General features: G+C 46.6%; 112 protein-coding genes and 1 pseudogene (2 of these 113 only partly in view). 39 read left to right on the top strand and 74 right to left on the bottom strand.

All coding sequences use genetic code 11. The features are described 5' to 3' along the window. Positions 1-269, top strand: the 3' portion of a protein-coding gene (locus AB0763_RS16145) for a PLP-dependent aminotransferase family protein (protein ID WP_306099477.1). 1,216 nt of this gene lie to the left of the window's left edge; 269 of the gene's 1,485 nt are visible here — the last part of the coding sequence; the start codon falls outside the window, past its left edge; it ends in the stop codon at positions 267-269. 450 nt (positions 270-719) lie between these two features. Beyond that, on the top strand, positions 720-1,664 hold the full coding sequence (ylqF, locus tag AB0763_RS16140) for a ribosome biogenesis GTPase YlqF (protein WP_306099476.1): 945 nt from the start codon (positions 720-722) through the stop codon (positions 1,662-1,664). 208 nt (positions 1,665-1,872) lie between these two features. Here ylqF and AB0763_RS16135 read toward each other — a convergent pair whose 3' ends face one another. Next, on the bottom strand, positions 1,873-2,376 hold the full coding sequence (locus AB0763_RS16135) for a GNAT family N-acetyltransferase (protein WP_306099475.1): 504 nt from the start codon (positions 2,374-2,376) through the stop codon (positions 1,873-1,875). A gap of 185 nt (positions 2,377-2,561) precedes the next feature. Here AB0763_RS16135 and AB0763_RS16130 point away from each other — a divergent pair, with 185 nt between their 5' ends. The 3 genes from AB0763_RS16130 (at position 2,562) to AB0763_RS16120 (ending at position 5,153) form a co-directional block, all read left to right on the top strand. Beyond that, positions 2,562-4,181, top strand: coding sequence for a VRR-NUC domain-containing protein (locus AB0763_RS16130; RefSeq protein ID WP_306099474.1), 1,620 nt, complete (start codon positions 2,562-2,564; stop codon positions 4,179-4,181). Positions 4,182-4,348: 167 nt separating this feature from the next. Continuing rightward, entirely contained in the window at positions 4,349-4,531 is a 183-nt protein-coding gene (locus AB0763_RS16125; protein WP_306099473.1) for a hypothetical protein, read from the top strand. Positions 4,532-4,697: 166 nt separating this feature from the next. Next, on the top strand, positions 4,698-5,153 hold the full coding sequence (locus AB0763_RS16120) for a methylglyoxal synthase (RefSeq protein ID WP_306099472.1): 456 nt from the start codon (positions 4,698-4,700) through the stop codon (positions 5,151-5,153). A 125-nt stretch (positions 5,154-5,278) separates the two neighbouring features. On the opposite strand, the gene helD is transcribed toward AB0763_RS16120, so the two are convergent. After that, on the bottom strand, positions 5,279-7,348 hold the full coding sequence (gene helD, locus AB0763_RS16115) for a DNA helicase IV (RefSeq protein WP_306099471.1): 2,070 nt from the start codon (positions 7,346-7,348) through the stop codon (positions 5,279-5,281). A 184-nt stretch (positions 7,349-7,532) separates the two neighbouring features. On the opposite strand from helD, the gene yccS reads away from it, so the two are divergent. The 4 genes from yccS (at position 7,533) to cueR (ending at position 11,290) form a co-directional block, all read left to right on the top strand. Further along, entirely contained in the window at positions 7,533-9,710 is a 2,178-nt protein-coding gene (gene yccS / locus AB0763_RS16110) for a YccS family putative transporter (protein ID WP_306099470.1), read from the top strand. Positions 9,711-9,743: 33 nt separating this feature from the next. Next, positions 9,744-10,094, top strand: a complete 351-nt coding sequence (locus tag AB0763_RS16105) for a hypothetical protein (RefSeq protein WP_306099469.1) — start codon at positions 9,744-9,746, stop codon at positions 10,092-10,094. Between the two features lie 357 nt (positions 10,095-10,451). Next, complete coding sequence (locus tag AB0763_RS16100) at positions 10,452-10,712, top strand: hypothetical protein (RefSeq protein WP_306099468.1); 261 nt, start codon at positions 10,452-10,454, stop codon at positions 10,710-10,712. Between the two features lie 173 nt (positions 10,713-10,885). Next, positions 10,886-11,290, top strand: a complete 405-nt coding sequence (gene cueR / locus AB0763_RS16095; protein WP_306099467.1) for a Cu(I)-responsive transcriptional regulator — start codon at positions 10,886-10,888, stop codon at positions 11,288-11,290. Between the two features lie 20 nt (positions 11,291-11,310). Here cueR and AB0763_RS16090 read toward each other — a convergent pair whose 3' ends face one another. Next, positions 11,311-11,952: a TetR family transcriptional regulator C-terminal domain-containing protein gene (locus AB0763_RS16090; protein WP_306099466.1), complete on the bottom strand. Its 642-nt coding sequence runs from the start codon at positions 11,950-11,952 to the stop codon at positions 11,311-11,313. 410 nt (positions 11,953-12,362) lie between these two features. On the opposite strand from AB0763_RS16090, the gene xdhA reads away from it, so the two are divergent. From xdhA to guaD, 6 genes are read left to right on the top strand one after another with little or no spacing between them, the layout of a single operon-like run. Beyond that, on the top strand, positions 12,363-13,772 hold the full coding sequence (gene xdhA, locus AB0763_RS16085; protein WP_306099465.1) for a xanthine dehydrogenase small subunit: 1,410 nt from the start codon (positions 12,363-12,365) through the stop codon (positions 13,770-13,772). Beyond that, entirely contained in the window at positions 13,765-16,143 is a 2,379-nt protein-coding gene (gene xdhB, locus AB0763_RS16080) for a xanthine dehydrogenase molybdopterin binding subunit (RefSeq protein WP_306099464.1), read from the top strand. Before xdhA ends, xdhB begins: the two co-directional genes overlap by 8 nt. Next, positions 16,121-17,041 carry a xanthine dehydrogenase accessory protein XdhC gene (gene xdhC, locus AB0763_RS16075; protein ID WP_306099463.1) on the top strand — a complete coding sequence of 307 codons (921 nt, stop codon included), beginning with the start codon at positions 16,121-16,123 and terminating at the stop codon, positions 17,039-17,041. The genes xdhB and xdhC overlap by 23 nt, the downstream gene beginning before the upstream one ends. After that, the gene (locus tag AB0763_RS16070; RefSeq protein ID WP_306099462.1) at positions 17,038-17,514 is read left to right on the top strand and encodes a 2-oxo-4-hydroxy-4-carboxy-5-ureidoimidazoline decarboxylase; all 477 of its coding nucleotides are present in this window, start codon (positions 17,038-17,040) and stop codon (positions 17,512-17,514) included. The genes xdhC and AB0763_RS16070 overlap by 4 nt, the downstream gene beginning before the upstream one ends. Beyond that, on the top strand, positions 17,511-17,828 hold the full coding sequence (gene uraH, locus AB0763_RS16065; RefSeq protein ID WP_306099461.1) for a hydroxyisourate hydrolase: 318 nt from the start codon (positions 17,511-17,513) through the stop codon (positions 17,826-17,828). Before AB0763_RS16070 ends, uraH begins: the two co-directional genes overlap by 4 nt. A 2-nt stretch (positions 17,829-17,830) precedes the next feature. Then, positions 17,831-19,168 (top strand): guanine deaminase, encoded by a 1,338-nt coding sequence (gene guaD, locus AB0763_RS16060; RefSeq protein ID WP_306099460.1) that lies wholly within the window; start codon positions 17,831-17,833, stop codon positions 19,166-19,168. A 369-nt stretch (positions 19,169-19,537) separates the two neighbouring features. Here the strand turns inward: guaD and AB0763_RS16055 are convergent, their stop codons facing one another. Further along, positions 19,538-19,996: an HPP family protein gene (locus tag AB0763_RS16055; protein ID WP_306099459.1), complete on the bottom strand. Its 459-nt coding sequence runs from the start codon at positions 19,994-19,996 to the stop codon at positions 19,538-19,540. A 101-nt stretch (positions 19,997-20,097) separates the two neighbouring features. Here AB0763_RS16055 and AB0763_RS16050 point away from each other — a divergent pair, with 101 nt between their 5' ends. Further along, a complete protein-coding gene (locus AB0763_RS16050) occupies positions 20,098-20,649 on the top strand; it encodes a TetR/AcrR family transcriptional regulator (protein WP_306099458.1) in 552 nt (183 codons plus the stop codon). Between the two features lie 375 nt (positions 20,650-21,024). Here AB0763_RS16050 and AB0763_RS16045 read toward each other — a convergent pair whose 3' ends face one another. The 5 genes from AB0763_RS16045 to AB0763_RS16025 form a co-directional block, all read right to left on the bottom strand. Beyond that, on the bottom strand, positions 21,025-21,375 hold the full coding sequence (locus AB0763_RS16045; RefSeq protein ID WP_306099457.1) for a hypothetical protein: 351 nt from the start codon (positions 21,373-21,375) through the stop codon (positions 21,025-21,027). 28 nt (positions 21,376-21,403) lie between these two features. After that, positions 21,404-21,667: a DDE-type integrase/transposase/recombinase gene (locus AB0763_RS16040; protein ID WP_368644146.1), complete on the bottom strand. Its 264-nt coding sequence runs from the start codon at positions 21,665-21,667 to the stop codon at positions 21,404-21,406. Between the two features lie 27 nt (positions 21,668-21,694). Next, positions 21,695-21,874, bottom strand: coding sequence for an IS3 family transposase (locus tag AB0763_RS16035; RefSeq protein WP_306099456.1), 180 nt, complete (start codon positions 21,872-21,874; stop codon positions 21,695-21,697). A gap of 326 nt (positions 21,875-22,200) precedes the next feature. Then, a complete protein-coding gene (locus AB0763_RS16030; RefSeq protein WP_306099455.1) occupies positions 22,201-22,698 on the bottom strand; it encodes a hypothetical protein in 498 nt (165 codons plus the stop codon). 318 nt (positions 22,699-23,016) lie between these two features. Further along, positions 23,017-23,349 (bottom strand): YnfA family protein, encoded by a 333-nt coding sequence (locus tag AB0763_RS16025; RefSeq protein WP_306099454.1) that lies wholly within the window; start codon positions 23,347-23,349, stop codon positions 23,017-23,019. Positions 23,350-23,776: 427 nt separating this feature from the next. Between AB0763_RS16025 and trpS the strand changes: the two genes are divergently transcribed. Then, the gene (gene trpS, locus AB0763_RS16020; RefSeq protein WP_306099453.1) at positions 23,777-24,799 is read left to right on the top strand and encodes a tryptophan--tRNA ligase; all 1,023 of its coding nucleotides are present in this window, start codon (positions 23,777-23,779) and stop codon (positions 24,797-24,799) included. A 293-nt stretch (positions 24,800-25,092) separates the two neighbouring features. Beyond that, positions 25,093-25,374 (top strand): EF-hand domain-containing protein, encoded by a 282-nt coding sequence (locus tag AB0763_RS16015; protein WP_306099452.1) that lies wholly within the window; start codon positions 25,093-25,095, stop codon positions 25,372-25,374. Between the two features lie 106 nt (positions 25,375-25,480). On the opposite strand, the gene AB0763_RS16010 is transcribed toward AB0763_RS16015, so the two are convergent. The 11 genes from AB0763_RS16010 to AB0763_RS15960 form a co-directional block, all read right to left on the bottom strand. After that, the gene (locus AB0763_RS16010; protein WP_306099451.1) at positions 25,481-26,725 is read right to left on the bottom strand and encodes an allantoate amidohydrolase; all 1,245 of its coding nucleotides are present in this window, start codon (positions 26,723-26,725) and stop codon (positions 25,481-25,483) included. 9 nt (positions 26,726-26,734) lie between these two features. Further along, positions 26,735-27,964, bottom strand: a complete 1,230-nt coding sequence (locus AB0763_RS16005) for an alanine--glyoxylate aminotransferase family protein (RefSeq protein WP_306099450.1) — start codon at positions 27,962-27,964, stop codon at positions 26,735-26,737. Continuing rightward, positions 27,957-29,528 carry a gamma-glutamyltransferase family protein gene (locus AB0763_RS16000; protein ID WP_306099449.1) on the bottom strand — a complete coding sequence of 524 codons (1,572 nt, stop codon included), beginning with the start codon at positions 29,526-29,528 and terminating at the stop codon, positions 27,957-27,959. Before AB0763_RS16000 ends, AB0763_RS16005 begins: the two co-directional genes overlap by 8 nt. After that, a complete protein-coding gene (locus tag AB0763_RS15995) occupies positions 29,525-30,709 on the bottom strand; it encodes an amidase family protein (protein ID WP_306099448.1) in 1,185 nt (394 codons plus the stop codon). Before AB0763_RS15995 ends, AB0763_RS16000 begins: the two co-directional genes overlap by 4 nt. 32 nt (positions 30,710-30,741) lie before the next feature. Beyond that, on the bottom strand, positions 30,742-31,740 hold the full coding sequence (locus AB0763_RS15990; RefSeq protein WP_306099447.1) for a bile acid:sodium symporter family protein: 999 nt from the start codon (positions 31,738-31,740) through the stop codon (positions 30,742-30,744). Between the two features lie 95 nt (positions 31,741-31,835). Further along, positions 31,836-32,654 carry a MurR/RpiR family transcriptional regulator gene (locus AB0763_RS15985; protein WP_306099446.1) on the bottom strand — a complete coding sequence of 273 codons (819 nt, stop codon included), beginning with the start codon at positions 32,652-32,654 and terminating at the stop codon, positions 31,836-31,838. A gap of 14 nt (positions 32,655-32,668) precedes the next feature. After that, positions 32,669-33,397 (bottom strand): amino acid ABC transporter ATP-binding protein, encoded by a 729-nt coding sequence (locus tag AB0763_RS15980; RefSeq protein WP_306099445.1) that lies wholly within the window; start codon positions 33,395-33,397, stop codon positions 32,669-32,671. Further along, positions 33,384-34,034: an amino acid ABC transporter permease gene (locus AB0763_RS15975; RefSeq protein WP_306099444.1), complete on the bottom strand. Its 651-nt coding sequence runs from the start codon at positions 34,032-34,034 to the stop codon at positions 33,384-33,386. The genes AB0763_RS15980 and AB0763_RS15975 overlap by 14 nt, the downstream gene beginning before the upstream one ends. A gap of 12 nt (positions 34,035-34,046) precedes the next feature. Next, positions 34,047-34,715 (bottom strand): amino acid ABC transporter permease, encoded by a 669-nt coding sequence (locus AB0763_RS15970; RefSeq protein WP_306099443.1) that lies wholly within the window; start codon positions 34,713-34,715, stop codon positions 34,047-34,049. A 10-nt stretch (positions 34,716-34,725) separates the two neighbouring features. Beyond that, positions 34,726-35,517: a transporter substrate-binding domain-containing protein gene (locus AB0763_RS15965; protein WP_306099442.1), complete on the bottom strand. Its 792-nt coding sequence runs from the start codon at positions 35,515-35,517 to the stop codon at positions 34,726-34,728. 206 nt (positions 35,518-35,723) lie between these two features. After that, positions 35,724-37,175 (bottom strand): NCS1 family nucleobase:cation symporter-1, encoded by a 1,452-nt coding sequence (locus tag AB0763_RS15960; protein ID WP_306099441.1) that lies wholly within the window; start codon positions 37,173-37,175, stop codon positions 35,724-35,726. A 304-nt stretch (positions 37,176-37,479) separates the two neighbouring features. On the opposite strand from AB0763_RS15960, the gene AB0763_RS15955 reads away from it, so the two are divergent. From AB0763_RS15955 to AB0763_RS15940, 4 genes are all read left to right on the top strand, one after another. Beyond that, complete coding sequence (locus tag AB0763_RS15955; RefSeq protein ID WP_306099440.1) at positions 37,480-38,151, top strand: GntR family transcriptional regulator; 672 nt, start codon at positions 37,480-37,482, stop codon at positions 38,149-38,151. An 8-nt stretch (positions 38,152-38,159) separates the two neighbouring features. Continuing rightward, complete coding sequence (locus AB0763_RS15950; RefSeq protein WP_306099439.1) at positions 38,160-38,891, top strand: aspartate/glutamate racemase family protein; 732 nt, start codon at positions 38,160-38,162, stop codon at positions 38,889-38,891. 70 nt (positions 38,892-38,961) lie between these two features. Continuing rightward, complete coding sequence (puuE, locus tag AB0763_RS15945; protein WP_306099438.1) at positions 38,962-39,891, top strand: allantoinase PuuE; 930 nt, start codon at positions 38,962-38,964, stop codon at positions 39,889-39,891. Positions 39,892-40,214: 323 nt separating this feature from the next. Then, the gene (locus AB0763_RS15940) at positions 40,215-41,612 is read left to right on the top strand and encodes a nucleobase:cation symporter-2 family protein (protein WP_306099437.1); all 1,398 of its coding nucleotides are present in this window, start codon (positions 40,215-40,217) and stop codon (positions 41,610-41,612) included. 168 nt (positions 41,613-41,780) lie between these two features. Here AB0763_RS15940 and AB0763_RS15935 read toward each other — a convergent pair whose 3' ends face one another. The 5 genes from AB0763_RS15935 to AB0763_RS15915 form a co-directional block, all read right to left on the bottom strand. Beyond that, positions 41,781-42,536 carry an ABC transporter ATP-binding protein gene (locus AB0763_RS15935; RefSeq protein ID WP_306099436.1) on the bottom strand — a complete coding sequence of 252 codons (756 nt, stop codon included), beginning with the start codon at positions 42,534-42,536 and terminating at the stop codon, positions 41,781-41,783. Positions 42,537-42,543: 7 nt separating this feature from the next. After that, complete coding sequence (locus AB0763_RS15930) at positions 42,544-43,491, bottom strand: iron chelate uptake ABC transporter family permease subunit (protein ID WP_306099435.1); 948 nt, start codon at positions 43,489-43,491, stop codon at positions 42,544-42,546. After that, complete coding sequence (locus tag AB0763_RS15925) at positions 43,481-44,428, bottom strand: ABC transporter permease (RefSeq protein ID WP_306099434.1); 948 nt, start codon at positions 44,426-44,428, stop codon at positions 43,481-43,483. Before AB0763_RS15925 ends, AB0763_RS15930 begins: the two co-directional genes overlap by 11 nt. A gap of 9 nt (positions 44,429-44,437) precedes the next feature. Continuing rightward, positions 44,438-45,355, bottom strand: coding sequence for a siderophore ABC transporter substrate-binding protein (locus tag AB0763_RS15920; RefSeq protein ID WP_306099433.1), 918 nt, complete (start codon positions 45,353-45,355; stop codon positions 44,438-44,440). Positions 45,356-45,499: 144 nt separating this feature from the next. Beyond that, complete coding sequence (locus AB0763_RS15915; protein WP_306099432.1) at positions 45,500-46,660, bottom strand: GGDEF domain-containing protein; 1,161 nt, start codon at positions 46,658-46,660, stop codon at positions 45,500-45,502. A gap of 154 nt (positions 46,661-46,814) precedes the next feature. Here AB0763_RS15915 and AB0763_RS15910 point away from each other — a divergent pair, with 154 nt between their 5' ends. Both AB0763_RS15910 and AB0763_RS15905 read left to right on the top strand, forming a co-directional pair. Next, on the top strand, positions 46,815-47,483 hold the full coding sequence (locus AB0763_RS15910) for a recombinase family protein (RefSeq protein WP_306099431.1): 669 nt from the start codon (positions 46,815-46,817) through the stop codon (positions 47,481-47,483). 2 nt (positions 47,484-47,485) lie between these two features. Then, the gene (locus AB0763_RS15905; protein ID WP_306099430.1) at positions 47,486-48,697 is read left to right on the top strand and encodes a multidrug effflux MFS transporter; all 1,212 of its coding nucleotides are present in this window, start codon (positions 47,486-47,488) and stop codon (positions 48,695-48,697) included. On the opposite strand, the gene idi is transcribed toward AB0763_RS15905, so the two are convergent. From idi to urtA, 14 genes are all read right to left on the bottom strand, one after another. After that, positions 48,698-49,249, bottom strand: coding sequence for an isopentenyl-diphosphate Delta-isomerase (gene idi, locus AB0763_RS15900; protein WP_306099429.1), 552 nt, complete (start codon positions 49,247-49,249; stop codon positions 48,698-48,700). It lies immediately after the preceding gene. 180 nt (positions 49,250-49,429) lie between these two features. After that, positions 49,430-49,960, bottom strand: a complete 531-nt coding sequence (locus AB0763_RS15895; RefSeq protein WP_306099428.1) for a HupE/UreJ family protein — start codon at positions 49,958-49,960, stop codon at positions 49,430-49,432. Continuing rightward, on the bottom strand, positions 49,957-50,613 hold the full coding sequence (ureG, locus tag AB0763_RS15890; RefSeq protein ID WP_306099427.1) for an urease accessory protein UreG: 657 nt from the start codon (positions 50,611-50,613) through the stop codon (positions 49,957-49,959). The genes AB0763_RS15895 and ureG overlap by 4 nt, the downstream gene beginning before the upstream one ends. A gap of 1 nt (position 50,614) precedes the next feature. Further along, entirely contained in the window at positions 50,615-51,277 is a 663-nt protein-coding gene (locus AB0763_RS15885) for an urease accessory protein UreF (RefSeq protein ID WP_306099426.1), read from the bottom strand. After that, positions 51,274-51,753, bottom strand: a complete 480-nt coding sequence (gene ureE / locus AB0763_RS15880) for an urease accessory protein UreE (RefSeq protein WP_306099425.1) — start codon at positions 51,751-51,753, stop codon at positions 51,274-51,276. The genes AB0763_RS15885 and ureE overlap by 4 nt, the downstream gene beginning before the upstream one ends. A gap of 26 nt (positions 51,754-51,779) precedes the next feature. After that, positions 51,780-53,486, bottom strand: a complete 1,707-nt coding sequence (gene ureC, locus AB0763_RS15875) for an urease subunit alpha (protein WP_306099424.1) — start codon at positions 53,484-53,486, stop codon at positions 51,780-51,782. Between the two features lie 24 nt (positions 53,487-53,510). Beyond that, positions 53,511-53,816: an urease subunit beta gene (locus tag AB0763_RS15870; RefSeq protein WP_306099423.1), complete on the bottom strand. Its 306-nt coding sequence runs from the start codon at positions 53,814-53,816 to the stop codon at positions 53,511-53,513. Between the two features lie 9 nt (positions 53,817-53,825). Then, positions 53,826-54,128, bottom strand: a complete 303-nt coding sequence (locus AB0763_RS15865; protein ID WP_306099422.1) for an urease subunit gamma — start codon at positions 54,126-54,128, stop codon at positions 53,826-53,828. A gap of 35 nt (positions 54,129-54,163) precedes the next feature. Beyond that, on the bottom strand, positions 54,164-55,021 hold the full coding sequence (locus AB0763_RS15860) for an urease accessory protein UreD (protein ID WP_306099421.1): 858 nt from the start codon (positions 55,019-55,021) through the stop codon (positions 54,164-54,166). A gap of 4 nt (positions 55,022-55,025) precedes the next feature. Further along, positions 55,026-55,721 carry an urea ABC transporter ATP-binding subunit UrtE gene (gene urtE, locus AB0763_RS15855; protein ID WP_306099420.1) on the bottom strand — a complete coding sequence of 232 codons (696 nt, stop codon included), beginning with the start codon at positions 55,719-55,721 and terminating at the stop codon, positions 55,026-55,028. Further along, entirely contained in the window at positions 55,718-56,554 is an 837-nt protein-coding gene (urtD, locus tag AB0763_RS15850) for an urea ABC transporter ATP-binding protein UrtD (RefSeq protein WP_306099419.1), read from the bottom strand. The genes urtE and urtD overlap by 4 nt, the downstream gene beginning before the upstream one ends. Beyond that, complete coding sequence (gene urtC, locus AB0763_RS15845) at positions 56,551-57,636, bottom strand: urea ABC transporter permease subunit UrtC (RefSeq protein ID WP_306099542.1); 1,086 nt, start codon at positions 57,634-57,636, stop codon at positions 56,551-56,553. The genes urtD and urtC overlap by 4 nt, the downstream gene beginning before the upstream one ends. Positions 57,637-57,638: 2 nt before the next feature. Then, entirely contained in the window at positions 57,639-59,291 is a 1,653-nt protein-coding gene (urtB, locus tag AB0763_RS15840; RefSeq protein WP_306099418.1) for an urea ABC transporter permease subunit UrtB, read from the bottom strand. Between the two features lie 178 nt (positions 59,292-59,469). Beyond that, a complete protein-coding gene (gene urtA, locus AB0763_RS15835; protein WP_306099417.1) occupies positions 59,470-60,744 on the bottom strand; it encodes an urea ABC transporter substrate-binding protein in 1,275 nt (424 codons plus the stop codon). Positions 60,745-61,002: 258 nt separating this feature from the next. Here urtA and AB0763_RS15830 point away from each other — a divergent pair, with 258 nt between their 5' ends. Both AB0763_RS15830 and AB0763_RS15825 read left to right on the top strand, forming a co-directional pair. After that, on the top strand, positions 61,003-64,383 hold the full coding sequence (locus AB0763_RS15830) for an ATP-binding protein (protein ID WP_306099416.1): 3,381 nt from the start codon (positions 61,003-61,005) through the stop codon (positions 64,381-64,383). Next, complete coding sequence (locus tag AB0763_RS15825) at positions 64,367-65,272, top strand: DNA-binding response regulator (protein WP_306099415.1); 906 nt, start codon at positions 64,367-64,369, stop codon at positions 65,270-65,272. The genes AB0763_RS15830 and AB0763_RS15825 overlap by 17 nt, the downstream gene beginning before the upstream one ends. A gap of 234 nt (positions 65,273-65,506) precedes the next feature. Here the strand turns inward: AB0763_RS15825 and AB0763_RS15820 are convergent, their stop codons facing one another. The 3 genes from AB0763_RS15820 to AB0763_RS15810 all read right to left on the bottom strand — a co-directional run bounded on the left by AB0763_RS15820 (position 65,507) and on the right by AB0763_RS15810 (position 68,380). After that, on the bottom strand, positions 65,507-65,788 hold the full coding sequence (locus AB0763_RS15820) for a pyrimidine/purine nucleoside phosphorylase (protein WP_306099414.1): 282 nt from the start codon (positions 65,786-65,788) through the stop codon (positions 65,507-65,509). A gap of 124 nt (positions 65,789-65,912) precedes the next feature. Then, positions 65,913-67,322: a DEAD/DEAH box helicase gene (locus AB0763_RS15815; protein WP_306099413.1), complete on the bottom strand. Its 1,410-nt coding sequence runs from the start codon at positions 67,320-67,322 to the stop codon at positions 65,913-65,915. Positions 67,323-67,480: 158 nt separating this feature from the next. Continuing rightward, positions 67,481-68,380 (bottom strand): AraC family transcriptional regulator, encoded by a 900-nt coding sequence (locus AB0763_RS15810; RefSeq protein WP_306099412.1) that lies wholly within the window; start codon positions 68,378-68,380, stop codon positions 67,481-67,483. 130 nt (positions 68,381-68,510) lie between these two features. On the opposite strand from AB0763_RS15810, the gene AB0763_RS15805 reads away from it, so the two are divergent. Both AB0763_RS15805 and AB0763_RS15800 read left to right on the top strand, forming a co-directional pair. Next, a complete protein-coding gene (locus AB0763_RS15805) occupies positions 68,511-69,047 on the top strand; it encodes a redoxin domain-containing protein (RefSeq protein WP_306099411.1) in 537 nt (178 codons plus the stop codon). Between the two features lie 255 nt (positions 69,048-69,302). Beyond that, the gene (locus AB0763_RS15800; RefSeq protein WP_306099410.1) at positions 69,303-69,761 is read left to right on the top strand and encodes a DUF302 domain-containing protein; all 459 of its coding nucleotides are present in this window, start codon (positions 69,303-69,305) and stop codon (positions 69,759-69,761) included. Positions 69,762-69,884: 123 nt separating this feature from the next. Here the strand turns inward: AB0763_RS15800 and AB0763_RS15795 are convergent, their stop codons facing one another. From AB0763_RS15795 to AB0763_RS15770, 6 genes are all read right to left on the bottom strand, one after another. Next, entirely contained in the window at positions 69,885-70,223 is a 339-nt protein-coding gene (locus AB0763_RS15795; protein WP_306099409.1) for an AzlD domain-containing protein, read from the bottom strand. Continuing rightward, complete coding sequence (locus tag AB0763_RS15790) at positions 70,220-70,924, bottom strand: AzlC family ABC transporter permease (RefSeq protein WP_306099408.1); 705 nt, start codon at positions 70,922-70,924, stop codon at positions 70,220-70,222. Before AB0763_RS15790 ends, AB0763_RS15795 begins: the two co-directional genes overlap by 4 nt. After that, the gene (locus AB0763_RS15785) at positions 70,921-71,454 is read right to left on the bottom strand and encodes a helix-turn-helix domain-containing protein (protein ID WP_306099407.1); all 534 of its coding nucleotides are present in this window, start codon (positions 71,452-71,454) and stop codon (positions 70,921-70,923) included. The genes AB0763_RS15790 and AB0763_RS15785 overlap by 4 nt, the downstream gene beginning before the upstream one ends. A 125-nt stretch (positions 71,455-71,579) precedes the next feature. Next, on the bottom strand, positions 71,580-73,175 hold the full coding sequence (gene ahpF, locus AB0763_RS15780; RefSeq protein ID WP_306099406.1) for an alkyl hydroperoxide reductase subunit F: 1,596 nt from the start codon (positions 73,173-73,175) through the stop codon (positions 71,580-71,582). Positions 73,176-73,341: 166 nt separating this feature from the next. After that, positions 73,342-73,899: an alkyl hydroperoxide reductase subunit C gene (gene ahpC, locus AB0763_RS15775; protein WP_306099405.1), complete on the bottom strand. Its 558-nt coding sequence runs from the start codon at positions 73,897-73,899 to the stop codon at positions 73,342-73,344. Positions 73,900-74,338: 439 nt separating this feature from the next. Further along, positions 74,339-75,748, bottom strand: coding sequence for a GGDEF domain-containing protein (locus AB0763_RS15770; protein WP_306099404.1), 1,410 nt, complete (start codon positions 75,746-75,748; stop codon positions 74,339-74,341). A 157-nt stretch (positions 75,749-75,905) separates the two neighbouring features. On the opposite strand from AB0763_RS15770, the gene AB0763_RS15765 reads away from it, so the two are divergent. Further along, positions 75,906-76,466 carry a DUF1285 domain-containing protein gene (locus tag AB0763_RS15765; RefSeq protein ID WP_306099403.1) on the top strand — a complete coding sequence of 187 codons (561 nt, stop codon included), beginning with the start codon at positions 75,906-75,908 and terminating at the stop codon, positions 76,464-76,466. Positions 76,467-76,616: 150 nt separating this feature from the next. Then, positions 76,617-77,087: an arsenate reductase ArsC gene (locus AB0763_RS15760; protein WP_306099402.1), complete on the top strand. Its 471-nt coding sequence runs from the start codon at positions 76,617-76,619 to the stop codon at positions 77,085-77,087. Between the two features lie 253 nt (positions 77,088-77,340). On the opposite strand, the gene eamB is transcribed toward AB0763_RS15760, so the two are convergent. Next, complete coding sequence (gene eamB / locus AB0763_RS15755) at positions 77,341-77,925, bottom strand: cysteine/O-acetylserine transporter (protein ID WP_306099401.1); 585 nt, start codon at positions 77,923-77,925, stop codon at positions 77,341-77,343. Positions 77,926-78,036: 111 nt separating this feature from the next. On the opposite strand from eamB, the gene AB0763_RS15750 reads away from it, so the two are divergent. Continuing rightward, on the top strand, positions 78,037-78,936 hold the full coding sequence (locus AB0763_RS15750; protein ID WP_306099400.1) for a LysR family transcriptional regulator: 900 nt from the start codon (positions 78,037-78,039) through the stop codon (positions 78,934-78,936). Between the two features lie 105 nt (positions 78,937-79,041). Here the strand turns inward: AB0763_RS15750 and AB0763_RS15745 are convergent, their stop codons facing one another. Continuing rightward, the gene (locus AB0763_RS15745) at positions 79,042-80,646 is read right to left on the bottom strand and encodes an isocitrate lyase (protein WP_306099399.1); all 1,605 of its coding nucleotides are present in this window, start codon (positions 80,644-80,646) and stop codon (positions 79,042-79,044) included. Positions 80,647-80,707: 61 nt separating this feature from the next. After that, entirely contained in the window at positions 80,708-82,870 is a 2,163-nt protein-coding gene (locus AB0763_RS15740; RefSeq protein WP_306099398.1) for a malate synthase G, read from the bottom strand. Between the two features lie 128 nt (positions 82,871-82,998). Between AB0763_RS15740 and AB0763_RS15735 the strand changes: the two genes are divergently transcribed. Further along, on the top strand, positions 82,999-84,525 hold the full coding sequence (locus AB0763_RS15735) for a DUF3612 domain-containing protein (RefSeq protein ID WP_306099397.1): 1,527 nt from the start codon (positions 82,999-83,001) through the stop codon (positions 84,523-84,525). A gap of 187 nt (positions 84,526-84,712) precedes the next feature. Here AB0763_RS15735 and AB0763_RS15730 read toward each other — a convergent pair whose 3' ends face one another. From AB0763_RS15730 to AB0763_RS15720, 3 genes are all read right to left on the bottom strand, one after another. Continuing rightward, positions 84,713-85,267, bottom strand: a complete 555-nt coding sequence (locus AB0763_RS15730; RefSeq protein WP_306099396.1) for a TetR/AcrR family transcriptional regulator — start codon at positions 85,265-85,267, stop codon at positions 84,713-84,715. Between the two features lie 5 nt (positions 85,268-85,272). Continuing rightward, positions 85,273-85,617, bottom strand: coding sequence for a multidrug efflux SMR transporter (locus AB0763_RS15725; RefSeq protein ID WP_306099395.1), 345 nt, complete (start codon positions 85,615-85,617; stop codon positions 85,273-85,275). 286 nt (positions 85,618-85,903) lie between these two features. Beyond that, on the bottom strand, positions 85,904-86,179 hold the full coding sequence (locus AB0763_RS15720; RefSeq protein ID WP_306099394.1) for a putative quinol monooxygenase: 276 nt from the start codon (positions 86,177-86,179) through the stop codon (positions 85,904-85,906). A gap of 549 nt (positions 86,180-86,728) precedes the next feature. Between AB0763_RS15720 and AB0763_RS15715 the strand changes: the two genes are divergently transcribed. From AB0763_RS15715 to AB0763_RS15705, 3 genes are all read left to right on the top strand, one after another. After that, positions 86,729-87,313: an NAD(P)H-dependent oxidoreductase gene (locus AB0763_RS15715; protein WP_306099393.1), complete on the top strand. Its 585-nt coding sequence runs from the start codon at positions 86,729-86,731 to the stop codon at positions 87,311-87,313. Between the two features lie 10 nt (positions 87,314-87,323). Further along, a complete protein-coding gene (locus AB0763_RS15710) occupies positions 87,324-87,890 on the top strand; it encodes a carboxymuconolactone decarboxylase family protein (protein WP_306099392.1) in 567 nt (188 codons plus the stop codon). A 296-nt stretch (positions 87,891-88,186) separates the two neighbouring features. Next, positions 88,187-88,726, top strand: a complete 540-nt coding sequence (locus AB0763_RS15705) for a peroxiredoxin family protein (RefSeq protein ID WP_306099391.1) — start codon at positions 88,187-88,189, stop codon at positions 88,724-88,726. Positions 88,727-88,805: 79 nt separating this feature from the next. Here AB0763_RS15705 and AB0763_RS15700 read toward each other — a convergent pair whose 3' ends face one another. The 3 genes from AB0763_RS15700 to AB0763_RS15690 form a co-directional block, all read right to left on the bottom strand. Beyond that, entirely contained in the window at positions 88,806-89,171 is a 366-nt protein-coding gene (locus tag AB0763_RS15700; RefSeq protein WP_306099390.1) for a helix-turn-helix domain-containing protein, read from the bottom strand. A gap of 750 nt (positions 89,172-89,921) precedes the next feature. Beyond that, entirely contained in the window at positions 89,922-90,662 is a 741-nt protein-coding gene (locus AB0763_RS15695) for a hypothetical protein (RefSeq protein WP_306099389.1), read from the bottom strand. Positions 90,663-90,775: 113 nt separating this feature from the next. Next, on the bottom strand, positions 90,776-91,375 hold the full coding sequence (locus tag AB0763_RS15690; RefSeq protein WP_306099388.1) for a hypothetical protein: 600 nt from the start codon (positions 91,373-91,375) through the stop codon (positions 90,776-90,778). Positions 91,376-92,535: 1,160 nt separating this feature from the next. On the opposite strand from AB0763_RS15690, the gene AB0763_RS15685 reads away from it, so the two are divergent. Beyond that, positions 92,536-95,304, top strand: coding sequence for an AAA family ATPase (locus AB0763_RS15685; RefSeq protein ID WP_306099387.1), 2,769 nt, complete (start codon positions 92,536-92,538; stop codon positions 95,302-95,304). Positions 95,305-95,625: 321 nt separating this feature from the next. On the opposite strand, the gene AB0763_RS15680 is transcribed toward AB0763_RS15685, so the two are convergent. Next, positions 95,626-96,819: an acetate/propionate family kinase gene (locus AB0763_RS15680; protein WP_306099372.1), complete on the bottom strand. Its 1,194-nt coding sequence runs from the start codon at positions 96,817-96,819 to the stop codon at positions 95,626-95,628. Between the two features lie 269 nt (positions 96,820-97,088). Next, on the bottom strand, positions 97,089-98,942 hold the full coding sequence (locus AB0763_RS15675; protein WP_306099371.1) for a DEAD/DEAH box helicase: 1,854 nt from the start codon (positions 98,940-98,942) through the stop codon (positions 97,089-97,091). Between the two features lie 571 nt (positions 98,943-99,513). On the opposite strand from AB0763_RS15675, the gene AB0763_RS15670 reads away from it, so the two are divergent. Further along, positions 99,514-100,200 carry a hypothetical protein gene (locus tag AB0763_RS15670; protein WP_306099370.1) on the top strand — a complete coding sequence of 229 codons (687 nt, stop codon included), beginning with the start codon at positions 99,514-99,516 and terminating at the stop codon, positions 100,198-100,200. Between the two features lie 183 nt (positions 100,201-100,383). Here the strand turns inward: AB0763_RS15670 and ribB are convergent. From ribB to AB0763_RS15620, 10 genes and pseudogenes are all read right to left on the bottom strand, one after another. Then, positions 100,384-100,980, bottom strand: a pseudogene (gene ribB / locus AB0763_RS15665) (3,4-dihydroxy-2-butanone-4-phosphate synthase); the annotation flags it as partial. 61 nt (positions 100,981-101,041) lie between these two features. Next, positions 101,042-102,535 carry an NCS1 family nucleobase:cation symporter-1 gene (locus tag AB0763_RS15660; protein WP_306099369.1) on the bottom strand — a complete coding sequence of 498 codons (1,494 nt, stop codon included), beginning with the start codon at positions 102,533-102,535 and terminating at the stop codon, positions 101,042-101,044. Between the two features lie 206 nt (positions 102,536-102,741). Further along, positions 102,742-103,296 carry a flavin reductase gene (locus AB0763_RS15655; RefSeq protein ID WP_306099368.1) on the bottom strand — a complete coding sequence of 185 codons (555 nt, stop codon included), beginning with the start codon at positions 103,294-103,296 and terminating at the stop codon, positions 102,742-102,744. After that, on the bottom strand, positions 103,289-103,867 hold the full coding sequence (locus AB0763_RS15650) for a malonic semialdehyde reductase (protein ID WP_368644145.1): 579 nt from the start codon (positions 103,865-103,867) through the stop codon (positions 103,289-103,291). The genes AB0763_RS15655 and AB0763_RS15650 overlap by 8 nt, the downstream gene beginning before the upstream one ends. Before the next feature lie 23 nt (positions 103,868-103,890). Further along, positions 103,891-104,676, bottom strand: coding sequence for a pyrimidine utilization protein D (gene rutD / locus AB0763_RS15645; protein WP_306099366.1), 786 nt, complete (start codon positions 104,674-104,676; stop codon positions 103,891-103,893). Positions 104,677-104,691: 15 nt separating this feature from the next. After that, entirely contained in the window at positions 104,692-105,081 is a 390-nt protein-coding gene (rutC, locus tag AB0763_RS15640; protein WP_306099365.1) for a pyrimidine utilization protein C, read from the bottom strand. A 3-nt stretch (positions 105,082-105,084) separates the two neighbouring features. Next, positions 105,085-105,816 (bottom strand): pyrimidine utilization protein B, encoded by a 732-nt coding sequence (gene rutB / locus AB0763_RS15635; protein ID WP_306099364.1) that lies wholly within the window; start codon positions 105,814-105,816, stop codon positions 105,085-105,087. Next, positions 105,813-106,904 (bottom strand): pyrimidine utilization protein A, encoded by a 1,092-nt coding sequence (rutA, locus tag AB0763_RS15630; protein ID WP_306099363.1) that lies wholly within the window; start codon positions 106,902-106,904, stop codon positions 105,813-105,815. Before rutA ends, rutB begins: the two co-directional genes overlap by 4 nt. A gap of 223 nt (positions 106,905-107,127) precedes the next feature. Continuing rightward, on the bottom strand, positions 107,128-107,826 hold the full coding sequence (gene rutR / locus AB0763_RS15625) for an HTH-type transcriptional regulator RutR (protein WP_306099362.1): 699 nt from the start codon (positions 107,824-107,826) through the stop codon (positions 107,128-107,130). 154 nt (positions 107,827-107,980) lie between these two features. Further along, positions 107,981-108,907: a DMT family transporter gene (locus tag AB0763_RS15620; RefSeq protein ID WP_306099361.1), complete on the bottom strand. Its 927-nt coding sequence runs from the start codon at positions 108,905-108,907 to the stop codon at positions 107,981-107,983. Between the two features lie 74 nt (positions 108,908-108,981). On the opposite strand from AB0763_RS15620, the gene AB0763_RS15615 reads away from it, so the two are divergent. After that, positions 108,982-109,515, top strand: coding sequence for a TetR/AcrR family transcriptional regulator (locus AB0763_RS15615; protein ID WP_306099360.1), 534 nt, complete (start codon positions 108,982-108,984; stop codon positions 109,513-109,515). A gap of 61 nt (positions 109,516-109,576) precedes the next feature. Here AB0763_RS15615 and AB0763_RS15610 read toward each other — a convergent pair whose 3' ends face one another. The 4 genes from AB0763_RS15610 to AB0763_RS15595 form a co-directional block, all read right to left on the bottom strand. Then, the gene (locus tag AB0763_RS15610; protein ID WP_368644144.1) at positions 109,577-110,275 is read right to left on the bottom strand and encodes a pirin family protein; all 699 of its coding nucleotides are present in this window, start codon (positions 110,273-110,275) and stop codon (positions 109,577-109,579) included. Between the two features lie 7 nt (positions 110,276-110,282). Then, on the bottom strand, positions 110,283-110,729 hold the full coding sequence (locus tag AB0763_RS15605; protein ID WP_306099359.1) for a DoxX family protein: 447 nt from the start codon (positions 110,727-110,729) through the stop codon (positions 110,283-110,285). Positions 110,730-110,857: 128 nt separating this feature from the next. After that, positions 110,858-111,337, bottom strand: coding sequence for a GNAT family N-acetyltransferase (locus AB0763_RS15600; RefSeq protein WP_368644143.1), 480 nt, complete (start codon positions 111,335-111,337; stop codon positions 110,858-110,860). Between the two features lie 129 nt (positions 111,338-111,466). Further along, positions 111,467-113,008 carry a peptidoglycan-binding protein gene (locus AB0763_RS15595; protein ID WP_306099358.1) on the bottom strand — a complete coding sequence of 514 codons (1,542 nt, stop codon included), beginning with the start codon at positions 113,006-113,008 and terminating at the stop codon, positions 111,467-111,469. A 364-nt stretch (positions 113,009-113,372) separates the two neighbouring features. On the opposite strand from AB0763_RS15595, the gene lldD reads away from it, so the two are divergent. Further along, on the top strand, positions 113,373-114,503 hold the full coding sequence (gene lldD, locus AB0763_RS15590) for an FMN-dependent L-lactate dehydrogenase LldD (protein ID WP_306099357.1): 1,131 nt from the start codon (positions 113,373-113,375) through the stop codon (positions 114,501-114,503). 123 nt (positions 114,504-114,626) lie between these two features. Here the strand turns inward: lldD and arsJ are convergent, their stop codons facing one another. Then, on the bottom strand, positions 114,627-115,046 hold the 3' end of the coding sequence (gene arsJ, locus AB0763_RS15585; RefSeq protein ID WP_306099384.1) for an organoarsenical effux MFS transporter ArsJ. The gene runs 804 nt beyond the window's last position; 420 of the gene's 1,224 nt are visible here — the last part of the coding sequence; its start codon lies beyond the right edge, outside the window; the stop codon is at positions 114,627-114,629.

The following is a 115,046-nucleotide window of genomic DNA, read 5'->3' as shown; positions in this document are numbered from 1 at the left end:
TCCATCAATGTGAGATCCACTCAACACCGGGCAGTTTTTGCTTTTGGATTGGCTTACCCCATGGGATCACCGGTAAAAGTGTGATCGCAAAAGCAGCCGAACAAGGGATTTTGGTTGAGTCCGGCGACAGTTTATTTTTGCAAGATGATGCGCCGAAAAATTACATTCGCCTTGGGTTTTCCGCCATTAATAGCGCAAAGATATTAGAAGGCTTAGAAATTTTGGGTGAGATTGTTAAAGATAAGATTGCCCTAGCGAAAGAGGCATAATCTCGCTTTTTTCGGCTTCGGTTTATAACGGCTGACGTGTCACGTTTGGCCGTTACCCTGAAATAGAGCTTGATGACTCGTTACAGCGTGTTCAAGCTCCTTATTCTTGCAAGCAAATATCAACGCTGACGATGCCAATATTAAAAATAATTGTGAGGTTGATTTTTCGTCTTTTTCAGAGATGAGAGTAACCATAGAAAACGAAATCAGACGTTGGGCTAACCCTCATTCAATCACACCCAGCGCGACTCGTGAGTCTCCAATGCCATTTTTCAAACCGACTTAAATTTTCGTCCTACCCTTTTAAGTGTTAAAATCCTCGCAACAATGCGGTCATGGCTTCAAGTGACAGAATAACGGCTCTCGTTTGCTTATTTATTGGCGATTCTTTAAGTGCCCCACTTGAGCGGTTAGCCGCGTAACCATAAAAACAAAAGGCATATTTTTCAAATGGTTAACAACAATATTCAATGGTTTCCTGGTCACATGCACAAAGCGCGCAAAGAAATTGAGGAAGTGATCCCTCAAGTCGACGTCATCATTGAAGTCCTCGATGCCCGAATCCCATTTAGCAGCGAAAACCCGATGATCTCTGAGCTTCGCAAAGACAAACCAGTGGTCAAAGTCTTGAACAAACGCGACTTGGCCGACCCAGAGATGACCCAAGCGTGGATCGAGCACCTAGAAAAAGAACAAGGCGTTAAAGCCATTGCCATTACCACTCACGAACACAGTGAAGTTCAACAAATTCTCGACAAATGCCGTCAATTGGCACCACATCGTGAAGAAATCGGCAAAAACATTCGTACCATGATCATGGGGATTCCCAACGTGGGTAAATCCACCATCATCAACGCCCTGGCAGGACGCACCATTGCACAAACCGGCAACCAACCGGCGGTCACTCGCAGACAACAGCGGATCAATCTGCAAAACGGTATTGTCTTATCCGATACACCGGGAATGCTGTGGCCAAAAGTGGAAAACCCGCACAGTGGCTTTCGCCTGGCGGCCACCGGCGCTGTCAAAGATACGGCAATGGAATACGATGAAGTGGCGTTTTACACCGTTGAATACCTCGCCGCGCACTACCCAGAAAAACTGATTGAACGCTATCAACTCGACGAAGTGGCAGAGTCTGATCTTGAGATCATGGAAGACATCGGTCGCAAACGCGGGGCACTGCGCGCCGGTGGCCGGGTTGATTTACACAAGACCTCGGAAATCTTATTGCACGAACTGCGCAGCGGAACCCTTGGTAAAATCACCCTCGAAAAACCAGAAATGATCAGTGAAGAATTGATCGAAGCTGAGCGTGTGGCCGCGCAAAAGGCCGAAGAAAAAGCCAAACAAAAAGAAGAGCGCCGCAAGCGTTACCTAAAAAACAAACGCTAATTGAGCCATTGAGCGCTGCGCTTTCCTCATCGCGCAAAACAACAGAATGAAATGTGGCAGAATTAAGCAAGTAAAAAGATAAGAGAGAAAAAAGCGGCAGGGTATCACTGATACCGTGCCGCTTTTTATTTTCTCATATCCAATCAACGCAGTGCTTATTGTTCTGCGTCACACAAGGGGCGCGCTACAGCCGATTGTCATCGTGCAACTAAGACGCAATATGCCCACACAGCTCATCGACCGAATCCCAACTCACAATAATTTGCTCTTCGTCACTGCTGTCTATATCGGCTCCTAGCTCTTGATAGAACTTTAACGCCGCTTTGTAAGCCGAGGAAATTTTCAAATACACCCCGTTGCGATCAAAATGCTGCTTTTGCCAGATAGCGGCGCGTTTGACCAATTCACGCCCGATCCCTTGATGCTGTAAGCGCTCATCGACGTACAAGGCATCAATCAAACCGCCCCGCTCAAAGTCGTGATTGGCAAAAAGGCAAATCAAGCCAACTAGCTGCTCCTGTTGAGAAACTAAGATAACGTGCTGATTAAACGGCGGGTTGGTGAGTCGAGTTTGCCAAATTGCACACAATTCCTCGAATCGCTCTTTTGAAGCCTCGGCATCCAACGTCAAAGATTGACCGTAAATTTCACTGTTATTATGCAATTGCGCGACGGCTTCATAATCCTTATATTGCGCTAGAATAAATTCCATTTGGTAGTCCTTACCACTTTAAATATCTGTCTAAAACTTACACCATACTACCTTTTTACGCTTAAAAAGCAAAAAGTACCACCGTTAACCTGAATGACTATGCAGTAGTTTTGATCTTCATCAGGGTTTTCATTCATGATACTTTTAACCAACATGATTGACCCTTGTCGAATTTGAGCCATAGCATGACGGAAACTGCCCCGCCCCTTGCGGTGTACTACTATCGAGACAACTTTCAAACTCTCATTGAACACGCCCTGAGCTTTTCTCATTTATTGACGGAATGCGAAAAACAGTGGTTGGCAGACTACCAAACCCTAGCGATGCAAACTCAGTGTTTATTAGTCCGGATCTTATCTCGTAAAGGGCCTTATTATCGACAAGACAAGTTTCAATACCCCGAACTCGATGACATCGCAGCGCGCTTTGACGAATTACGAGCGCATGGGTTTATTGACTTCCCTGAAACATTGCCTTTCGCAGACATCGCCGACAAACTGACCAAAGGCGAATTGCAACCCCTGCTCAATGGCAATAAACACACCACCAAAAAAGCCTTGCTATCGCTGATTGAGCCGCAACACAACATCGATCAAACGCAGCTGCCATGTCCCTGCTTTTGCCTCCAGCAGGCTGAGATACTGCCGGTGCTGCTCGGGCTGTTTTTTGCCAATCACCGCCAAGACCTGTCGCAATTTGTTTTAAATGATCTCGGGGTACAGCGCTTTGAAGACTATCAATACACGGGTCAACACGCGTATTTTCATCACCGCTCTGAGCTCGATGCTCTCTTAACCATCAACCAAATTAAGCAAGATTGGTTTTGCAACCCCAATGCCGAGGTATCCACACTGCTCACTTGGTTACAAGCGGTCCCTGTCGCCGATTGTCACAAAGGGTTGCAACGAAAAAGCCAAGCCTTGATCAGCCAGTTGGCCCGCCAACTCGAAAGGCAGCAAGACGCCAAAGCCGCCATGCCGTGGTATCAACGCACTAACATGCCGCCCTCTCGTGAACGCCAAGCCCGCTTTTACCTGCAACAAGGCGAGTTCGACCAAGCCAAACGACTGCTCGATGAGATGCTGGCCACCCCTTTTGGCAAAAGAGAAACCATTACCGCCTACACCCTGCTCAAACAATGGCAAAAACGGGCTCAAGCAAGTGCCCTAGAGGGACAACCAAGGCAAGTTGCAACGGAAAACAGAGAAGACCTCGCCTTAAAACTGCAAGGCCAACGGGTTGAGCACGCCGTATGCCAACACTACCAGCAAGATGGTTGGCAATGCTTTTACAGCGAAAATCACTTTCTCAACGGCTTATTCGGGCTGGCGTTTTGGCACGTCATTTTCTCCCCAGTACCGTACGCCTTTATTCACCCTTTTCAATCTCGACCTTTAGATATGTATCACGATGATTTTTGCCAATCGCGACAACAAGCCATCCAACAAGTGTTTGAACACATCAAAACCCAAGGACTGACCGAGTGTCACGCCACCTACCAACAAAAATTCGCGATCCAAAACGACTGGGTACACTGGGGCGCCTTTGATCCACAGTGGATTGATCTAGCTGAACAGCACATTGAACGCTCAACATTGATTGGATTGTTTGAGTACCTACTGCAAGATTTGCGCGATCACAAAATAGGCATGCCCGATTTAATCGCGTTTAAAGACGGACAATTTCGCTGGGTCGAGGTCAAAGGCCCGGGGGATAAATTGCAACATCATCAGAAAGAGTGGCAAAAGACCATGACCCAATTGGGCATCGATTATTGCACCGCCTACGTCGAAGTGATCGATTAACAAAGTGATCGGTTAACAAAGTAAGCCAGTACAAAAAACCACCACATGGTCTATGATCAAATGGAAAGACTCGCCCCTTATACCTGTCACGGCGAAAAAGCGGTAACAACACCAAGGGGTACGCTAACGCATTACCAAAACTCACACCAAATACAATGGGAGGTTTTATGGGCATTCGCGAAAAAGTCGCCGCTTTGGAGCAACAAATTTACGTTGCGTACAGCGAAGGCGATTACCAAATGGTCAATCACTTAGAGCAACAAATCGAACGGTTACAAGGCTGGCAACACGATCACAGCGATGACCTACCACATCATTTTGTCGACCCTTGGCAAGACGATGAACGATAAGCCACCCCGACCTATCAAGCCAAGCCTCTCGCTTGGCTTTTTTTTTGCTGCCCCCCAACACTAAACCTTGTTTGTAGCGCAAAATTTTCACCAACAAATTCGATATTTCATGTACATAGTAAGGGATTTATGGTTTGCTATCAGCACTAAAATAAGGAACAGCCCTATGCAAAAAACCACTCGAACACTTGCCGAAAAAAAACACATTGCCCTAGTCGCTCACGACCATTGCAAAGCCGACTTATTGCGCTGGGTCAGTGAAAAAGCCGACCAACTTCGCCAACATACGTTATACGCCACTGGCACTACTGGGCATATGTTAAATGACAAAACGGGCCTTGAGATCCACAGTATGATCAGTGGCCCAATGGGCGGCGACCAACAAATCGGTGCGATGATCTCAGAAGGCAAATTGGACATGTTGATCTTCTTCTGGGACCCACTCAATGCCGTCCCACACGACCCAGATGTCAAAGCGCTGTTGCGGATTGCCAGTGTTTGGAACATTCCAATTGCCACCAACCGCGCAACTGCTAACTTTTTGTTTACCTCTGAACTTGTCAGCCAACAAGTTGAAATTGAAATCCCAGACTACCAAGCCTATTTGAACAGCCGTAAGTAATACCCCTTAAAACTAGGTATCACTGGGTATCGTTTGTAAAGCAACCTAATTAGCCCAAGTCTTCTGTACACCGTTAGGTTGCTCTCAACACGCTAGTCGCACGCGGTTTTGCCCATCAAGCAGCATTAACGCATTTGTGCAATCGGGTAATCCCCTTCAATTAACTCGCGCACAAACACCGAGCCCTGACCTTGATACGTAATCCAAACTTTTTCTTTAGCTCGCGTTAACGCCACGTAGAATAATCGCCGCTCTTCAGCGTATGGATAGGACTCGGCCCCAGCCGCCAAAGCTTGATTTAAGTGATACTGCTTCACTTTCGCTGGGAATTGTCCTTCATCAACGTTGAGTAAAATGACAAAATCCGCTTCTTTACCTTTACTGGCATGACACGTCATAAAGCTCAGCGACAAATTGGTGTAATAGCCTTGCCAGTCCGCCAGAGCATCGGGTTTGTGATAATGATTACGGCCCAGCAGCAACACCGTTTTTTTCGTGGTGGCCGACTGGTTGAGCTTATCTAAAATCGCCATGAGTTTGCTGGCATTGGCACACACCACCGCTTTTTGCTTGGTTTTTCTGGCGCTGTTGACTTCTTTGGGCAATTGGTCTGGGTTTTGCGCAATGAATTGATTGGCCACTTGACCAAGCTGACTGGGGTAGCGATACGTGGTATCGAGCTCGGCACAACTCGACATCGGGAAGCGCTTGGCAAAATCGGTCGTCAGTGTCACTTGCGCGCCGGTAAACTGATAAATCGATTGCCAATCGTCTCCCACTGCGTATAAGGAGGCCCTGCGCTGCTCATTGGCAAAACAAAGCGACTCAACAAGGGCCAAACGGTCTGGCGAGATATCTTGATATTCATCGACCAAAATATAGCGCCAAGGCGAGGTAAAGCTCTTTTTATTCACCACCGTGGTCGCTTTTGAGATCATGCTGGGAAAGTCGATCCACTGCTGGTCTTTTAACATGCTCTGCCAAGATTTATAACAAGGCCAAACTAAATTGAGTTCACTGATCAGCCGCTCTTCATCGGCGTGACCTTCTAGCTCAGCTTGCCACTCTTTTTTGCCCCAACCACAGCTGGCCAGATGCATCATTTGCTGATCAAGCCACTGAACTAATTTGGGATTCTCATATTGGCTTGCCAATTCATCATCGCCCTTTAAATAGGCAATGGGCCAACTCTGTAAGTGCTTTTGCCAACGTCTTAAACCCGCGGCATTGGTCGACCAATACTCTTTTAACCACTTTGAGCACCAAGCTCTTCTTTGTTCTTCATCACTCGATAACGGACACACTTGACAATCGTTTTGCCCATCTTGTGCCAAGATCTTCAGCCCCAACTGATGAAAGGTCGCGACGGTAATCGCACTGGCGGCTGCCCCGAGTTTTTTCTTGAGCCGCTCAGACATTTCTTGTGCCGCCTCGCGACCAAACGCCAACATTAAGATCTGATCACCACTGGCCAATGCCCCCGCGAGCAAATGCCCAACTTTGGCAATCAACACACTGGTTTTGCCACAGCCTGCACCAGCTAAAATCAAGTTATAATCGTCATTGAGCAAGACCGCTTTGCGCTGAGAAAGGTTCAGTGGCGCTGACTCAATTTGATCAAACAACGTCGACCACTCATCTAAACTGCTGTCGATCCAATGTTGGTTGCGAACGCTCAGTTGCTGGTCGGCTTGTTGTAGCCAAGGCGTTAACGCGCCAAAGCGGACCGGCATACGTTGCTTGGCTTCTTCGATCGACATCGGAATGTCTGCCAGAGCCTGACGCACTCGCTGCGCCCAGACATCCAGCGCTGAATGAGTCAAAAACGCAGGTTCTGCCAGCAGCGATTGCAACTCGGCTTCCCACTCAGGCAGACCTTGCATCAACGCTGTGCATTGATGATCATACCAGGCTTGATACGCCTCTAAGGCTTGGCGGGCAAAGGGCTTAACTTTGGCCCACGGCAATCCCTGAACACACCAGGCGTGTTGGCTGGTTCCTTCACGGTGGGCAAAAAAGGTCAAACTTCCCCACAGCAAGCCGCGTTTTACCGTGATCTCTCCATTCCAAACAGAAAAGGGGATCCGCTCTTCACAATAGCGCGAGATAAGGACAACGGCGTTTGACTCAAGCTTGACCTGATAATATTCATGTTGAGTAAAAAATTGGGCTTTGGGCGTGGCAACTAACTGCATCCGCGTGCTCTGGTATCCAAGTAACGAACAATAGGTAACATCTTGATTGTCTGGGTATGAATGTCAATATTTTAGCGATTATTTTGTCTGTTAATTGACTTGGCATATTGTGAACTGCGCCACATTTCTGTATTTTCTAGGACTACCCGTGATAATAGCCATGATTCATAAGGTTTTGCCTCCCATGTTGCAATCGCTGCGCCACCTTTGGTCCAATAAAACCATCAATTACTCTTTTATGATGTTGATCATTTTGCTCGGCGTCATTTTGCCTTGTTGGTATTATCAGTTAAATACTTGGGTCACCCCTTTGATCCTCGGCGTGATTGCCGCTGCCCTAGCTGAAAGCGACAGCTCGGGGACCGGACGGGTTACCTCTCTGCTGCTGACGTTTATTTGTTTTGCCACTGCGGCTTTCTCGGTTGAGTACTTGTTCGATAAGCCCCTGTGGTTTGCCATTGGCCTTTTTGTCTCCACCTTTGGCTTTATTATTCTCGGCGCGATTGGGCCACGCTACGCCAGCATCGCGTTTGGCTCGATACTTTTGGCCATCTATGCCATGCTCGGTACCCATGGTCCAGACGACATTTGGCTGCAACCCTTATTGCTTCTTAGTGGCAGCAGTTGGTATTACCTGATTTCCTCACTGTGGCGCCTGTTGTGGCCAACCCAACCAATCCAACAAAGTTTGGCGCATATCTTTGAACAAACCGCGCATTACTTTGAAATTAAAGCCGAGATGTTTCACCCCACCGATAACATGTCACCACAACCATTTCGAGTTGAAGAAGCCAAACGCAATGGCAATTTAGTCGCTGCGCTTAACGCCGGTAAATTGACTTTCCTCAACCGAGCGAAACACGGCCAAGTGACAGGCAGTGGTATGCGTTATCTCAATATCTACTTTCACATTCAAGATATTCACGAGCGGATCACCTCATCTCATTATCGCTATCAAGATCTCGCCAGTGATTTTAAACACAGTGATGTGCTGTTTAGAGTCAAGCATTTATTGCAAACTCAAGCTCAATGCTGCCGCGACATTGCCCACTCGCTCAAAGTGGGCAGTGCTTATCACCACAACGCCAAGTGCAGCGACGCCCTCAGTGCTTTGCAGCAATCTATCCAGCATTTGAACGATCAAAACAATCCTTCATGGCAGAGCTCACTACGCCAACTAGAGTACGTTTTTCAAAACTTAACCACCGTGGAAAGCTTGCTTAATAACATTCACAACCCAGATGTGCCCGATCTTGAAGACATCCAACTTAGCGACTCGACCCCGAAAAACGGACGCGAAGCCCTAAGTCGTATTCGCAGCCATCTCAACATCGACTCCTTGCTGTTTCGTCACGCACTGCGACTCGCCATCACTTTGACTCTGGGCTATGGCATTATCCAAGCGTTTGATCTCGACCGCGGTTACTGGATCTTGCTGACCACCTTATTTGTTTGCCAACCCAACTACAGCGCCACCAAACAAAAATTGGCCCAGCGTATTATCGGCACCATTGCCGGCCTGCTCATCGGTTGGTTATTACTGGTTATTTTTCCTTCCCAAGAAAGCCAAATGGCCTTTATTGTTGTAGCAGGTGTGTTATTTTTTGCCTTTAGAATCAACAACTACAGTTATGCCACTGGCTTTATCACCCTAATGGTATTGTTCTGCTTTAATCAGTTAGGACAAGGGTTTGCGGTGATCAGCCCACGTTTATTTGACACTTTAGTCGGCTGTGGATTGGCCGCGTTCGCCTTGTGGTATATCTTGCCCGACTGGCACTCGCGCAAAATTAATAAGGTGATGGCCGAAAGTGTTCATGCCAACTTACAATACTTAAGTCAGTCAATCAGCCAATATCGGATTGGTAAAAAAGACAACTTGGCCTACCGAGTCGCGCGCCGCGATGCCCACGACAAAGACGCCAATCTCGCAGCGGCCATCAATCATATGTTGGCAGAGCCAGGTAAATACCAAAAACACACTCAAGAGAGCTTTCGCTTTTTGTCACTCAATCACGCCATGTTGAGCTACATATCGACCCTAGGCGCTCACCGTAAGCGCATCAATAACGAGCGAGCACACACGTTAATATTCGACGCTTTTGACAGTATTTACCAACATTTAAACTACCTTGAACAGCAATTTGAACGCACCAGCCCCAACGAAATTGAACGGCTATCCAACTTGGATGAAAACGACATCGAACAGCGCCTGGCACAATGGCACGACGACGACTCGGCAACGGTGAAGCTGGTTTTGCAACAGCTGTCTTTGATTTATCACATGCTGCCAGAGATGCACGATCTCGCCAACCGTTTATCGGCAGCGCAGCACCTTGAACAATCCGCTGAAAGTGTATAAAATCTAAGCAAAGCAACACAAGTAAGGTGTCCTATGGCTATTTCCGGAATCGGTTCAGGGTATTCGATGTTACAGCAGTCTCAGCAGATGGCGTCGTCTGCGGCTGAGACGCTCGCGAATAATTCCAACAACCAAAAGCTCGACACCCCCTCTCAAGACCTAACGGCTTCAGGGCAGCAAAACCCCAATACCGCAACCAATCAGGTCCTTTCTGCTGAAGGTGACGCCAAGCAAGCGTCTTCCGATGGTCAAAATAAGCCGACTGTATCCAACCTAGACGCTTTGCTTACCTTAAACCAAGCGCAAAACTACAATGCCATTGGCGCGAAAGTGATCGAAAACAGCAACGAGCGCCTCGGTAACCTCATCGACATTCAAGCGTAAGAAAACGCCGGCTAAGCGCCATAAGTCACGTCAACCAATACCCCCCCCCTTTCTGTCTCTATCAACACGGCGTGTAAACTCGCATTGATGCCTTTCATCATCGATCAAAAAAAGTAAACGTTTGCGTAATCGCTAACCCTCACCAATTGCGCTTTTGCCACTTTTAAGGGCGTCTTTGCACTGATATAGTGCCAGCGTTCCATTCGAGGCAAGGAATCCCTCAAACTCTCACGATGAGAAGAATGGCAAAACCCGGTCGTCACCCCATACTGTTATGGGCTTCTTTACCAATAACACTGACCCTACATCGTGTTTTAAAAGAAACGACCCAAAAGTAACAAATTTGAGGGAAAAAGCATGGAAATCAATGCTATCGAAATGTTTGGTTATGTTGCGTCGGTTATGGTTGCACTGTCTTTAACCATGAAAGACATCGTACGCTTGCGTGTGTTAAACCTGATTGGCTGTGCGCTGTTTGCCAGTTACGGTCTGATGATCGACGCTTGGCCGGTTGCCGCCACCAATGGTTTTATCGCCGTCGTCAACGTCTACTACTTGACCAAGATGTGGCTAAATAAAAATCAAAAACAAGCTCCGCTGAGTAAAGCGCGCGCTTAATTTCATGGCAAAGCCGTGACTGAACGGCCAGTCAGCTGCACTTTTTTGTGCATAAAAGCCCTTTTAAAATCGCGACCATGCCGCCAGAGTGGGTATTCATGGTCGCGATTTTTGTTTATGATCGCGCGAGAGTCGTTTTGCACAACACGCCACTAAAACAGGGGATCATAGCGATGCTAATTAGTGAAGTTGCAGAAAAAACCGGATTATCCAGTAAATCCATTCGTCTTTACGAGCAAAAAAAGATCATCAGTGCCCCGCTTCGCAATGACGCGGGTTATCGCATTTACCAACACAAACACCTAGAGCAATTGCAGCTGATCGCCAATGCCAAAAAAATGGGCTTTGGTTTAGAGCAGTGCAAACAATTGATCACTTTAGCGGAAAACCCAGACAGAGCCAGTCGAGAAGTCAAACAGCACGCGATCGACAAGCTCAACCAAATCCGCGCGCAAATTGAGCAATGGCAAAGCATGGCGGATACGTTATCGTCTTGGGTTGAGCAATGCCCAGGGGATGATCAAAGCCAGTGCCCGATCATAGAAAGGATGGCCAGCGCACCAGTCGATAAAACGTGAACCTGTCACCTAAACACCGGCTAAGCTTGAGGCTTCAACCCGGCAATAATGGTTTCAACGACAAAACGCTCAGCCTGATAAAACTCATCATCTGTTAACGACTTACCTTTGATAAGCGAAATTTCCGCTTCGTAATCGGCATAAAATTGCGTGGTGCCCCAAATCATAAACAGCAAATACAAGGGCTCAACCGGTTTAATTTTGCCCTGCTCGACCCAGGCTTGAATGACATTGGCTTTTGATTGTGTCCACTCAATCACGGGCAATTCAATGTCGTTGCCAATGATGGGCGCGCCTTGAATGATTTCTTGGGCAAAAATCTTGGCCGCCTTAGGGTGCGAGCGGCTGTAACGCATTTTCGCCACGATGTATTCTTCTAAAATGGCAAACGGATCGTCTTTGGCTTCTTGCTCGGCAAAGCCTTCATTCCACATCGTGACAATGTCTTGTAAAATGGTTTTGTACAGGCCTGTTTTCGATTTGAAATAATAAAGCACATTGGCTTTAGGCAGGTTGACGCTGTCGGCGATCCCTTGGACCGATGTGCCTTTAAAACCATTTTTTACAAACTCATCCGTCGCGGCCAAGATGATTTTTTCTCGATTTCGACGGCGAATTTCACCCGCAGGTTTCGCACTTTTTTTCACCAATTCAATTTCCATGTGTGACCGGCACTCCTCAATCATTCACTGGTAGCATAACCAAAGCTCGTGGCATTGAGCAAACTTTATTGCTCAGCCTGTGCGATGGTCAATCACACTCACCGCCCATCAGCCCAAGCGCCAGTCTATACCAAAAATGCACCCTATTGATGCAATTGCACCAAAATATACCATAACAACAGCGTGTCGATGAGCATACTCATGCCAATTTGATGTCAGTAAAATTGGCAATTATCATTAATTAACAGACTGTTATAAATTTTCTCACAAAAAACTCGACCAAGTGGTCAAGTTTTTGCTTTAATATAACCTAAATAACGATTTGGTCAAATACCAAGCTAAGAAGACGCAGCTTCACCTTACTGGTGTGAGCCTAAGGAAAAGCGTCAAAATAACAAAGTGAGGATGTTATGCTTGAGCTCATGATTAACGATGAGATCGTAACGGTTGATTCGGCTCGTGCAGATACGATGTTACTGCCCTTTCTAAGAGAGCACTGCGATCTAACCGGCACCAAAGAAGGGTGTGCGAGTGGCGATTGCGGCGCCTGTACTGTGGTAATAGTAGAAAGCGACCCACAGCACGGCCTGGTTCACAAAAACATCAACGCCTGTATTACGCCCTTGTATGCGTTGCACGGCAAACAAGTGATCACCGTAGAATACCTGCGCCAGCCCAAACAGTTGCATCCCGTCCAACAAGCGGTGGTGGATGCACACGGCAGCCAATGTGGTTTCTGTACTCCTGGGTTTGTGATGTCTATGTATGCGCTATCTAAGCAGCCCGACACGGTAGAAAACCCGATCGGATACTTGGGGGGCAACTTGTGTCGTTGTACCGGTTATGGGCCACTCATCGAGGCAGCAAAAAAAATTCAGCAACACAGCGGCGACCCGATTGCCGAGCGTGAGCCACAAGTCAGTCAATGGATAGATTCCGTCTCTCAACTGCAAGCGTCTCATTATATTGCTCCGCAAGATCGTCTCCAACTGGCGAAAGCGCGTGCCCAATTACCCGATGCGCCCTTTATCGCAGGCGGTACCGACCTATCCCTGATCGTGACTCAACAATTACAAGACATTCCTGCACTGATTGATGTGAGCCAAGTCAAAGAGCTCAATACCCTAGAGCGCAACGAGAGCTATCTCACCCTGGGCGCGGCCGTCCCGTTATACAAAGTTCATCAAGCCATGAAATCGCTCTTTCCATCGACGGATGAACTGTTTGATCGCCTTGGCAGTTTGGCCATTCGTCACCGGGGGACACTCGGCGGCAGTTTAGCGCACGCTTCACCCATTGGCGATGTCGCGCCTTTGTTGATCAGCCTCAACGCCGAAATCACCTTGGATAATGGCCAGCAAAGACGTTCATTGGCGGTCGAAGATTTTATTACCGATTATCGTCAAACCGCACTGCGCGCGGATGAGTGGATTGAATCGATTGATATCCCCTATTTAAGCGCCAAAGACCGCCATGCTATGTATAAGATCAGCAAGCGTTTTGAAGACGATATTTCAACCTTGACGTTGGGGATTTTGATCCGCCCCGACACCAGTGGCACGATTCGAGAATGCCGTATTTCTGCCGGCGGGATCGCAGCCAAAACTCGTCGCTTAACTGAGATTGAATCGCTCTTTATCGGCCAGCGTCTCGAAAGGCCGCTCATCGACCAGGTTAAACAACAGATAGCCAGTGTGATCAATCCGCTCAGTGATGTTCGCGCCAGCGCCGATTATCGCATTAAAACCATGGCCAATTTATTTGAGCGCTTTTACTTAGAACAACAACAAATCGAGACTCGGGTGGTGCATTATGCGTAAGCTAACACAAATCAACGTAGGCCAACCGGCACTTTCTTCTAACGTGGTTGGCAAAAGCCGGCAACACGAGAGTGCCAGTAAACAAGTCTGTGGTGACGCGCCTTTTATTGATGACTACCCAACTCCCAAGGGCTGTCTTCACGCGGCGGTGATTGTGAGCACCATCGCCAAAGGTACCATCACATCCTTAGATCTAAGCGCGGTTTCGGCCAGTCCTGGCGTTGTCAAAGTGGTGGATCACACTGCCATTCCTGGCGAAAAAGACATCGGCCCCATTTTTAAAGGCGATCCTTTATTGGTGTTTGACAATGTGATTAAACACCACGGGCAACCTATCGCGTTCGTGCTGGCGAAAACCGAACGACAAGCATGGCAAGCGGCGCAAAAAGCGCAGATAGAATACGACGAAGAGAGCGCCAGTGTCGACTTTGCCTCTTCTGTGCATCTGCCGCCATTGTTGCCAGTACATACCATGGCAGAGCAAGCGCCATCGCAGTCCCCCTCTGAGAGCAACAGCAGTGAAACCCTCACTCTCGAAGGCGATATACACGTTGGTGGTCAGGAGCACTTTTACCTAGAAACTCAAGCCAGTTTGGCCGAAGTAGCGGAAGATGGTGGTATTTTCTTGCGCTGCTCGACGCAAAACCCAACCGAGATCCAAAAACTGGTCGCCGAAGTATTAGCGATTGATTTTAACCGCGTCACCATTGATATGCGCCGGATGGGCGGCGGCTTTGGCGGCAAAGAAAGCCAAGCGTCCCATTGGGCTTGCTTTGCTGCGTTAGGCGCGATTTTAACCGGAAAAGCGGTCAAAATCCGTTTACCGCGCCGCATCGATATGACGGCAACGGGCAAACGTCACCCCTTTTATAATCAGTACCAATTACGTACCGACAAAGATGGCATTATTCAACAAGCGGACATTCAGATCCACGGTTTGTGTGGGCACTCGCCTGATTTGTCCGATGCGATTGTCGACCGAGCCATGTTTCACGCCGACAACGCCTACTACCTAGGTCAGAGCCATATTCAAGGCCACCGCTTAAAAACCGATACCGTGTCACACACAGCGTTTCGCGGCTTTGGCGGCCCGCAAGGGATGGTGTTAATCGAAAAAGCCATGGAACAACTGGCGATAAAAACCGGACAAGATGCCTTGGATTTGCGGTTAAAGAACCTGTATCGACCTGGCAAGACCACCACGCCTTATGGTATGGAAGTAGATCAACACGACACGCTCAAGCAGGTGATGGAGGATCTGGCACAAAGCTGTGATTATCGCGCGCGACGTCAAGCGATCCGCGAGCACAATCGCAACCAACCGGTCGTGAAGCGCGGTTTAGCCCTGACCCCGGTTAAGTTTGGCATTTCCTTCACCGCTCAGCACCTCAACCAAGCAGGTGCCTTGATGCACGTCTATACGGATGGTTCGGTGCAGGTATCCCACGGCGGCACCGAAATGGGCCAAGGCCTGCATACCAAAATTCAACAAATTGTTGCTCACGCTTTGGGGATCGATTTTGACAAGGTCCTCGTTACCTCAACGCGAACCGACAAAGTGCCCAACACTTCGCCGACGGCGGCTTCATCCGGGACCGATTTAAACGGCATGGCTGCCTATAACGCGGCGATGATCATCAAAGAGCGGGTGATTGAATTTGCCAAAGCGCATTATCAGTCTGAGCAGGTGCACATTGAAGATGGCCTAGTGCATTGTGATGGGCAAGCCTTGCCTTGGGCAGAGGTAGTGCAAAAAGCCTATTTAGCGCGGGTTTCCCTCTCGACCACTGGGTTTTATAAAACGCCGAAGATTCACTACAACCGCCAAACCGGCAAAGGACGCCCGTTCTTTTATTTTGCCATTGGCGCTTGCTGCTCAGAAGTCAGCATTGACACGCTAACAGGAGAGATGAAAGTAGAACGCGTCGACATCTTGCACGATGTAGGACATTCACTCAACCCAGCGATTGATATCGGTCAGATTGAAGGCGGCTACATTCAAGGGTTAGGTTGGCTGACGACAGAGGAGTTGGTCTGGCACCCTGAATCGGGGCGCTTATTGTCTGACAGCCCAATGAACTACAAAATCCCATCGATTCACGATTATCCGAATCAGATGAACATTGCTCTATTTGATAAAGCCAACCCAGAGCACAGTATCTATCGCTCAAAAGCGATTGGAGAGCCTCCTTTTATGCATGCCATCAGTACTTGGTGCGCCATTTACGATGCGGTTGCAGCGGTTGCTGACCACAAGCAGCCACCAGTTTTGCACGCACCTGCAACAGGGGAAGCGATATTAATGGCCTGTGAATCATTGCGCCAACCATCACAAGAGGTAAAACGTCATGCCGATGCCACCCTCAAATAACGCCTTATCGATTGGCGATATCCCCAGCCCTTTTAGCTCGGGGCTCAATTGGTCTAAGGCTTGCGCACAACTCAATCAACAGGGTGAAGCGTTTTGTTTGGCGACCGTCGTGGCGGAAGTGGGCTCAGTGCCTCGCTCGGTAGGAGCCAAAATGGTGATCACAAGCAAAGCTCAATACGACACACTTGGTGGTGGTAACCTCGAGTTTCAGGTGATCCAAAAGGCGCGCGAACAGTTAAATAACGGCGAGCATTCGATGTCGATTGAACGCTTTTCACTTGCTGCCGATTTAGGTCAATGCTGTGGCGGTGGCGTGCAAGTATTAATGGAGTATCACCAATGCCAACACCTGCCCATCGCCGTATTTGGCGCAGGCCACGTAGGGCAAGCGTTGGCGGGGATTTTAGCCGCCATGCCGTGCCAATTAACAATCTATGACAATCGCCCGCAATGGCGCGAATCGTTGATCCAACAAGGGATATCAGCGCAAGGAGTTGACGACCTGAACCAATTGCTCAGCGACATGAGCCCACAAACGAAAATTGTAGTGATGACCCAAGATCACCAGCTCGATTATGACATTGTACAACAAGCGCTGGCGCTCAATAAATTTGACTATGTCGGTCTGATTGGCTCTGAAGGCAAAAATCAACGTTTCCGCTTCCGGTTACAAGAGCAATTAGCCACCCCTGATTTGCTCTCGCCGCTCGTCTGCCCCATCGGCCACCCCGATATCCATGGCAAATTGCCCATGCAAGTGGCCGTATCGGTGGCAGCAGAGCTTAATCAATGGATGACAACCACCGCCCCCCAACATCGCGATACTGCCAGCTCGAGCTGGAAAGAGGTTAATCAAGTGCGAAAAACATTGGCAAACACAAAGGTATTTTCACAATGACCATCCACATAGACCCATTACAATGGCCGCAATTGTGCAGCAGTGTGCGCTGGCAAACCCTGATGCAAGCACAAGCGCCATTTGAGAGTGAGTACGCCTTTAAGCAAGCCGCGTCGGCGTCTTTTGCCAAGCTCAATGAAAGCGATTGGTTAGAAGCCTTTGCCGGTCACCCGATGATTGGCGATATCGAAAGCCTGGCAAAGAAATACGGTCACGGCAAAGCGCTGAGTGAAAAAGAGCAAGCGCAGGTCTCAGGGGCCGAGCGCGAGGTACTCGAAAGTTTGCTGGTAGACAATCAAACCTACCGTGACAAATTTGGCTTTATTTTTATTATCTTTGCTTCAGACAAAACCGCAGAACAAATGCTAAAAGCCCTGCGCGACAGAATCAACAACCGCCGCGAGCAAGAATTAGAAAATGCATCACAAGAACAGATGAAAATCACGCTCAACCGCATGGAGGCCCTATTATGAGCAGTTTGAGTTGTCATATTCTCGACACCACCAACGGTTTACCAGCACAAGACGTGGTCATTCATTTACAGACTCTCGACGGTGCGCGTCTTGAGAGTCAAACCACCAATCAAGATGGCCGAGTGTCTTTTTCTCATCCGCTTGAAAAAGACGATTATTGCTTGCGTTTTGAAGTCAAGCCCTATTGTATCACCCACTTCAAACACGCTTTTTTCCCGTTTATCGATGTGAACTTTACCATCAGTGATGAAAGGCACTATCACATCCCATTACTCCTTTCTCCCTTTACGTTTTCAAGTTACCGAGGCAGTTAATCATGGCGTTAAGTCTACATCGCGGTGCCATTCTTCACTTTCCCACCGCCACTCATAACCCAGCCGACGATCACGTGTACCATGCCGATGGTGTGTTACTGATCGACGATGGCAAGATCCTCGCGCTGAGTTCAGCCGAGCAATTTTTTGCAGCAGACGAAAACCAGCACTGGCTCAATAGTCCTAATTATATCAAGCATCAAGGGCTCATTTTGCCCGGCATGATCGACAGTCACGTTCATTTCCCACAAATGGAAATCATCGCCAGTTACGGCAATCAATTGCTCGATTGGCTCAACCAGTACACCTTCCCTGCCGAATCTCAATTTGGTGATCAAGCCTACGCTAATCAACAAGCCGAGTTTTTTATTCAGCAGTTGTTTAAACACGGCACCACATCGGCCTGTGTTTATGCCACGATTCACCCTGAGTCCGTCAATGCGTTCTTCGAACAAGCTCAAGCTCACCACGCCTGTATGATCGCCGGTAAAGTGATGATGGATCGCCACTGCCCAGACAACCTGCGCGATGAAGCGCAGCAAAGCTATCATCAAAGTAAGGCGCTCATCGAACAATGGCACAAAACCGACCGGTTATTGTATGCCGTGACGCCAAGGTTTGCGCCCACCAGCACCCCTTTACAGTTACAACTGGCTGGTCAATTGGCTACCGAGCACCCCGATACCTTTATTCAAACCCACATCAGTGAAAACAAAGATGAAATTGCTTGGGTTGCCTCACTCTACCCAGAGAGCAAGGATTACCTCGACGTCTACCAACAAAATAACCTCGTGCGCGAGCGCTGTTTACTTGGTCACGGTATTCACTTGACTGAACGTGAGAAACAAGCGATTGCCGACACCGGTGCGAGCATCAGTTTTTGTCCGTCTTCTAACCTGTTTTTGGGCAGTGGTTTATTCCCGTATTTTGAAGCGAAAGAGAGGGGCATTCCTGTGTCGATTGCCAGTGATGTGGGCGGCGGAACCAGTTTGAGTTTGTTTGCCAATCAATCGGATGCGTATAAGATCTTGCAGTTACAAAATCAGAGCCTCAACCCATTTGAGTCGCTCTACCTTTGTACTCAAGGCGCAGCGGTGGCCATGGGACTGGAACACGATATCGGCAACTTAAACCAAGGAACGGCTGCCGACTTTATCGTTTTAGACACCCAAGGCAGTGACATGTTGTCGCAGCGTTTGCAAAAAACCACCACCTTAAGCGAGGCTCTGTTTGCGTATATTGTGCTTGGCGACGACCGCGCGATCGAAAAAACTTATGTCGCGGGTAAGCAGGTGTACCAATCAACGCTTACTGCTGACAATCGCACTGCGGTGAGTTAACCCATTTGCGGTTTACCTTGCGATAGCGACGGGCTTGCCGTTCATTCATAAGGCATAAAATAAAGGATCATTGGCACTGATTGATACATCCAACTCCCAATCCGCCAATGATCCTTCTCTTTTCTCGACCTTTAGCGGCGAGTTTTAACCATTATCACCAACCGACATTAAAGAAAACTGTGAGCGCGAAGCGTTTGGTCATTAGGTTTGTTTTTATCTTGTTGCCATGCTCCTACGTGGTAATGAAAAGATCTTGCTTTGTAAAGACACTCCACTCAAGTCTAAGCCGGCGAAAAACAATACAACACACTTAAATTAACACTGCTAAATGTCATAAGATCAAGCTCAAACCCCTTCTTCATTTCCTTGCTAGCATTCAGGCTTTAAGCTGTATCGTTGCGCTTTTTGAATAGCTTTACTCATCAAAACTATCACGACAGCTCCAACCAAAACTGGCGTAAATAAGAACGACCACCCATAACCAGACAACATAATTAAAATGGGATTCGCGCCCGCTGGTGGGTGTGTTGTTTTAGACAGCAACATACACGTAATGCCTAACCCGGTCGCCACAGATAAACTCAACGGTGTGACGCCGACATATTGGGAAAACACGATACCAATACTGGCAGTGATCAAATGACCCAAAATGACATTTTTGGGCTGAGCCAGGGGGCTACTTGGCAAACCAAAAACGAGCACCGCTGTCGCCCCAAACGGAGCCATAACCAAAGCTACACTTTCCATATTAGCCTCTGCCATCAAGAGAAGACCAAGAGTTATTGAAGCCCCTACTCCTGCGACTAAAGCAGACAAATAATGATTCATAAAAACCTCACAATCAAAAGTAGACCAATCTGTCTACACGCAATTGTAGACAGATTGGTCTACTTTTGTCAATATAGGTAAAACGGCTTTGAGGTATCTTTATGAGTAAGAAAAGGGATTTGCTATTAACAACCGCATTAGAGCTTTTTTACCGTCACGGTATTAACTCCATTGGAATTAATGAAGTAATCAAGGTTTCTGGTGTGGCGAAAAAAACGCTATACAGTCACTTCAACAGCAAAGAGGAACTGGTATTAAAGGCTTTAGAAAAAAGGCACTTTACTTTTATACAGTGGTTGCAAGCTAAGCTTGAAAACACAAACAATAATAGCGAGGTGATCGAAACACTGTTTTATTCTTTAAAAGATTGGTTTGATGGCAAGGAGCCTGAACTTGGGGATTTTAATGGATGTTTCTTTATCAATACTGCGGCAGAATTCCATGATACGAACAGTGAAATGTCTAACTATTGCCGTTTCCATAAAGCACAAGTACGCCAATTAATACAAAGCAAGCTAAGTGGAGATTCTGAGGAATTGCTCAATGCGATATGTCTGCTAAAAGAAGGGGCAATCACAACAACTTACATGACGGGCGTCAGTGATCATGTAATAGAAAGTAGCGTGAAGATCTTACATCGCCTTGAATGCTAAAACCTGACCAATATCTTAGGTCAGTAATAACTATAATTTGATATTTTTATTTATTGAATCAATCAAGCGCATTATATTTGCCGTGGCGCAAAAATAATAATCGCCATGCCAAGCAGCGCGACCGAGGCACCGATGATTTCACCCAGTTAGTCACAAAATCACTTGGCAATAATGGCGTATCGGCGCCTCACGTATACCTGTAGGTTGAGAGAATTACAAAGGGATCTGCTAATGCCTTATTAAGTAACCCGAACTACACTAGCTAACATCCCACATTTCTTATCAAGACCACACCCGACATAGACCAAAATCGCAGAGCGTTGAAGGTCTATTTGAATGGTTTGTATGGATCATCAGCACAGGGAGTGTTTGTTGTTATATACACAAAAACAATAAGCCAAAAAAATTTGATTTCTTACCATCAATTTCAATATAGCCAGGCTTGGGAATTATTTTTCCCGATGCAGTGGTTTTAATTAAATACTGCATCATGAAGGTTTTTCCTTTCTTAGACTTTGCATTAACTTCAACTATATCTTGTCCATCTTTTGTCTCAAACTTAGACCATTTTATTTCACTGTCGTACTTTAAAGAGAGAGTATCTTCAAATGATAGGTCAGAGCCATCACAGAAATTCGAGTTTTTAATTTGTGAAATAGAATCATTACCACATGAAGATAACATAAGTATTAAACTAACAATGGACATCAACTTTCCAATTCTCATTTTAACTTCCTAATTTTTTATATGATTTTTATTCTCGCCTTGAATCTTGGCTACCCTGATCGAAGTGTAAGTGAACCGCTGATTCTGGCTTTCTTTTCCAATAGATCATTGTAAGTGCTGAGAGAACAAGATATTCAATCATTCTCTCCGACATTGACCAACGCACAATTTTACGCGTATACCAACCCATCACCACCGACAAAAATAAGAAGCCATCATGGATGTGGATATACGTAATATCGCTGACCAACCACTGGTTAAGTATCTCAACCTCGAATTGACGATTAAGCACATTGGGTTTAGAAATGAATTCATACCCCTAGTAATCGACTTTGCGACGCTTGTAACCTCGTAATGCCTGAATCTTTGCACCTGTCATCTGTCTCAATACACGATCTCGACCACATTCAATATGCACCTCTTGTAAATCAGGGTGAAGATTGCGGTGGCCATGCAAACCACCGCTTTCTAACCAGAGTTGTTTAGTCTTTGTCAGCAAGTGGCAATCTTCAATCTGCCGTTTGCTGTGTGGGGCTTTAAGCCCAGCGTAATAACCACTGTGAAGCAGATTACATGGTCGGGCTCGGGCTATAACACACACATAGCTGTTTACATTGAACTCCTCAGTAGGGATAAGTTTTAGCTCACTTGCATCAAACCAAGGTTTTATCGCTCATTATGGCGTGTTTACTTTTACGGCATCAAAATCTTTAAAGTTTGTCATTACATACGACATAGGAATTCCATTTAACCATTTATATAAAATATTTTTACAAAAATGTAAATTTAAAGGCGAATTACACTTAAAAATTAACTTTTTAAAACCTAAAGTTTTGATATAAACCCCAAAGCAGAAAAACTCATTTCTTTCTTTTTTGATGCTATATTAATTTTACTAAAGTAACTATTTTGCCAATGCCAAAACTCTTTCTCGAAATATTTACCTATGTATTTCCCATCTACCTCACCGATCTCAACCATAAAGTTTAACTTTTTATAAAAGTGCTCAATTTTTGATATTTTTTGCCACTCTTCTTTGGACAAGTTATGATATAGATTATCCCAAGAAGGTGTTTCTTGTTCTTCTAAGGCTTTTCTAAGTGCTTGACCTGCCTCATTTCTTAGTTGTATATAATCTGGAGATGTATATTCTTGGATTAAGTCTAACGCCCTATTTTTTCTTTCTCTATTTGTTTCATGCATCACTATAAATAACGCAGACAACCCTGCACCAATTGCAGCACCTAACAAAGCTGCTCCAACACTGCCGGTTAAAGCCCCAATTATAGCTCCCCAAATACTTGTAAATGTAGTAAGTTCCATTAACTCTCCTTAATTTTACTAATAATTTAGTGGTAATATCTAAATAATAACCTCGATGTACTGATATAGCCTAATACTCCAATTATGTAAAAGTGCAAAAGATCATCACTGGTTGAAAGTCGTTTAATCTTCCCTGCTTTGCCTGTACTAGATTTAACTAAGTGGTCTGTCATAACCCGATATTTATCGGGTTATGCTCGCTATAACTTGATGAAAACTCCTCGCTCTCTGACAAAGGTCGACGATTTACCATTAAACGTCTCAACAACTGCTTGCCCTAAACATCTCCTAGACAAAACAAGAGACAAATAAACGCTTTTATGTAGTCCGTGGCGCAAAAATAATAATCGCCATACCAAGCAGCGCGACCGAGGCACCGATGATGTCCCACAATGTTGGCCGTATCCCATCAACGAACCACAGCCATAGTATGGCGACAAAAATATAAACGCCGCCATAAGCCGCATAAACCCGACCCGCAGCGGTTGGGTGCAGAGAAAGCAACCAAGCAAAGAGCGCCAAAGACACAGCAGCCGGCAGTAAAAGCCAAACCGACTTGCCCTCTTTTAACCAAAGATAAGGCAGATAACACCCGATTATCTCTGCCACTGCAGTAATAAAAAATAGCCCAAGTGTTTTTGCGTCTAACAACTCAACGTCCTCATTGTCTTTTTGGCCAACTTAGCACTGCATTGGACAATAGCACAAACATGCCCTATTGATATGATGTTCTTGAGCGATAAGAATGTTATCTTTATAGAGCAAATGAATCACCGCGAAAAAAAACATCGTCAATAAAAGAACGACTTGACCATGGCCATAATATTTGTGCTATCGTTGAGCTCCCAACCAACCAAAAGGACATAACAATGGAGAACTGGCATAATCTTAGTACACTGCTTGCTCGGCTCACCCTTGTTCCGCTTTTGGTGACAACACTCATCTCTACACCTTCATTCTTTTGGTGGCGCTCTTACTAGAGCGGCACAGGATCTTTGCATTCTTACGCTGCTGGAAGGTAGCTAAGACTGTGCTCTCATTATCTCCAGTAGCGATCGATTTATTAGGAGATAACACCATGAATACCAACCCAACTGCAGATACATCAGACATCATTTTAACCGGTGATAGAGCGACAGGCCCCTTACACCTTGGTCACTATATCGGCTCTTTAAAGCAGCGTGTCGCTTTGCAGCATGCTCACGACCAAACGATTCTGGTTGCAGACATGCAAGGCCTAACCGATAACGCCCACAACCCATCAAAGGTCTCCTCCAATATCATTAACGTAGTCGCCGATTATCTTGCGGTAGGCATCGACCCAAGTAAAACAACGATTTGCCTGCAGTCACAATTACCGGCATTGGCTGAGATAACCATGTATTACAGTAATCTTGTCACCATCGCGAGATTAGAGCGAAACCCTACCGTTAAAAGCGAGATACACAATAAAGGCTTTGAGCGTTCCATCCCCGCTGGCTTTTTGACTTACCCTATTTCTCAGGCAGCAGACATCACGGCTTTCAACGCCACTCTCGTTCCTGTTGGTGATGATCAATTACCCATGCTTGAACAAACCAATGAGATAGTAAGGAAAGTCAATTCACTCGCCGGAAAAGCCGTCCTCAACGAATGCCGCCCACTACTGAGCAAGGCATCACGCCTGCCGAGCACAGACGGTAAAAGTAAGATGTCGAAATCCATGGGTAATGCGATCAACCTAGGTGCTTCCCCTAAAGCAATCCGTGCGGCGGTGAAATCAATGTACACCGACCCAAATCACTTGAAAATTGAGGATCCTGGTTGTGTCGAAGGCAATGTTGTATTTACCTATCTTGATGCGTTTCATCCCGATTCAGATTACATCGCTCAATTAAAACGCCAATACCAAAACGGCGGTCTGGGGGATGGAACAACCAAGAAAATCTTAGAAGAATGTTTGCAAGAATTACTTCGACCAATCCGAGAGAAAAGAGCTGAACTACTCGCCGACAAAGCACAACTTATCGATGTATTGGCAAAAGGAAGCCAAGTATCTCGAGAAAAAACCCACAAGGTTCTGTTTGATATCAAAGAGGTTTTTGGACTGAATATCTTCTGAATAGTTCGGGCGTCGAGAGTCTCAAATCGAGCCATGTTTCTTGAAAAGCGAGACAGCAATAACCTTCAGGGGTCGGCGCCTCTCACACATCGCCGTATTGGTGACTGCGTATCTCCCTCGGCTGCCGACCCCATTTGACCGTCTACCACTATGTCACACTGTCTTTCACTATCGTTCAAAGCAAAAACCACCCGCGTGTAACAAAATGTAAAGCAACGTAAAAACGTGAACATTATTGTTATGAGTTGGACTAATCTAGCGTTATTCATTCAACAAGAGTTTAAGGATCACCCATGAAAAAAACACTGCTTTTGACCGTGTTAGCCACCGCATTTTGCGCGCCTGTATTTGCGGCAAGTAATAATCAAAACGGCCAGCCGCCCCGTCCGCCTTCCTTTTCAGACATCGACAGCAACGGTGACGGTGTGATCAGCAAAGATGAAGCCAAAGGCCCGTTAGCACACGACTTTGACCAAGCTGATACAAACGGCGATGGTGAATTAACCCAAACTGAGCTCGATACCTTTATGCAAAGCCACCAGCCACCGCAAGGCGGCCAAGGCCCAGCCAACTAATCACTCAGCGTCTCATTGAAGTGACGAACGATTAGCCTTAGGGAATGAAAAGAAAAAACGCACTCAAGGGTGCGTTTTTTTATGTCACAGGCAATCGAGTAAAGCATTAAACCTTGGCGATTGCGGGCAACTGAGCCAGTTTAATGGCTTCAATAAAACAGCCAAGCGCATCGGCCACATCACCGACATTCACGTTCTCATCAGGGTGATGACTAATACCTCTATCACAGCGGATGAACAACATGCCGATGTCAGTCAGCTTGGCGATGGCTAAACCGTCATGGCCGGCACCACTTGGCATGGTAGAAGGGAGCACACCAAGGTGGCGTTGTACCGCTTGTTTCCATAAAGTTTGCAAGGAATCAGAACAAGGCGCAGCACTGGCCTCATAAAGCAAATCATGATTTAAGCTCAAATGGCGATTCTGCGCTAATTGCTCAAGTTTGACGATCAAACTGTGGCAACACCCCTCAAGTTGAGCCTGAGATTGACTGCGAATATCCAATGTAAAAGATACCTCACCGGCAATCACATTCACCGCCCCACCTTGTACATGACATTTACCTACGGTCGCGACAATGTTGTGTTCGATGGCAAAGGCTTCTATCACACTGACCATTTCAGCAAAGCCGCACAACGCATCTTGGCGCAAGGCCATCGGCACCGTGCCTGCATGGCCGGCCATACCACGAACTTCAAATTGGTAACGCTTGGCACCCGCAATGGCACTGACCACGCCAACGGAAGATTGCTGTGCTTCAAGTACTGGTCCTTGCTCTATGTGCGCTTCCAAATAGCCGCCCACGTCTTCAGGTCGGTAAGCATCTGTCCCCGCTTTATTTGGATCCAACCCAAACGTCAACATGGCTTCTGCCATCGAGATTTGCTGACTATCGCGAATATCAAGCCATTTGGGATCAAAACACCCCGCCACTCCGCTTGAGCCAATCAAGGTAGTATTAAAACGCGTGCCTTCTTCGTCGGCAAAGGCAAGCACATCGACATCAAAAGGTAAATCTATATCTTTGAGCTGTGCCAATGCTTCGATCGCCAATAACACACCTAGTGTACCGTCATATTTACCGGCATTGGTGACAGTGTCACTATGAGAGCCGATCAATAAACGCTTTTGCGTCGGCTGAGAAGAGACTTTGCGACCGCGCACATTGCCGACCGAATCTTGCCACGCTTCTAACCCCGCTTCTTGCATCCAGGTCATCAGTTGCTGATTGGCGAGCGCGTGCTGCTCGGAAAGATACACCCGCTCAACACCACTAGACAGGCTGCTTATTTTGGCTAAGGTTTCTATTTGCTGCATGATCACTGCAGCGCGACTGTCCATTGTCGTCATTGCGTTCCCTTATTGATAAAATGCCATCGCGGCCACCACCGCTTGACCGGCGTTTACACGGGCTTTTTTCGCCAATAAAATCGACTCGAGCGCCGCCAATGTCGACAACACACATTCTTGCCTTGCGTTGTAACCCATAGTACCAATACGCCATATTTTGCCGTGTAGCGGACCAAACGAAGTGCCAATTTCAATGCCAAAGCGCAAAAGCAGCTCTTGGCGCACTTCATCGCCATTGACCTCTTTGGGAATATACACCCCGACCACGTTATTCATTTTGGTCGTTTGATCGCCAAACAGCTCCAGCCCCATCGCCTGTAAACCCGACGCCATAGCAAGACCCGCCTGCTTGTGGCGAGCAATTACATTGTCAGCGCCTTCTTCTAAAAACAAACGCGCACATTCACGCGCCGCGTACAACATGGTGGTCGCTTCGGTATGGTGGTTTAAACGCTCAGGGCCCCAGTAATCCATAATCATGGCTAAATCAAAATAGTTCGAGCGAATGATCTCGCCTTGGCCTTCACTGTGGTGATCGGCTTTGATCCCGGCTTCGATGTGTTTACGCTGGTTAATCACCTCAGCGCAGCGATCGCTCAGCGTGACAGGCGCACTGCCGGACGGCCCGCCCAAACACTTTTGCAAGCCTGCAGAAACGGCGTCTAAATGCCATTCATCGACCAATAACTCATTACCGGCAATCGACGCAGTGGCATCACAGTAAAACAGTACATCGTATTGCTGACACAATTCACCTAATTCCTTAAGCGGCTGATTCATGGTCGTCGATGTATCGCCCTGAACCGTCGCCAGCATCTTAGGTTTGAAGGACTTGATCGCCTCTTCAACTTGCTCAGGTTGGCATACTTCTCCCCATGGCACTTCAATGGTTTGAACTTTGGCGCCAATGCGCTGAGCAATTTCACACAATAAGTGACCAAAACGGCCTATCACAGGAATCAACACTTTGTCGCCTGGTTGCAGCACGGAGACCAGTACCGCTTCAATCCCAGAGCGCGCCGTACCATCCACCAATAAGGTTTGTTGATTGTCGGTAGCAAATACGCCGCGATACAAAGATTGTACTTGATTCATATAGCCGGTCATCACCGGATCGTATTGACCAATCAGCGCCGAAGACATGGCTTGATGCACTCGCGGATAGGCATTGATTGGCCCTGGCCCCATCAATAGGCGTTGCGGGGGGTTAAGGGTTTCAAATAAAGTATGCTTAGACATTTTGTTCTCCTAAATAGGTTGCGCCATCACTGCGCGGGTCGGTCGCGGCACTGGCTTGCCCTTGTGGCGATAACACAATCGCGCCAGCGTGACCCATGAGTTCGTTGTGATCGTCGACTTGGTCAAGTTCGTGGCCCCGTTGCGATAACTCGCGTTGATAACGGTCGAATAACCCTTGCTCAAGTCTGAGTGAGTGTGTGTCACTACCCCATGTACGGCCCAAGAGCCAACGCGGTGCAGAAATGGCTTCTTCCAATGAAAAATGTTGATACAGGTAACGGCTAAATAAGCACGCTTGGGTTTGCGGCTGGCCTTCACCGCCCATGGTGCCATAAACAATACGACGGCCATCGCGCAAATCCGCATAAGCGGGGTTTAAGGTGTGAAACGGTTTTTTATTGGCCGCCAACACATTGTGGTGATTTGGATCTAGTGAAAAGCTCTTACCGCGACAGTTCCACAATACCCCCGTGTCCCCTGCCACTACGCCAGAGCCAAACTCCCAATACACCGACTGAATAAAGCTCACCATCACGCCTTGCGTATCGCAAGCCCCCATCCAAATGGTATCGCCGGGTTTAGCCACATGTGGCCAAGCTAAGGCTTTATCGAGCTCAATGGCCTCAACACCTTGTGTAATCCGTTTGGGATCAAGCAGGCTTTGTGAGGTGACGGACATGGCATTTGGGTCAGTGATATAGCGATCGCGGGTCAGAAACGCCTGCTTGGTCGCTTCGACCAATAAATGGATGTGGTCGAGCTCGCCTTTCGCTTGCTGGGCCAATTGATCGTAAATCGCTAAAATCGTTAACGAAGCAACCCCTTGAGTCGGCGCCGGTAAGTTGTAGAGCTGACCTTGGCTGATTTCCACGCTTAACGGCTGACAATACTCGGCTTCAAAGGCGTGAAAATCGTCAAGCGTGAGCGGACTGCCTTGCGCTTGCAAGCCTTTGACCATTCGCTCAGCCAGGTCGCCGCGATAAAAATCGTCCAACCCGCGCTCCGCCAATTGTTGCAAGGTATTGGCCAAATTGGAGTTGGTCAAGATATCGCCAACTTGGAGCGCACGTCCACTGGGTAAATAATGGCGCTGAAAAGACGCCAGTTCCGATAGGCGTGAGTACGTTTTTTCACTGGCATTGACCAGGCTTTGCGTCACGTCAATACCTTGGCTAGCGGCTTCAATCGCCGGCGCAAATAGCTCGGCCAGTGATTGTGAACCCGGTAAGTAGTCGAGCGCTTTTTGCCAGCCCGACACCGTACCCGCCATGGTCAATGCCGCTGCGCCGCCGCTGTCTGGCAACTCTGATTGGCGCGCATAAGTCGCTAAATCAACGTTTTTACTGGCACGGCCACAAGCATCAATGGCCACAGGAGCTTGGCCTGGCTTAGAAATCAGCCAAAAACCATCGCCGCCTAAGCCATTCATGTGTGGGTATTGCACCGCGATCATCGCCGCGGCCGCCACCATGGCTTCACAGGCATTACCGCCGCGATCGAGAACCGCTTGCCCGGCTTGAGCGGCTTTAAAATGCGGTGCTGTAAACGCGCTTTGCATGGTCATATTCCCTTCTCCATCATACTCGCCAGCGCTAATAAGCCCGTTTCTTGATATTTATCGCCTAGTAAAGAGAAGCCGCAAGGCCCTTCCGCCAAACCGGCCAATGGAATGTGCAGCTGTGGCAAGCCAGACAAACCGGCAATACTGGTTAATCCCATCAAATACGAGCGATAGTTCGCCAGCTCTGCCGCTGGCATATCAAGAGGTGGCGGCCCTGATGGAGTGGTCGGTAACAGCCAAAAACACTGGTTATCTTGCAGTTGCGACATCAATAAACGAGAAAATTGTTGTTGCTTGGCCACCCCTTGCTGATACTGCTCTGCGCTGATTTCGAGTGCCCAAGTCGCGCGCTCGGCGATCGCCGGATCAAGCGATGTGATGTGCTTTTGTAACCACTCGCCATGCAGCTGTGCAATTTCGTAACCTTGTACGGTGCGAAACACATCACTAAGCTCCGCCAACTGGATGTGGTTCTCAGCGAGCCAATCTCCTTCGACCAAGGCCACCTGAGCATTAAGGCAATACTGCTGAATCGCCGCTAAACGGGGCTTGCTAAGCAGGGATAAGCATTGTTTATCCAGGTAAAGGTGAGTACAGGGCTTTGAATCCGCCGCTTTGGCCCCTAACCCATTCCACACCGTGGTCAAGGTCTCCAAGTTGGCGGCAAGGACCCCAGCGGTATCAAAACTTTTCGCTAATTCAAAGCAATGCGCTAAACTCAGTGCGCCCAGTGTCGGCCGCAAACCGAACAAGCCACAATAACTTGCCGGGACTCGCACCGACCCGCCCGTGTCGGTGCCCAGTGAAAAATCCACCTCACCTCTGGCCACCGCCACCGCACTGCCACTCGACGAACCGCCGGGGATACAGTGCGGCGCAGCGGGATTGACCGGCGTGCCATAGTGGCAATTCTGACCGTTTAGACTATAGGCCAACTCATCAGTTTGGACTCGACCCAAACATTCTGCGCCTAAACTCAAACAGCGTTCGATCAAAGGGGATGTGGCCACAGCCGGTAAATGGGTGGTAAGCCATGTCGGATTACCCGCGCCGGTTACAAAGCCTTCAACATCAAAAAGATCTTTAAAAACAAATTGATAACCGGTAAGAATTCCTTGTCCTGTCGGGCCTAAATACTGCGGCCCTTGAGCACAATAGACACTGGTGTCTTGTATTGTCATCATCGATTTCATCCTTGAACTCCTCACCTTGTTAATCAGGCTGTTGATTTCTCTGTTTCGCTTTGTTGTGACGCATAGCGATTGGCCAAAATGGCACAATAGAAAATCTGAATCGGGTGATAAAGCATAATGGGCAGTAAAATCATGCCTAAATTCGGATCACTGCCGAAAATCGCACTCGCCATCGGCACACCGGCGGCCAAGGTTTTTTTGGTACCACAGAAGACAGCCGCAACCTCATTCTCGCGTTCAAATCCGGTGCGGCGTGCCAACCACTGAATAAAGTGCACCATAATCAACAAGGTTACGGTGGCAATGGCGGCGGCTAACAGCAACATACCCACGGAGAACTCACTCCAAATGCCATTGGCAACCGAATCACAAAAGGCGTTATAGACAATCATTAAAATGACCACTTTATCAACTTTGTTGACGATCGCTTTGTGACGAGTAATAAAATCATTAAGCAGCGGACGCAACAATTGTCCCACTACCATCGGGATCAACAGCAACTTGGCGATACTGACGATCGAGGCCATCAAATTCATTTCAACGCCTTCGACACCCATGAAAAGTTGAATCAATAATGGGGTGACGAACACGCCTAATACACTGGAAAGCGACGCATTAAAAATTGCGCCAGGGACATTGCCTTTGCCAACACTGGTCATGGCAACCGACGAAGAGATGGTACTTGGCAAGGCAAATAGATAGCAAAAACCGAACGCCAACGCCGCTGGCATGGTCGCCAACATGGCGTCGCCAAACACCAGCCACAATACAGGATACAAACCATAAGTGGCGACTTGAATGAAGACGTGTAAACGCCAGTTGCTCATACCGGCTTTAATGGCACTCGGCGACAAGCCCAAACCATGCAGAAAGAAGACCAAGGCCACACCCAAACCGGTCACTTGATCCAGGTGCAATAACCCACCACTTTTGCCCACTGAGTCACTAAAGGTCGCCAACGCAATCGCGACCACCATCCCCACCAGGAACCATTCTTTTTTGAGCTTATTCATTATTGTCATTGATTGTCACTTCTCGTTTATAAAAATACTTCATTGTTGATACTACTTTGTTTTCTTTTGATAATCTGTAGTTAAAGTGGGATTTTTACTTATGGCTAGGATTCTAACTCATTGATCATTTGATAACTTTCACGGTTCGATGCCGTGACCTTTGCCGAGTCACTTTGATTTAATTGATACACCTGATTGACCAAGTGCGCCACCAAACTCATCGGCGCCGCATAACTGTCTAATGGCCCTTGGCTATTGAGCTCACACACCAAACAATGACGCACGTCTGAATGGTATTTTTGCCCGGATTGATCGGTAATTAAAATGCAATGAGTATGAGACAATGCCTGCATAAGCTGAGCAAACTGTGCCGTTCTGCGGCGAAATCCAAACACCACCACAACGTCATCAGACTGGATGTCGGCAATTTCTTCCCCTAAGGTTTGCCCTGGCGTTGGCAGTAACATCACCGAGCGCCGGCATTGCAACAACTGCTGACGACAATGAAGTGCTAAAACATAATTATTGCGAAAACCAATCACTTTTACTCGCTTTGCGTTGGCAATTCTTGTCACCGCTTGCGAAAAGTCTTCGCTGTTGATCGGGGTCGACAAACGTTCAATAGAAGCCAACTCATCTTGTAGGTATCCCTCTTCTATGGCTTGCGTGATCATAGGGGTACCCGACTCACGTTCGTGCAATAATTCATTACGCAGTGCCAAATGATCTTGATAACCTAACTTGCGAATAAAACGACTGATGCTGGTTTTAGACACCTGACACGCATCGGCAATTTCCGCGGTTGACAAGATCAAAACTTTTTCTGGATGAAACTGTAAGTAATCGGCAACTTTGCGATCACTTTCCGTCAATTTATCGTAAAAGCGCGTAATGCGTTGACTGAGTGAGTCAGATAACACCATTGGGTTTCCTCGCGTTAAATCACGGCAGACAAAAAGCTTTGCAGCTCAGGGGTTTTCGGTTGAGAAAACACCGCTTGGCTTTCACCGCTTTCCCAAACCTTGCCTTGGTTCATAAACACCACTCTATCCCCGACATCGCGAGCAAAGTTCATTTCGTGGGTGACCAAAATTAACGTCATGCCTTCTTGCTTGAGTTGCTCAAGCACTTTCAACACCTCGCCGACCAATTCCGGATCAAGCGCCGAGGTGATCTCGTCACACAACAAGACTTTGGGGTTCATTGCCAAAGAACGCGCAATCGCCACCCGCTGCTGCTGCCCGCCAGACAGGTTGCTGGGATAGGCGTCAAATTTATCTGCCAAACCCACTTTTTCCAGTAACGCTTTGGCCTGCTTTTGACATTCTGGCTCTGAGTGTTTTAACACCAACTTTGGCGCCAGCATGACATTTTCACCCACCGTCATATGGGGGAATAAATTAAAGCTTTGAAACACCATACCGACACTGCGACTGAGGATTCTCAGTTTGTAATCATCGTCTTCAACCGCTTGATTATCGACAATGATCGCCCCTTTTTGATACGCTTCTAAGCCGTTTAAACAACGCAGCAAGGTGCTTTTTCCCGAGCCACTGCGTCCGATGATCGACACCACCTCACCCGCTTCAATTTTAAGATCAATGCCTTTGAGAACGTGATGGTCGCCATAGTACTTATGGACTTGTTCAATACTAACGAGTGACATTGTTTTTCATCTCCAAATGACGAGCTAACACAGAAAGTGGAAAGCAGATTACAAAGTACAGTAACGCCACGAGGGCAAAGACTTTAAAAGGTTGAAAAGTGGCATTGTTAAGCATGGTGCCGGCTTTGGTCAGTTCGACAAAACCGATGATCGACGCCAACGCGGTGCCCTTGACGATTTGCACAGAAAAACCGACGGTTGGCGCAATGGCAATTTTCATCGCTTGTGGAAAGATAATGTAGCGCATGGTCTGTCCGTAGGTGAACCCCAGGGTACGACACGCTTCCCACTGTCCCTTTGGCAACGCCTCGATACACCCTCGCCAAATATCGTGGAAAAAAGCACTACTAAACAAGGTTAACGCCAAGATGGCCGCCGTCCATGCACTGACGTCGAGACCGACTAAAGACAAACCAAAAAATGCCAAAAACAATTGCATTAACAAAGGCGTGCCTTGAAAAATCTCAACATAAAGTTTAATGATTGGGGTAAATATTTTGTATTTGGTATTGCGTAATAAGGTTAAAATCACACCGAGCAAACCGCCGCCAATAAAGGCGATTAACGAGAGTAAAATCGTCCATCTTGCGGCTAACAATAACCCTTTTAAAATATCCCAATCGCTAAATTGCATCATAACTCAGACTTCCTATAACGAAGGGTTTTTAAATAATCGTTTCGCACTCAATGCAAACACTTGTCGCATTAAAATGGCCAAACACAAATAGATCGCCGCAGTCAGAATATAAGACTCAAAACTCAAAAAACTGCGTGATTGGACAAAGTTGGCTGCAAAGGTCAAATCTTCCACCGAAATCTGTGAAACCACCGCAGACCCGAGCATGACAATAATGCACTGGCTCACCAAGGCGGGGTAAACGCGTTGAAACGCCGGTGGCAATACAATACGCGTAAAAATTTGTACGTAAGTCAGCCCCAACGTTTTCCCCGCTTCCCATTGCCCTTTTGGGGTCGCATCAATTCCGGCGCGAATGATTTCTGCGCTGTAGGCACCGAGATTGATCACCATTGCGATCGCACCGGCCTGCCAAGCCGACAATTTGATGCCCAATGCAGGCAAACCAAAAAAGATAAAAAATAACTGGACGATAAAGGGGGTGTTGCGAATCACTTCGACGTAACAAGCACACAACCAGCGCCAGCCTCTCATGTGACTAATGCGACCGGCCGCACACACCGTGCCAAGGACTAAACCGAGTACAGTGGCAATCACGGTCAATACAACCGTGGTTTGCAAACCTGCCACAAAATGTGACAGGTAAGGCATCAGTCCTGCAAAATCAAGCTGATAACTCATTGCGCAACCCTTAAGCGCCTAGCTCAGCAGGAAACGGTGCTTTGAGCCATTTTTGTGAAAAGCCCTCTAACACATTGTCCTGTTTCGCTTTGAGGATCAGTTGATTGACTTTCTCCACTAGCGCCGTCTGCCCTTTGGCAACGCCCACGTAACACGGAGAGTTTTTCAACATAAATTTCGCTTCTGGCGCTTTATCTGGGTAGCGATTAGCAATTTCTGTCACCACGAGGTTACCAGTGGCGATCAAATCAACTTGGCCGGACAAAAACGACGATAACGTGGCGTTGTTATCTTCAAAGCGCTTGATCGTCACTTTATCCGACACCAACTTGCTCAGCTCAAGATCTTCGACTGAACCTCGTGTTACCCCCACCGTTTGACCGTCTAAATCAGCCGGCGCGTTGACCGCCAATCCCTTCTTACCAAAGACGCCAAGGAAAAACGGCGCATAAGCTTCGCTAAAATCAATCGCTTTTTCTCGCTCTGGGTTTTTACCCATGCTCGAAATCACCAAATCGACCTTGCCCGTTTGTAAATACGGAATGCGGTTAGCACTGGTCACCGGAATTAATTCGAGTTTGACGCCGAGCTCTTTAGCCAGGTAAGCCGCCATATCGATGTCGTAGCCTTGTGGTTTCAGATCGGTGCCAATCGAACCAAATGGTGGAAAGTCTTGTGGCACAGCCACTTTAATTACACCTTTGCTTTCGATAGTGTCTAATTGATCCGCTGACGCTTGCCCTGCGGTCAACACGCCCCAGGTTGTCATTGCCACGAGCGCCACTTTTTTCCATACGTTCATTGTTTATCTCCCTAAATTGAAACAATTGATACATCCACTGTATCAATAGCAACGAACGTGCCAGATCACACTTTTGACCAATTGGCATTAAAAACAGCAAGTTAAAAAACAATACCAATCGGAAAGAAACATTTGTAACACTATAGATACCATTATGGTGCAATTGAAACAAGCGTTGCACCATAATGATTTTGCCAAACGCCAATTTATAACGAGGTTTTACTCAACGTATTCGATTTGGGGTGGCGAAAAAAGCGCGCTGGTTTTTTCATCAACAACGGATACACCATGGCAGATACCCCACCGCCAATAAAGAGCGCGTAATTGGCAAAACCGCTGAGAAAGAAGGTGACATAGATGGCGAGTCCTCCGGACACCAACAAGGCATAAACCGCTTGCCAGTTGATACCATTTTGATACCAATAAGCGCCTTGTGACGATTCGGTATACAAAGCATCAACATCAATAACGCGTTTTTTGAGCCAGTAATAATCGACAATTAATATCCCGTACAAAGGCCCAATCATCGCCGCAAGCACGTCGACCGTGTAATGGATCACCTCCGGATTGCTAAACAAATTCCATGGCGTAAGTAAAACAGAGCCCACCGCCGCAATAAACCCGCCGGTCTTAAAGCTGATTTTTTGCGGAGACACGTTAGAAAAGTCAAACGCCGGCGCCACAAAGTTAGCGACAATATTGATCCCCACCGTAGCAAAAATAAACGTCAGTGCCCCCAATACGGTGATCATGCCTGAGTCCAAGCGCTTCACTGTCTCGACAGGGTCGGTGATCATTTCGCCAAACACCGGAATCGATGCCGAAACGATCAACACACTGAACAAAGAGAAAAGGACAAAGTTAAGGGGTAAGCCAAGCCAGTTGCCCACTTTGAGCTGCTTATAACTGACGCAATAGCGTGAAAAATCACTAAAGTTCAACGTCGGCCCTGCAAAGTAGCCGGCCACTAAAGCGGTGGCGATGATCATTTGCACGACCACTTGTGAGCCAGAGAGTTGGGTATCACTGAGGTTAAAGTGAATATTGTCCCAGCCGGCGAGTTGAATCATATACACACACAGTGCAAACATGGCCAAATAAATCGCTGGGCCTGACCAGTCAATCACTTTGCGGATCATATCCATGCCAAACATAAATACGATGGCTTGCAACACCCACATCGAACTAAATCCGACCCAACCTAAGTAAGAAAGGCCTAAAAACGTGCTGTCTTGCAAACTTTCTATCCCTGGAAAAAAGTACAACAGCAATATAATAAACGAGCTCGACGCCAAGTAAGTTTGAATCCCGTACCACACCACCGCGATCAAACCGCGGATCACCGCAGGAATGTTCGCGCCAAAAACACCAAAGGACATTCGGGCAATCACCGGGAAAGGCGCGCCGGCTTTTTGACCCGGCTCGCCCATCAAATTGGCAAAACACATCACAATCATGATCCCCGCCAGCAAGCTGATGAATACCTGAATGCCATTGAGACCCAGTGCAAATAAACTGGCGGCGAAGACGTAGCCCCCCACACTGTGCACATCGGACATCCAAAAAGCGAAAATGCTATACCACCCCCACTTTTGTTGTTTTTCTGGTTGTAAATCTTCATTCGACAGGCGTTTACTGACCGGTAGTGATGCTTTCATAATTAACCCTCCATGTTGTATACAATTTCAAATACAACATGCATGCCAATTATTTGTGATCTGAATTTACAAGGAGTTAGAGATATTGGCTGCGTATTCGGGATGGCTGTTGCGCTATTTTGGTACGTATGATGCGCTTAACTTGTGCAACATTTATCGTAAATCGTACACAATAGAGTGGGAACTTGTGTATTTCGTCACCTTTTTGCGGCCGATTCTGTGTGTCAGTGTCTCGTTTTTTACGCTAGGATTAATGGCACACAGTTTGCTTGTTAAATTGTATACAATTATCGAGGGTTTGTTTATGTCGAAAGATAAACAAATATATCAACGCATTTTAGATGCGATTGTTGAACGTCAATTGCCCCCAGGCGAGCGCTTGCCAGAAGATAAACTGGCCGAAGCCTTTGGCATCAGTCGCACAGGGGTGCGAAAAGTCTTGCATCGTTTGTCTTTAGAGCGCTTTGTCACCATTGAACCGAATAAAGGGGCGCACGTCAGCCGGCCAAGCAAACAAGAAGCCAGAGAAGTCTTTGCCAGTCGCGCATTGATTGAACCGCAATTGATGCCCGATGTGATTGAGCATTGGAACGCCAGTCATAGCCAACACTTTCGCACTTTAGTTCAGCAAGAAAGCCAAGCGGTTGAACACGGTCCTTTAAGCCGTTCAATTCAGCTAACGGCACAATTTCATTACGAGTTGGCGTTTATTGCTAAAAACACCGTGTTGGCCGAATTTATTGAGCAGCTTTGTTATCGCTCCTCGTTAGTCATTGCAGTTTATGGCAGTCAAGCGAGTGTCAGTTGCGATTGTGGGCATCACGATCAACTGCTTGACCTGCTCGACAGCAAAGACAGTGACGCTGCCGTTGCCTGGATGAAACGCCATATTGAGCATATTCAACACTCGCTCAACCTAGAGGAAAGTCAGGACAGTCAAATCGATTTCATGCGCTTGTTCGCTGAGCAAAAGTAGGATTAATAATGAAAATTCAACTCATCAACCCCAATACCACTGAGTCTATGACCTTGAGTATGGCCGACAGTGCTGAGCGTGTCGCCAATCCCGGGACGGACCTTATTCCGCGAACGCCAAAGCACGGGCCGAGCAGTATCGAGTGCGCGTTTGATGAAGCGTTAGCAACCGCCGCGGTGTTAGATGAAATTGCCCACGGCGAGCGCAACCAAGTGGACGGCCATATTATCGCCTGTTTTGGCGATCCTGGCATTGAGGCGGCAAAAGAAATCGCCACGGCGCCAGTGATTGGGATTGCTGGGGCGGCGTTTCAAATGGCGAGCTGCGTTTCTCATCGCTTTGCCGTGGTCACCACCATGAGTCGTACGGTGCCGATGACCGAAGCGCTGTTGTCTCATTATGGTGTTGCGCATCAATGTGCCACCATCATCGCCACCGACATTCCCGTACTGGATTTAGAGTGCCTGGCTGACAGCGCTTATCAAACCCTCAAACAAGCGTGTCAGGAGGCGATTCACACCCATCGCGCTGAAGCCATTGTCCTCGGTTGCGCCGGTATGGCACCGCTGGTCGCCCAATTGCAAAGCGAGCTGGGCGTACCGATCATCGACGGGGTAAGCGCTGCCGTAAAAATGGTTGAGTCTCTCGTCACACTGAATTTATCTACATCAAAAGCGGGCCAGTATCAACGCCCATATCCCAAATCATACCAAGGTCGATATCAACACTGGAACCAATGACAGCCACAGGCAACACAGTGACTATCACCCTGCCGACACATTGACTAATTTACTATCAAGGAAGACAAACATGACTGTTGAAAACCCACGTGATTACTTGGGCTACGCCGATAACCCACCCAAGGTACGCTGGCCAAATAACGCCAAAATTGCCGTACAATTTGTGCTAAATTATGAAGAAGGCGGTGAAAATTGTGTATTGCACGGCGATGCCCACTCAGAAACCTTTTTATCCGAAATCGCTGGGGCCGAGGCTTACCCTGAACGCCATATGAGCATGGAATCACTCTATGAATACGGCTCTCGCGTCGGCGTTTGGCGCATTTTAAATGAATTTAAAAAAAGACAGCATCCGTTAACCATTTTTGCTATTGCCACTGCATTACAGCGTAACCCAAAAGTGACTCAAGCCATCGTTGAGCAGCAGCATGATATTGTCTGCCACGGCTTAAAGTGGATTCATTATCAACACATGCCGATCGAGCAAGAGCGCCAGCATATGCAAGAGGCGATCGCTATCATTGAAGAACTGACCGGTAAAAAGCCCTCTGGCTGGTATACCGGGAGAGATTCCCCCAACACTCGTCAACTGGTGGCCGAGCATGATCACTTACTCTACGACAGCGATTATTATGGCGATGACCTGCCCTTTTGGACGCAAGTCGATGATGTGAACAACCCGGGCCACACTCGCCCCCACCTTGTGATTCCTTATACGCTAGACACCAATGACATGCGTTTTGCTTCCCCTTATGGGTTTAGTCATGGCGATGAGTTTTTTAACTATTTAAAAGACGCCTTTGACTGCTTGTACGAAGAAGGCCAAAGCGAGCCTAAGATGATGTCGATTGGCATGCATTGTCGCATTTTAGGCAAACCGGCACGCTTTATGGCGCTGAAACGCTTTTTAGATTACATCGACAGCAAACCCGACGTTTGGGTGGCCTCTCGTGAAGACATTGCCCAGCATTGGCTAGAGCATCACCCGTATTCGAAATAACGCCCTATAGCGCTTCTTAACCATACACCGATACCCCATGGATGATGTCCCTGGGGTATCGCCGTTTTAGAGGCGCGAATAACGGATATCGCCCTGGCGCATTCGCGTAAACCATAGTGCCCCACCTCGAGCCGACTTCGCCGCTGATTGGCCAAGTCATTCCCCATTGTTAAGCACGTTTGCACCAAAATACATCAATAGCTAACCAAGTGGTCAAGTTATTTCAATAAAACTGAGGCACTTAACGGTATTCACAAAGTGGCATAGCGTTTGCTTCTTTACAGATAAAAATGTCGACAATTTTGTATACAAGGAAGTTTACCATGTCATCGGATTTAATTTATGCGCTAGAGGATAAGCCCAAAGCAGGGGCAGCGCTTTACGCGGGTCTTCAACACGTTCTCGCCAGTTTTGTCGGAATTATCACTCCCACCTTAGTGATTGGCGGAGTACTCGGCCTTGCTGAACACTTGCCCTATTTGATCAGTATGGCCCTGATCGTCTCTGGGGTTGGCACGTTTATTCAAGCGCGGCGAATTGGGCCAATGGGATCGGGTATGATTTGTGTCCAAGGCACCAGTTTCGCCTTTTTAAGTGCGGTGCTTGGGGCCGGTTTTATCGCCAAACAACAAGGGGGTGGCCCCGATGAGATCTTAGCGCTGATTTTTGGCGTGTGTTTTTTCGGTGCCTTTATCGAAATGGTGTTGTCGCAATTTCTCGACAAACTGAAAAATGTCATTACGCCAATCGTCACCGGAATTGTCGTCACCACCATCGGTATTTCACTCATCAAGGTAGGCATGACCGACTTAGCCGGCGGTTTTAACGCCCCTGACTTTGGCGCGTGGCACAATGTGTTACTCGGCGGTGTTGTCTTGACCACCATCATCATTTTGAACCGCTCAGAACATTTAATGTTGCGCTTATCATCGATATTAATTGGCATGTTAGTGGGCTATGTTGTCGCGCTTTCGATGGGTATCGTCTCTTTTGACGCCCTCAACGATCAGCCGCTGATCAATGTGCCAATGCCTTTTAAATACGGTTTTGATTTTGATTGGTATGCCTTTTTCCCTATTGCCATTATTTACGCCATTACCGCCATCGAATCGACCGGCGATATTACGGCCAACTGCATTATTACCAAACAACCGGTGACTGGGCCGAGTTACTTTAAGCGCATTAAAGGCGGTATCTTAGCCGATGGCTTCAATTCTATGCTCGCAGCAGTGTTTAATACCTTTCCCAATACCACGTTTAGCCAAAACAACAGCGTAATCCAACTGACCGGTATCGCCAGTCGTTATGTCGGTTACTTTGTCGCTTTGTTACTGTGTGTATTGGGGTTGTTCCCTATGATTGGCGCGGTTCTCACTACGCTCCCCAAACCGGTGATCGGCGGGGCAACACTGGTGATGTTTGGTACGGTTGCAGCGGCGGGGATCAAGATCATTGCCAGCGAAGAATTAGATCGCAAAAACCTGCTGATTTTAGCCGTGTCTTTTGGCGTCGGCCTTGGCGTGATGATGGTTCCGGAAGTGCTGAGCTCACTGCCCAAAATTGCCCAAAGCGTTCTCGGCTCACCAGTAACCAGCGCGGGGATCACCGCCATTGTGATGACCCTTTTTATCGGCGTCAAAGAGCGTAAGTCCAATCCCGAGACAGAGCCCCAAACCGAGACTAGCCAGCCATTAACGGCAAGCTCAGTAAAGCAATCATGAACTCGCTCTAAACGAGGTCGTAAAGCCCGGTATGAGCCAAGGTAAAGTCCAAGGCTTTAGCTGGCACTGAGGTCTGGTCAGTAAGAAGAGCAAACAAAAGCGCACGGGGAATTCACCCATCGGTGCGCTTTTTGTCTATTTAGGCCTTGGTTAGGGACGCGATGTCGCTCAATAATAAGTGCACATCTTTTTGCCTTGCACTTCGACAATATTAAATGGCACTTCGTAAATTGACTCCAATACCTTAGCGTCAATGACTTCATCAACTTTGCCATCGGCCATCACAGCGCCGTTTTTTAACGCCACAATGTAATCAGAATAACTGGCGGCGAAATTAATATCATGAATGACAATGATCACCGCTTTACCCAAGTCGCGAGCCAGCGCTTGGATATTTTTCATGATGGTCAGTGAGTGTTTGATGTCGAGGTTATTTAATGGCTCATCGAGCAGAACATAATCGGTATCTTGCGCCAGTACCATCGCGATAAACGCCAATTGCCTCTGCCCCCCACTGAGCTCATCAAGATAACGGTTGGCCAAATCGGTCAGGCCAAGATACGCCATCGCCGTCGCCACTTTTTGGCGATCGTTAGCTTGTAATTTACCCTGTGAGTGGGGAAAACGGCCAAAGCTGACCAATTCCTCGACGGTGAAGCGCATGTTCATGCTATTGGATTGCTTGAGCACCGCCAATCGCTTGGCCAAAGACTGAGTCTGCCAATTCGCCAATTCGGTTTCATCGATATACACCCGCCCCTGATCGCGCTCGAGCAATCTGGCCATCATGCCAAGGACGGTACTTTTGCCCGCCCCATTTGGGCCGATAATCGATGTGACCTTGCCCTTCTCAAACTGAGTCGACACTTGTTCAACGACTGGCTTTTTGCCAAAGCGCTTACTGAGCTTTTCTAAAACAATCATACGATTCCTAATTAAACTTGTTCCGCAGCAGCATAGAAAGGAAGTACACACCACCGATAAAATTGATCACAACACTCAAGGTGGTAGAAAAATGAAACACCGATTCAATCAACCACTGCCCAAGCAGCAAACTGAATATGGCGGTGATCGAGCAGGCGATCAATAGACGTTGATGGCGATAACTTTGCAACATTTCTCGCGTCAGGTTCGTGACCAGTAAACCAAAAAACATGACTGGCCCCACCATGGCAGTCGATAACGCCACCAGCACCGAAGAGTAGATCAACATCTGCCGAGTGATTTTTCTCACATCGACCCCTAAACCAATCGCATTATCTTTGTCGAGCCATAAGATATCCAAGCGGCGGTGCTGGCGGTAAATCGCCCATGACATCACCACTAACAACGGCGTCGCCAACATAACCAAGTCGGTTTTAATATTAGAAAAGCTGGCGAACATTTTACTTTGTACCGTAGCAAAATCATTGGGGTCGAGAACTAAGGTCATAAACGAGGCCACATTGCTAAACAGCTGGCCCAATACCACCCCAATCAGTAATAAGACCATTAAATTGCCTTGCTGCTTAAAGTACAAACTAAACAACAACAACGAAAAGCCAGCCATCACCACCAACGTCAGGGTGAAATTGGCGAACGGATCCATGAGCCAAGGGCTAAGCACGCCCAAGGTAACCACGACCAAGACCTGAGTGAGCAGATAAAGGCCATCAAAGCCCATAATGCTCGGGGTTAAGATGCGGTTGTGGGTAATGGTTTGAAACACCAAAGACGATTGTGCCACCGCCACCGCAGCCAAGAGCATGGCCCAAAGCTTGGGAAAGCGCAACGACAAGAAAAATTGATAATTATCGGCATTGAGGCCATGACCTAACATCCAGGCCAGCAACAGCAACGACCCCAATGCCATGGCAATGATGATTGCGTTATCTCTCATGCAAATGCCCTTTGACAATCAGAACGAAAAACACGGCGCCACCGAGGATGCTGATCACCATTGAAATCGGCACTTCGTAAGGGAAAATCACCAAGCGACTGACGAGATCGCACGCCAACACCAACAAAGCGCCAGACAAAGCGGTGATGGGGATGTTTTTGCGCAAATTGTCGCCACAGAAATAGCGTACAAGGTTGGGGACAATCAGTCCCAAAAATGGCAATTCCCCGACGATCATCACGACACAGGCAGCCGACACCGACACCAAGACAATACCGACAAACACAACCTGGGTGTAATTCATCCCCAGGTTGACGGCAAAGTCTTTGCCCAAACCCACGGCAGCAATTCGCACCGCGTAAGCGTAACTGAATAACCCTAAAGGTATCGCCAAATACAAGAGCTCAAAATCCCCTTGCAGCAAGTTGGCAAAATTGGCCACGGCCCAGCTTTGCAGGTTTTGTAACGCATCAAAACGATAAGCGATAAACGTCGCCAATGAGGAAATAATATTGCCGTATATAATGCCGACAAGTGGAATGAAAACGGCATTTTTAAAGCGAATGCGCGCAATGACCGTCATGAACAACAAGGTGCCTAACAGTGCGGTGGCAAAGATGATCAACCAATGATCGCCATCGCCAAATAACACCAAGCTAATGACAAAACCCAACATGGCGGATTCGATCGTCCCAGAGGTCGACGGCGAGGCAAAGCGGTTTTGACTGATCTGTTGCATGATCAAACCGGCAATACTTAAGCACGCACCAGACAGTAAAATCGCCGTCAACCTCGGTATGCGACTTTGCCAAAACAGTTCCATCGCCAAAGGGTCAGCAGCGATGATATCTGCCAAGCTAAATTGGCTCACCCCAACAAACAAAGACACCCCACTCAATGCGAGTAAAACCAGCGTGAGGACAATCAAATTTGACATAATAATGCGTTACTTTTTAATGACTTGCTTCATATCATCAATCATAAGTTGAGTCGCGGTCATACCGGCAATAGACAAATACCAAGCATCGAGGTTAAGGGTAATAACGCGCTGGTTTTGGTAGGCTTTTGTTGTGCGCACGAGCGGATTATCGAAGTTTTCAGCCGTGTTGCTTTGGCCGTGATTAATGAGCTTATCGCGGTCGAGAATAAACAGAACTTGTGGGTCTTTATCGCGAATAAACTCAAAAGAAATCAAATCACCGTGATTTTTTTCTTTGATATTTTCTACCACTTCTTTAAACGCAAACTCTTGATAAATAGCCGAAAATCTTGAGTGAGCGCCAAAAGTAGTCACATTGCCACCCGACGACATCACCGTGAGCGCACGGAGTTGATGTGCTTGGTTATACGCGTGGATCTCGGCGATGGCTTGCTCGGTTTTTTCTATCTTTTGCGCGACTTGCTCTTGGCGGTCAAACAATTGAGCCATTTTTTGCCATTGCTGCTTGGTGCTTTTCCAATAGCCGAGTTGCGCGTCGAGTTGATAAAGGAAAGTCGGCGCGATCTGAGAAAGCTTATCATAATTGGCCGCACTTCTCGGGCCGATGATAATCAGATCGGGTTTGAGATTAAAAATGCTTTCGTAGTCAGGCTCAAAATAACTGCCAACGTTCGTGTATTGACTCTTGCTATAACGAGACAAGTAGCCAGGTAACGTGGAAGATTGAGAGACACCCACAGGCTCAATACCGAGGACATCGAGCACATCAAGCGGACCGGCCCCGATGACGACTACGCGTTTTGGTGTTTGCTCTAGGGTGACTTTACCCAAGGCATGTTCTAGGGTAATAGCCGATGCCGTCGCGTGAAAAAACACCGCCATCAGCAAAATAGCCATGGACTGAGTCAAACGTTGAAAAACCATTTCTTACCTTTAATGCGATTGATTATTATATTTGTTCGCAATATATAACTTGTCGTATCAAGGTGCAATGCTTTCATTCCCTGCGCGGATACTAGCGCCTGTCGACAGCCAAAGTAACGGCCATTATTTTATGCGAGCCACCTTTTAAGACAAAAGCGCAGAACGGTATTCCGTCACAGTGTTTCGCCCGCGCTTTTTGGAGCTATAGAGCGCTTTGTCCGCTTGTTTGAATACCTGATCCAATGGCTGACCAGTTGACCAGGTTGCGGCACCAATGCTAACAGTCACCGTGAGACGCCCTTGGTCGTGTTCAAATTTGGTCGCTTGGATTTGAGCCATAAAGTCTTCGATGATCGTTTCGATATGATGCTTTGGCGTGGGTTGACACAAGACGACAAACTCTTCTCCCCCGTAACGAGCGCACAGGGAAAAGTCATCAAAACATTGCTTTACTAGCAGGCCAATATATTCAAGTACCACGTCACCGACGTCGTGACCATAAGTGTCGTTGACTTTTTTAAAATGATCGACATCGATGACTAACACTTTGCGCTGCAGCAGAGGGTTGCCAAAGTTGAGGGCTTGTTCGGTAAAATAGCGACGATTGTACAAACCGGTTAATTCATCTTTGGTCGCTCGTTGATAGTGCCAATCGATTTCATCGTAAAAAAACAGCGCCAGCATACCGGCAAAGAGCAACAGGGTGATAATGTTTTGCACCCAAAATATCGACACTTGAAAATACGCCTCTTGTTTGCTGATCAATAAAATCAGCATCGGCACAGCAATCGCGAGCATAGAAATGATCAAACAAACCAAATAGATTTGCTCGCCCGCCTTTTGTCTGTTGCGGTGACTAAACCAAAACACTAAGTTAAACACCAAAATGACCTGATAACTGACCATGGCAATCTGAGAGCGCAGAGCTAGGGTATCTATCGCCGAGTGCAACAATGAATACTGTATCGCGCTGTACACGCAGGTGTGAAACAAGGCGATAAATAGTACCCCCTGAGTCACCTTGACATCAAACCAAGCCATCGAGACAAACAACAAGCAATAGCACGCCATTTGCAGCAGCGCATTATTAGACAACACCACCCATTCGATGGCCGCCCAATCACGACTTGCCGAAATGACAAAGCCCCATGAAAAGAAGAAAAAGAAAGCCATCAACCACAGCGACGCCTGCCTTTTGGAACCTTGCATTTTGGGTAGCAGGCAAAGTAAAAAAATCAATGCCATGATACAGCTGAGCAGGTTGTTCACTATCAGAGAAGTTTGCAGTAATTGACTGTCCATCATTGACACTTAGAATCCATTCGATAGAGTCATATTAAACGAGTAGCACTGACAAATGCGATCTTTTTCCACTTTTTATTCATTTTATTTGACTGTATTAACAAACTCAGTGGCGCACAAAGGCTCATTAGGTGTTGTTATTTAATTTATGAGCAGTATGATATGGCCAGCTTTCTCAAACGGTTGCTTTCCTATGTCTTATTTTGGCTACTTGCGTCGCTCTCCAAAAATCGCCGATGCCGACCAACGCATCCAGGCGATCAAACAACAGCAGCAACACGTCACCTTGTTTATTGAGCAAGGCGTACGTGGCAACGTGTCTTTGCATCACCGGCCGGCTTACCGTCAGCTCTTAGAGCAGATTAGCCCTGGCGATACACTGTACGTATGGTGGTTTAATGAATTTTATAGCCAAGTGGGCCACGGCTACGCCCCGCTGAAGCACTTGCTTGAGCGCGGGGTTCGCATCGTCTCTATCTTTTATCCCTTTGAACTGATGCCCAATGACGCCAAGAGTGACGCCATTCTCGACTTTATTCAAGGCCAGCACGTTGCCCAGCAGCACTCACGACTACAATGCGCTGAAGCCAGTCGCCAACAGCTCAAAAACCACCCAGAACAATGGCAAGCCAAGTACAAAGGTCGCCCCGCCAATAAAGAGAAGCACCAGTTGATCTTGCAGTTACTCGAGCAAGGTCTGACGTTACAAAACGTCGCAGAGCAAGCCAGAGTGAGTCTTTCTACAGTCAAACGAGTCAAAGCCAAAGGCAAGCCGAGTGGCCACTCTTACCGCAACCACACATCAACCACAACGAAAAAGGCATAAACATGGCAAATTCCTCAATGCGATGGGCACCGATTTTACTGGCTTGTCTCACCATCAGTATTGGCCAGTTCAGTATGGGGCTCGTGTTCCCCTCATTGCCGTGGATAGCGGAAGATTTTTCGGTCAGTATCGACAGTGCACAGTGGTTGATTTCCGCTTACTTACTGGGGTTTGGCCCCTCGCAATTTTTTTATGGCCCAATCTCTGACTCCCTTGGTCGCCGCCGGATTCTTTTGTCGGGATTAGTGTTAGCCATTTTGGGCTTGGTATTATTGTTAACCTTGAGCCACTCTTTTGTCGGCTTGGTGATTGGACGATTCGTACAAGGCTTAGGGACCGGTTGCTGTGCGGTACTCGCTCGCGCCTCGACCCGAGATCAGTTTTCCGGTGAGCAATTACCGCAAGCCTTGTCTTACATCACGATTGTCGCGTCCTTTAGTCCTATTATTGCTCCGGTGATCGGCGGTTTTATTAACCACGAATGGGGCTGGATGGCGGTGTTTATTAGCTTGTTGTCTTATATCGCTGTGATTTGGCTGTTACTGTGGTGGAAGTTTAATGAAACCCTCAGTGAGTTTAGACCCATTCCCTCGGTAAGCGTAATTACTCAACAGTATTACACCTTACTCAAATCGCGCTACTTTATCAGTTTTGCCAGTATCAGTTGGCTCAATTTTACCCTGGTGGTGACCACCATTTCATTGATGCCTTTTATTATGCAAGTGCAAATTGGCATGAGCTCGGCGCAATATTCACTGTGGGCACTGATCCCCGCATTTGGCTTGATGTCTGGCAGTTTTATGGTTAACCGTTTGGTCCGTCGCGTTGGGTTTCGTCCTCTGCTGACGCTATCACCTTGCATGCAATTGATTGGGGCGATGTGGTTGTTTTTCTCACCGCCCCAACCGCTTTTGATGATGATCGGTCAGTTTTTTATGGTGTTTGGCAATGGTTTGGCCCTACCTTGTTCCCAAACAATGTTGATGTCTCCGTTTAAACGCCACGCTGGCAGTGTCGCGGCGTTATCGGGGGGTGGGCAAATGATCATTTCTGCTTTGCTGAGTATGCTGCTCTTGCACATCGGTGTCACCAGTGCGCATGAGCTTGCCATGGTCATCGCTGTCTTTGCAGTGATTACTATGTTAAACGTGTATCGCGGTTTCAATACTCCGACACCGCAAGACGAGTTGATTCCCTCGCCGCCTAAGCGCTAATCAGGCAGAACAGTGAAATACACTGCCAGGTACTTGCGCTAATTGCCTCACTTGCTCCACCATCCAAGGACTGAAAGCCCACGGGGTGGCTTGAATGGCCAGTAGCAAGGATTTAGGCTCAACCCATTGGTATTGCATAACTTCATCGGGATTTAATACCAATGGCGCGCTGATAACAGCTTGATGAACTGGGCAAAATTCGTTTTCAACAATGCCAGAATCATCAACGGCGCGATAGTGGAAATCAGGCAACATGCACTCAACACGCGCCACTTTTGTACCGAGCTCTTGCTCTGCTCGACGTAAGATGGCTTGTTCGAAGGACTCATTCGGGCCAGGGTGACCGCAGACAGAATTGGTCCAAATACCAGGCCACGCCACTTTAGATAGCGCGCGTCGCGTTACCAAGAGCAATCCATCTTGGTTGGTAATGTAACAAGAAAACGCCAAGTGCCGCGGAGTTTGTTGATGATGAACAACCGCTTTGTCTTCTTGGCCTATGGGTTGATTGTCGTCGTCGAGTAACACGACGTATTCGCGGGGTAAGGACATGACAAAGTATCAGTAGTGATGAATTTGTCACAATCATAGCAGGTTATCACTCGCAGCGTAAGGTCGCTAGGTTACCGTCCCCGCCAGCGACCATACCAACAAACTCGCCTGTTTTTGCTCACCCACCCCTTAGTAGCGAAAGCGTTTCATTAGGGGCGGGCATGATGGACGGCGTACGTGTTAAACCGAAGCTTGAGTCAATCTAAGACGCATGACAACACGACCAATGACGCAACTCAATACCATGATCATCGCGCTAGCCAATACAATGCCAATCCCGAACAAGAAGGCCGACCCCTGTGCTTCTCCCCCTTGTACTAAGCCATGTACAAGACTAAACGCGACAATTCCTCCCATGGCGACAACGCTTTTCAACCCACCTTGCTTTAACATCCACAGGGCGATGGGAAAGCCAAACAATGAACTGATCACGACGATTTCTACTGACGTCGGCGCCGACCACTCGAGTCCAACAAGATAACCCGCAGTCATGGCCATGGCGATCAGCGACAATAGCTGACTGGCTTTTCTCAACGTAAACACGCTGACAAACAAACCGATTAATGCAAATGCCACTACGTGATCCCACCCGGTAAGAGTATGAAAAAAACCACCCGAGAAGCTCGCTTGCATGTGCGCGCCCGTGTGGGCATATCCGTGAGAGCTAACGCAAAAAAGCCCTAGGCCTATGCCTTTGATTAATCCTTTCATAGTGATACTCCTTGTTGTTGCGCCATTTCGACATCAATGCTTCGCGGCTCTAACATGCCGCGTTCGACAATAAAATCAATCACGGTTTGTAGACCATCGCCTCGTATTAAGTTCGTAAACACAAAGGGTTTATCACCACGCATTTTTTTCGCATCTCGGTCCATGACATCAAGTGACGCATTGACCATAGGGGCAAGGTCTGTTTTGTTAATGATCAGAAGATCAGACTTGGTTATTCCAGGGCCGCCTTTGCGTGGGATCTTATCGCCCGCACACACATCGATAACGTATAAGGTGAGATCGGAGAGCTCCGGGCTGAAGGTCGCACTTAAATTATCACCACCACTTTCCACCAAAACAAATTCCAAATTCGCATGACGATGTTGCAGCTCATCGATGGCGGCAAGGTTCATAGATGCGTCTTCTCTGATCGCCGTATGCGGACAGCCCCCGGTCTCAACCCCTAAGATTCGATCGGCTTCTAAGGCGTCATTGCGCAGTAAAAACTCAGCGTCTTCTTTGGTGTAAATATCGTTGGTGACCACCGCTAAGTCGTATTGCGATCGCATCGCCAAACACAACTGACGCAATAAGGCCGTTTTCCCCGAACCAACCGGACCGCCGACGCCGATACGTAAACATTGTGAACTCATATTAACTCCTAAATAGTCTTGAATACTGTGTTTCATGCCAAGCCGATGCCATTGAATAATTGGGTAACGTCAAACCAATGTTGTCATCTTGGACCAATACGCCTTTTTGCAATGCGTCTTCAATACAGGGCATCAACGCAATCAGCACACGTTGTGCCGCGGTCTGACCAAGGGGAATGGTTTTGCAGGCGACGGTTATTTGGTTTTCTAACCATGACCACAACCACCCCAGGATCATGTGCTCGGTCTTCACGCCATAATGACAGCACGCCTTGGCAAAAAGCGGTAAATAGGTGTTCGATTTGGCCTCACTTGGCAGCTCAAGGCCAAGGCTTAGTAGCAATCGGTGAAAAGTTTGACCAAGTAACTGCTCCTCTGTCACTAATTCGGCGGTATCTCGGTTGGCAAGTAATACCGCTTGCCAGTGATTTAACGCCGCCATGTCTTCTGCTTGCCATGCTTGATAACAACGAATGAGAATGGGGATCTCAAGGCTGACTTGTGCGTTGGTTAAAATCGGTGTCAGCCATGCCTGCAAGGACGTTTCGTCGTGTACCCAGCCTAGGTCGACAGCGGCTTCGAGCCCTTGGCTGTATGCGAAGGCACCGATCGGCAAACTGGGGCTGCTTAGGTGTAATAAAGAAAGTAGCGATTGCGCCTTCATCCGTGGTCATGCTCCTTTGTCGAGTGTTGATGCTGACCATGGCTGTGCCCACCGCTATGATAGGCACCCGATTCTGGATTAAACATCGCGAAATGATGATGACAGGTTAAACCGAGTAAACTGATCATGGTTTCGAGTACGTGATCTGGCTGAAAACGCAGCCACCGTTCACCAATCTCCATCGGCACATGACGATTGCCCAAGTGATAACACGCCTTGGCGAAAGTCAACCAATCTTCTGTCACCGCGGTGATCACCTTTTCTTCTTCGGCAACCACCTTGAACACTTTTCCACACTCGGTGAATAAACAATCTCCGTGTTGCAGTGTGTCCCCCCGGGTCAAAAAGACCCCCACGTCTAAACCGGATTGACTGCTTACTCTAAAGCGGCCGCGTTGACGCAGTTCATAAGCTAAAACTAATGAATCTGAGATATCACCATGATGGTGATCACTTCGACGAATAACTCGTAACATTGCTCAATTCCTTTGATTTTCTGGGCTCAAAATAGCGAATAACGCTGGGCTAATGGCAGCTCTGTCGCTGGATCACAGCTCAATACTTGCCCATCAGCACGGACTTCGTAAGTTTGTGGGTCAACGCTGATGGTCGGCATGTAATCGTTGTGAATCATGTCCTTCTTTGTCACCGTCCGGCAATGACGACAAGCAACGAGATCACGAGCCAAACCAAGGGCTTGTTTTAAGCCTTTTTCCACCGCGACTTGACTGGTGAAAGTCACCGATGTCGACGCAGGCGTTTGCCCATAGCCGCCAAACATAGGGCGGTAATGAACGGGTTGCGGCGTGGGAATCGAAGCATTGGCATCGCCCATTGGCGCAGCCGCAATCACGCCGCCTTTGATAATCAGCGAGGGTTTGATGCCAAAAAAGGCCGGCTTCCACAACACGATATCGGCGAGCTTTCCCACTTCCAGTGAGCCAACCACATGGCTAATTCCATGAGCAATGGCTGGGTTAATGGTGTATTTTGCGATATAGCGTTTGGCGCGATAATTATCCGCTTGGATGGCTTGGTCTTGTGGCAAAAACCCTCGTTGTACCTTCATCTTATGCGCGGTTTGCCAAGTTCTTGTGATCACTTCGCCGACTCGTCCCATGGCTTGTGAATCGGAGGCGATCATGGAAAAGGCACCAAGATCGTGCAAAATGTCTTCCGCAGCGATGGTTTCTTTGCGTATTCTCGAGTCGGCAAACGCCACATCTTCAGGGATATTCGGGTCGAGGTGGTGACAAACCATCAGCATGTCCAAATGCTCATCAACGGTATTGATGGTATAAGGACGCGTTGGGTTAGTGGACGAAGGCAAAACATGCGCCTCACCACAAGCAACGATAATATCGGGAGCATGACCGCCCCCTGCCCCTTCGGTGTGATAGGTGTGAATGGTTCGGCCTTTAAATGCCGCTAAAGTATCTTCAACAAAACCAGATTCATTTAAGGTATCAGTATGAATCGCCACTTGAATATCGTATTGCTCGGCAATCGATAAGCAATTGTCTATCGATGCCGGGGTCGTCCCCCAATCCTCGTGAAGTTTTAACCCGCACACTCCCGCTTCAACCTGCTCGGCCAAAGGCTCTGGCAGGCTTGCATTACCTTTGCCAAGAAAGCCAAAATTCATCGGCATCAAGTCCGTACTGCGAAGCATTTGTTTCATATTCCAGGCCCCCGGTGTGCATGTCGTAGCATTGGTGCCGGTTGCCGGCCCCGTCCCTCCACCGATCATGGTTGTGGTGCCAGCCATCAGCGCCTCTTCGATTTGCTGTGGGCAAATAAAGTGTATATGGGCATCCACAGCGCCTGCCGTTACAATGTGCCCTTCACCAGCAATGACCTCGGTACTGGCGCCAATGTTGATCGTCACTTGTGGTTGAATGTCTTTGTTGCCTGCTTTGCCAATCGCGGCAATATGGCCATCTTTGATCCCAATATCCGCTTTCACCACCCCCCAATGATCCAAAATAAGCGCATTGGTGATCACACAATCCATGACTTGGTCGCGGCACAATTGACCTTGCCCCATGCCATCGCGAATCACTTTGCCGCCACCAAACTTGACCTCCTCGCCATACACGGTGAAATCTTTCTCAACTTGAATAAATAACTCCGTGTCAGCAAGCCTCACTTTATCCCCAACCGTGGGACCATACATATCGGCATACGCCTGTCGTGATATTTCTACCATGGTATTCTCCTGCCCCTTAGTGGGTTATAACTTGCCCATAATGTCACCGCGAAAGCCGTAGATGGTTTGTTCACCCTCGATACCAACCAGTTCTACATGGCGAGTTTGACCGGGTTCGAAACGCACTGCGGTTCCCGCGGCAATGTTTAGGCGTTTGCCTTTGGCCTTTGAGCGTTCAAAATCCAGGGCTGGGTTGGTTTCAAAGAAATGATAATGACTGCCCACTTGAATGGGGCGATCGCCATGATTGACCACCGCGATAACTGTGATCTCTCGGTCAGCGTTGAGGGTAATAGGTACCTCGCTCAAAACATATTCACCAGGAATCATCCTTTTCTCCTATTGAATGGGGTTGTGAATCGTGACCAATTTAGTCCCGTCGGGAAACGTAGCTTCAACTTGTACTTCTTCAAGCAGCTCGGCAATTCCCTCCATCACTTGTTCCTTGGTCAAAAGATTGCGTCCTTCGCTCATCAGCATCGCCACGGATTTTCCATCGCGAGCGCCTTCCATGATTGCCGCAGAAATATAAGCCGTGGCTTCTGGATAATTTAGTTTTACCCCGCGAGCCAAACGGCGCTCGGCAACCAATGCCGCCGTGAACAGTAATAACTTATCTTTTTCTCTTGGCAATAATTCCATTTATTCATCCTCTGTCCTGATTGTCTTCATCGTCTCTATGTGTTCCAGATCCTTGGATAACACGCCGGCCTTTCAAGCAACAAGGGACGAAGAAATGCCCAACAAGCGCGTAAAAGACGTTGCGCTTCTTCACTGCAATCCCCAAGGTATCGCACTAACAACACGTTGAGCCGATAAGTAATACTCAACACCCCTTCTGATTCTGTGGCCATGTAGTCACGCAGCGGTGCCACCATCTTTTCACCATGCTCAAATCCAACCACGGTCAAGGTGCCAGAGACCAAATGGCCATGAAAACCGCTGGCGGCGGACAACAAAGGGTCGGTTGCCGACAGTACTTGTCGCTCAAGCAGTAAAGGGCGATGGTTTCGGTAAATAGAAAGTTTTTGTGAAATACTGCCAGATTTGAACGGAAGCTCACTTTTAGGCCGACCCAAACAAAAAACGTCAATGCCGATAAACTTGGCCTCGCCATGCAACTGGATGTTGGTGGTTAATTGACCTTGTGCGCCATCGAATACGATGGTTTCCATTGGTAACCATTCACATACGCCATTGTTTACTTCAATATCAACACTCTGTAACTGTTTGATATTTTTACTGTCAGCTTGATAAATTTTGCCCGCTGATGGCGTGGTCAATAAAGCGTGGCTACCTTGTTGACACCGAATGTCAATGTGTAAATCATCCCCAGACACCAAGCCGCCAGGTGGGTGCAACAAGTAAATGTGGCACACGTCTTGTTCTGGGTAAAATGGCCGCTGTACTCGAAGGGGTCCTTTAAACGCCATGTGTTTCATTTGCGTTTTATTGCCAGACTTTACCAAGTCCAATCTCAAATGAGCCGGCCAATGGCGCTCAATTTGGGTGGATAGATCACACATCATATTCATAGCGTTACACCGTAAGGTACTTTTTTACCAGCGCATCATTGAGGTCTTCAATCGCCCCAGTCGCCACTTGTCGGCCTCTATCGAGGATACAAAAGTGATCCGCCACTTTTCGCGCAAAGGGCAATTTTTGCTCGACCAGTAAAACGGTTAGCCCTCGTTCTTTGTTTAATCGACGTATAATGTCACCAATTTCCGCCACAACGTTCGGCTGTATCCCCTCTGTCGGTTCATCTAAAATCAATAACTTGGGGTTAATCACTAAGGCGCGACCGATCGCCAGTTGTTGCTGTTGCCCACCAGAGAGATCCCCGCCTCGGCGATGCAACATTTCTTTTAAAATAGGAAACAATTCAAAGATGAACTCTGGGACTTGCTTTTCACCATCCGATCTCATCGGCAACCCAATGCGCAGGTTTTCTTCCACGGTCAATAAGGGAAAAATTTGCCGTCCCTGCGGTACATACCCTACCCCCAACGGGGCGCGCTTTTCAGCCACCTGTTGAGTCAGATCCTGACCACAAAAGTTGATCTCGCCACTTTTGACAGATAGCAACCCCATGATGCATTGCAATAACGTTGTTTTTCCGACGCCGTTTCTGCCCATTAATACCGTGCACTTGCCTTCAGGAACCTGCATCTCTAAATCCCACAACGTATGGCTTTGACCATAAAATTGGTTCAATCCTTTCACCGTAATCATGATTCTTCTCCAAGATAGACTTCAACCACTTTGGGGTTACGCTGCACGTGATCCATACTGCCTTCCGCCAACACATGACCTTGGTGCAGTACGGTCACCTCTTTGGCCAGTGAGCGCACAAAGTCCATATCGTGCTCAACCAATAAGATGGTTCGCTCTCCTGCCAGCGAGGTTAATAACTCACCGGTTCGATCCATTTCTTGATGTGTCATGCCCGCCACTGGTTCATCAACCAGTAATAACTTGGGGTTTTGCATGAGCAACATGCCAATTTCTAACCATTGTTTTTGCCCATGAGAAAGCGCCCCCGCCAATAAAGAGCGTTGCTCATAAAGGCCGATTTGCTTTAAAACGTGATCGATGTAATCGAGTTGCTCGCTGTTTAATTTGGCCAACAAGGTTGAGAACACAGTTTTAGGGCCAGCCATGGCAAGTTCTAAATTGTGAAATACACTTTGCAATTCAAAGACCGTTGGCTTTTGAAACTTTCGACCTATGCCCGCTTGGGCGATCTCTGGCTCTGTCATTGTCAGCAAGTTAATGTTTTGCCCAAACCACGCACTGCCGGAATCAGGCCGTGTTTTGCCAGTGATGATATCCATCATGGTGGTTTTTCCCGCCCCATTGGGGCCAATGATGCAACGTAATTCCCCTTGTTTGATGTAGAGATTTAAATCATTGATAGCCTTAAAGCCGTCAAAAGCGACACTGATGCCTTCTAAATAAAGAAGGTGGCCATGACCGACATTGAGCAAGGGGCTCACGTCCGGCTGCATAAAATCATAGACACGGTGACGGTCAGCCAATGCTCGCGCTGCGTTGAATACACTCATAAGTTCACCTTTTTGCGTTTGAGTAACCCTGTCACGCCTTGCGGCAACAATAAGGTAACGAGAACAAACATTGCCCCTAGGCTAAACAGCCATACTTCGGGAAACGCGGCGGTTAAGTAGGTTTTGGCATAATTCACGGCAAGTGCGCCGACCACAGCACCATAAAGCGTCGCTCTTCCTCCTAATGCCACCCAAACCACTAACTCAATCGAGTTTAAGGGTGAGAATTCTGAGGGGTTAATAATACCGACTTGTGGCACGTACAAAGCACCTGCAATACCCGCAAGCACAGCAGAAAAAGTGAAAATAGCGAGCTTGATGTACTCCACTTTGTAGCCGGTAAATCGCGTGCGTGCTTCAGCATCGCGAACCGCCATCGCCACACGCCCTAGTCGGCTGACCACAATGAATCGACAGCACATATATCCGATGGCTAGCGCAAGGCCAGAAACAACAAATAATGCCAAACGTGTCGCGTCATCTTGTAAGTTAAAACCAAGGATATCTTTAAAGTCTGTTAAGCCATTATTGCCGCCAAACCCCATTTCATTGCGATAAAATGCCAGCAATAACGCGTAGGTTAACGCTTGAGTGATAATTGATAAGTAAACCCCTGTCACTCGTGAACGAAAAGCCAGCCAACCAAAACAAAACGCCAAAATTCCAGGTGCCAACACCACCATCAACATAGCAAACCAAAATTGATCAAACCCATGCCAAAACCAAGGCAATTCCTGCCAGTTCAAAAAGATCATAAAATCGGGTAACTCTGGATTGCCATACACACCTCGGTCGCCAATCTGGCGCATCAAGTACATGCCCATGGCATAACCACCTAATGCAAAAAATGCCGCGTGACCCAGGCTCAATATGCCTAAATATCCCCACACGAGATCCACGGCAACCGCGAGCAAGGCATAGGTCAAGTACTTACCGAGTAAAGTGATGGTATAAGTCGATACATGCAGAGCGGATCCTTCTGCGATAAACAGATTCAACATTGGGATCAGACTGAGAACTGCCACCAAGACGACTAAAAATAACTGTGTAGAGCGATCAAACAACCTAGGTTGGAATTCCATCATTAATCCTCCGCTGAACGACCCTTCTGAGGAAACAATCCTCTGGGTTTCTTTTGAATAAACAAAATGATAAAGACAAGCACGAGGATTTTAGCCAAAACGGCACCCGCCCAAGGTTCTAAAATCTTATTGGCGATACCCAAGGACATTCCTGCGACCAAAGTACCCCATAAATTGCCGACACCGCCAAACACCACCACCATAAATGAATCAATAATATAAGACTGACCAAGATTGGGACCGACATTGGTCAGTTGACTCAGAGCGACCCCAGCAATACCGGCAATCCCGGAACCCAGCCCAAACGTCATTGCATCGACGCGCTCTGATTTCACGCCCATGGCACGAGCCATATTTCGATTTTGCGATACCGCACGGACTTCAATGCCCAAGCGAGTGTATCTGAGCACCATAAACAACAGAGCAAAGACGCAGAGACAAAAAGCAATGATGTACACTCGATTGAGCGTCAAACTGAGCATGGGGTTTATCTCAATGACCCCTTGCATCCAATCTGGCGTTGAGACACTGCGATTCAATGGTGAGAAGATCGTTCTGACCATCTGTTGTAGAATCAGGCTGATGCCGAAGGTCGCTAATAAGGTTTCTAAAGGGCGGCCGTACAAAAAGCGAATCACGCTGCGCTCAATCAACACGCCGACACTTGCCGAGACAAGAAATGCCAAGGGTATCGAAATAAAAATGGACCAGCCGATGTGATTTGGCATTAACGTCTGAACAACGTAAGTGGTATACGCACCGAGCATGATCAATTCACCATGCGCCATATTAATCACCCCCATGACGCCAAAGGTAATGGCGAGGCCAATCGCGGCCAACACTAAGACCGATCCAAGACTGAGGCCAAAAAACAGGGTTTCAACAAAATCAGCGATGTTTTCACGCTGGGCGATCTGATGTAAGGCACGATCCGTGGCTTCGACGAAGGAGTGACTTGGCTCGGTGAGTAAAAATTGATTTAACGCATTTCTCGCCTCTGGTTGGTAGCTCGCCCCTAGTGTGTCAATCGCAGACCGTTGAGCGCTGGGCTCGGCTGACGTTTTGAGTTGATAAATCGCCAATGCCGTATCAAGGCTTTGCTGGACACCCGGGTGCGCCTCGGCGTCCCTTACTTGTTTTAAGCGTTGATAGGTTGGTTCATCTAACTCTCCCATCAACGCCGTCACCGCCTTTATCCGCGCTTGTGGGCTGGGCTGGCTAAGGCTGAGAACAGCGAGGTGTTTTTTTATCTCACCGCGTAACTGATTATTAATGCCTATTTTTTTGACTGTACGGCGGCTCACAGAGACAAATTGAGATGCCTCATCGCTAAACAGCGGGGCAATGACATACTGGCTGCCATTTTTTTCAACTAACTGAACCAGGTTTTGCTTTTTTTTGTCTAGGTAAAGATCGCCATTTAACAATAGATTCAGAATTGAGAATGCCTGCTCGCCACCTTGTTGACTCAGCCGGCTAATAGCAACACTGATTTGCTGATAATCGCGTGTTGCCAAACGCTCTAGCTCATCATTTATGCTCACCGATTGGGCAAAAATCGTCGCACTCCATGTGCTAAGAGCCACCAAGACAAGAAACCATGCCTTAATGCGAAGACAATGCCAGGTTAAAGACTTCTGTTGAGAACGTACCATTCAACAAACCTCTAATATAAAGATCAAAAATGGATAAAACACAGAATGGCTTTACCCCCAAAGAACTGCTTTCACCCCTATGACCCGCTCAGTCAGTTTAGGAACGAAAATGCTTTGACTCATCCATTGGCAATAAGCAAGTCGCTAGGTACTTCACGTGAAGTACCTAGCTTGCCAATTAAAAGTTTTGACCCGAACATTTACCGGTTTTGACGTTGTAGTTACCGCAAGAAAGCGGCTCACGCCAGTCAGCAATTAAGTCTTTTGAACCTGGAAGATAATCCGACCAAGCATCACCAGCGACTAATCCAGAGGTTTGCCAAACGGTTTCAAACTGGCCATCATCTTGGATTTCGCCGATTAACACCGGTTTGGTGATATGATGATTAGGCATCATGGCTGAGTAACCGCCAGTCAAATTGGGTACTGTCACCCCAATGAGTGCATCACCGACGACTTCAGGATTCGTCGTACCCGCTTTTTTCACTGCTTCTACCCACATATTGAAACCGATATACGTTGCCTCCATCGGATCATTGGTTACGCGCTCATCACTTTTGATGAATTTGTGCCATTGCTCGATAAACTCATCGTTTTGATCCGACTCAACGCTCATAAAGTAGTTCCACGCGGCAAGGTGTCCTTCCAGTGCTGACGTGTCCATGCCCGACAACTCTTCTTCACCGACCGAGAACGCCACCACTGGGATTTCATCGGCAGAAACGCCTTGGTTACCCAATTCTTTGTAGAAAGGAACATTCGCATCACCATTAATGGTGGATACGACGGCCGTTTTCTTGCCAGAAGAGCCAAACTTCTTAATATCAGAAACAATGGACTGCCAATCAGAATGACCAAACGGGGTGTAGTTCACCATGATGTCACTCTCAGCGACGCCTTTTTCTTTTAAATACGATTCAAGAATTTTGTTGGTGGTTCTTGGGTACACATAGTCGGTACCGGCTAACACCCATCGCTCAACCCCTTGTTCCAATAAATAATCAACGGCTGGAATCGCTTGCTGATTGGGCGCGGCACCAGTGTAAAAAACGTTTTTCGACGATTCTTCACCTTCGTATTGAACCGGGTAGAAAAGCAAGCTGTCTAGCTCTTCAAACACGGGCAAAACGGACTTACGAGATACCGATGTCCAACAACCAAAGACGGCATCAACCTTGTCTTTTGATATTAACTCTCGTGCTTTTTCGGCAAATAACGGCCAGTTTGAGGCGGGGTCAACCACCACGGCTTCCAGTTTTTTTCCGAGTAAGCCGCCTTTTTTATTCTGTTCATCGATCAACATCAGCATGGTGTCTTTTAACGTGGTCTCACTGATGGCCATGGTGCCAGATAAAGAGTGTAATACGCCCACTTTAATCGTATCTTCCGCCATGGCGTAATGACTGAGTAATGAGGCAGCTAACATTGAAGTCGCTAGAAAATTCCGTTTCATTCGTCTTCTTCCTTGTATGGATTTAATGGTTGAGTGTAAATATTCTGTCGAACGGCCTCCCGCCTCATTTGACTGGGAACTTCTACCGCGATGAACAAAACCAGTATTGATTAAGTCTTCAATGATGCCTATTCGCAGTTGATGCACTTCATCTACGTACAATTACGCATAGGTAACGACTATCTATCGCGCTATACTTATTGGTTTACACAGGATGTGTAGTTTTGACCTTGTTCGATCCCACTCTCAAGGAAGAGAATGAATAGATCCGCTAAAGTGCCCATCACCCGTCGACACTACAACAAATTAGTCGGCAATGAATTGCTCGAAGACTTTGCTTTGCGCTTCACCGCCAAACGGGCTCGTAAGTGGTCTTCCAGTTGGGTGGCCAATACTGCCCTTGGTATTGTCTCGTTTTTGGTGTTGGAGGCACTCGGGGGGACCATTACATTAAATTATGGGGTTACCAACTCACTATGGGCCATTTTTGCGGTCGCCTTAGTGGTGATTTTTTCTGGTATTCCCATCTGTTATTACGCCGCTAAATACGGTGTTGATGTTGATCTACTGAGCCGAGGCGCCGGATTTGGCTATATAGGCTCCACCATCGTCTCGCTCATTTATGCCTCTTTTACTTTTATTTTTTTCGCCTTAGAGGCGTCGATAATGTCGATGGCCATTGAGTTGTTATTTGGCATCCCTTTGAGCATTGCTTATATGCTCAGTGCGTTTATTGTGATTCCGATTGTCATTTTAGGGATCAGCAATATCGGTCGCTTTCAAATGTGGTCACAACCGATTTGGCTATTACTGCAACTGATCCCCCTTATCTATGTCTTCACCCATGAAGATGCCGATCTCAACACCTGGCTTAACTATTCAGGTGCTCAAGCAACAGGTACTCAGTTTGATTGGTTATTATTTGGGTCGGCTTCGGCGGTATTGCTTTCCATCGTGGCGCAAATCGGTGAGCAGGTCGATTTTTTGCGATTTCTACCGCCCAAAGAAAAAGTCGGTAAGGTCAAATGGTGGGCAGCGATGCTCACCGGCGGCCCAGGTTGGATGGTATTCGGAGCTTTGAAGTTGGTGTTAGGCAGCTTTCTTGCTTGGTTAGCGATTAGCCAAGGCGTGATACCTAGCCTTGCCGGTGACCCTGCCCATATGTACTTTACTGCTTTCACCTACTCTATTGACGACACGGGCATTGCGCTTTTTTTAGCGGGAATGTTTGTCATCATCTCGCAATTGAAAATCAACATTGCCAACGCCTACGCAGGCTCCCTAGCCTGGTCTAATTTTTTCTCTCGCATTACCCATCATCACCCTGGTCGTGTCGTTTGGATGATCTTTAATGTCCTCGTGGCATTGGTTTTAATGGAGTTAGGGGTTTATCAATTAATCGAAAAGACGTTACAAATTTATTCTGTGTTGGTGTTAGCGTGGATTGGTACGATTGTCGCCGATCTGATCATTAATAAACCCTTGGGGTTAAGCCCCAAAGGTATCGAGTTCAAACGCTCTCAGCTTTATGATATCAACCCGGTTGGTTTGGGCTCGATGGTGTTGTCCTCTGTCGTGGGGATCACCGCCCATTTGGATTGTTATGGTCCTTGGGTAAAAGCCTTTGCCTCCTACATTGCCTTTTTGTTGCCTTTTTTATTCGCGCCCATCATCGCTTGGCTAACCAAAGGGCGTTTTTACTTAGTCAAACCGCACCGCAACCCGTACCACAGTCAGGGCGAACACCAGTGCAGTGTCTGTGAGTTGACGTTTGAGCATGAAGACATGTCTTTCTGCCCCGCCTACGGAGGGCAAATTTGCTCTTTGTGCTGTACCCTCGATATTCGCTGCCGAGACATGTGCCGTCCCAAGGCGACATTCTCTGCTCAGATCAAATCGTTTTTATCGCCTATTTTTCCGTCACAATGGTTAAAACACTTATCCTCGACCGTCATCCAGTTTATCGTCGTGATGGTGATGGTCAGTCTCGCAATGGGCGCGATATTGACGATTGCTTATACCCAAGTCCCCAACCTTAGCCCTTATCATATGGAGACCCTATCAACGGGGCTACTCAAATCCTTTACCTTGTTGCTGATACCGATTGGCATCATCAGTTGGCTATTTGTATTGGCTAGAACCAGTAATCAAACGGCGTTACAAGAACTGCAGGCACACACCAATTTGCTGACACTTGAAATCAACGCGCACCAAAAAACGGCCCAAGAATTGGAGATCGCCAAACGCTCGGCAGAAACCGCCAATGACGCCAAAAGTCGCTATCTAGCCAGCTTGAGTCACGAGCTCAGAACGCCGCTTAATGTCCTATTAGGTTATGCACAATTGATGAGTAATGACCGTAAACTGGATGAACAAACACGACAATACGCCGATATATTAAAACGCAACGGTAAACACCTTTCCGATTTGATCGAAGGCCTACTTGAAATATCAAAAATTGAAGCCGGTCGTTTAGAGCTTCACCGCGAAGAGTTCAGCCTCCCTACGCTTCTCGAGCAGTTAGTGGAAATGTTTGCCATGCAAGCACAGCGCAAAGGACTGACATTTGAATTTAATTCAAGTAAAAACATCCCTCAATTTGTCTCGACCGACAAGCAGCGCTTGCGACAAATCCTAATCAATTTGTTAAATAATGCGGTCAAATACACCGAAAAGGGAACCATCTCCTTCAAGGTCACCTATCGCAATCAAGTGGTCGCTTTTCGTGTCCATGATACGGGTATTGGACTATCAAAAAGCGATATTAAGAAAATTTTCAAGCCGTTTGAGCGAGTCGAAAATGACAAAACTGCCCTCATTTCTGGCACCGGCCTTGGCTTGACCATTTCGAATGTCCTTGCAGAAATGATGGGCGGCGACATATCGTGTACCAGTCAACTTGGCCACGGCAGTAGTTTTGTTTTAAAACTCATGCTGCCTGAGGTCCGTGTTGGCAAGTTGGAACCGGACATGATCAACGACACCGTGATCGGATATCAAGGCGAACGCAAAACCCTTTTAGTCGTCGATGATATTAAAGACCAACGCGACCTAGTGAAAAGCCTACTGACTCCACTGGGGTTTGATATTGAACTGGCCGACAGTGCGCAGCAAGCCTTAGACATAATGAAAACACGCACAATCGATTTAATTATGTTGGATATTTTTATGCCTGTCGTCAACGGCTGGCAATTGGCGATTCAACTGAGAAAAGAACGCTACCTGCAACCCATCATTATGTTATCAGCCAATATTCAAGAATTTGAAACCCATGGGCATTTAAACGGCATACACGATGACTACCTGACCAAACCCGTGTCACTGCCATCACTGCTAGCCAAGCTTAACCGGTTGCTGGCAATTGATTGGCAATACGATATAAAAAGTGACCTTAATCCCGACAAGGTGATGGCTAAAACGGACAGCTTTTCACAACAAGTCCCCCCAGAAAACCGTTTACGAAAAATTCGCGAATACGCTGAAATCGGGTTTTTAGCCGGGATAAGTCAAGAACTCGATAAATTACCACAGCACACTTACTCTTCTTTTATCAAGACGTTAAGAGCCGATGTTGTAAGTTGTCATCTGAATAAAATCATCTCTGATGTGGATAGGTTAATTGATGAGCATTATTACTAATAATAATATTATCGTTCTGGTGGTCGATGATTCACCCGAGTCGCTAGGCATGCTCAATGCCACACTCAATCAAGCCGGCCTGACGGTATTGGTCGCACTGAGTGGATTGCAAGCATTAGCGATCACGAAAAAAGTACAACCCGATGTGGTTCTACTCGACGCCATCATGCCAGAAATGGATGGCTTTGATACCTGTGTCAAACTCAAAGAACAGTTGCCATCTACCCCGATCATCTTTATGACCGGGCTCAATGACTCCAAACATGTTATCCGAGGCTTTGAAAGCGGAGGTACCGATTATATCACCAAGCCGGTCAATCCAGATGAAGTCCTAGCGCGCATTCGAGTACACAGTCAAAGTGCCCGTTTAGCCAAATCCGCACAAGCGGCGTTGGACTACGCCGGTCAGTATATTTTTTGTGTGTCGAATAACGGTCACTTGGAGTGGGCCACCCCCCATGCACAAGAATTATTAGGGTCGTTAGGGGAAGATTCGTTACAAACGTGGCTGTTAATTCAACAAGATATTGCGTTGTGGTTAATGCAAGACCCACAGAAAAAACCGCTGATATTAAAACAATTTACGCCAAACCTAGAAGTGTCCTACACCGGGGATTACAACAGTATTCAATCACTGATTCGCATCACGACGCCGAAGAAACACAACCGTGAAGAAAGCTTACAACAGGCTTTTAAACTCACTAAACGTGAATCTGAAGTTCTTTACTGGTTATCTTACGGCAAAACCAACTGGGAAATTGCGCAAATTTTAACAATGAGTACGAGAACCGTGCACAAGCACTTAGAGCAAATATACAAAAAATTGCAAGTGGATAACCGCACGTCGGCAGTGAGTTTATCGGTTAGGGTGTTAGAGCACGATCATTAAACGATCAACGTGACTAATTTAGGTATTTCACGGTGGAGAAAGCGACGGTGATAAGTGAGATAGACGTAACACTTACCCTCTGAGGCCGTTGAGAGTAGCGTTTTGTTGCTGGCAGACTCATTACCAGTTCTTCTTCGCTTGTATAACCGTGCTATAGGTAAATAAAGGCGATGAAAAACCGTTACCTGAGACCAGTCATCTCCCCCACGGATGCAGGGGAAATGACCTTAGCGCTTATAGGTAGTCACACAAGTAGGCGCTGTCCACTTCGACTTGGACTAAAAATTTGTCATCGCCGGGGACTTCAAAAGACTGACCAGCCGAAAAGGTTTGCCAAGAGACACTGCCGGGCAATTTTACCGTCAGTTGCCCTTTGATAACGGTCATCTTTTCTGGTGCTTGTGTAGTAAAGGTGTATTCGCCTTTTGCCATCACACCCACACTAGACGTATCACCACTTGATACAAAGCCTAACGACTTCACTTGGCCTTCGAAGTAACTGTTTTCCTTAATCATACTGCTTCCTTGATTTTTACTAAAGGCTATTGATAGCCCAACAATTCAATAAATTCAAGTCTTGTGTTTTGCGAAGGGGAAAAATGAATTATCGGTCACAGATTCCCCCTTCTTTAATTAAGACTTAGCTGTTTTGAGGCTTAAATTGACGTTTTTCACCTTGTGGGCGACGGCGCTTCTGACCTTGATTGGGTTTGTCGGTACCATTGCCTTGCTCAGCAGGTTTACCCTGGCCCGAACGCGCTGAACCAGACGAGCGCGCCCCTGCAGGACGTGGGCGACGTTTGGCCGGCGCTTTGGCATCCGTACCTGGACGCGCTTGGTTATCGTGATGCTTTTTCGGTTTTTTCGGTTTTTTCGGCTTTATCGGGCGCGTGTCTAGCTTTGACTCGGGTACCACATTGGTCACCGCATACCCTTCTAAAGATAGGCGTGGCAACACTTTTTGAATCAAGCGCTCGATGCCAAACAAATCGTCCGCTTCTTGAGCGCAGACTAAAGAAATCGCTTTACCCGGCTCACCGGCACGCCCCGTACGGCCAATGCGGTGAACATAATCTTCGGCCACATTGGGCAATTCAAAGTTCACCACTTGAGGCAATTGCGGAATATCAATACCGCGCGCGGCTATGTCGGTCGCCACTAAGACTCTTAACTCACCGGATTTAAATTGCGCGAGTGCTTTGGTTCTTGCCCCTTGGCTTTTGTTGCCGTGAATGGCGGCGGCGGCCAATTGTTGCTCAGTTAAAAACGCGGCAAGGCGATTGGCACCGCGCTTGGTACGGGTAAAGACCAATACTTGCTGCCAGTTGCCATCAACAATTAATTTGGCCAACATCGGCGCTTTCTTTTTGACGTCAGCAGGGTAAACGGCCTGCTCAATCGTCACCGCGGTTGAATTAGCCGGTGTCACTGAAATTTCGACTGGCTGATTGACAAGTCCTTTGGCTAACTCGCGAATCTCATCAGAAAAAGTTGCAGAAAAAAGCAGGTTCTGACGCTTTTTCGGCAGCCATTGCAATACCTTTTTGATATCACGGATAAAGCCCATATCCAGCATGCGGTCGGCTTCATCGAGCACTAAACACTCGAGTTGATCAAATCGGATGGCGTTTTGCTGATACAAATCGATTAAACGACCCGGGGTGGCGACTAACACGTCTGCCCCTTTGCGCAATCGCTGCATTTGCGGGTTAATTTTAACGCCGCCGAAGACAACCGCAGAACTCAAAGACACATGTTTACTGTACTCGACCACGTTGTCATAAACCTGTGCCGCCAGTTCACGTGTCGGGGTTAAAATCAGGGTTCGCACTTGGTTGCTTTTGACTTTGTGACCCTGTGACAATTTTTCTAGGATCGGTAGCGTAAAGCCCGCGGTTTTACCAGTACCGGTTTGCGCCGCCGCCATCACATCTTTGCCCGATAAAATCGCGGGGATGGCTTGTTGTTGAATCGGCGATGGTGTTGAGTAACCTTTCTCATCAATAGCGCGAAGAATGGGCTGTGATAAGCCTAAGGTGTTAAAACTCATATATGTAATCTCGAGGTGATTGGCCACCGGAGCATAAAAACCACACCAGAGCCAGGAAATGAAAAGTTCGCCATTCTGCGCTTTTTCTTAACTAGGAGCAAGTGTATTTGCAATTAAGGCCCATCAAATCGCTCTTGGTTGTTATCCATTGCTCAATGCTATCGATGGTCGAGGCGACGAAGTTCACCTGGCCCCAATTGGAAAGTTTTCTTAAATTGACGAGCAAACGCCGCTTCTGAGCGATACCCAACGGCAGAGGCGACCTGGGCAACGGACTCACCATGGTGCAATTTATCCCAGGCACACAACATGCGCCACCAAGAGAGGTACTCCATCGGTGTTTGGCCACTGACTTGCTTAAACTGAGTGGCAAAACTGGTGCGCGACATATGGCAAGTTTTCGCCAACTGATCGACACTCCACGCTTGATCAAGTTGAGCGTGAATCGCCTTAACCGCCAGGCCGAGTTTTGGGTGAGAAAATAAAGCCACAATACCAATATCCATTTGCTCTTGTTCAAAATAGCTGCGAATCGCATGCAAAATCAATGACTCGACAAAGTGCGATAACAACACATCTGAGCCCAGTCGCTGAGTTTGAGTTTCAATTTGAATGAGCTGTAGTAATGGATCGATCCACGGTTGACTTTGAGGGTTGCGTTTAATCAGCAAATAGTCTGGCAAGCTGTCGATCAAGTTTTGGCTTTGGGCATTTTGATAGTCGAAATACCCACACAGCATGCCGGTCGAACCTTCAATGATCCCACCGTCAAAGTGACAGCGCTGCGCTTGCTCTGCACTGCCATGCAAAGGCGTGATCTTGTGCTCGGTTGCCCGTAAAAAAATAATAATGTCGCCTGCGTTAAGGGTATCAACGGCGATTTGGTTAATACTGAGATGACACTCACCGTGTGAAATGAGATGAAAAGAACGCGCTTCTTGTTTTTTGCCCACCCACCAATTACCGCAAAATTGGGCATTAACCGACAACTCCACTGACAGCTTGAGTTGTGAGAACAGCAAAGAGATAGGATCATTCATCATTGAACGATTGAGCATAATAAACGTACCTCAAGGCATAGCCTTGTCCATAAAGTGGCTTTACATTGAAAGGATAGCGTCGCAGGCACATCGATCATCGCTTTGCCTGCGACGCATTCAGCATCTCACAACCAATACGGAGAGAACAATGGGTTTTTCATCAAAGCTAGTACCAGGTACACCCTTTCCTACCCTTACTGCCAACACTTTGGAAGGCAGCATTGAACTCAACAAAGCGCACGGTGGCGCTGATTGGCAATTGTTGATTGTTTACCGCGGTCAACATTGCCCTTTGTGTACGCGTTATTTAAACCAATTAGAGACTTTCCAAGCCGCGTTAAATGACATTGGCGTGAGTATTACTGCAGTGTCAGCCGACAGCAAAGCGCAACTTGAAAGCCACCTAGAACAGCTTAATGTGACTTTCCCGATCGCTTATGGGTTAACGCTCGAGCAGATGGAAACCTTAGGGCTTTATGTGTCGATCCCACGTTCTGCACAAGAAACCGATCACAACTTTGCTGAGCCTGGTTTGTTTATCATTAATGAGCAAGGGCAAGTTCAAGCCGTCGATATCTCGAATGTGCCGTTCTTGCGCCCTGAACCTGAAGTGATTGTTCGCGGTATTACCTTTGTTCGCGGCCAAGACGGCTACCCTATTCGCGGTACGTTTCAAGGCGAGTAATCACGCCGGTAGGTAACTCACCTTTCTCGATAAAGTAGTGCCGCCGTTTCGCACTGCTTTATCGCCATCAGAGGGCGTGCCTTTTGAACACGGTCTCCAATCCACATGTCATTCTGATTTTCCCGCTCAGGTCGTTACGTCAACAATCTGTGATATCGACACAATTTTGACGCGACTGACCTATCTCTCGTAAACCATATTTGATTTAATTGCTTGGCTATGAATCGATTAACGCGGATTATCAAGGAAAGAAGAATGAAAATTATCCATTGGTTGGCTATTACCGGTCTTGCTGTCGTCACTTCCTTCAACGCAACGGCCCATGAAAATGGCTTGGTCTCAGTGAAAAGTCACTACGACGTCAATACCACGGTACAAAAGTTAGAGAGTGTCCTCACCAGTAAAGGCATGACTATCTTTGCGAAAGTTGATCATGCAGCAGGGGCCAAAGGCGTCAATATCGACCTAAGACCAACCCAAGTCGTCATTTTTGGTAACCCGAAAGTCGGATCACCACTCATGGTCTGCCAACAAAGCATGGCGATTGATTTACCGCAAAAAGCCTTGATCAGTGAAAATGAACAAGGTGAAGTATGGTTAACTTATAATGATCCTAAGTATCTAGCTAAAAGACACCATATAGAAGGCTGTGATGATACCTTAAATAAAGTCAGCCAAGCTTTGGCCAACTTTGCTAAGGCGGCAACGCACTAACCATGCCGTTGGCTAAAACCAGCTCAATCACCAATCAAAATAAAAGCTCACTCAAGCAGTGAGCTTTTTTAACGGTGAGAGTACATTCACCTCTGATTTGATGGCCTTAACTACTCTGCCTGTTTATCCCCCCAATAACACCACGACAGCATAGCAGACTACTCCCACTAATACCGGCAACGCCAATGAGCGAGAAAACCACCAAGTCAGCACCGTCGCAACACAACCAACGATAGCCGCAAACGCCAATAAGGTTGACGGGTGAGCCGGCACCAAAGACACCCCACACATGGCCGCAATCATGGTAGGTCCGAGGACTTGTAACCACAATGGCGTAGCTTGATTGGCTTTAGAGCTATTGGCTTTCAAACGACGGCGCATCCATACCATAGGTAAGCAGCGCAATAAAAACGTCCCCAAACAAATCATGGCGATCGCCATTGTCACCTCAGTGCTCATCATATCGGCTTCCTCATCGTGCATACATAAAACGTCAACCCACCTAACAAGGCCGCCAAAGGGATCGAAAGATTCGGTAACTCTGCCATTTTCAAGCCAATCGCTGCCAGCATAGTGATGATTAAGGTCGCTCCCCATTGCACAGAGGTAAACCTTGGTAATAACAAAACCAAAAATAAAGCCGGTAATGCAAAGGGCAAGACATCACTGACTACTGGCCAACGCGTCAGCAGAGAATCCCCGGTAATCGCCCCAACGGCGGTGCCAATCACCCAACTTAACCAGGCTAAAACCGCGGCACCAATAAACCATGGGTAACGCTCGTTCGCGTCTAACTGCGGTAAACGAGTCAAGGCTAATGCAAACACCTGATCAGTCAATCCATGCATCAGTACCCACCACCCTTTGCGATCATTTAAATAAGGCGCGAGATTGGGGCCATAAACCACATGACGCGCATTAATCAGCAAACTCATCACAATCACTAACCAGATTGGCGAGCCCGCCGCGATCATCGCGACCAATAAAAACTGAGAGGCCCCCGCGTAGAGAAACGTCGAGATAAGGATGGTTTCAAGTGGTGTTAATCCAGATTGAACCGAAATCAAACCAAAGGAAATCGCGATGGGTATATAGCCACCTAACAGCGGTAACGCGTCTTTGACCCCTTGTAGGCTGGTTGAAAGCGCTTGAGCAGGATTCATGTCACCGCTCCTTGCGCTTGATAAACAATCGTCACCATGAAATTTGCCCATTGCTCGCCAGTTTGGTAAAGGTGCGCTTGATCGGCCTTAAACTGGTAAGTTTGCCCTGCGCTAAGCGCACGTGCTTCGCCATTAGGGCCGACAATGACCTCGCCACTGATCACTAAAATCGATTCCATACACCCGGTAGAATGAGGCGCGGCTTGGCGAACGGTATGCGGGGCACAGCTCATCCAATACACATCGACATTGGGATCGTCGGTGCCCTGATCAATCAGTTTGACCTGCACCCCTTTGTCGCTGAGAGGAAAATCCAAGTGCGCCACTAAATGGCTAAACGGCACTTCTAACCTCATGGCTAAGCGCCAGATGGTGTCTAAGGTTGGATTGGCTTGGCCTTGTTCGAGTCGAGATAGATTCGATTTGGCGATACCGGCTTCTTTGGCCAATTGAGATAATGATATCTGCTTCTCCAACCGAAATCGTTGTAGGTTACGGCCGAGCAGCTCATAGTTGTGGTGATCCTTCATAAATTGTTCCATATAATGAACGTTCGATATATAGAACAACTTTTTACTTGCGCTGTCAAGATTCGAGAACAAAAAAAAGCCACTTCGACTGAAGTGGCCTTTGATTGATTAAGTTAGCAAAAATATTAAGCGGTTTGAGCTTCTGCTTTTGCCGGTGCTGGGTTGCGAATTAAGTAATCAAACGCACCAAGGCTTGCTTTTGCCCCTTCACCCATCGCAATAATAATTTGCTTGTATGGGACGGTGGTGACGTCACCGGCGGCAAATACCCCTTTCATGGAAGTGGCACCGTGCGCGTCGACTTCAACTTCGCCGCGAGGAGAAAGGTCAACACCAGAACCTTGTAGCCACTCGCTGTTTGGCACTAGGCCGATCTGAACGAAGATACCAGCAACATCAACCCATTTGGTTTCACCTGTGTTGCGGTCTGTGTATTCCAGACCCGTTACACGAGTGCCATCACCAAGGACTTGTGTGGTTTGCGCCATCTTAATAATTTCGATATTTGGCGTTGAGTTCGCTTTGTCGATCAACACTTGGTCTGCACGCAGTGTGTCAGCAAACTCAAGCACCGTTACATGTTCAACGATACCAGAGAGATCAATGGCCGCTTCAATACCTGAGTTACCACCACCGATAACCGCAGTGCGCTTGCCTTTGAACAATGGACCGTCACAGTGTGGGCAGTAAGCCACGCCTTTGTTGCGGTATTCTTGCTCACCTGGAACGTTCATTTCACGCCAGCGAGCACCAGTGCTGTTGATAACAGAGCGCGCTTTTAGTACCGCACCGCTTTCTAGTTCAACGTGAATGTAACCATCTTCTGTCTGTTCAGCGTCGGTAATTTTCGCCGCGCGTTGCTCAGTGATCACTTCCACACCGTATTCTTTCACGTGTTCTTCTAGGCTAGCAACCAGTTTTGGACCTGTGGTCGCTTTTACCGAAATGAAGTTTTCGATTGCCATAGTGTCCATCACCTGACCACCAAAACGCTCAGCCACGATACCGGTACGAATGCCTTTACGCGCAGCATAGATAGCGGCAGAAGAGCCAGCAGGGCCACCACCGACGACGAGCACGTCGAACGGCGCTTGTTGGTTAATGGCTGCGGCTTGTTTTTCCGCTGCGCCATCATCCACTTTATTCAAAATTTCAGCCAGTGACATACGGCCTTGACCAAACAACTCGCCATTGACGAAGATACTCGGTACCGCCATGATGTCTTTCTCTTTCACTTCGTCTTGGAACGCCGCACCGTCGATCATCGTTGTGGTGATCAATGGGTTGATTGCCGACATCATGTTAAAAGCTTGCACAACTTCAGGGCAGTTTTGGCAAGACAGTGAAATAAAGATTTCTACATTGAGTTTTTTGTCGAGTGCTGCAATTTGCGCAATCGTGTCTGCTTCGAGTTTAATCGGATGACCACCACTGTGCAGCAGTGCAAGCACAAGCGAGGTAAACTCATGACCCATAGGTAAACCGGCAAAACCAATCGCCGTGCCTTTTTCTGGGTTAACCACACGCATGATCGGCTTACGTGCACTGGCGTCATCACTACGGACCACTTCTATCTTGTCGCTCAAAGACGCGATATCTGTCGCTAATGACTCAAGCTTAGATGCCGTCTCGCTGTCGTCGAGGCTCAGCACAAGCTGTATATTTGTTTTTAGATTTTCTAGATAAGCTTTTAGCTGTTGTTTCATTGCTTGGTCTAACATAGTGATTCCTATTTAACTCATGGATCGAAGCATAAAAAGAGAGAACGACACTCATATCGCACTCAAGACACCAGAAAAACGATTAAAAATCGCACAAAAAGGCGTTTCTGGCGAATTAAAAAGCGCCTACTGTGAGGCGCTTACTTCAAACTATCTTAAAGACAGCTTAGATTTTGCCTACTAGGTCAAGAGAAGGTGCTAGTGTTTCTTCGCCTTCTTTCCATTTAGCTGGGCAAACTTCACCTGGGTGAGCGGCAACGTATTGCGCTGCTTTCACTTTGCGAAGTAGGTCTTCTGCATCACGGCCGATGCCTTCTGCAGTGATTTCCATCGCTTGGATGATGCCTTCTGGATCAACGAGGAAAGTTGCACGGTCAGCAAGACCTTGACCTTCACGCATTACATTGAAGTTGTTTGTGATAGTACCGCTTTGGTCACCAACCATGTAGTAGTTGATTTTGCCAATCGTTTCTGAGCTATCGTGCCATGCTTTGTGAGTAAAGTGAGTGTCAGTTGAAACTGAGTACACTTCAACACCACGTTTTTGCAATTCTTCGTATTTGTCAGCAACATCGCCAAGTTCAGTAGGACATACGAACGTGAAGTCTGCTGGGTAGAAGAAGAAAATCGCCCATTTACCTTTTACATCTTTCTCTGTAATTTCAACAAATTCGCCATTTTTATAAGCTGTTGCTGCAAATGGTTTGATTTCGGTATTGATCATGATTAACTCTCTCAATGTAGTAAGATTTGTACAAGGCGCTTCCCCGCGCCGTTGAAACTATAATGCCCCTTTCGCTGTAAAAGGAAAAATCGACATTCCCTATTATATTAATAGTATTCGCCTATCATAAAAACAAAATTATTAAATAATAACGATTTATTTGTTTTTTTAGCGCACTGTGGAACCAAAACAAAATACCCATAGTGTTAACCAATTCACAAAAAAACAAAAACAAAAAATTAACAACTAACCCCAAACAAAAACGCCTTGGTAACAATAGCCGAAGAAACTGTAATAAAATTACAACAAAACGGGCGTTTTTGTTTGTTTTTCATTCATCCTTGTCCCAGTCTGATTCTGTATGTGGGCGATGATAGCGCAGCAATCTCCTTAGTCACGCCTCACTGTCAAACAGGACCATACGAAGGTTTGTCGTGCGTTATCGCTCTTTACTGACACAGGTTTGGTTACGGCCTAAGGCTTTGGCTTGATACAAGGCTTGGTCGGCGCGGCGAATGACCTCTTTGACCGAGTCTTTTGCCGAAATGGTGGTGCAGCCAATCGAAATCGTGACTTGGTGATTGATCACCTGATGTTCTTGTTCAATGGCAATGTGAGTTTGAGCAAGAGAAAGGCGTATTTTCTCTGCCACTTTGTAACCAATATCGAGATTGGTAAGTGGCAATAGTAAGGCGAACTCCTCTCCGCCTAAACGAAATAAGGTGTCTGAGCCCCGAGTAACTGACTTCATTTGTTGACACACTTGCTGTAACACTTTATCGCCAGCCGGGTGACCAAAGCGATCATTAACCTGCTTAAAGTGGTCAATGTCAATGAGCAGCAGACAACAATCGGGCTTGTGCTTGTTGGCCAAGGTGAGATCAAAGATTTTTTCGAAATGAGCGCGGTTGTACACCCCGGTCAATGGGTCGGTGTAGGCGGCGGTGGTCAATTTTCTTTCCAACTGCCTGCGTTGTTTGTCCGCCCTTTCAAATAACAAACCACTAAAAAACAGTGAAAAACAGATATAGGTACAAATCGCCACCACGTACAAGGCAAAGCTTTTGTTGGCATTGTCTATCACCTGGACAAACAAATACCCACCAAACAAACAAAAGACAATCGCACAAATCAATTGCACTCGAATCATTTTGGCCGCAAACGTTGGCATCAAGAAGGCTTTTAGTACTCCTTTGTGGGCCGTGGTCAATAGGCTCGCGATACCTAACAAGAGACCCAGTAACGTTGTAGGCAAAGACATTTGTCCATGGAAGCTTTCAATAGAATAAATATAGCCGACGACAGACACAAAGGGTAAGAACAAAGCAAAAATGGCGGTTGCTTGAGCCAAAATCCACGAGCGGAAAAACAACAAGCCCAAAATAGAAAACGACAACCCCGCTTGAGAAAACGCGGTATTGGTGCCCATTTGCACACCGCTCGGTATTGAAAAGCCCAACGTTGAGGTTAGCGCCTCAACCAAGAGTGCGAACCAAGATTGCTCCCCTGTCGCCACCAACCGGATCGCCACCATCACCGAGACTAAAGTCACCAGCGCAAAAGACACCAGACGATGACGCCGCAAAAACAGCAACGACAATGCCAAAAGTAAAAAGTTGAGCGCGGTGATAGGGTGAGTGCCAGGCCCGCCGGATAACGGTTGGTATATTCTTATTAAATCAAAAGGATAAGAGAGTAAAATAAAGCTGCACAACGCAACCACAACCCACACAAGTCGGCGGCTTAGCAGTAAACTGGATGAAATGATTCGATAATGAGAATTTGGCATAGTAGGCCGTTTGTCTTGTTCAGAACGTCTGTATCGCGCAGACACAGCTAATTTTGCCATACTAAAGAGCCTTAACGTTCAATTCAACTCTAAACACTTTTCATTGGTTATTTTACCTGCTAACTTGCTTTTTATGACACTAAATTAACATTCAGCCATACCACTATGACAGTAACGAAAGACTGAAACCGCCTCAGTGACGGTTCAAGGAGTGAACATGAACAGCAATATTCTTCAAGGTTTGACCGAGCTTCCCTCGGGTAAGATCCCTATGTTAGAACAATGGCACCCTCCTTTTTGCGGTGATATTGATATTCAGATCAAAGCGAATGGCGATTGGGTTCACGAGGGTTGTGTCATTAAACGTATCGGCTTAATTCGCCTATTTAGCCAAGTGTTATGGACAGAAGGCAACGAGGTATTTTTAAAAACCCCCGCGGAAAAAGTCAGAATTCAAGTCGAGGACGCTCACTTTTTAGTCACCGATTGGCAGTGGGTCACCACCCCCAAAGGCGCAGCGGTTCAATTTACCACCCTAACAGGAGAGTCACCGACTTTAGGCATCGATTGTGACCTATGGCTAGCGGACTTTCACGGTGAGCAGCGACCTTACATCTCTATGCGCTTTGGAATGAAAGCCTTGTTACAGCGCTCGACCTTTTATTCGTTAGCCAACGAACTTATAGAGATAAAAACCGCCCAAGGTCAAGGCATGGGACTCTACAGTGCTGGACAACACTATTTGTTACTGCCCGATGAAGAAACCTTGAACGAGTGATCGCAATGCACAAAGCTCAAAAACCTCGAGCGCGTGCCAAAAGTGTAAAAAAATGATCATTGCGCTGAGAATTCACCCGACAAGTCGTTAAATTGACACATAAATCATCTACTTTATTGATGGACAAACGTCATTGAAACGAGGTGAATTATGAAAATTTTGTTTATCTGTCGCCATAACAGCAGCCGCAGTATTTTGGCTGAGGCCATTGCCAAACGCTATTTGCCTGCTCATTTTGAGGTTGCCAGTGGCGGCAGTCACCCCAAAGGGGAAATCAATCCGAAGCTCGCCGAATATTTATCTGATAATGGATTTGATATCAGTGAATTGCGCAGTACCTCTTGGGAAGAAAAATTGGCTTTTCATCCGGATCTCATTATTACTGTCTGTGATAGTATGCACAATGAAACCTGCCCAAATTGGCTGTCATCGGGTATTCGAGTGGCTTGGGATTTAGAATCTTTACCGGAGCACAACGAGTCGAAAAGTGAGTTTTACAGTCTTTGTGATAATTTTGTTGACCACTTAAAACAGCGTATCGAACGCTTGGCGAGTTTAAGCCTCCACTCGATGGATGCACAAGAGCTCAAAGAAAAAGCCCTGCAAGCCTCCTACCTTTAGGTCGCGACCAACGCGATATTGTACGACCTCGCTGACAAACGCATCGCAAAAGCGAACCAAACATTCGCTTTTGCGGGCTAAATTCGAGTCGACACTCAATAGTGACCCAGATTGATTCACCTCGTTTCAATCACAATGAGTCCAATGATCAACTTCCTCTAGCTGACCAATAACCGGCCTGTCACCAACACCTTCATGGTGGCCTTAATACGAACGCCTATCAGCAAAGTCAATAAAAACAAATGTGACCACGTCACATCAACAACTGGATAGCACAATAGAGCAAGGTTAACGCTAAGATTTTATTGATGACTTTGCCGTGTTGCTGAAACTGTGATTGCAAGAGTTTTCCGGCAATGGCCCAAGTCAAATTGCTCGCTAAGGCTATAAAAGCCAACAATAAACTTGCCGATAAGATCCACTTGATATCAGTGGTATAAGGCAATACAAAAGTCGAAATCGACGTGATGCCATATAAGATGATTTTTACGTTCACAAACTGCAAACCAAAACCAGCCAAGAAGGTTACCCTCTCCGAGCGCTCGGTAGCCGTGGTCAGATCACTGTTGGCAATTGTCCAAGCAAGCCACACGATATAGGCCGCCCCCACCCACGTAAGCCATGGCGTGATCACGGGCAGTAAGTTGACCATGTGATAAGTAAAAACACCGCACAACAGCATTAAAATAATATAGCCACAGAACATGCCCAAAATGACTTTAGTGGAATACTTAAAACCGCGCTGCGTGGCGATACTGAGCGATAAAATATTATTTGGGCCCGGTGTAAATGAAGTAATAATGACATAAGTAAAAAAGGCGGTAAAAATCGCACTCATCGCTGTCTCTCCTGTTTTTTGTGCACTATACTCACCTTCAATAAATTTAAAAATCAAATATATTAAAACTAATAATTTGAATTTCTCGAACTATTTGTTAGGAGTTGGAGGATGAACTTAAAGCGCTTTGTCACCTTTAAGACCATTGTTGAAGAAGGCTCATTTTTAAAAGCAGCGCAAAAGCTCTACTGCACGCAATCAACAGTAACATTTCAAATCAAACAGTTAGAACAAGATCTCTCATTACAATTGTTTGAAAAAATTGGTCGCAAAATGGTTCTAACCCAAGCGGGTAAAAAGATCCTACCTCATGTCTATGAGCTGACGCGGGTCATGGACAATATTGAAGGCACTGCGCAACAAGAAAATTCGGAGCCAAGCGGTGAATTAACCGTTTTGATCGCAGAAACACAACTGGCTTATAAAATGGCCAACGTGCTAAAAGCATTTCGTCAAAAAGCGCCTAAAGTCAAACTTTCCTTACAATCACAAAATTGCTATAAAATTCGCGATGAGTTAATTGCAGATAAAGCCGACTTAGGCGTGTTTTATCACGTTGGTAACGAAGAAGCCCTCAAAGTACATGAGTTTCGACCCGAGCCGATGGTATTGGTGACGTCGCCCCTGTTAAGTGACTTCAATGTCCAACAACCAGATCAGCATATCGAGGTCAGTTTTATCAGTAATGGGCCGCAATGCCTATTTCGTCAGAGCTTTGAGCGCATTATGCAAGAGCGCAATATTCACATCGATAACATGATTGAGCTCAGTAGTATCAATACCATCAAGCACTGTGTAGAAAGCGATATTGGTATTACTTACCTGCCTCGTTTTACGGTGGAAACCGAACTGCAAGCAGGATCGCTACAAGCGATAGAATTGACAGAAGCACCGCAAATGATTTATCCGCGTTGTGGCTACCATGCCGGCAAGTGTATGACGCCCGCCATGCAAGTGTTTATCGATTGCATGTACAGTGAGTACCAACATATTGACTCAACTCAGGGGTAAATCAAATTCATTGAGATGACCGAATTGAAATGCCCTATTGGTTGCTTTAAAAAAAGCGAGCTTAGCGCCCGCTTTTTAAAAGCCTAAAGTAATCGCTAGCGTCTATTACATCGCAGCAAACTGGTTCATGGTATTGTCCTTGCCTGACGCTTTTAAAGCATGAGTACCGGAGAAGTACTCTTTGTGATCATCACCAATATTCGAGCCCGACATATCTTGGTGTTTAACACAGGCAAGTCCCTGACGGATCTCTTGTCTTTGTACTTCCTCAACATAAGCCAGCATGCCCTTATCACCAAAGTACGCTTTGGCTAAATTATCTGTCGACAACGCCGCCGTGTGATAGGTCGGTAAGGTGATCAGGTGATGGAAAATACCCGCTTGCTGAGCTGCCTCTCGCTGGAAAGCACAAATGCGTTGATCCGCCTCCTGCGCCAATTCACTGTCATCGTACTGTGCCGACATCAATTGGTCTCTTTGATAATCCCCCATGTCACGCCCTTGTTCACTCCAAGCGTCAAACACTTGTTGTCTAAAGTTGAGTGTCCAGTTGAAAGACGGACTGTTGTTGTAGACCAATTTTGCATTCGGGATCACCTCGCGGATCCGATTGACCAAACTGGCAATTTGACCAATATGCGGCTTCTCGGTTTCAATCCACAGTAAATCTGCGCCATGTTGCAGTGAAGTGATACAATCGAGCACGACCCGATCGCCGCCCGTATTCGGCTTAAAACGCACTAACCCATTGGCAAGACGGGTTGGCTTAATCAAACGATCGCCTTGTTTCAGTAACATATCCCCAGACTGGATCTGGGTCAGGTCGGTCACTTCTTCGCCATCAATGAAGGCGTTGTATTGCTCAGCAAGATCGCCAGGTGCCTTTGATACTGGGATTTTCTGGGTTAAGCCCGCCCCCAAAGAATCGGTACGAGCAACAATGATCCCTTCTTCAACACCGAGCTCCATAAAGGCATAACGCACCGCATTGATTTTTGCCAAAAAGTCTTCATGAGGGACCGTCACCTTGCCATCTTGGTGGCCACACTGCTTGGCATCGGACACCTGATTCTCAATTTGAATACAACAAGCGCCGGCTTCGATCATCTTTTTGGCGAGTAAATAGGTGGCTTCTTCATTGCCAAAGCCCGCATCAATATCAGCGATAATGGGCACAACGTGACTCTCGAATTGATCAATTTTTTCACGCGCCGCCTGCGCTTTCAGTTCATCGCCTGCGGATTTCGCCTCATCTAAATCCTTAAACAAATGTTGCAATTCGCGAGCGTCGGCTTGCTTTAAGAAAGTGTAAAGCTCTTCGATAAGTTCGGGGACCGAGGTTTTCTCGTGCATGGATTGGTCGGGCAAGGGGCCAAACTCAGAGCGCATCGCCGCCACCATCCAACCCGAGAGATACAGGTACCGGCTGCGGGTACTGCCAAAGTGCTTCTTAATTGAAATCATTTTTTGCTGACCAATAAATCCGTGCCAACAGCCAAGCGATTGGGTGTAATGGGTTGGATCCTTATCGTAATTTGCCATATCTTCACGCATGATTTTCGCGGTGAACTTAGCAATATCTAACCCGGTTTTGAAGCGATTTTGCAACTGAACACGCGCAATGTATTCTGGGTTAATCGCAGTCCAGTTTTGGCCTTGGCGGCGAATGATCTCAGCGGCGTTTTGAATCGTTTGATTGTAGGTTGTCATAGTGGTTATCCTTTTTATATAAGTGGCCTAGGCCTTGTAGGTACAGAGAATAAATTTTGGTTTATCTCGCTTGTTTCGCCAGTCTTCTGTGCGCGTGTAGCAGGGGTTCTGTGTAACCATTTTCTTGCTCTACCCCCTTAAAAATCAGGTCGTGTGCGGCTCGAAACGCACGGTTTTCATCGATGTTATTGGACATCGTCAAATAACCTTCGGTGTCTGTGTTTTGCTCGTCAACCACTTTGGCCATGCGTACCATCGCCCTTTCAACTTGCTGCTGAGTGCACACGCCATGCAACAACCAATTCGCCAAGTGCTGGCTTGAAATACGCAAGGTCGCACGGTCTTCCATCAGGGCAACATGGTTGATATCCGGTACTTTCGAGCAACCGATCCCGGCATCAATCCAGCGCACGACATAGCCTAAAATCCCTTGCACGTTATTGTCGATTTCGCGGTCTATTTGTTCTTGTGAGAGGCTATCGCGCTCTGACATCACGGCAATCTTAAGTAAATCTTGTAAGAGGGTCGGCGGCCGCTGTTTGATTCTTTGCTGCTCGGCAAAGACATCGATACTGTGATAATGCAGCGCGTGCAGCGTTGCGGCGGTGGGGGATGGGACCCAAGCGGTATTGGCTCCAGATAGAGGATGAGCCTGCTTTTGTGCCATCATCGCAGCCATCTCATCTGGCATGGCCCACATTCCTTTGCCGATTTGGGCTTTACCGGATAACCCGCATTGCAAGCCAATGTCCACATTGCGATTTTCATAGGCGGCAATCCACGCTTGCTTCTTGAGGGCTTCTTTCGGTAAAAAAGCACCGCAATGCATACTGGTGTGGATCTCATCGCCGGTGCGGTCGAGAAACCCAGTGTTGATAAAGACCACTCGGTGTTTGGCCGCTCGGATACACGCTTTTAAGTTCAAACTGGTGCGCCGCTCTTCATCCATAATGCCGATTTTGATGGTATTTTCAGCCAGGCCGAGCATGTGCTCAACGCGTGAGAACAATTGACAACTAAATGCCACCTCGTCGGGCCCGTGCATTTTGGGCTTTACAATATAGATACTGCCAGTTCGGCTGTTGGTCAGTGCGGTTTGGTTTTGCAAATCTAACATCGCGATCAAACTGGTGACCACCGCATCGACGATACCCTCTGGCACACAATCTCCTTGCGTGTCGTGGATCAAATCCGTTTCCATCAGGTGGCCAACATTGCGAATTAACATTAAAGATCGCCCTGGCAAAACATAAGGCTGACCGTCTAAATCGGTATACTCACGGTCCTTTTGCAATCGACGCGTCATCGCTTTGCCTTGCTTGTCGAACTGAGCGGTTAGCGTCCCCTGCATCAAGCCGAGCCAGTTGCGATAGATCTCTAATTTGTCTTGGGCATCCACTGCCGCGACCGAATCTTCACAATCCATAATGGTGCTGAGCGCCGACTCAATCACGATGTCGTTTATGCCAGCACGATCCCTCGAACCATTAACGCCACTGGCATCGAATTGTATCTCAACATGTAAACCATGGTTTTTCAGAACCAAGGACTCGGGCTGACAATGACGGCCGTTAAACGCCACCAGTTGCTTGGGTGATTTAAGGCCTGATTTTGAGCCATCGCTGAAAAAAGCCAACAAGTGATGGTAGTAAAGCACATAACTTGTCACGTCTTGATGAGATCCATTATGTAAAGGAAACACTTGATCTAAAAACGCCTTGCTTTGCTCAACCACGCGATCTTTGCGATGATTGATATCGTGTTTGTCCGCTTCTTGGTGGCTGAGCGCGTCGGTTCCATATAAGGCATCGTAAAGGCTGCCCCAACGCGCGTTCGCCGCATTTAACGCAAAGCGCGCGTTTTTCAGCGGCACCACCAGTTGGGGGCCAGCGAGGGTGGCAATTTCAGCATCCACATGCTGGGTTTCAATCTCAAAATCGTCACCTTCATCGACCAAATAACCAATATCCTGTAAAAATGCTTGGTAAGCTTGTGGGTCGGTGGGTTGCCCTGAGTGGGTTTGATGCCAGTCATCAATCTGCTGCTGCAGGCGAGTACGCGTTGCCAGCAGTTGACGGTTGACCGGTGAAAGGTCCGCCAATAAACATTCAAAATCACGCCAAAAGGTGTCTGAGTTAAGTTCTAGTAAGGGCAAGACTTCGTCATTGATAAAGTGAAAGAACCCTTGATTGATTTTGATATTTTTAAGTAGGGGCATGTTCATTTCAGATATCCTTTTGCGTATTTTTATTGTTGAGGTCAAAAAGCAATCACTTGTCGCTTGATTTTTAGTCTATTTGAAAATAGTTTGAAATTTCACAATAAAAATTACACAGTGTGAATTTTACAAAAATGAAGAATAAAAATACCCTATCGCGCAAAACCCACTTTTTGGGCACCAAAATTCGCAACCTCAGAAAACGCAATCGCCTCACCATGGAAGACTTGTCGGCGCGTTGCATTAAGCTCGACCCAGACTGCGCGCCGTCTGTGTCGTATTTGTCGATGATTGAAAGGGGGAAACGCGTTCCCAGTGAAGAGGTGTTGGAAGTCATCGCTGAGGTCTTTCAAAAAGACATTGCATGGTTTCTCGATGACCTTCCAGAGCAGCAAGCCATTACCCCAAACAAGGGCTCAAGCGGCGGTATTAGTGGCATGGCATTAGAGCCCAACTTTCTATTTTCAAAAGAAATTTTACAGATCGCCATCCCGGAAATTTTGTCACAGACCGGGACCAGTGGTCGGCAATTTGCCCACCTGCTGATCCGGGCGCACCAAGAACACCATCAAAATCATTTCCCAGATTTAGAGCGGGCAGCTGAAGAGATCGGTCAAAAACGACTGCCATTGAGTTTGGAAGACATGTTGATCATCACCAAACAACACGGGATTGAAATAAAGTGGTTTAGCCGCACGCCAAAATCGGTGCGCGACACGATGCACCTCGAGCGCCAGCATATCGTTACCTCCTTCTTCGAGCCGCCAAAAACCATCTACATCAACAAAATCATGGAGCGCTATCCGATCCGATTAAAGTACAATCTGGCGGTGCATATTGGCCACAGTGTGCTGCACGATAATGATGGCATGCGCAATGTGTTAGTGACCGGCAAAGACGAGATCACCCCACTGCAAGAGCGAAGTCATCCCGCGCCCAACTCTGGGATGGATGCGCAAGATATCTTGAAAGCGTGGCGAGATTTTGAGTGCAGTTTTTTCGCCGGCGCTTTGCTATGTCCGAAAGTCCCTTTTCGGCAAATGCTGGATAGAAACGGCTATGAGATTGAGACCTGTCAGATGGCTGGCGTCTCCCCTTCGGTTGCGATGCGTCGAATGACGGCGGTTTCTCCTTACCCACATTGGCATTATTTCGATGCCTATCCTCCGGGTAAACTCAAAGCCGTGTATCGCGGTAATGGCATTCCTCTGCCGTGGGGCAACATGCGGCTGGTCGAAGACCCTTGCCAACATTGGGCGGTATTTCGCATGATCAATGCGCCTTTGACCGGCACGTCGTCGCAAATTTCGATTCTCAATGTCGGCGAGCAGCCTAGGATCTATGCGTGTGAATCGATTAAGGTATCGGATCTGGCCAACACACAACACGTACTGTGTTCCGGGATTGATTTAAACCCCGCTATTGAAGCGCAAGGGTTTGATGCCATCAGTATTGCCGAGGAGTTAAAACGCACGTGTGTGAGCAATGGCGGCTCTGCGCCGATTCCAAGTACACTCAAAAAAGAACTGCTGACGGTAGCCAAAATTCTCAATATTAATTGGGTTGAAAGAGGGATCGAAAACGAGGCGCGAACCATTTGTTCTCGAGGTGCGGTGTGCCCGCGAACCCCGAGTTGTTATCGCAATGGCGAAGAGCCGTAAATTAAGCGTATGGGTCAATCGCTGTGGCAACCAAATACCTGCCAGTCTCACTGATAGCGGGTTAAAAAACTCGATAAGGTCGCCAAGAAAATCACGGGGAGAATAACCAGCTAGATTATTGGCTTTATTAGAAAAAATCTTGCCTTGTTGTGGAGATTTTTCCTGCGTTATCCTTGACCACACGCAGTCAGATTGACAGTAAACTATGGAGAATTTTCTCTTTGAGGGTGTGAACATCCGTCGGCCCATTGCCAATCAACCGGTTGTACCAAACCCCATCTGCGGTATACCTGGCCAACTGGCATTGCAGGCTCTGGTCGGTCACTTGATATTGATTGAGCATTCCCTCTAGCCAAGTTTTCCATTGTTGGCGGCAGTCCTCATCGCCAATCAGCAAGGTAGAGAGCGCCGCAATAGGACGATAATGTTCATCTTCGAGCGTTTTAAAACACGTCTCAACATACGCTTTTGTGAACGCAACGTCCGTGACGTCATCATCACTTAATACCTTGAACAACTCGGTTTCAAATAAGGCAATCAAAGAATCAAACACCGAGGATAATAACGCTTGCTTGTTTAAGTAATGATGCGTTAACGCACCCTTTGAAACCCCAGCCCTTTTACAAACCGCTTGGGTCGTGATTGCCAAAATCCCACCTTCGAGCGCTAAATGAACCGCGGCATTAATCAATGCCTTTTTCACCGCGATTGGGTCTTTGTTACGTCGATGTGATTCACTCATGGTGTTTAATGCCCTGTGGATTGAGAAAACACGTTAATCACCACAACCCCACTGACAATCAGGGCGATACCTAGCATGGCTGGCATATCTAAGGCTTGATTGAACACGACCCTGCCGATGACCGCAGTCAGTACGATACCTAAACCAGCCCAAATCGCATAAGCAATACCCAGTGATACCCCTTTTAACGCAATGGACAGTAGATAAAATGAGGCGCAATAAAACAAGACCGCCAGTACACTCGGCGTCAGTTTAGTAAACTGCTCAGATTTGGCTAAAAATGTGGTTCCGAGTACTTCATTGACAATGGCGAACCCAAGGGCGACATAGGCCAAAACGATTGAATTCATGGTGACTCCTCCTAGTTTCGCCAAAACATACCAAACGGTCTGTTTGTTATCAAGGTATTTGATGATTACACAGCCCATTCGTTGTTCGTTGATAACCAGTGAGTCATGTGGGCTCAGTTCGTAATCACCGTATCTTTGGATACTCAATAACGCGGAGCCTAATCGCTTTGCAAGAATATCATTAACTTATAATAATCAAGCGTCATATCACCATCCACGAATGAAAAAAGCCGAGTGTTGGCAAACCGTGCGGTGACGTTTAATGGAATTCTGCCGTTCGAGTGGTTTAATCAAAAATCTCGTAATGGCGCTCAACATTGGCGGTAACTTGCCCCCAATAGGAATGCTTTACCCTAATCTGATGTTGGTCAAAGGCCTGCCTATCGGTGAACACTTCATAAACATCAAATCGGTTTGGGTTCGCCTTGTTTTTCGTTACTGAAAATGCCAAGCAGCCATCTTCTTCCAGTGTCAGTTTGGTGTGTGTGGGGAGTTCTTGCTCAACAATTTGTAGATCTTCACACGGTACTAATATAAAGCCCTTGAGTATGATTTTAGTCATGTGCGCGCCTTGTCATTGACATTCTATTCGCGAGCATAAATAAAAAGGCAGCGCTTTGCCATCCCCCATCAATGGGTAAATCTAAGACAACACACCTGACGATTGTAGAATAATTAACCACTTTTACGTATCGCAACTGCCCGCAGAGATTGGACGCCGGTGAGTGAGTAAGTTGACTAACAAGTATTTAATCAATGAGTTCAAAGATGAACAGGCAGCCTTTATCTAAGCGACCAAATTTTCTTACCCACTATCGCTAGGCAAGTTGAGGCTCATTCGTTCAGTTGGCAATGATAATCAGACAAAAAATGATGATAAGTATTTTTAGGATACCCTTTGATTACCCTATTCTCTCCCTAATTCACCCATCTCAACAGAAAAAATAAAATTATTTTTAAACAATAAGTTAATGAAAATTCGGTGAGTATTTATGGTGGTTACTAAAAGTTAACTAATTGAACTAGACATGTAGGTAACCATAATAAACCGCAAGAGAGGCGTCATGGGTCGCTCGATAAAAACAGTCAAATTATCGAAGGGTTAATTATCATGAATAACGTTCTAATCATAAACGCACACCAACCATCTCCATTTTCTGAAGGCAAGCTCAATGCGACCTTGGTCGAGAAAGCGCGCGAACAGTTAGAGTCAAAGGGCCACCAAGTTCGCGTAGTAACGATGCAAGATGACATCGTGGTTGATGAACAACTGGCACATTTTGAGTGGGCAGACCGAGTCATTCTTCAGTCACCAGTCAACTGGATGACAATCCCGTGGTCTTTCAAGAAATACATGGATGATGTATTTACCGCTGGTATGGGAGGCGCGTTATGTGCATTTGATGGTCGGACTCCAGAGGAGCCAAAGAAAAATTACGGCACTGGTGGCACGCGTACTCAGACGAAATACATGCTGTCTTTAACACTCAACGCACCTGAAGAGTCATTTAACGACGATAGTGAGTACCTATTCCAAGGTCGTAGTGTGGATGATTTGATGTTCCACATGCACGCCAACTTCCGCTTCTTTGGCATGTCTGCATTGCCCACATTTGCTTGTTATGACGTCATGAAAAACGCCGACATTGAAAACGACTTCGCTCGATTTGAAGCTCACCTAGACGCCAACTTTTAAGGAGATTGTCATGAATACCGAATTTACTTACTACAATGCACAAACTGCCCCTGAAGAGTCTAAGGCACTGGTAAAACAGTCACAAAAAGGCTTTGGTATGTTACCTAATTTGCACGCCGTTCTCGCTGAAGCACCAGCAACCTACGAAGCGTACAATACCACTTTTGATCTTTTTATGAAGAACACGACATTTAGCCCTTTAGAGCAACAAGTGGTCTTTATGACCGCAAACTTTGAAAATAACTGTCATTATTGTGTTCCTGGTCACACTTGGATGATGAAAGCAGGCAAAATGCCAGATGAAGTGATTGACGCATTACGTGAAGGCACAACGATTCCAGATCCGAAACTTCAAGCTCTGCATGACTTTACCAAAGCATTGCTTGATAACCGTGGTCATATTGGCAATCAGAGGCTACAAGCATTCCTAGACGCAGGCTTTACCAAACGCCAAGCGCTTGAAGTTCTGACGGGACTGTCTGCAAAGCTTATCTCAAACTTCACCAACGCACTGGCACACACTGAACCCGATGCCCCATTCCAGAAGTTCGCTTGGACACACCCTAGCGAGCGTTGATCTCAATAAGCCGTTACCAAAAGCCCGTCAAAGCACTGTCTGACCTCATGGCTACAGTGCTTTGCGCAAGGAGACATGATGAACAGTACCATTGACATCGACATCATTCATGGTGTCATTTTCCCTTGGTTAACCACTGGTTACGACCATTCAACAGTGGCAGCCAACAAGCTTGGCATTGAGTGACTCTATGTTTAGCGTTTCAAGCCAGTGACTCAAAGCATACTCATTGCCACAGACTTCATCTTGTCATATTTTTAAAAACCTTAGCCAAGCGATCAACCCAAGGAGCTAACATGGCATACTCACAGAAACTCAAAGCGGGTGACACTTTCCCTACCTTAAAGGCAACAACACTGGATGGAAACGAAGTCACGCTGGGCCAGCCTCAAGGCGATGCCACCTGGCAAGCGGTGTTTGTCTATCGTGGTAAGCATTGCCCACTCTGCACCAAATATCTCAATGAAATAGAGAGTTATAAACAAGCCTTTAGTGATGCAGGTGTGGATATTCTGGCGGTTTCTGGTGATTCGAAACAACAGTTGGAGGAGCACCAGGAAAAACTCAATATCAGTTTTCCAATGGCTTATGGCCTAAGTGAGCAACAAATGAAGACGCTGGGGCTGTATATTTCTCTACCGCGTTCTGCCGCCGAAACCGACCATAACTTTGCAGAGCCAGGGCTCTTTATCGTCAATGAGCAGGGGAAGTTGCATGTGGCTGACCTATCAAACAACCCATTTATAAGACCTGAGTTAGGGGCGCTGACACGTGGTTTAGCCTGGATTCGCGATCCAGTAAATCACTACCCTATCCGTGGGACACTAGACTACTGAGTATTATCAACAAATTTTGGCCAAGGCAACCAGGATAGGTTGTCTTGTCACACAGCTTTAGTGGTGAATGTGACTCAAACTATTTCAGTTGTACATTGTTGCTTTCAGACCATTTTCTCAACTCTTCCAGAATCGTTAGCGCACTTTTACCAAACTCAGTCAGTTCGTAACTTACTGCTAGTGGCTTATCATTGAGCACGCGGCGTACCACCATATTTTCACTTTCGAGTTCTTTTAAGCGCTGGTCCACCATCTTCTTACTTGCCCCGCCTAGCATTCTTGAAAGATCATTAAACCTCACCGGGCCATCTTTCAAATGGTAGATGATAGAACCTTTCCATTTTGACCCCAAGATCCGCATCCCTTTTTCTATCGCACAAGGCTCCGTACAGGCATCAACAACACTTTTACGCCCTTTTAAGTCAACTTCAACTTTTGCTTTCATACTGCCTCGAAAATCCAGAAACTAGATAACTGCGGTTTCACTTAATCCTATAAAACCACGGTGCTTTGCTCTATTTACCACATCAGAGTCACACTGCCGAACCATTGAATTCGCCTTCGTCATCCATCATGCCTCTTGCGTGGACACGTAGAGAGCGAAGAAGTCACCTTAGGGATGATAAGTATCGACCGAAGACACACTTAAGCTTCCATGTTGAGCATCACAATAACGCATACACTTTGATGATAAGAGCCCGACTCATGATAAGTGACCCCACAAAGAGAGTGGATAGATAAGTCAACGCCACTGATGCTTTGCGGTATATATTAGTGACCTGAACGTTGAATGCAACTAGTAGACTTTTAGTAACCTGGTTCTGTGCTAGACGATCATCACGAAAAACACTCCCCCAATATAATACAGTACAGGGCCGATGTTTTTTTGAAACCACTTATGGGGCGATAAATATCACTGGCAAAAGCAAATAGCGCTATGGATGTACTGCCATACGCTGCTTAGCCTTTCCAGCATAAAAACAAAAAAGCGAGCATCAAGCTCGCTTTCAACTCTCAGTTAATAAAAAGAAATTTACAGTAAGGCTACCGACTGCTGGGCGATCACCAACTCTTCATTGGTTGGGTTTCTATAGTATCGCATCTACTAACAGGGATTTGGACAGAAACGTTTTAGATCTAATGCTCTATAGCGTATAGGAGAATTAGAAAAGTATGTTGATTACTTGAACGTTTGTTAGCCTTTGTGGTGCATCTTGATTAAATGTTTCATGAAGGAGGATGTCATCTCAAAGATAAACTCAACCTCTTCCTCTACTACAGCATCATTGTGCTTAACAAATGCATTCTGATACTTCGTATAGTAATCGACCAAAGTTCTAAACATATTAGAAAAGTGCTTTGATCCACCTTTAGAGCTAATAAACTGTCCGATTGAAGGGACTTGGTTTTCTAGTGACTTTTCATTGCCAAATACCTCTTTTAGGAGTAGCTCCAAAGACAAACGTAAATCATCAAGTAAGTTACGTTCAAAAACGTTGTTGTTGAACTTTGTTAGAGCAGTTAGATAAACAGCCTCACTAGTTGGGAAGTCAGACAGAAACGACTTAACTTCTTCGACTAATGGCTGATTCAGAGTCGTATCGACTACATTGCCGAAAACACTACTGTAGCGTGCGATAAGTTGTATTTTTAGGTTATTAATATCTTCCGCTACAGGCTGAGGTAACTTAGGGTGCTTACAAAGCTCTCTTATAATTTTGTATTGCAACTCTGGTTCAAAAACCTTTAAGTTATCTAACAATGCGCTTCTCTTATTTGGCGCATCAAATGGATAGATACTATGGGGAATTTCAACATCAAAATCATACGCATAATCGTTAAATACTTTGACGATGTTTGAACCAGACAAACCCCATGTAGTATCACCAAGAATATCCGATGCTCTTGTTAAAAAAGTATTTGGAATATTATCCACGAAATTTCTCCTACGAAGGCTAACGCTTAGCTCAATAGCCGAGTGATGGCGCGTCATTTTTCTCTGCAAAATGCATGAAATTACGAGGCCTATTGCAGCGCCTTGTTATAAATTTATTCGGTGACCCCTATGTGCCGTCTAAACTCAATTGTTAGCAGATTTAGTATTTGAGGGATTGATTTTGTTAGTTCCAGAGCTTCATTTTTTTGACTTGTACCACCGTCAAAATCCCCCGATATAAATCGGCGTTCTCCCGAATTATACTTTTCAACCCCCCAAAAAGCGTCATTAACTAAAGCGCTTATCAGCGTATCAATATCTTCAGGGATCAATAGCCTATTCCTACGCCAAAAAGTTCGTAGTTCAAAATATACACTTTTAAATTTTTTCTCATTTTCATCACCTAGAGCGCCCTGATTCATAACTACATTCATGTAAAAATCAAGATCAGAAACGTAGGAATATAGCTCGGTAAACGCTAGTGCTTGCCGTTCATAAACACCCGAAGTTTTAACATTGAATTTTTGAGTTGCTCTTCCAAGCTCAGTTTTAAATAAAGATAACTCTTTTTCAGAAACCGCTTTGGCTGAAGTCTCATAATTTTTCTCAGTTACTTTAAATAGATGCTCAATTGTCTTCTTTGCTAGATATGTCAATGCACCGACTAATATCGTTGGCTGCCAAAATAGATTAATAAACTCGTTCATATCCATTAAACTCTAGAAATTTATAACTCCGCAAACAGTGGCGCTTACACCAATGTTGCAGCAACAAAAAACTTTAAAACCACAAGTACCCAAGCGTTAAGCGCCCATTGATTTGCTTTGTTATGTTTGTACTTGAAGAATGTTCAGTTCAGAGAAGAGAGGCGGCACGGCAGCCGGACTGTTACGTGCCTAAGCAATTACACTTTTGACAAGAAGATAGTAGTAAGCACTGTAAGACAGAACGCAACAGGCGGCGTAAAAAACACCACTAAGGTGCCAAACAGCACACCAAAAGCTCCGAGCCTCAGGTGTAAGCTTGCTGAACTCGCCAACGACTGATTTACCATAGGCAAACCCTCCATCAACTGTCCCCAGTCTTTCAAAATACTAGGCATAGGGACGTCCAGACTTTTGCTACTTTTTTTAAACCCGCTTATTTAAGGAGTAGCAAACGTAGCGGGACAGTTGACAACATTGAGATAAACTCAACGCCGTACGTTCGTAAACTGTTGCATACTCTATCTGTATCACTATGAATTACAACAGGAATTGATAAAACATAACAGTTCTTAGGTGAAAAGTGTCAATGTGACATTGTCCGCCTAATCACAGTTTTAGTTTTTCAGCTACTTTCAACTTCATGATTTTTTTGTATGAAAAAAATTTTTTTGAAAGTTCGTCGTAACAAAATTCCGACAATGCCTTGGTTAACAGCTAAAAAGACGACATAGATGATTATTATACAACTATACGAGAGCATAATCATTGCTAAGTTTGGATATTGAAAAAAATTGTGTGAATGTGGTATTTCGTAAACAAAAAAAATGGGGCAGAACCGAGTAAGATTTAGCCCCAAAAGTCGTGTTAGCTCGAAACTGGACAATAATGAGTCATCCACTTTGCTAATTTAGCAAGTAATTAATTACTTTTTTTAGGGTAAATGTATTCAGTTGATGTATCTATTTACAGTGCGCACTCTGCCTAATGCGTCTAGACAGTGTTCATAACAAGGCGAAAAGTCTAGGATCATTGAGTATCGCTTTCTTAGAAATGACGTATCATTAGCAAATGTTCAATTTTTAGCACTCAAAAACAATAAACTACGTAACAAATGATTACACGTAGTGGTAGCATGTTATATCAACCAGTTGCACAGGCTAGTTAATATGAGCTATCACTTAAATAACTTCCTACGAAGCCAAATTTCAAACAATGACCCTTCATATCTTTATCTATTGCACTTAATTAAGAGTAAGAAAGGCAAGAAACTCACAAAAAGTGTATTCACAGAACTAGGTGATATAGAAAAACTAAAACGAAGAGCTATCAAATATGTGAATCGATACAGAAAGTATGTTGACCCTGAAACGGAGATTGTACGTGATGGGACTTCAGCGGTGCTCACTGAGTTAAAATCAATCCAAGTGAAAAACTTTAGAGGCTTTTCTTCGCTAAACGAAAATGACGAGGGCACATTGATACCTTTTACTAAAGGGGTCAACGTATTTTTTGCACCGAATGGTGGAGGAAAAACATCGTTGTGTGAAGTCATAGAGTATAGTCTTACGCGTGATGTTAAAGAGGCGAGCAGAAGAAATACTTCACTTAAGAATTATATCAAGAATGGCGGCCCTCATAAAATCCAGTGCAAATTAGCCAGTGATGGAGATGTTCCTGTATCGTCATATTGGAATAGTTGCTTTATTGATAGAAATAGACTTCAAGAGTTCTCTTTGCTCGGCTCAAAAGATACCAACGTTAAGCAATCAGATGTACTAGCTATTTTATTTGAACTAGAGGAAATAGACGAAATAATAAATGGAATGGTTAAGCCTACATCGTTTAAAGCTAGTGAGTTTATTCGCACATTAGGTGAAAGCAATCAGATAACGGCTGTAGATAATCTAATCAGAAAAAAGGAATTGCGAAGGAACGAAATTCTACACATTAGAAATACCGAGTTGAAGATCGCTGAGGTTTTGGGCCTTACACAATTTGACTCAGTAAATGTTGAATCAAGAAAATCCTATTATACAAAGTTAAAAGCTCACTTAGTGACATCAACTCAACAATTTGAATCATCCAGTGAAGAATTACAGTTCCACAAACTGAAAAATTACATAGATTCAATCTATCGACTAAATAACACGCTCGAAGAGAAGAGAAATAAACTGAGCGTCGATGCAAGCAAGGTGAATTATCAAAAGCTTTATAATGCCATTAAAAACTTGGATGACATTTCAGCGCTTGAAATTTGCCCCGCATGTGAAACACCTATTGATAACGTTCATAAGCATCCCCGTGATGTTGTAAGAGATGAATTGCCAAAACTTGATCACCTTCACCGATTAACTAGTGCCTGTAATACAATCCAAGAACAAATTCAGTTGCGAGTCGATACATCCGCTAGTTATGTTCAAACATGTCTGAATGAACACAAAGACTCGCTTAGCGTACAACTTAAAACGATACTAGAGGAGATTTCTGATTGTGATAAAAGATCGGTATCAGAGTATGTTGTCAGTTTAAGCAAAATAGTCCCATATCTCAAAGAAGTAGAAATCCTAAATAATTCTCTAAAAGAAAAGAACAATAGGGTAAGTTCTCAGGCTTCACGATTGATATCCTTAAATTCAAAAATTGAACTAATCGAAGAGAAATTACGTTTATGTACGGTACACGAAACTGAAATTACTGCAAGTAAGAGAGTATTAACAGGCCTTAACAGTGAAATCGTTAACATTCTAAGTGATATTCACGCATACAAAGCGCAAATTTCGAAAGACTACATTTTCAATGAATTCGCTAACAACCTCGAGGCAAGTTACAAAAAGATCTATAACGAACTAAACTCGTACAAACAGGAAGTAGAGGCGGAAAACATTAGCGGAATTGAACTATCTACATTAAGTTACTATAACCAAATAAATAAGCATGATGCGCCAAGTGATCTAGTTTCTGAAATTAAATTCAAGCAAGCTAACGGGACATATCGAATTATACTAAAAATGCAAGATGACAAAGAAGATGATGCGTTTTGTGTACTCAGTGAAGGGCACCTTAGGGCACTGGGCTTAGCCTTGCTTTTATCCGTAGCTAAGAAAAATTGTCATCCGATCATAATTTTTGACGACGTAGTTAACGCTATTGATACTGAACATAGGTCAAACATTATCGATATGTTCAGTGAAGATAGTTACTTGAAGGATACGCAAAGAATAATTACGACACATGATAGGATGTTTTGGGAAAAAATATCTAACAAGAACAAAAAAGCCACCGATGCAGATACTTTCTCAAGTCACGTATTGAAATCGACTAACAGAGGTATAGTAATACAGAACTTTGGTGTTAGCTATTCACAAAAAATAAAAGACGCCTTCGAGGTATACGATATACGGCAAGCTTTGGTTTATTCAAGAATTTGGTTTGAAACGATGGTCAATGAGTACTGCGTAAACAACGAAATTCAAGTAACAACTCGGTTTACAAGTAGACAGTTAAAGAAAGACAATTGGTTGGAAATTAGCTTAGAAGCTACTTATGCTAAAGTAGCTGAATCTCTAGGTGAAAACGTTACGACTTTTAACTTTTTGAAAAACGATTTAATTAACTGGGGAGCGCAAAATCAGGAGCATCATGCTTTCGATGAATACAACTACAATTTTTCGCACTCTACAACTAGTGTAGAAGTCCAAAGTATCTATGAAAAATTATGGGTCTTGGAAGCGCAGTTTAAGCCAACTGAAACAGTCGAAAAGCTGAATAGAGAAAAGAGCGAATTGGAAAAGACTAAACGACGTTTGGTTCAAATCTTGAGTAATGAAAACTTTGTCGAAAAAGCTCGACATGAAGTCGTACAAGCTCGTCGTGACAACCTTAGTAAAGTTGATAGCGGTTTGGACTTACTAAATAAAATTTTAGAACAAGTTTAGTCGTGGGCTTTTAGTAACTTTGAATCCCCCATGATACATCACGTGGATTCACAACGAGCAACATTATATGAATAGATAACTTTTTGTAGGGAAAATGTAGATTAACAAAATGTGAATGATCAAAGGCTCTAACTGGTAAAGGGGCAAAAACAAGTCAACACGAACCTTGCAGACTTAAGGGCACAAAATGAACTACAGAAGTTAATAGAGCGAGTAATGGAGGTGCCTTCATGCGCTGCTTTGCGATGGTCTATCCAACATATGAGCACAAAAAAAGCGAGCATCAAGCTCGCTTTCAACTCTCAGTTAATAAAAAGAAATTTACAGTAAGGCTACCGACTGCTGGGCGATCACCAACTCTTCATTGGTTGGGATGACAAACACCGGCGCATCAAAAATAGTTGAATAACCGATTTGCCCCGCTTGACCAAAACGAGCCGCTTCATTGCCTTGCGCATCCTCAACAAAACCCAAAATTTTAAGGTTGTTTAAGATCTCACGGCGGATCGGCAACGAGTTCTCCCCTATCCCACCGGTAAAGATCACCGCGTCTAAACGATCTAATGGCACGAGATAAGAAGCAATGTATTTCGCCACGCGATAAGTAAACACCTCAAACGCCAGCTTTGCCCCCGCATGGCCTTGCTCGACGGCCTCCATAATTTCTCGCGCATCAGACGACACGCCAGACACGCCTAAAAAGCCCGACTTTTTATTCAGCGTTTCAAACAGCGCCTCTTTCGACCACCCTTTGGTCAATAAAAACTCAATCACACTCGGATCAATATCACCGCAACGCGTCCCCATCATCAAACCGGCCAACGGCGTTAACCCCATGCTGGTATCGACGCTTTGCCCGTGTTTAATCGCACTGATTGACGCGCCATTACCAAGGTGAACCGTAATGGCATTGAGATCGCTAAGGGGTTTGCCCAATTGCTGTGCCGCTTGTTGCGCGACATAGAAATGACTGGTGCCGTGTGCGCCGTAACGGCGAACCTTGTCTTTTTTATACAACTCATATGGCAGCGCATAAATAAACGCTTTTTCCGGCATGGTTTGATGATAGGCCGTATCAAAGACCGCAAACTGAGGCAACATGGGGTAGGCTTTCACGGCGGCGCGAATGGCAAGCGCGTTGGCTTTATTGTGTAAAGGCGCCAACTCAGCAAGCGCTTCAATCTCTTCAATCACAGCCTCATCGACAGCGACGGTTTGCTTAAAACTTTCCCCGCCAGCCACAACGCGATGCCCTATGGCGACAAAATCGTCATTGAGCTGCAAGTCTTGCAATAACGCGACGATTCTTTGCATCGCAATGTCGTGAGGATTGCCGTCGGCGCTTAGGCTCTCTGAATGCTTTTCAGATTGATATTTCCAACTGATTTCAGCGTTGGCTAACCCAAGCTTTTCCGCGATTCCGCTCAGAGTCTCTTGGCCGCTTTGAGCATCGACAATGGCAAACTTTAATGAAGAACTTCCTGCGTTGAGTACCAGGACATGGGATTGAGACATACAGGGTCACCTTTTTAAATGGGTCTAGTGAGTCAACTCACTTTAATCGTTACTCTCCATTATTAAAATATTTTTTATTTCATCAACTAAAATTAATCTTTATCAAATAATAATAGAAACTTTATTTGATCTTGCACAATTTTCGCGCTTTCACCGGCGCCAAAACCAATTCAGACACTTAAGTCGATGAAGATGAGTCCATCACCAGCCGAAACGTCAGGCATAAAAAAACCGAGCACAAAGCTCGGTTTTTATCACGACATTGACGATTAAGCGTCAGCAGGGCGACGACGTGAATGACCACGCTCTCCGCGGAAATTACCGCGATTGTCACCACCGCGGTTGCGGTCAAAACGACGCTCACCATCGCGACGAGCTCCGCCATCGCGCTGGCCGCGGTAACCGCCACCGTCACGACGACCGCCATCACGACGACCACCACCGTTGTTATCGCGGCGACCACGTGGCTCACGGAAATCATTGAAGTCACACACAACCGCGCCAACGTCTTTTTGACGGATCTTAAGCTTGCTCAAACGCGTCGCCGCTTGCGAGCTCAGGCTCTTCGGCAACTGAACAAACGTGTGCTCAGGGTTAAGTTTAATCGCACCGATTGACCCTTTACCAAGGCCAAGTTCGTTAGCCAGTGCACCAACAATGTCTTTAACCTGAACACCTTGCTCACGACCAACTTGCAACTGGTAAGTATCCCAATCTTGTGGGTTCGTGTTGCTACGAGGACCGTTTTCACGACGCTCTTTACGACGTTGCTTATCGCGCTCGATAGCTTCGATCATTGGGTCTTCACCCACGTAGAACAACGGACGCTTACCTTGCTGACGCTTAAGCAGCATAGCCGCAAGCGTATTAGCATCGATCTCTAAAGACGATTGCAACTGGTTAACCAAATCGGTGAACTTGTCTAAAGACTTGTGCTCTTTTTCTAGAGCCAGTGTTTCACCAAGTTGTGCAAGACGCGCTTCAGCAACTTTATCACGGTGCGGCAATTGAATTTCTTCCATTGACGACTTAGTCACGCGCTCGATGGTTCTTAGCATACGCAATTGGTTGGTGCGAACAAGAAGAATCGCTTTACCTTTACGTCCCGCACGACCAGTACGACCGATACGGTGAATGTAAGACTCAACATCGAAAGGAATATCGTAGTTAAAGACGTGGGTAATACGTGGCACATCAAGACCACGCGCCACAACGTCGGTCGCAACCAAGATATCAATCACGCCTTGTTTGATATGATCAACGGTGCGCTCACGCAACGATTGAGGAATATCACCGTGCAGTGCCGACGCTTTAAAGCCACGAGCACACAACCAGTCCGCCAAACGCTCAGTATCTTGACGAGTACGAACGAAGACGATAGACGCATCGGTCTCTTCGGTTTCAAGTAAACGAGACATCGCCTCGTCTTTCTCGACGCCTTTTACTACCCAGAACTGCTGCTCTACTTTATCAACCGTGTGGTTTTGGCCAGCAACGTCAATTTTTGCCGGGTCACGCAAAAAGCGCTCAACAATGGTTTTCACCATTGGAGGCATGGTAGCTGAGAACAACACGCGCTGCGCGGTTTCTGGTGCTTGTTCCATGATCCAAGTCACGTCATCAACGAAGCCCATTTTGAGCATTTCGTCGGCTTCATCAAGAACGAAAGTATGACACTCGTCAAGTTGAAGACGATCGCGAGAGATCAAATCTTTTACACGACCTGGGGTACCAACAACAATGTGTGCACCAGATTTTAGTGCGCGCATTTGATCGACGATAGAAGCACCACCGTAGATCTCAAGGACTTTAAGACCGCGGATGTTTTTGCCAAGGTTTTTAACTTCAGCAGCCACCTGAATAGCTAATTCGCGAGTCGGTGCCATCACAATGGCTTGTGGTTTGTGTTGAGATAAATCGATTTTGTTGAGTAATGGCAAAGAGAACGCGGCAGTTTTACCTGTACCGGTTTGCGCTTTACCTAATGCGTCACGACCTTCTAAAAGAAAAGGAATGGCAGCGGCTTGAATTGGCGTTGGTGAGACAAAGCCCATCGCATCAAGAGCTGAAAGAATGTCGTTGTTTAAGTCTAATTCATTGAATTGAATGACAGAATCTTGCATTGGGATCCTACTATATTGAAGTATAAAAAGATGGTCCCACAAGCTCTTCCAATTAAAATACTGATCTATCCATTTTTTAAAATCTGCTTCACTTTCACTTTAGTACAAACTCTGAAGCAACACAGTACAAAAACCAACAAGCTATATAGGGACGACTCAGGGACGCGGATTATTCCCTAAATCCAAGCAAAAAGCCAGTAAAAATTGAGTCACATCACAAATTTTCATTCAAATGACGACAAAGCAAGCAGCTTGGTATAAAAGCGAGCAAATTTCGATTACATCATGATTTTTATAGAGAAATTCCCCCGCCCCAACGTACGTTCAAAAAACAACCACAGCGCTCAATATTTAACCGCTAATCATTGTTTTTAAAAATATCTCCGCTTATCAATAAAATAACGCATAACTTGCGATTTTTTGTACCATTTTCTCCCCTTTCCTTCGACCGGAGCGAGATCTCACTGCTTAAAACGCGCCTTGATAGCGCAATTTAAACCGATTATGGTGGTATGGCTCCAACAATAAATCATACAAATAAAAATACCATAACGTAAAACTCGAGGTCATTATGAAACAGACTAGCATCGCGATCATTTGCGCCGCACTCCTTGCCGGCTGTAATTCCACCCCCGATACATCATCGTCTCAACAAGCGGCGACCAATAGCGCGACGGCCTCAGCCGCCGTTACCGCGATGGCAAAGGGTGACAACCTGATTCAAGATCCACAATTGAGTGAGTTTAGAAGTAATAAAGGCAAAAGTGAGGTTTGGAAGAAACACGCCAATAAATCAGCCGGACTGGGTGATGTCGGCAGTTCATCGGTAACGGCTTTTGGCAGCGAAGGCTCTGCGCGATTGCGTTTTGTCTCCTCAAGCGATGACTTCAGCGCTGAACCAGCATTAAGTCAAACCATTCAAGGACTAAAAACCAATACCCAATATCAGCTTTCTTTTTATTACAACGATAAAAAAGGGTTGAACTCACCCAGCCAATCCACCTTTGGGGTAAAAAATCTCAATGGCAGTGTGATAGAAAATCTGACCATCACCCCAGCCATGGTGGAAAGCTTGCCGCAAGACAATGCCAAAAAGGGCTTTAAAAAAGTCGCGCTGACGTTTAACTCTGGCGCCAATACCAGTGTTACTGTTTATGTGAGCATGACGATTACGGACAAGAGTGCGATTGATCTCTCTGGAGACATTGGCAAGCAGACCGAAGTGCGCGTCGATGAATTTAGCCTAAAAGAGCTTTAAGTTAAGCCCTTTTCTGCGCCCCATTCATCGCGTTTATTGATTGGTAATACCAAAAAACAAAGCCACGATCCTCAGCATGAGACTCGTGGCTTTTTCTATATTGTATGATGAATGAGCGCAAAATTAAGCCACCTCAGTTAATGGCTCAACCAATTCGAGTTCTACGATAGGGTCATGAGCTTTACGGTACTCAATGAGTTTTTCTATCGTCGTCAGCTTTAAACCGTGCTGCTGGCAAAAGACTTCTAAATCTGGCCGGCGCGCCATGCTGCCATCTTCATTCATTATTTCAATGATCGCACAAGACGGACGCAGCCCTGCAAGACGGGCTAAATCGCACCCCGCCTCAGTATGACCCGGACGCGTTAATACCCCGCCGTGTTGAGCGATCACCGGAAAGATATGCCCTGGGGAGACCACATCGTCTTTGGTTGCCGTCGATAACGCCGCCGTGCGTATGGTCAATGCGCGGTCATAGGTTGAAATCCCAGTCGTCACCCCTTTTGCCGCTTCGATAGAGACGGAAAAATTGGTCGCAAACGCTTCGGTGTTGTTTCTCACCATCATCGGCAATTCGAGCTGCTCTGCCATTTTCTGGGTCATGGTTTGACACACCAAGCCTCTGGCATGAGTGATCATGAAATTAATGTCTTCTGGGGTGATACATTCTGAAGCGATGAGAATATCACCTTCATTTTCTCGATGTTCATCATCCATTACGACCACCATTTTACCTTGGCGAATGTCTTCAATGACTGCTTCAATCTCACTTAACTGCATGATTTATATCTCCATCCTTGGTTCATTGGTGGCCAGCAGGCGCTGGCCACCACATAAAAAGTTACTTCGCTGTATTGACGGTGCTGGGCGTTAACGAGCTGACACTACGAGGGACATAACGACACCCCAAGTAATACAACAAGGCACCCGCAAAAGCCCCAGTAAACCAGCCGTAGTGATAAAACCAAGTTAAAACGTCAAAACTGATCGCCACAAAGGTACACGCCATCGGGATCAAAAAGGCAAACATGCCGATCCAGTTCACACTCGGGTGCGCACCTTCTTGATACAAAGCAATCACATTGAGCGACTGTTTTTTGATGAGGAAATAATCAACAATCATGATGCCAGCGATAGGCCCTAACAAACTGGAATACCCCAACAGCCAATTGGATAAGGTCGACTCAATACTGATATCCGATTCGATCCAACCGAGTTTTTTCATCAGCTCCCAACTCATCAGCACCAAACCTAGCAACCCGGTCATCAACACGCCTTTAGTGTGGTTGATGTAGGCTGGAGCAATGTTCTGAAAATCGTTGGTTGGCGACACCACATTGGCCGCGGTGTTGGTGGACAGCGTCGCGATAATGATTAACAACATGGCAATCGCCACCCCGATTGGGCTGTCAATTTGACCTATCATGGTGACCGGGTCTGAAATTACTTGACCAAATAAAGGCTCAGAAGCCGCCGTTAACACAACGCCCAATGCCGCAAACATAAACATGGTCAGCGGCAAACCGAGAATTTGACCCACTACCTGATCTTTTTGCGTTTTCGCGTAACGGCTAAAGTCAGGAATGTTCAGTGATAAGGTCGCCCAAAAGCCCACCATGGCCGTCAAACCAGACAAAAAGTAAGTCCATAAACCGGCGTCGGCAGGTCGGTTCGCTGGCGTGGCCAAAATCTCGGTGTAAGAGACTTTATCACTGGCCCAAAACAGCAAACCCAATGCGACCGCAAACAAAATAGGCGCCGATAAGGTTTCAAGCCATTTGATTGAGTTAGCGCCTTTGATCACCACCAGAATGTTCAGTGCCCAAAACAGGAAAAAGCCCAGCACTTCACCGGTGCCGCCTAAGCTCGCCCAACTCGAAGAGATTTCCGATAAAAACAAGTGTATCGCTAACCCGCCAAACATGGTTTGAATGCCAAACCATCCGCAGGCGACAAAACCGCGAATCAAACACGGAATATTTGACCCTTTGATACCAAAAGAAGAACGCAGCAAAATGGGGAAAGGGATACCGTATTTTGTGCCGGCCATCGCATTGAGAGTCAACGGGATTAGCACCACAATATTGGCAATTAAAATGGTAACCAGCGCTTCAGTTACCGATAGACCAAAGTAGGCGGTTAATACCCCACCTAGGGTATAAGCGGGGACACAAATCGCCATTCCAACCCACAAGGCGGCAATATTCCATTTATTCCATGTGCGCTCTTTGACCTTGGTCGGCGCTAAGTCTTGGTTGAAATGTTTGCTTTGTTCAAGATCGGTGCCGATGTCTAATTCATAGAAATCACCGACCTTGTTCATTTCCGTCTTCATTATTACGTCCTCATTCCTTTGATGACTGTGTAATCGTAAAATTGCTTTTTGATCGCTTAATCTTGTTCCGATTCTGTTGGGGTGAGCGGTTGATATTCATAACGAATAAACCACATCATGCATTCACCATCGTACATCGCACTCCTCCTTGACATTGATGTGTTTAGTTTCAGCTCGTGACTCTGTTGTGACCCAAAGCCAGTGCGTTAATACAGCTCGTGATACTGGCGATTAAAGTAGACCAGATTGGACGTGTCTTTGTGATTGGCAACGCCGAGGATGTCACAAATTAAAATCACGTGTGTCCCAGAATCGAGCCGCTGGCTAATTTGGCAATCAAATGCGTGATTACACCCTTCAATCACCGGCGACCCGGTAATAAAAGCTTGCCAATCAACCGATTCAAAGCGCTCTTGTTGGGTTAGTTTACCGGCAAACAAGCCCGAAATTGCCGCCTGCTGGGCCGAAAGCGTATTCACACACAAGTGAGTCGCGTTTTTAAAGGTGTTAAACACCGACGAATTTCGATTGAGGCACACCAGTAAACTCGGTGGCGTATCACTGACACTGGTCACCGCGGTGGCGGTAAAACCGGCGTATTGGCCATCGACGCAGGTGGTGATCACATTCACCGCTGAGCCTAAACAAGCCATGCCATTTTTAAACGCCTCTACCCCTTGGGCGTGATCGCTCGAAAAATCAATCCAAGTCATCGCTTCACTGGGTTGTGCGGTTTTGATTGCGGTTTGGTTGCTATTCATAAAAACAGGCCTCATCGATAGAAAGTCTTGGCAAGCGGTCATACACTTTGCTCGCATCCCCGTAACCTAGGTTGATCAGTAGATTCACCTGCCACTGACCGTCGGCAAAAAAGGTCTTATTAACCGCATCGACATCAAACCCCGATAACGGCCCCGTATCTAAGCCCATTGCCCTCGCCGCCATGATCATGTACGCCGCTTGCATCGAGCTGTTTCTCATTGCTGTTTCTTTGGCAAAGTCTTCGCTTGAGGTAAACCAACTTTTGGCGTCGCCGTGTGGGAAAAGCTTGGGTAAGGCGTCGTAAAATTGCTTATCGAAAGCAACAATGACGGTCACCGGCGCTGTCATGGTTTTCTCCAAATTGCCTTTCGACAAACAAGGCGCTAACTTTTCTTTTCCTTCTTTGGAGGTAATAAACACAAAACGCGCTGGACAACAGTTGGCCGAGGTTGGGCCCAGCGCCGTCAAACGGTACAGCTCTTCAATTTGCGCCTGCGTGACAGGCTTGTCTAACCAGCCATTTTGCGTTCTCGCGTTATCAAACAATTGGTCGATCATTGCTGACATCATCCTTCCTTGTGATTTCATTAGGGTTAGTGAATTTGCTGTTGATAAAAGTCATCGAGCAGTGCATTAAACTGCTTTGCTCGGGTCAGATTACACGCATGACCCCCGTGGTTCATTTCGAACAACTGCGCATTGTCCAGTTGTTCAAACAATTGCGCCGAACAAGAAAACGGCACGAGTAAATCATCCAAACTCACGATCACCGCTGTGGGGGTTTTTATCGCGCTCAATTTATCTCGCCCATCGTATTGCTCAGCGGCCTTTATCCTCTTTTTCAGATTGTCGGTATCAATGTCGGCCTTGAGCAAATGGGCCAGCTCTTGATCTAATTCGGCCCGGTGTTCTTTCATCCATTGCGCGGGGTAAAGAAATAACGGTTGCGCCTTGAGATACATTTCTAACCCGGTGTTGACTAAGATCGACTTGCGAATTTCAAAACAGCGCTTGGTGTGTGCATCGGTCTTATCCCACGCATTGACCAACACCAAACTGGCCAGCTTTTCTGGTGCCATGGCCGCCGCCTCTAAACCGATTAAGCCGCCAATGGCATGACCAATAAAATGTACCGGACCTTGGTTTACGTCGTCGATCAGCTCGAGGACATCCTTTGCCATATCTTTAATGTGGTAATCGTCTGGCAAACTGGCTTTGCTGCGACCAGTGCCAAGGTGATCGTAAACCACCACATTAAAATTTTTCTGTAATGAGGCGACCTGAGGTTGCCAATACAAGTGTGAGCCGCCCAAACCAGAGGACAGAACAACTGTCCCCTTTGCGGTTTCTATTGAGGGGTACGTTTGATAAAACACCATGCCAACCCCTCGTGGTTATTTCACGCCAACATGAGCGATAGTGGCAATTTCAATTAAGGCTTCTTCTTTGACTAAGCCACACTGAATGCAATAACGCGCCGGCTTATCGCCCGGGAAAAACTCGGCATACACTTGGTTGATACTGGCGTAGTCTTGCCAGTCTTTAATCATGATCATATTAAAAGTGACATCGTCCATGGTGCCGCCTGCTTCCACCACCACACTTTGAATGGTTTCGAGCACATGGCGAGTTTGCGCGGCGGCATCCCCCGGGTAAACCACGTTATTTTCACTGTCGAACGGCAGCGTTCCTGAAACATAGACCACGCCATCGGCTAAGGTGCCGGGAACAAACGGGGCGATAGGGGTACTGGTGCCTGCTGGCATAACAACTTGTTTTGGCATTGATTACTCTCCTTGTTGAGCGATAGCCGTAACGTAATCATCGACTGTCGCTACCCATCCAAAAAAGGTTTTAATGTTGTTGAGCGCTTCATCATGGGCGCTACGTGGGCCGGCCTGATACGTCGCATCAGAAAGCGCCAGGCCGAAATACTCGAGGTGAAATCCATCTCTTAAGGTCGACTCAACACAAACATTGGTCGCGATACCGGTAAACACGAGGTTGCGAATACCACGCGAACGCAACATGGTGTCGAGGTTGGTATTAAAAAAGCCGCTATAACGCGTTTTGGGGATCACCCAATCCTGTTCTTTTGGCGTTAACTGATCGACCAGTTGGTAATCCCAGCCGCCTTTGGATAAAAATTGCCCTTCTAGCTCCGGCTTTTTTCGCATCGTCTTTAACGCATTCGACTTATGCCAGTTTGGCGATCCTTTCCCACCGGCTTCTTGATAGCCTTTGTCCCAACCGTTTTGTAAAAAAACCACTTGAATGCCGGCCTGACGAGAGGCTTCAATCACGGTATTGATATTTTCAATCACCGGGCCAGTGTGATCGACATTAAAGCCTGCCAAGTCAAGGTAGCCACCAATGGTGGAATACGCGTTTTGCATATCCACGACAATCAAGGCCGTTTCACTCGGTTTAATGGCCAAATTTTCCGGTTGAGCACGAACCACCACAGAGTCATCGACACCAGATTCTAGGGCATAACCTGAAACACTCTCTGCGATCATGCGGCGTACTCCCCTTCAATGGTCACGTGTTGACGACTTTTCATTAATGGCTGAATGCGTTCGCCAAAGTTGGTAACGCCTTCGACAAAGTCGTCAAAGGTCAACAACACACCGCCGGTGCCTGGCACACTGTCGACTTCATCGAGTAATCGCGCCACCGTTTCATAAGAACCGACTAAGGTCCCCATGTTGATGTTGACGGCAGAGGTCGGATCCGACATCTGGCGCACATTGGTATCAGTGCCCGACTTTTTATCGGCCGCCGCTTGATCGCTCAGCCACTGCAAGGCTTCTTCGTCTTTGCCTTCTTTATAGCTTTCCCATTTTGCTCGTGCCGCTTCGTCGGTTTCATCGGCGATGATCATAAAGAGCACAAACGAGGTCACATCGCGGCCGGTTTTCTCGGTCGCTTTGGCCAAACGTTCGGTCGCAGGTGCAAACGCTGTCGGGGTGTTTACGCCTTTGCCAAACACAAAATTGTAATCGGCATACTCGGCAGAAAACGCCATGCCCGCATCGCTAGAACCCGCACAAATGATGTTCATTCTCTGCGACGGTTTCGGACTGACTCGGCAATCGTTCATCGTGAAGTGTTCGCCTTTAAAATCGGAAACGCCGGTATCCCAAAGATCGCGCAAGACTTGCGCATACTCTGACAAGTAGTTGTAACGGGTTGAGAAAAACTCATCGCCTGGCCACATGCCCATTTGGCTGTATTCCGGTTTTTGCCAGCCCGTCACCAGGTTGACACCAAAACGGCCGTGAGAAATAGAGTCAATGGTCGACGCCATACGCGCCACAATCGCTGGCGGCAGAGTTAAGGTTGCCGCAGTGGCGTAGAGCTTGATTTTTGAGGTCGCCGCTGCCAGACCGGCCATCAGAGTAAAGGATTCTAAATTGTGATCCCAAAATTCGGTCTTACCACCAAAGCCGCGAAGCTTGATCATAGAAAGCGCAAAGTCCATTCCATAGTGCTCTGCTCTTAACACCACTTCTTTATTGAGATCAAAAGTAGGCATGTATTGCGGCGCATTTTCCGAGATGAGCCAGCCATTGTTTCCGATTGGAATAAAAACACCGATTTGCATATAAACTCCTTAAGTCCATTTTTGTCATTTATTGCTTGCAATGATCTATATCAATCTTTGTGCCAATTTTATAAAATCATTTAAAAACAATAATTTATATAAAACATTCAGTCTAATTTAGACCATATGGTCCATAAATATTGAACAAAAAAGGTGCAGAGAGCACCATAAAAGAGCAAAAAACGAACAATGTTAGGAAGGAGAAGAAGGCAAGAAAAATGCCTTAAGCACGAGGCTCAGGCATCACACCGCTAAAAATCATCGATTGAATTTCACGGCAGGTCGACTCAAAAAATCGTTTGTCTGACAGGTTTTTACCGGTAATCGCTTGGATTTGAACTTGGAAATCGGCGTAGTGCTGGGTGGTTGACCAGATCATAAAAATCAAATGCTCAGGCTCAATGGGTTTTAATTTGCCCTGCTCCATCCACAAGTTCATTACCGCGGTTTTTTCTTTGATTAGACTTTTTAAAGGCCCCGACAAATAATCACCAAAAATAGGCGCCCCTTGCATGATTTCAAAACAAAATAATTTCGACGCTTCGGGTTGGTCTCGAGATAATTCCAGCTTTAAGCGAATATAATTCGACAAAGCCTGATACGGGTCTTCATCCACATCAAAGCCCCGAATCGGAGCGAGCCAATCGGTGAGGATATTTTCTAAAATTTTAAGGTAAAGGGCTTCTTTACTTTTGAAATAATAAAAGAGATTGGCTTTAGAAATATCGGCTTCTTGAACAATTTGCTCTATCGTCGTGCCGTAATAACCATAACGAGAAAACACTTTGAGCGCAGAGGTCAAAATATGATTTTGCTTATTGATATAATTTTGTCGGCGGCGATTGGTGGTTGGCGCCTTGACCACTCTTTCCATCGACGCATCGTTGAGATCGAGACTGTTTAATCCATCAGATTTACTCATCAAAAACCCTTCACATCCTACAATTAGGTTGGCGTTAAGATTAACATTACGGCCGCAATAATTCGACCAAGCGGGTCAAGTTATTGCCAACAACCTCTGTATTTATGCGAGCAAAATACTGAATAATGAAGTGCTTGCCTCACCGCTATCCATCCTACTTTGACACCGACACCGATTTTGATTGCTGCTCTCTAATAGGCTGACAGGATAACGATCTCGAGGAACGGTGGGCAAAAAGCACGCCGATAACAATCATACCAGCGCCAACCCATACCGTGGCTTTGATCGGCTCATCAAACATCAACCAAGCCCAGACAGACGTACAAGGCGGGGTAAAATACATTAACAAGGCCACGTGATTCGCCGATGTCTTTGACAGTACCCACCAATACAGGCCATAAGCGCAAAAGGTTGAAAACACAACAAACCAAGAAACCGAGAGCAAAAATGAATGGCTCATATCCCAACTCACTCCGTGGTCATACAGCGCCAGTGGCAAAAACAACACGCAGGAAATAAGGCACTGAATCGTCAATGAACTGGCCACTGTCACTGGCGACTTCTGCTGCTGGCTGATGAGCGTCGCCCATACAATGCATACCGTACTCGACAGCGCTAAGCCAATTGGCAAATACCCCGTACCCAATGACATTTGCTCAATAACCGGCAGCATGACCCCAAACAATGCCATCAGTAAGCCCAGCCATTGTGTTAACGACATTCTGGTTTTGAGCATGATGGTGGATAATGTGGCGGTAAGCATCGGTTGTAGCGCCGTAATCAGAGCCGCTAATGCCGGTGAGATCCCCATTTCTATCGCCGAGATCATCGTGGCCAGATACCCAAACATCGCCAGCGTTCCGATACTGATCTGATTGCGCCATTGTTGCGCGGTTAACTTGGTTAAACGCACTGCGGTCAAAGGCAATAAAATGCAAGACGCGCATAAAAATCGCCAAAAAAGCACCGTATAAATTGAGTCCGTTTGCGCGGCTAAACTGCCGCCAATAAATCCAGAACTCCACGCCAACACCAGTCCAATTTGTCCCAATATGACGCCGTATATTTTTATATTCACCATGGTACCAACCCAATCAAAAGTAGAACGATCACTATACTTGCCAAAAATACAGTGATCGTTCTACAATGTCAATTATGAATAAAACACACCTAAAAATTGCCGCTAACCTAGAACAGGCCTTTACTCAACACGGGTTTACTGAGCTTGGGGTTGATGGGCTTAAAGAAAAGGCACAAGTGAGCCTAAGAACACTGTATAAATACTGTCCTTCAAAAGAAGAGATGATTTTGTTGGCACTAGAGCACCGTCATCAACGCTATCTTGACTTCATTTCGGCAGACAAGGCGTCACGTTCGGCTCCCGAAGCCCTGAACACCTTTTGGAATCAGGTAGAAAGTTGGCTAGAAAATGAAGCCCCTAATGGCTGTTTGTTCCACGGTGCAGTTGCCGCTCACCCACACAATACGGCCATGTTTGAGATGTTGAAAAGGCATAAAATGGATGTGATCGAGCATGTGATGTCAACGACGCAATTATGGGATCAAAAAGAAGCGTTGTATGTGTTATATGAAGGGGTACTTCACAGCTGGCCGGTGATAAAAAAGCAGGCGATAACCAGTGCCATCGCCTTGAGTTTATCTTTGTGTCATGCGTCGAAATCGCCATAAACCGCCGTTATCATTAATTTAAGTGCGCGCCCCAAGCGCGCCTTAGAGCCTGAGACTGACGCTATACCAGATCAAAAATAAGCACTTGAACCGGTTCTTCACCAAGCTGCTGGTAATCAATCGTGTTGGTTGAGCTTATCTTTGCGCCGTCCCCAGACGATAACCTTTGTTGGTCTATCTCAAGCATCCCTTTGACCACATGCACATAGTAGTGTCGATGAGACTTCACAGACTGTTGATAGTGCTGCCCATTTGTTAAGTACAACTGATGTATCCAAGCGTCCTGTCTCAGTGTTAATGGCGCGCCAGAGTCCTTCGGCCCGGCGATGACGGTCAATCCCTCCGACACCGAAAAGGCTTGTTGCTGATAACTCGGCTCACTGTCAAACTCATTCGGTTCAATCCAAATTTGTAAAAAGTGCACAGGCGCTTGGTGAGAGGCATTGTACTCACTGTGGTAAATCCCTTTGCCTGCACTCATCACCTGAAATTCACCGGCGGGTAAAAGCTGCTCGTGACCTTGACTGTCCCGGTGCTTGAGTGCCCCAGCAATGACATAACTGATGATCTCCATATTTTTGTGACCATGAGTGTCAAACCCTGCCTCAGGGGCGACATGGTCTTCGTTGATCACTCTCAGTGAAGAAAAACCCATGTGATTAGGATCGTAATATTGTCCAAACGAAAAGCTGTGACGGCTTTTTAACCAACCAAAATCCCCCACACCTCGCTGCTCTGCTGGCCGAATGATCATCATCATACCCTCCTCAATAAGTTAAACGTTGGTGAATTACGCGATCCAAAGACCAAGCCCCGGCGCCAGAAAAGACCAGTGACAACGTGGCGGCAAACAGCGCTAAAGCAAATTCGTAGCCGTTATTACTGATAAACAAACCGTGTTCAAAATGGACCGAAAAAATAGCGATGAGCATAGTAAATGCACTGACCAAAGCCGCGGGACGAGTCAAAAGCCCCAGTAATAATGCCAAACCACCAAAAAATTCTGCGCTGCCAGCAAGCGCCGCCATCACAATACCGGGAGACAGACCAATAGAGTCCATCCACTGACCTGTGCCTGCTAAACCATAGCCGCCAAACCAAGCAAACAACTTTTGACTGCCATGAGCCATCAAAATCACCGCAACGGGGACACGCAGTAACAACGCACTGATTTGGTTATCGGTGATCATCATTCTTTGTAGTAACACTTTCATCGAATTTTTCCTTAGTATTGTCAACGTTAGTCAGCCCATTGCTGACTGGTATGAAGCCAGTGTAAAGGAAAATTTTTTCGACATAAGCAGGAGAAATAAAACAAGATGTTCTATTTATTTGAACGTTTTTAAACGTCAATATGGACATCTCTGGCGATCATGATGACTTCATTGGCAGAATACAGATCGGTTAAAACGCTCTCAACCTTTGCCCCAAGCGTCTTTTGATACAGGGACTGGGCTTGGTTGTCTTGACGTGTGGTCACCATAATGTGTTTTATCTTCGCCCCGCGCTGGTTGAGCACTTTTTCAACCTGAGGCAAGGATTGCTCAATCAATGTCGTGGCAACACCTTGGTTGCGATAGGCTTGGCTGACGGCCAACTGCTCAAGCTCTAATACCACGTTTTGACGAAAGCCACTTTTTTGATTCCAAATAATGTAGCCCAAGCAATGTTGCCCCCTCTTTGCCACAAATAACTGCATTCTTGGTTGTGCGTGTAAACAGCAATTCAACCACAGTTCAGAATCTTGCTGGCGAACAAAAGCCTCACGGTGAATATTGGCGACTTGTTCAACATCAGCGCGGTTCATAACAAGGATGTCCATCGTTTGTCTCACTCTATTTTTATAAAAACGCTAAGAATATTAAAGGCACTTTGTCTGCAAAGCGAGCACGCAAAAAAAATGCCGAGCACAAGCTCGGCATTCACAATTTAAAAGACTTGGGTTATCCGATTAAAGATTGACGCCCAAGGCTTTCACTGTCGCCATATTAATGTATTCATCCGTAGGTAAATCATTATCGGCCTGGAAGTCGTTAACCGCATTCATCGTCAGTTGTCCAATCGCGCCATCAATTGGGCCGGGGTTATACCCTTTATCCGCTAATGCCGTTTGAATATCCATGATCGTGGTGGTGGTCATGTTGGTGTCACACAAGATTGAACGCCATTCCATGTAGCCTGGTTTATCGACTTTCTTGAGGTTGACTTGCTCAAACTCGGCCGGAATTTCAATGCGATTTTCTTGAGCGGCAGAAACAAGCTTGGTCACTTTCACGGTTGAATATTCAGCAGGAATATCGACGCGCTGCGTTGAAGCTTGTTGTGTCACAATACGACGCTTGACGGTTTCATATTGAGCAGGGGTTTCTGTTAAACAAATCTTATTGCCAGTACGCGTGCTAGATGGGTGCTCGTGATTGTGAATTTCATGCCAGACGAAGCCGACATCAGAAACCTTTTTCGTCACTGAAATATTTTTGTACTGAGCCGGAACCGGGGTGCGAACTTCGCGAGCTTCTGAAACCAGCTCTTGCACTTTAACGGTTTTATACTCAGCGGGAACTTCAATGGTTTGTGTCGTTGCTGGTGAAACCAATACGCGTTTAGACACGGTTTTATACGTAGTCGGAATTTCGACCAAACACATGATTTCGCCGGTGGCTTCGTCGATTTTTTGAATCGGACCTGTGCCTTTTTTCCACACGGTATGCGCTGGTACATCAACCACTTGCTCGGTAACCGTTTCGTATTTTGCCGGTACTTGTTCAATGCGAGTGCTGGCTTCTTTGACTAGCACTTGTTTCTCAACCCAACGGTACTCAGCAGGGATGGTTTCAACTGTTTCATAACCCTCACTGACTAAGACTGACTCGTCTTGTTGCTCGAATTTAGCCGGTACGTAATGCTCGTGGAAACACATGCCTGGCGTGGCTGCATCTAAATCAATACCGTGTGCTGCTGCCGCTTGTAATACTTCAGCGCTGGCTGGCGCACTGCCTTTTCTTAAGTCAGTTAGCCACTGAGTGCTGGCTTCTTTGACCAGCTTTTGCTCGGTGACAAAATCGTATTTGGCAGGCACAGCGACCATTTTGTAGCTGGCCGGCTGGACTAATACTCGCTCTTCAACCGTATCGTATTGGGCCGGGACAATTTCAACTCTTTCACTTGCATCTTTCACCTGAATGGTTTCGGTATAGTTTTGATAGGTTGGTTCAACCCACACACGGGCATAACACTCGCCAGATTGTGCGTTCGGTGGCAGTAAAGGCCCTGAGGTATCTAGTGCGCTGACTTGAGTCGGTGTCTGATTTTGTGCGCGCAGCAAGGCCTCTTGCGCTTGTGCTTCACGTTGTGCGACCGCCTTTTCACGTTCGAGCAAGGCATTGTTGCGCTGCTCCAATTCAGCAGCGCTGTATTCTGAGGTTTGTGTCGGTGACACAGAACTACACGCACTGAGCAAAATGGCCGCCGTGAGCGCACTTAATTTAATCATTGGTTGAACCTTGTTATCCATAACCCCTCCAAAAGGAAAAAATATTATTAAATCTCGATGAATACCTACTAATCCGATTCATCATTGATATGAAATATAGTCGAGATATCTGATATTTTTCTTTAAAAGAGTCAAAAAGATGACGCAGCTCGTCATTAATATTCAAAGCTGAGCAGTCAATAACGTTTTTGAATCAACGCAACAATCGAGATCACGAAAAATAATCGATTGATTCGCTCTCATATTAAAAAAGTGATAGGCAAGCAAACTCGCCAATCCATTTCCACTCTGCCACTAAAGTCTTATAGCTCAATTGTCTTTATTTTGTTCATACTATTTCTCAACATCTAACTGGGTATTGCGTATGATTATTTCCTCTTCTAAAGACTATCAACTCGCGGCGAAGCGGCGCCTTCCTCCTTTTCTTTACCACTATATTGAAGGGGGGGCTTACGCCGAGCATACCTTGGCAAAAAATAGTGAGGATTTACAACACATCTACCTGAAACAACGGGTACTTAAAGATATGTCTTCTCTCGATATATCGACAACCCTATTTGGCGAGTCGTTTTCCATGCCCATCGCCCTTGCCCCAGTTGGACTGACCGGCATGTACGCTCGGCGCGGCGAAGTGCAAGCCGCGAGGGCAGCAGAAAAAAAAGGAATCCCATTCACTTTATCTACCGTATCGGTATGCCCGATTGCAGAAGTCACTCAAGCAATAGAACGCCCAATGTGGTTTCAGCTCTATGTGTTAAAAGACCGTGGGTTTATGAAAGCGGTGCTCGAGCAGGCAAAAGCCAATGGCGTCTCCACACTGGTCTTTACGGTCGATATGCCGGTGCCCGGGGCGCGGTATCGAGATAAACACAGCGGTATGAGTGGCCCCTATGCGCCACTGCGCCGCTTGATGCAAAGTGTCTGCCACCCTAGGTGGGCATTTGACGTCGGAATCATGGGTAAGCCGCACGATCTTGGTAATATTTCCGCCTATCGACAAACCCCAACGGCACTGGCCGATTACATCGGTTGGCTCGGCCAAAATTTTGACCCTTCTATCAGTTGGCAAGATTTAGAATGGATAAGAGACTTCTGGCAAGGACCGATGATCATCAAAGGAATACTCGACCCGCAAGACGCCAAAGACGCGGTAAGATTTGGTGCCGATGGCATCGTCGTCTCCAACCACGGCGGCCGTCAACTCGATGGGGTACTGTCGACGGCTCATGCCCTGCCCAGGATCGCCGAGTGCGTCAAGAGTGACCTGGCCATTTTGGTCGATTCAGGTATTCGTTCGGGTTTAGATGTGGTAAAAATGCTCGCACTCGGCGCCGATTGCACTTTACTCGGACGGGCGTTCATTTATGCTCTGGCGGCTCAAGGCCAAACTGGGGTTGAAAATTTACTGGATATTTTCGAACAAGAAATACGCGTCGCGATGACATTGACCAGCACTAAAAACATTCATGATTTCAACCAACAATCACTGGTCTAAGGTGAATCTCTCTACCAAAATTCGCTGTTTTTCTTACGGTCAAATCTATTACGCCGTTGATTCTCCATCAACGGCGTGGTTATTTTAGTGTCGGTTAATGTCAAATCATGACACTTCACCGCTTCACGACATCACCGTCGCTCTTTTTTCATTTGGCAGCCAAAAAGAAATCACAAAGGTTGCGACCAGGAAGGCAAAAGAGACCCACAAACAGGCGACAAAGCCCCACTCTTGGAATACCCAACCAGAGAGCACAGTACCAATCAAACGCCCCATTGCATTGGCCATGTAATAAAAGCCCACGTCCATCGACACGCCATCGCCTTTGGCGTAGCTCACAATCAGATACGAGTGCAAAGAGGAATTGACAGCAAACACGGCGCCAAAAATTAATAGCCCAACTATGATGACGACCTCTGGATACCAGTTTTGCTGTACGGCATACGCAATCACCCCAGTGACAACAGAAAGCAACAAGGACCATAAAATAGCCGCTTTGCCATCCGGCGCCGAGTCTTTCGTTCGGCCCGTGATTTTGGGCGC

The organism is Vibrio sp. HB236076 (assembly GCF_040957575.1).
GTDB lineage: Bacteria > Pseudomonadota > Gammaproteobacteria > Enterobacterales > Vibrionaceae > Vibrio.
The sequence above is the reverse complement of the archived record's forward strand: the minus strand, read 5'-3'. Positions and strand labels throughout refer to the sequence as shown.

What these genes read in the sequence shown, in the direction of transcription:
- xdhC (WP_306099463.1), top strand. Translation starts at nt 16,121, where the DNA reads ATGCCGATGCCACCCTCAAATAACGCCTTATCGATTGGCGATATCCCC.
- AB0763_RS15770 (WP_306099404.1), bottom strand. Translation starts at nt 75,748, where the DNA reads ATGGCAAAATTAGCTGTGTCTGCGCGATACAGACGTTCTGAACAAGAC.
- AB0763_RS15670 (WP_306099370.1), top strand. Translation starts at nt 99,514, where the DNA reads ATGAAACAGACTAGCATCGCGATCATTTGCGCCGCACTCCTTGCCGGC.
- rutA (WP_306099363.1), bottom strand. Translation starts at nt 106,904, where the DNA reads ATGCAAATCGGTGTTTTTATTCCAATCGGAAACAATGGCTGGCTCATC.
- ureG (WP_306099427.1), bottom strand. Translation starts at nt 50,613, where the DNA reads ATGAGTTCACAATGTTTACGTATCGGCGTCGGCGGTCCGGTTGGTTCG.
- AB0763_RS15785 (WP_306099407.1), bottom strand. Translation starts at nt 71,454, where the DNA reads ATGAAGGATCACCACAACTATGAGCTGCTCGGCCGTAACCTACAACGA.
- AB0763_RS15925 (WP_306099434.1), bottom strand. Translation starts at nt 44,428, where the DNA reads ATGTCAAATTTGATTGTCCTCACGCTGGTTTTACTCGCATTGAGTGGG.
- urtE (WP_306099420.1), bottom strand. Translation starts at nt 55,721, where the DNA reads ATGATTACGGTGAAAGGATTGAACCAATTTTATGGTCAAAGCCATACG.
- AB0763_RS16090 (WP_306099466.1), bottom strand. Translation starts at nt 11,952, where the DNA reads ATGGAAATTGAATTGGTGAAAAAAAGTGCGAAACCTGCGGGTGAAATT.
- AB0763_RS15800 (WP_306099410.1), top strand. Translation starts at nt 69,303, where the DNA reads ATGAAAATTATCCATTGGTTGGCTATTACCGGTCTTGCTGTCGTCACT.
- AB0763_RS15595 (WP_306099358.1), bottom strand. Translation starts at nt 113,008, where the DNA reads ATGATTAAATTAAGTGCGCTCACGGCGGCCATTTTGCTCAGTGCGTGT.
- AB0763_RS16070 (WP_306099462.1), top strand. Translation starts at nt 17,038, where the DNA reads ATGACCATCCACATAGACCCATTACAATGGCCGCAATTGTGCAGCAGT.
- idi (WP_306099429.1), bottom strand. Translation starts at nt 49,249, where the DNA reads ATGTCCTTACCCCGCGAATACGTCGTGTTACTCGACGACGACAATCAA.
- AB0763_RS16015 (WP_306099452.1), top strand. Translation starts at nt 25,093, where the DNA reads ATGAAAAAAACACTGCTTTTGACCGTGTTAGCCACCGCATTTTGCGCG.
- AB0763_RS15860 (WP_306099421.1), bottom strand. Translation starts at nt 55,021, where the DNA reads ATGAATATGATGTGTGATCTATCCACCCAAATTGAGCGCCATTGGCCG.
- rutB (WP_306099364.1), bottom strand. Translation starts at nt 105,816, where the DNA reads ATGATCGCAGAGAGTGTTTCAGGTTATGCCCTAGAATCTGGTGTCGAT.
- AB0763_RS15690 (WP_306099388.1), bottom strand. Translation starts at nt 91,375, where the DNA reads ATGGATATGAACGAGTTTATTAATCTATTTTGGCAGCCAACGATATTA.
- AB0763_RS16005 (WP_306099450.1), bottom strand. Translation starts at nt 27,964, where the DNA reads ATGTCTAAGCATACTTTATTTGAAACCCTTAACCCCCCGCAACGCCTA.
- rutC (WP_306099365.1), bottom strand. Translation starts at nt 105,081, where the DNA reads ATGCCAAAACAAGTTGTTATGCCAGCAGGCACCAGTACCCCTATCGCC.
- yccS (WP_306099470.1), top strand. Translation starts at nt 7,533, where the DNA reads ATGTTGCAATCGCTGCGCCACCTTTGGTCCAATAAAACCATCAATTAC.
- AB0763_RS15955 (WP_306099440.1), top strand. Translation starts at nt 37,480, where the DNA reads ATGTCGAAAGATAAACAAATATATCAACGCATTTTAGATGCGATTGTT.
- AB0763_RS15605 (WP_306099359.1), bottom strand. Translation starts at nt 110,729, where the DNA reads ATGAAAGTGTTACTACAAAGAATGATGATCACCGATAACCAAATCAGT.
- AB0763_RS15730 (WP_306099396.1), bottom strand. Translation starts at nt 85,267, where the DNA reads ATGAGTGAATCACATCGACGTAACAAAGACCCAATCGCGGTGAAAAAG.
- AB0763_RS15750 (WP_306099400.1), top strand. Translation starts at nt 78,037, where the DNA reads ATGAACTTAAAGCGCTTTGTCACCTTTAAGACCATTGTTGAAGAAGGC.
- AB0763_RS15680 (WP_306099372.1), bottom strand. Translation starts at nt 96,819, where the DNA reads ATGTCTCAATCCCATGTCCTGGTACTCAACGCAGGAAGTTCTTCATTA.
- AB0763_RS15920 (WP_306099433.1), bottom strand. Translation starts at nt 45,355, where the DNA reads ATGGTTTTTCAACGTTTGACTCAGTCCATGGCTATTTTGCTGATGGCG.
- AB0763_RS16105 (WP_306099469.1), top strand. Translation starts at nt 9,744, where the DNA reads ATGGCTATTTCCGGAATCGGTTCAGGGTATTCGATGTTACAGCAGTCT.
- AB0763_RS15720 (WP_306099394.1), bottom strand. Translation starts at nt 86,179, where the DNA reads ATGACTAAAATCATACTCAAGGGCTTTATATTAGTACCGTGTGAAGAT.
- ylqF (WP_306099476.1), top strand. Translation starts at nt 720, where the DNA reads ATGGTTAACAACAATATTCAATGGTTTCCTGGTCACATGCACAAAGCG.
- AB0763_RS15960 (WP_306099441.1), bottom strand. Translation starts at nt 37,175, where the DNA reads ATGAAAGCATCACTACCGGTCAGTAAACGCCTGTCGAATGAAGATTTA.
- uraH (WP_306099461.1), top strand. Translation starts at nt 17,511, where the DNA reads ATGAGCAGTTTGAGTTGTCATATTCTCGACACCACCAACGGTTTACCA.
- AB0763_RS15970 (WP_306099443.1), bottom strand. Translation starts at nt 34,715, where the DNA reads ATGAGTTATCAGCTTGATTTTGCAGGACTGATGCCTTACCTGTCACAT.
- AB0763_RS15725 (WP_306099395.1), bottom strand. Translation starts at nt 85,617, where the DNA reads ATGAATTCAATCGTTTTGGCCTATGTCGCCCTTGGGTTCGCCATTGTC.
- AB0763_RS15600 (WP_368644143.1), bottom strand. Translation starts at nt 111,337, where the DNA reads ATGGACATCCTTGTTATGAACCGCGCTGATGTTGAACAAGTCGCCAAT.
- AB0763_RS15815 (WP_306099413.1), bottom strand. Translation starts at nt 67,322, where the DNA reads ATGAGTTTTAACACCTTAGGCTTATCACAGCCCATTCTTCGCGCTATT.
- trpS (WP_306099453.1), top strand. Translation starts at nt 23,777, where the DNA reads ATGAATACCAACCCAACTGCAGATACATCAGACATCATTTTAACCGGT.
- AB0763_RS15650 (WP_368644145.1), bottom strand. Translation starts at nt 103,867, where the DNA reads ATGATGTCAGCAATGATCGACCAATTGTTTGATAACGCGAGAACGCAA.
- AB0763_RS15715 (WP_306099393.1), top strand. Translation starts at nt 86,729, where the DNA reads ATGAATAACGTTCTAATCATAAACGCACACCAACCATCTCCATTTTCT.
- AB0763_RS15620 (WP_306099361.1), bottom strand. Translation starts at nt 108,907, where the DNA reads ATGGTGAATATAAAAATATACGGCGTCATATTGGGACAAATTGGACTG.
- ahpC (WP_306099405.1), bottom strand. Translation starts at nt 73,899, where the DNA reads ATGATCAATACCGAAATCAAACCATTTGCAGCAACAGCTTATAAAAAT.
- AB0763_RS15685 (WP_306099387.1), top strand. Translation starts at nt 92,536, where the DNA reads ATGAGCTATCACTTAAATAACTTCCTACGAAGCCAAATTTCAAACAAT.
- AB0763_RS15995 (WP_306099448.1), bottom strand. Translation starts at nt 30,709, where the DNA reads ATGATGACAATACAAGACACCAGTGTCTATTGTGCTCAAGGGCCGCAG.
- AB0763_RS15655 (WP_306099368.1), bottom strand. Translation starts at nt 103,296, where the DNA reads ATGAATAGCAACCAAACCGCAATCAAAACCGCACAACCCAGTGAAGCG.
- AB0763_RS15745 (WP_306099399.1), bottom strand. Translation starts at nt 80,646, where the DNA reads ATGACAACCTACAATCAAACGATTCAAAACGCCGCTGAGATCATTCGC.
- xdhB (WP_306099464.1), top strand. Translation starts at nt 13,765, where the DNA reads ATGCGTAAGCTAACACAAATCAACGTAGGCCAACCGGCACTTTCTTCT.
- AB0763_RS15930 (WP_306099435.1), bottom strand. Translation starts at nt 43,491, where the DNA reads ATGAGAGATAACGCAATCATCATTGCCATGGCATTGGGGTCGTTGCTG.
- AB0763_RS15675 (WP_306099371.1), bottom strand. Translation starts at nt 98,942, where the DNA reads ATGCAAGATTCTGTCATTCAATTCAATGAATTAGACTTAAACAACGAC.
- AB0763_RS15740 (WP_306099398.1), bottom strand. Translation starts at nt 82,870, where the DNA reads ATGAACATGCCCCTACTTAAAAATATCAAAATCAATCAAGGGTTCTTT.
- AB0763_RS15990 (WP_306099447.1), bottom strand. Translation starts at nt 31,740, where the DNA reads ATGACAATAATGAATAAGCTCAAAAAAGAATGGTTCCTGGTGGGGATG.
- AB0763_RS15915 (WP_306099432.1), bottom strand. Translation starts at nt 46,660, where the DNA reads ATGATGGACAGTCAATTACTGCAAACTTCTCTGATAGTGAACAACCTG.
- lldD (WP_306099357.1), top strand. Translation starts at nt 113,373, where the DNA reads ATGATTATTTCCTCTTCTAAAGACTATCAACTCGCGGCGAAGCGGCGC.
- AB0763_RS15870 (WP_306099423.1), bottom strand. Translation starts at nt 53,816, where the DNA reads ATGATTCCTGGTGAATATGTTTTGAGCGAGGTACCTATTACCCTCAAC.
- ahpF (WP_306099406.1), bottom strand. Translation starts at nt 73,175, where the DNA reads ATGTTAGACCAAGCAATGAAACAACAGCTAAAAGCTTATCTAGAAAAT.
- eamB (WP_306099401.1), bottom strand. Translation starts at nt 77,925, where the DNA reads ATGAGTGCGATTTTTACCGCCTTTTTTACTTATGTCATTATTACTTCA.
- AB0763_RS16135 (WP_306099475.1), bottom strand. Translation starts at nt 2,376, where the DNA reads ATGGAATTTATTCTAGCGCAATATAAGGATTATGAAGCCGTCGCGCAA.
- urtB (WP_306099418.1), bottom strand. Translation starts at nt 59,291, where the DNA reads ATGGTACGTTCTCAACAGAAGTCTTTAACCTGGCATTGTCTTCGCATT.
- AB0763_RS15795 (WP_306099409.1), bottom strand. Translation starts at nt 70,223, where the DNA reads ATGATGAGCACTGAGGTGACAATGGCGATCGCCATGATTTGTTTGGGG.
- AB0763_RS15660 (WP_306099369.1), bottom strand. Translation starts at nt 102,535, where the DNA reads ATGAAGACGGAAATGAACAAGGTCGGTGATTTCTATGAATTAGACATC.
- AB0763_RS15810 (WP_306099412.1), bottom strand. Translation starts at nt 68,380, where the DNA reads ATGCTCAATCGTTCAATGATGAATGATCCTATCTCTTTGCTGTTCTCA.
- AB0763_RS16000 (WP_306099449.1), bottom strand. Translation starts at nt 29,528, where the DNA reads ATGACCATGCAAAGCGCGTTTACAGCACCGCATTTTAAAGCCGCTCAA.
- AB0763_RS15825 (WP_306099415.1), top strand. Translation starts at nt 64,367, where the DNA reads ATGAGCATTATTACTAATAATAATATTATCGTTCTGGTGGTCGATGAT.
- AB0763_RS16100 (WP_306099468.1), top strand. Translation starts at nt 10,452, where the DNA reads ATGGAAATCAATGCTATCGAAATGTTTGGTTATGTTGCGTCGGTTATG.
- AB0763_RS16030 (WP_306099455.1), bottom strand. Translation starts at nt 22,698, where the DNA reads ATGGAACTTACTACATTTACAAGTATTTGGGGAGCTATAATTGGGGCT.
- AB0763_RS16045 (WP_306099457.1), bottom strand. Translation starts at nt 21,375, where the DNA reads ATGAGAATTGGAAAGTTGATGTCCATTGTTAGTTTAATACTTATGTTA.
- helD (WP_306099471.1), bottom strand. Translation starts at nt 7,348, where the DNA reads ATGCAGTTAGTTGCCACGCCCAAAGCCCAATTTTTTACTCAACATGAA.
- AB0763_RS15975 (WP_306099444.1), bottom strand. Translation starts at nt 34,034, where the DNA reads ATGATGCAATTTAGCGATTGGGATATTTTAAAAGGGTTATTGTTAGCC.
- AB0763_RS15700 (WP_306099390.1), bottom strand. Translation starts at nt 89,171, where the DNA reads ATGAAAGCAAAAGTTGAAGTTGACTTAAAAGGGCGTAAAAGTGTTGTT.
- rutD (WP_306099366.1), bottom strand. Translation starts at nt 104,676, where the DNA reads ATGGTGTTTTATCAAACGTACCCCTCAATAGAAACCGCAAAGGGGACA.
- AB0763_RS15950 (WP_306099439.1), top strand. Translation starts at nt 38,160, where the DNA reads ATGAAAATTCAACTCATCAACCCCAATACCACTGAGTCTATGACCTTG.
- AB0763_RS15905 (WP_306099430.1), top strand. Translation starts at nt 47,486, where the DNA reads ATGGCAAATTCCTCAATGCGATGGGCACCGATTTTACTGGCTTGTCTC.
- AB0763_RS15760 (WP_306099402.1), top strand. Translation starts at nt 76,617, where the DNA reads ATGAAAATTTTGTTTATCTGTCGCCATAACAGCAGCCGCAGTATTTTG.
- AB0763_RS15885 (WP_306099426.1), bottom strand. Translation starts at nt 51,277, where the DNA reads ATGAAGGCGCAATCGCTACTTTCTTTATTACACCTAAGCAGCCCCAGT.
- AB0763_RS16055 (WP_306099459.1), bottom strand. Translation starts at nt 19,996, where the DNA reads ATGAATCATTATTTGTCTGCTTTAGTCGCAGGAGTAGGGGCTTCAATA.
- urtC (WP_306099542.1), bottom strand. Translation starts at nt 57,636, where the DNA reads ATGGAATTCCAACCTAGGTTGTTTGATCGCTCTACACAGTTATTTTTA.
- AB0763_RS15710 (WP_306099392.1), top strand. Translation starts at nt 87,324, where the DNA reads ATGAATACCGAATTTACTTACTACAATGCACAAACTGCCCCTGAAGAG.
- AB0763_RS15935 (WP_306099436.1), bottom strand. Translation starts at nt 42,536, where the DNA reads ATGATTGTTTTAGAAAAGCTCAGTAAGCGCTTTGGCAAAAAGCCAGTC.
- AB0763_RS15735 (WP_306099397.1), top strand. Translation starts at nt 82,999, where the DNA reads ATGAAGAATAAAAATACCCTATCGCGCAAAACCCACTTTTTGGGCACC.
- AB0763_RS15805 (WP_306099411.1), top strand. Translation starts at nt 68,511, where the DNA reads ATGGGTTTTTCATCAAAGCTAGTACCAGGTACACCCTTTCCTACCCTT.
- AB0763_RS15820 (WP_306099414.1), bottom strand. Translation starts at nt 65,788, where the DNA reads ATGATTAAGGAAAACAGTTACTTCGAAGGCCAAGTGAAGTCGTTAGGC.
- urtA (WP_306099417.1), bottom strand. Translation starts at nt 60,744, where the DNA reads ATGAAACGGAATTTTCTAGCGACTTCAATGTTAGCTGCCTCATTACTC.
- AB0763_RS15980 (WP_306099445.1), bottom strand. Translation starts at nt 33,397, where the DNA reads ATGTCACTCGTTAGTATTGAACAAGTCCATAAGTACTATGGCGACCAT.
- puuE (WP_306099438.1), top strand. Translation starts at nt 38,962, where the DNA reads ATGACTGTTGAAAACCCACGTGATTACTTGGGCTACGCCGATAACCCA.
- xdhA (WP_306099465.1), top strand. Translation starts at nt 12,363, where the DNA reads ATGCTTGAGCTCATGATTAACGATGAGATCGTAACGGTTGATTCGGCT.
- AB0763_RS15765 (WP_306099403.1), top strand. Translation starts at nt 75,906, where the DNA reads ATGAACAGCAATATTCTTCAAGGTTTGACCGAGCTTCCCTCGGGTAAG.
- AB0763_RS15940 (WP_306099437.1), top strand. Translation starts at nt 40,215, where the DNA reads ATGTCATCGGATTTAATTTATGCGCTAGAGGATAAGCCCAAAGCAGGG.
- ureC (WP_306099424.1), bottom strand. Translation starts at nt 53,486, where the DNA reads ATGGTAGAAATATCACGACAGGCGTATGCCGATATGTATGGTCCCACG.
- AB0763_RS15615 (WP_306099360.1), top strand. Translation starts at nt 108,982, where the DNA reads ATGAATAAAACACACCTAAAAATTGCCGCTAACCTAGAACAGGCCTTT.
- AB0763_RS16010 (WP_306099451.1), bottom strand. Translation starts at nt 26,725, where the DNA reads ATGACGACAATGGACAGTCGCGCTGCAGTGATCATGCAGCAAATAGAA.
- AB0763_RS16130 (WP_306099474.1), top strand. Translation starts at nt 2,562, where the DNA reads ATGACGGAAACTGCCCCGCCCCTTGCGGTGTACTACTATCGAGACAAC.
- AB0763_RS15865 (WP_306099422.1), bottom strand. Translation starts at nt 54,128, where the DNA reads ATGGAATTATTGCCAAGAGAAAAAGATAAGTTATTACTGTTCACGGCG.
- AB0763_RS15895 (WP_306099428.1), bottom strand. Translation starts at nt 49,960, where the DNA reads ATGAAAGGATTAATCAAAGGCATAGGCCTAGGGCTTTTTTGCGTTAGC.
- cueR (WP_306099467.1), top strand. Translation starts at nt 10,886, where the DNA reads ATGCTAATTAGTGAAGTTGCAGAAAAAACCGGATTATCCAGTAAATCC.
- AB0763_RS15705 (WP_306099391.1), top strand. Translation starts at nt 88,187, where the DNA reads ATGGCATACTCACAGAAACTCAAAGCGGGTGACACTTTCCCTACCTTA.
- guaD (WP_306099460.1), top strand. Translation starts at nt 17,831, where the DNA reads ATGGCGTTAAGTCTACATCGCGGTGCCATTCTTCACTTTCCCACCGCC.
- AB0763_RS15830 (WP_306099416.1), top strand. Translation starts at nt 61,003, where the DNA reads ATGAATAGATCCGCTAAAGTGCCCATCACCCGTCGACACTACAACAAA.
- AB0763_RS15965 (WP_306099442.1), bottom strand. Translation starts at nt 35,517, where the DNA reads ATGAACGTATGGAAAAAAGTGGCGCTCGTGGCAATGACAACCTGGGGC.
- AB0763_RS15790 (WP_306099408.1), bottom strand. Translation starts at nt 70,924, where the DNA reads ATGAATCCTGCTCAAGCGCTTTCAACCAGCCTACAAGGGGTCAAAGAC.
- rutR (WP_306099362.1), bottom strand. Translation starts at nt 107,826, where the DNA reads ATGAGTAAATCTGATGGATTAAACAGTCTCGATCTCAACGATGCGTCG.
- AB0763_RS16125 (WP_306099473.1), top strand. Translation starts at nt 4,349, where the DNA reads ATGGGCATTCGCGAAAAAGTCGCCGCTTTGGAGCAACAAATTTACGTT.
- AB0763_RS15610 (WP_368644144.1), bottom strand. Translation starts at nt 110,275, where the DNA reads ATGATGATGATCATTCGGCCAGCAGAGCAGCGAGGTGTGGGGGATTTT.
- ureE (WP_306099425.1), bottom strand. Translation starts at nt 51,753, where the DNA reads ATGTTACGAGTTATTCGTCGAAGTGATCACCATCATGGTGATATCTCA.
- urtD (WP_306099419.1), bottom strand. Translation starts at nt 56,554, where the DNA reads ATGAGTGTATTCAACGCAGCGCGAGCATTGGCTGACCGTCACCGTGTC.
- AB0763_RS16050 (WP_306099458.1), top strand. Translation starts at nt 20,098, where the DNA reads ATGAGTAAGAAAAGGGATTTGCTATTAACAACCGCATTAGAGCTTTTT.
- AB0763_RS16120 (WP_306099472.1), top strand. Translation starts at nt 4,698, where the DNA reads ATGCAAAAAACCACTCGAACACTTGCCGAAAAAAAACACATTGCCCTA.
- AB0763_RS15985 (WP_306099446.1), bottom strand. Translation starts at nt 32,654, where the DNA reads ATGGTGTTATCTGACTCACTCAGTCAACGCATTACGCGCTTTTACGAT.
- AB0763_RS15910 (WP_306099431.1), top strand. Translation starts at nt 46,815, where the DNA reads ATGATATGGCCAGCTTTCTCAAACGGTTGCTTTCCTATGTCTTATTTT.